Source organism: Streptomyces sp. Q2 (genome assembly GCF_056820935.1).
Genome location: NZ_JBXEJE010000041.1, coordinates 1 through 96485 on the forward strand (window position 1 = coordinate 1; position 96485 = coordinate 96485).

General features: G+C 71.1%; 90 protein-coding genes, 1 pseudogene and 2 riboswitches. Of the genes and pseudogenes, 36 read left to right on the plus strand and 55 right to left on the minus strand.

Annotation, left to right across the window (positions count from 1 at the left end; all coding sequences use genetic code 11):
- Positions 1 to 87: 87 nt before the first annotated feature.
- Positions 88 to 630, minus strand: coding sequence for a cell division protein FtsL (gene ftsL, locus ACWBNA_RS36380; RefSeq protein ID WP_482708798.1), 543 nt, complete (start codon positions 628 to 630; stop codon positions 88 to 90).
- 52 nt (positions 631 to 682) lie between these two features.
- Complete coding sequence (rsmH, locus tag ACWBNA_RS36385; RefSeq protein WP_482708799.1) at positions 683 to 1642, minus strand: 16S rRNA (cytosine(1402)-N(4))-methyltransferase RsmH; 960 nt, start codon at positions 1640 to 1642, stop codon at positions 683 to 685.
- Positions 1643 to 2085: 443 nt separating this feature from the next.
- Here rsmH and ACWBNA_RS36390 point away from each other — a divergent pair, with 443 nt between their 5' ends.
- The 4 genes from ACWBNA_RS36390 (at position 2086) to ACWBNA_RS36405 (ending at position 7676) form a co-directional block, all read left to right on the plus strand.
- Positions 2086 to 2634 carry a beta-class carbonic anhydrase gene (locus ACWBNA_RS36390; protein WP_482708800.1) on the plus strand — a complete coding sequence of 183 codons (549 nt, stop codon included), beginning with the start codon at positions 2086 to 2088 and terminating at the stop codon, positions 2632 to 2634.
- Between the two features lie 247 nt (positions 2635 to 2881).
- The gene (locus tag ACWBNA_RS36395) at positions 2882 to 3922 is read left to right on the plus strand and encodes an AAA family ATPase (protein WP_482708801.1); all 1041 of its coding nucleotides are present in this window, start codon (positions 2882 to 2884) and stop codon (positions 3920 to 3922) included.
- The gene (locus ACWBNA_RS36400) at positions 3922 to 5286 is read left to right on the plus strand and encodes a DUF58 domain-containing protein (RefSeq protein ID WP_482708802.1); all 1365 of its coding nucleotides are present in this window, start codon (positions 3922 to 3924) and stop codon (positions 5284 to 5286) included. Before ACWBNA_RS36395 ends, ACWBNA_RS36400 begins: the two co-directional genes overlap by 1 nt.
- Positions 5283 to 7676, plus strand: coding sequence for a transglutaminase TgpA family protein (locus tag ACWBNA_RS36405; protein WP_482708803.1), 2394 nt, complete (start codon positions 5283 to 5285; stop codon positions 7674 to 7676). Before ACWBNA_RS36400 ends, ACWBNA_RS36405 begins: the two co-directional genes overlap by 4 nt.
- Positions 7677 to 7937: 261 nt before the next feature.
- Here the strand turns inward: ACWBNA_RS36405 and ACWBNA_RS36410 are convergent, their stop codons facing one another.
- The 3 genes from ACWBNA_RS36410 to ACWBNA_RS36420 all read right to left on the minus strand — a co-directional run bounded on the left by ACWBNA_RS36410 (position 7938) and on the right by ACWBNA_RS36420 (position 10137).
- Positions 7938 to 8330, minus strand: a complete 393-nt coding sequence (locus ACWBNA_RS36410) for a DUF3040 domain-containing protein (RefSeq protein WP_482708804.1) — start codon at positions 8328 to 8330, stop codon at positions 7938 to 7940.
- Positions 8331 to 8605: 275 nt separating this feature from the next.
- Positions 8606 to 9376, minus strand: a complete 771-nt coding sequence (locus ACWBNA_RS36415) for a methyltransferase (protein ID WP_482708805.1) — start codon at positions 9374 to 9376, stop codon at positions 8606 to 8608.
- 194 nt (positions 9377 to 9570) lie between these two features.
- Complete coding sequence (locus ACWBNA_RS36420) at positions 9571 to 10137, minus strand: SAV_6107 family HEPN domain-containing protein (protein WP_482708806.1); 567 nt, start codon at positions 10135 to 10137, stop codon at positions 9571 to 9573.
- A gap of 166 nt (positions 10138 to 10303) precedes the next feature.
- Here ACWBNA_RS36420 and ACWBNA_RS36425 point away from each other — a divergent pair, with 166 nt between their 5' ends.
- The 5 genes from ACWBNA_RS36425 (at position 10304) to ACWBNA_RS36445 (ending at position 16418) form a co-directional block, all read left to right on the plus strand.
- Positions 10304 to 11059 (plus strand): ATP-binding cassette domain-containing protein, encoded by a 756-nt coding sequence (locus ACWBNA_RS36425; RefSeq protein WP_482708807.1) that lies wholly within the window; start codon positions 10304 to 10306, stop codon positions 11057 to 11059.
- Positions 11031 to 13115, plus strand: coding sequence for a YhgE/Pip family protein (locus ACWBNA_RS36430; RefSeq protein WP_482708808.1), 2085 nt, complete (start codon positions 11031 to 11033; stop codon positions 13113 to 13115). The genes ACWBNA_RS36425 and ACWBNA_RS36430 overlap by 29 nt, the downstream gene beginning before the upstream one ends.
- Before the next feature lie 71 nt (positions 13116 to 13186).
- The gene (locus ACWBNA_RS36435; protein ID WP_482708809.1) at positions 13187 to 13816 is read left to right on the plus strand and encodes a TetR/AcrR family transcriptional regulator; all 630 of its coding nucleotides are present in this window, start codon (positions 13187 to 13189) and stop codon (positions 13814 to 13816) included.
- Between the two features lie 424 nt (positions 13817 to 14240).
- On the plus strand, positions 14241 to 14855 hold the full coding sequence (locus ACWBNA_RS36440; protein ID WP_482708810.1) for a DUF4126 domain-containing protein: 615 nt from the start codon (positions 14241 to 14243) through the stop codon (positions 14853 to 14855).
- A 51-nt stretch (positions 14856 to 14906) separates the two neighbouring features.
- Entirely contained in the window at positions 14907 to 16418 is a 1512-nt protein-coding gene (locus tag ACWBNA_RS36445) for a phytoene desaturase family protein (RefSeq protein ID WP_482708811.1), read from the plus strand.
- Between the two features lie 28 nt (positions 16419 to 16446).
- Here the strand turns inward: ACWBNA_RS36445 and ACWBNA_RS36450 are convergent, their stop codons facing one another.
- The 6 genes from ACWBNA_RS36450 to ACWBNA_RS36475 all read right to left on the minus strand — a co-directional run bounded on the left by ACWBNA_RS36450 (position 16447) and on the right by ACWBNA_RS36475 (position 21411).
- Positions 16447 to 17400, minus strand: coding sequence for an SCO2102 family sporulation regulator (locus ACWBNA_RS36450; RefSeq protein ID WP_482708812.1), 954 nt, complete (start codon positions 17398 to 17400; stop codon positions 16447 to 16449).
- A 56-nt stretch (positions 17401 to 17456) separates the two neighbouring features.
- Positions 17457 to 18380, minus strand: coding sequence for a methylenetetrahydrofolate reductase [NAD(P)H] (gene metF / locus ACWBNA_RS36455; RefSeq protein WP_482708813.1), 924 nt, complete (start codon positions 18378 to 18380; stop codon positions 17457 to 17459).
- Between the two features lie 107 nt (positions 18381 to 18487).
- Positions 18488 to 19147, minus strand: a complete 660-nt coding sequence (gene thiE / locus ACWBNA_RS36460; RefSeq protein ID WP_482708814.1) for a thiamine phosphate synthase — start codon at positions 19145 to 19147, stop codon at positions 18488 to 18490.
- A 203-nt stretch (positions 19148 to 19350) separates the two neighbouring features.
- Positions 19351 to 19722, minus strand: coding sequence for an Rv2175c family DNA-binding protein (locus tag ACWBNA_RS36465; protein WP_030051296.1), 372 nt, complete (start codon positions 19720 to 19722; stop codon positions 19351 to 19353).
- Positions 19723 to 19786: 64 nt separating this feature from the next.
- On the minus strand, positions 19787 to 21028 hold the full coding sequence (locus ACWBNA_RS36470; protein WP_482708815.1) for an NAD(P)/FAD-dependent oxidoreductase: 1242 nt from the start codon (positions 21026 to 21028) through the stop codon (positions 19787 to 19789).
- A 32-nt stretch (positions 21029 to 21060) separates the two neighbouring features.
- Entirely contained in the window at positions 21061 to 21411 is a 351-nt protein-coding gene (locus ACWBNA_RS36475) for an avidin-fold protein (protein ID WP_482708816.1), read from the minus strand.
- A gap of 51 nt (positions 21412 to 21462) precedes the next feature.
- A riboswitch (TPP riboswitch) is annotated at positions 21463 to 21574 on the plus strand.
- Between ACWBNA_RS36475 and thiO the strand changes: the two genes are divergently transcribed.
- The 5 genes from thiO (at position 21572) to ACWBNA_RS36500 (ending at position 26874) form a co-directional block, all read left to right on the plus strand.
- Positions 21572 to 22747, plus strand: a complete 1176-nt coding sequence (gene thiO / locus ACWBNA_RS36480; RefSeq protein WP_482708817.1) for a glycine oxidase ThiO — start codon at positions 21572 to 21574, stop codon at positions 22745 to 22747. Its footprint overlaps the riboswitch before it by 3 nt.
- A complete protein-coding gene (thiS, locus tag ACWBNA_RS36485; RefSeq protein WP_468654654.1) occupies positions 22744 to 22944 on the plus strand; it encodes a sulfur carrier protein ThiS in 201 nt (66 codons plus the stop codon). The genes thiO and thiS overlap by 4 nt, the downstream gene beginning before the upstream one ends.
- 3 nt (positions 22945 to 22947) lie before the next feature.
- Positions 22948 to 23742, plus strand: a complete 795-nt coding sequence (locus ACWBNA_RS36490; RefSeq protein ID WP_482708818.1) for a thiazole synthase — start codon at positions 22948 to 22950, stop codon at positions 23740 to 23742.
- Positions 23743 to 23870: 128 nt separating this feature from the next.
- Positions 23871 to 25949 (plus strand): Stk1 family PASTA domain-containing Ser/Thr kinase, encoded by a 2079-nt coding sequence (gene pknB / locus ACWBNA_RS36495; protein ID WP_482708819.1) that lies wholly within the window; start codon positions 23871 to 23873, stop codon positions 25947 to 25949.
- Between the two features lie 34 nt (positions 25950 to 25983).
- The gene (locus ACWBNA_RS36500) at positions 25984 to 26874 is read left to right on the plus strand and encodes a deoxyribonuclease IV (RefSeq protein ID WP_482708820.1); all 891 of its coding nucleotides are present in this window, start codon (positions 25984 to 25986) and stop codon (positions 26872 to 26874) included.
- 15 nt (positions 26875 to 26889) lie between these two features.
- Here ACWBNA_RS36500 and ACWBNA_RS36505 read toward each other — a convergent pair whose 3' ends face one another.
- Complete coding sequence (locus tag ACWBNA_RS36505; protein WP_482708821.1) at positions 26890 to 27522, minus strand: sulfite oxidase-like oxidoreductase; 633 nt, start codon at positions 27520 to 27522, stop codon at positions 26890 to 26892.
- Positions 27523 to 27697: 175 nt separating this feature from the next.
- Between ACWBNA_RS36505 and bfr the strand changes: the two genes are divergently transcribed.
- Positions 27698 to 28177, plus strand: coding sequence for a bacterioferritin (gene bfr / locus ACWBNA_RS36510; RefSeq protein WP_482708822.1), 480 nt, complete (start codon positions 27698 to 27700; stop codon positions 28175 to 28177).
- Here bfr and ACWBNA_RS36515 read toward each other — a convergent pair.
- Complete coding sequence (locus ACWBNA_RS36515; protein WP_482708823.1) at positions 28174 to 28407, minus strand: (2Fe-2S)-binding protein; 234 nt, start codon at positions 28405 to 28407, stop codon at positions 28174 to 28176. The two genes, bfr and ACWBNA_RS36515, sit on opposite strands and share 4 nt — an antisense overlap.
- A gap of 144 nt (positions 28408 to 28551) precedes the next feature.
- Complete coding sequence (locus tag ACWBNA_RS36520; RefSeq protein ID WP_482708824.1) at positions 28552 to 29904, minus strand: class II 3-deoxy-7-phosphoheptulonate synthase; 1353 nt, start codon at positions 29902 to 29904, stop codon at positions 28552 to 28554.
- A 96-nt stretch (positions 29905 to 30000) separates the two neighbouring features.
- Between ACWBNA_RS36520 and ACWBNA_RS36525 the strand changes: the two genes are divergently transcribed.
- The gene (locus ACWBNA_RS36525; RefSeq protein ID WP_082319877.1) at positions 30001 to 30057 is read left to right on the plus strand and encodes a trp operon leader peptide; all 57 of its coding nucleotides are present in this window, start codon (positions 30001 to 30003) and stop codon (positions 30055 to 30057) included.
- Positions 30058 to 30155: 98 nt separating this feature from the next.
- Positions 30156 to 32036, plus strand: a complete 1881-nt coding sequence (locus tag ACWBNA_RS36530; protein WP_482708826.1) for an anthranilate synthase family protein — start codon at positions 30156 to 30158, stop codon at positions 32034 to 32036.
- Here ACWBNA_RS36530 and ACWBNA_RS36535 read toward each other — a convergent pair.
- The 5 genes and pseudogenes from ACWBNA_RS36535 to ACWBNA_RS36555 form a co-directional block, all read right to left on the minus strand.
- Positions 31988 to 32214, minus strand: a pseudogene (locus ACWBNA_RS36535) (2-hydroxyacid dehydrogenase); the annotation flags it as partial. The gene ACWBNA_RS36530 and the pseudogene ACWBNA_RS36535 sit on opposite strands and share 49 nt — an antisense overlap.
- A 108-nt stretch (positions 32215 to 32322) precedes the next feature.
- Positions 32323 to 33351, minus strand: coding sequence for a 6-phosphofructokinase (locus ACWBNA_RS36540; RefSeq protein ID WP_482708827.1), 1029 nt, complete (start codon positions 33349 to 33351; stop codon positions 32323 to 32325).
- 128 nt (positions 33352 to 33479) lie between these two features.
- Positions 33480 to 34169: a response regulator gene (locus ACWBNA_RS36545; protein ID WP_482708828.1), complete on the minus strand. Its 690-nt coding sequence runs from the start codon at positions 34167 to 34169 to the stop codon at positions 33480 to 33482.
- Entirely contained in the window at positions 34166 to 35392 is a 1227-nt protein-coding gene (macS, locus tag ACWBNA_RS36550; RefSeq protein ID WP_482708829.1) for a MacS family sensor histidine kinase, read from the minus strand. The genes ACWBNA_RS36545 and macS overlap by 4 nt, the downstream gene beginning before the upstream one ends.
- Positions 35393 to 35426: 34 nt before the next feature.
- Complete coding sequence (locus tag ACWBNA_RS36555) at positions 35427 to 36242, minus strand: lysophospholipid acyltransferase family protein (protein WP_482708877.1); 816 nt, start codon at positions 36240 to 36242, stop codon at positions 35427 to 35429.
- Between the two features lie 160 nt (positions 36243 to 36402).
- Here ACWBNA_RS36555 and ACWBNA_RS36560 point away from each other — a divergent pair, with 160 nt between their 5' ends.
- Positions 36403 to 37182, plus strand: a complete 780-nt coding sequence (locus ACWBNA_RS36560; protein WP_482708878.1) for an alpha/beta hydrolase — start codon at positions 36403 to 36405, stop codon at positions 37180 to 37182.
- A complete protein-coding gene (locus ACWBNA_RS36565) occupies positions 37175 to 37819 on the plus strand; it encodes a hypothetical protein (protein WP_482708830.1) in 645 nt (214 codons plus the stop codon). The genes ACWBNA_RS36560 and ACWBNA_RS36565 overlap by 8 nt, the downstream gene beginning before the upstream one ends.
- A 120-nt stretch (positions 37820 to 37939) precedes the next feature.
- Here ACWBNA_RS36565 and ACWBNA_RS36570 read toward each other — a convergent pair whose 3' ends face one another.
- The 6 genes from ACWBNA_RS36570 to ACWBNA_RS36595 all read right to left on the minus strand — a co-directional run bounded on the left by ACWBNA_RS36570 (position 37940) and on the right by ACWBNA_RS36595 (position 42914).
- Positions 37940 to 38686 carry an endonuclease/exonuclease/phosphatase family protein gene (locus ACWBNA_RS36570; RefSeq protein ID WP_482708831.1) on the minus strand — a complete coding sequence of 249 codons (747 nt, stop codon included), beginning with the start codon at positions 38684 to 38686 and terminating at the stop codon, positions 37940 to 37942.
- Positions 38687 to 38814: 128 nt separating this feature from the next.
- A complete protein-coding gene (locus ACWBNA_RS36575) occupies positions 38815 to 39768 on the minus strand; it encodes an ROK family glucokinase (protein WP_383867317.1) in 954 nt (317 codons plus the stop codon).
- A 55-nt stretch (positions 39769 to 39823) separates the two neighbouring features.
- On the minus strand, positions 39824 to 40321 hold the full coding sequence (locus ACWBNA_RS36580) for a DUF5304 domain-containing protein (protein WP_482708832.1): 498 nt from the start codon (positions 40319 to 40321) through the stop codon (positions 39824 to 39826).
- A 57-nt stretch (positions 40322 to 40378) separates the two neighbouring features.
- Positions 40379 to 41548 carry an ArsA family ATPase gene (locus ACWBNA_RS36585; protein WP_482708833.1) on the minus strand — a complete coding sequence of 390 codons (1170 nt, stop codon included), beginning with the start codon at positions 41546 to 41548 and terminating at the stop codon, positions 40379 to 40381.
- A 42-nt stretch (positions 41549 to 41590) separates the two neighbouring features.
- Positions 41591 to 42034 carry an SRPBCC family protein gene (locus tag ACWBNA_RS36590; protein ID WP_482708834.1) on the minus strand — a complete coding sequence of 148 codons (444 nt, stop codon included), beginning with the start codon at positions 42032 to 42034 and terminating at the stop codon, positions 41591 to 41593.
- 124 nt (positions 42035 to 42158) lie between these two features.
- Positions 42159 to 42914, minus strand: coding sequence for a metallophosphoesterase family protein (locus tag ACWBNA_RS36595; protein WP_482708879.1), 756 nt, complete (start codon positions 42912 to 42914; stop codon positions 42159 to 42161).
- Between the two features lie 357 nt (positions 42915 to 43271).
- Between ACWBNA_RS36595 and ACWBNA_RS36600 the strand changes: the two genes are divergently transcribed.
- Positions 43272 to 45068, plus strand: coding sequence for an AMP-dependent synthetase/ligase (locus ACWBNA_RS36600; protein ID WP_482708836.1), 1797 nt, complete (start codon positions 43272 to 43274; stop codon positions 45066 to 45068).
- 16 nt (positions 45069 to 45084) lie between these two features.
- Here ACWBNA_RS36600 and ACWBNA_RS36605 read toward each other — a convergent pair whose 3' ends face one another.
- On the minus strand, positions 45085 to 46707 hold the full coding sequence (locus ACWBNA_RS36605; protein WP_482708837.1) for a GMC oxidoreductase: 1623 nt from the start codon (positions 46705 to 46707) through the stop codon (positions 45085 to 45087).
- Positions 46708 to 46766: 59 nt separating this feature from the next.
- The gene (locus tag ACWBNA_RS36610; RefSeq protein ID WP_482708839.1) at positions 46767 to 47909 is read right to left on the minus strand and encodes a glycosyltransferase family 4 protein; all 1143 of its coding nucleotides are present in this window, start codon (positions 47907 to 47909) and stop codon (positions 46767 to 46769) included.
- 122 nt (positions 47910 to 48031) lie between these two features.
- Here ACWBNA_RS36610 and ACWBNA_RS36615 point away from each other — a divergent pair, with 122 nt between their 5' ends.
- Positions 48032 to 49267: a glycosyltransferase 87 family protein gene (locus tag ACWBNA_RS36615; protein WP_482708881.1), complete on the plus strand. Its 1236-nt coding sequence runs from the start codon at positions 48032 to 48034 to the stop codon at positions 49265 to 49267.
- Here ACWBNA_RS36615 and ACWBNA_RS36620 read toward each other — a convergent pair.
- Entirely contained in the window at positions 49228 to 50544 is a 1317-nt protein-coding gene (locus ACWBNA_RS36620; protein ID WP_482708882.1) for an MATE family efflux transporter, read from the minus strand. The two genes, ACWBNA_RS36615 and ACWBNA_RS36620, sit on opposite strands and share 40 nt — an antisense overlap.
- A gap of 87 nt (positions 50545 to 50631) precedes the next feature.
- Here ACWBNA_RS36620 and ACWBNA_RS36625 point away from each other — a divergent pair, with 87 nt between their 5' ends.
- Positions 50632 to 51162, plus strand: coding sequence for a PadR family transcriptional regulator (locus ACWBNA_RS36625; RefSeq protein WP_482708840.1), 531 nt, complete (start codon positions 50632 to 50634; stop codon positions 51160 to 51162).
- Here the strand turns inward: ACWBNA_RS36625 and ACWBNA_RS36630 are convergent.
- From ACWBNA_RS36630 to ACWBNA_RS36650, 5 genes are all read right to left on the minus strand, one after another.
- Positions 51150 to 52343, minus strand: coding sequence for a hypothetical protein (locus ACWBNA_RS36630; RefSeq protein WP_482708841.1), 1194 nt, complete (start codon positions 52341 to 52343; stop codon positions 51150 to 51152). The genes ACWBNA_RS36625 and ACWBNA_RS36630 overlap by 13 nt on opposite strands.
- Positions 52344 to 52377: 34 nt before the next feature.
- Positions 52378 to 53400, minus strand: coding sequence for a C40 family peptidase (locus tag ACWBNA_RS36635; RefSeq protein WP_482708842.1), 1023 nt, complete (start codon positions 53398 to 53400; stop codon positions 52378 to 52380).
- A gap of 221 nt (positions 53401 to 53621) precedes the next feature.
- The gene (locus ACWBNA_RS36640; RefSeq protein WP_482708843.1) at positions 53622 to 54656 is read right to left on the minus strand and encodes a C40 family peptidase; all 1035 of its coding nucleotides are present in this window, start codon (positions 54654 to 54656) and stop codon (positions 53622 to 53624) included.
- Between the two features lie 210 nt (positions 54657 to 54866).
- Complete coding sequence (locus ACWBNA_RS36645; protein ID WP_482708844.1) at positions 54867 to 56210, minus strand: NYN domain-containing protein; 1344 nt, start codon at positions 56208 to 56210, stop codon at positions 54867 to 54869.
- A gap of 33 nt (positions 56211 to 56243) precedes the next feature.
- Complete coding sequence (locus ACWBNA_RS36650) at positions 56244 to 56483, minus strand: hypothetical protein (protein WP_037719539.1); 240 nt, start codon at positions 56481 to 56483, stop codon at positions 56244 to 56246.
- 167 nt (positions 56484 to 56650) lie between these two features.
- Between ACWBNA_RS36650 and ACWBNA_RS36655 the strand changes: the two genes are divergently transcribed.
- Together ACWBNA_RS36655 and ACWBNA_RS36660 are read left to right on the plus strand one after the other, a co-directional pair.
- Positions 56651 to 57394: a rhomboid family intramembrane serine protease gene (locus ACWBNA_RS36655; protein ID WP_482708845.1), complete on the plus strand. Its 744-nt coding sequence runs from the start codon at positions 56651 to 56653 to the stop codon at positions 57392 to 57394.
- Entirely contained in the window at positions 57391 to 57672 is a 282-nt protein-coding gene (locus ACWBNA_RS36660) for an Lrp/AsnC family transcriptional regulator (RefSeq protein WP_217237187.1), read from the plus strand. The genes ACWBNA_RS36655 and ACWBNA_RS36660 overlap by 4 nt, the downstream gene beginning before the upstream one ends.
- Positions 57673 to 57711: 39 nt before the next feature.
- Here ACWBNA_RS36660 and ACWBNA_RS36665 read toward each other — a convergent pair whose 3' ends face one another.
- From ACWBNA_RS36665 to ctaE, 6 genes are all read right to left on the minus strand, one after another.
- Positions 57712 to 59073 carry an aminotransferase class V-fold PLP-dependent enzyme gene (locus ACWBNA_RS36665; protein WP_482708846.1) on the minus strand — a complete coding sequence of 454 codons (1362 nt, stop codon included), beginning with the start codon at positions 59071 to 59073 and terminating at the stop codon, positions 57712 to 57714.
- 185 nt (positions 59074 to 59258) lie between these two features.
- A riboswitch (SAM riboswitch) is annotated at positions 59259 to 59375 on the minus strand.
- 87 nt (positions 59376 to 59462) lie between these two features.
- The gene (gene trpD / locus ACWBNA_RS36670; protein ID WP_482708847.1) at positions 59463 to 60527 is read right to left on the minus strand and encodes an anthranilate phosphoribosyltransferase; all 1065 of its coding nucleotides are present in this window, start codon (positions 60525 to 60527) and stop codon (positions 59463 to 59465) included.
- A gap of 134 nt (positions 60528 to 60661) precedes the next feature.
- On the minus strand, positions 60662 to 62302 hold the full coding sequence (gene qcrB / locus ACWBNA_RS36675; RefSeq protein ID WP_482708848.1) for a cytochrome bc1 complex cytochrome b subunit: 1641 nt from the start codon (positions 62300 to 62302) through the stop codon (positions 60662 to 60664).
- On the minus strand, positions 62299 to 63357 hold the full coding sequence (gene qcrA / locus ACWBNA_RS36680; RefSeq protein WP_482708849.1) for a cytochrome bc1 complex Rieske iron-sulfur subunit: 1059 nt from the start codon (positions 63355 to 63357) through the stop codon (positions 62299 to 62301). The genes qcrB and qcrA overlap by 4 nt, the downstream gene beginning before the upstream one ends.
- Complete coding sequence (gene qcrC / locus ACWBNA_RS36685) at positions 63354 to 64163, minus strand: cytochrome bc1 complex diheme cytochrome c subunit (protein ID WP_482708850.1); 810 nt, start codon at positions 64161 to 64163, stop codon at positions 63354 to 63356. Before qcrC ends, qcrA begins: the two co-directional genes overlap by 4 nt.
- Positions 64164 to 64226: 63 nt before the next feature.
- Positions 64227 to 64847: an aa3-type cytochrome oxidase subunit III gene (gene ctaE / locus ACWBNA_RS36690; protein ID WP_030039314.1), complete on the minus strand. Its 621-nt coding sequence runs from the start codon at positions 64845 to 64847 to the stop codon at positions 64227 to 64229.
- A gap of 178 nt (positions 64848 to 65025) precedes the next feature.
- Between ctaE and ACWBNA_RS36695 the strand changes: the two genes are divergently transcribed.
- Complete coding sequence (locus ACWBNA_RS36695; RefSeq protein ID WP_482708851.1) at positions 65026 to 65427, plus strand: response regulator; 402 nt, start codon at positions 65026 to 65028, stop codon at positions 65425 to 65427.
- A gap of 9 nt (positions 65428 to 65436) precedes the next feature.
- Here ACWBNA_RS36695 and ACWBNA_RS36700 read toward each other — a convergent pair whose 3' ends face one another.
- From ACWBNA_RS36700 to ctaC, 4 genes are all read right to left on the minus strand, one after another.
- On the minus strand, positions 65437 to 66702 hold the full coding sequence (locus ACWBNA_RS36700) for a L,D-transpeptidase (RefSeq protein WP_482708852.1): 1266 nt from the start codon (positions 66700 to 66702) through the stop codon (positions 65437 to 65439).
- 130 nt (positions 66703 to 66832) lie between these two features.
- The gene (locus ACWBNA_RS36705; RefSeq protein ID WP_482708853.1) at positions 66833 to 67231 is read right to left on the minus strand and encodes a cytochrome c oxidase subunit 4; all 399 of its coding nucleotides are present in this window, start codon (positions 67229 to 67231) and stop codon (positions 66833 to 66835) included.
- Entirely contained in the window at positions 67228 to 68970 is a 1743-nt protein-coding gene (ctaD, locus tag ACWBNA_RS36710) for an aa3-type cytochrome oxidase subunit I (RefSeq protein ID WP_482708854.1), read from the minus strand. Before ctaD ends, ACWBNA_RS36705 begins: the two co-directional genes overlap by 4 nt.
- Positions 68967 to 69926, minus strand: coding sequence for an aa3-type cytochrome oxidase subunit II (gene ctaC / locus ACWBNA_RS36715; RefSeq protein ID WP_482708855.1), 960 nt, complete (start codon positions 69924 to 69926; stop codon positions 68967 to 68969). Before ctaC ends, ctaD begins: the two co-directional genes overlap by 4 nt.
- A 271-nt stretch (positions 69927 to 70197) precedes the next feature.
- On the opposite strand from ctaC, the gene ACWBNA_RS36720 reads away from it, so the two are divergent.
- Complete coding sequence (locus ACWBNA_RS36720) at positions 70198 to 71574, plus strand: aminotransferase class V-fold PLP-dependent enzyme (RefSeq protein ID WP_482708856.1); 1377 nt, start codon at positions 70198 to 70200, stop codon at positions 71572 to 71574.
- A 1-nt stretch (position 71575) separates the two neighbouring features.
- Here the strand turns inward: ACWBNA_RS36720 and ACWBNA_RS36725 are convergent, their stop codons facing one another.
- Positions 71576 to 72550 carry a carbohydrate kinase family protein gene (locus tag ACWBNA_RS36725; RefSeq protein WP_482708857.1) on the minus strand — a complete coding sequence of 325 codons (975 nt, stop codon included), beginning with the start codon at positions 72548 to 72550 and terminating at the stop codon, positions 71576 to 71578.
- Between the two features lie 162 nt (positions 72551 to 72712).
- On the opposite strand from ACWBNA_RS36725, the gene ACWBNA_RS36730 reads away from it, so the two are divergent.
- The gene (locus tag ACWBNA_RS36730) at positions 72713 to 72922 is read left to right on the plus strand and encodes a hypothetical protein (protein ID WP_482708859.1); all 210 of its coding nucleotides are present in this window, start codon (positions 72713 to 72715) and stop codon (positions 72920 to 72922) included.
- A 207-nt stretch (positions 72923 to 73129) separates the two neighbouring features.
- Positions 73130 to 75070, plus strand: coding sequence for a hypothetical protein (locus ACWBNA_RS36735; protein WP_482708883.1), 1941 nt, complete (start codon positions 73130 to 73132; stop codon positions 75068 to 75070).
- Between the two features lie 84 nt (positions 75071 to 75154).
- Here ACWBNA_RS36735 and ACWBNA_RS36740 read toward each other — a convergent pair whose 3' ends face one another.
- Positions 75155 to 75511, minus strand: a complete 357-nt coding sequence (locus ACWBNA_RS36740; protein ID WP_093827773.1) for an iron-sulfur cluster assembly accessory protein — start codon at positions 75509 to 75511, stop codon at positions 75155 to 75157.
- Positions 75512 to 75779: 268 nt separating this feature from the next.
- Between ACWBNA_RS36740 and nadA the strand changes: the two genes are divergently transcribed.
- A complete protein-coding gene (gene nadA / locus ACWBNA_RS36745; protein ID WP_482708860.1) occupies positions 75780 to 76964 on the plus strand; it encodes a quinolinate synthase NadA in 1185 nt (394 codons plus the stop codon).
- A gap of 19 nt (positions 76965 to 76983) precedes the next feature.
- On the opposite strand, the gene ACWBNA_RS36750 is transcribed toward nadA, so the two are convergent.
- The 6 genes from ACWBNA_RS36750 to ACWBNA_RS36775 all read right to left on the minus strand — a co-directional run bounded on the left by ACWBNA_RS36750 (position 76984) and on the right by ACWBNA_RS36775 (position 85669).
- On the minus strand, positions 76984 to 79203 hold the full coding sequence (locus ACWBNA_RS36750; protein ID WP_482708861.1) for a protein kinase domain-containing protein: 2220 nt from the start codon (positions 79201 to 79203) through the stop codon (positions 76984 to 76986).
- Positions 79204 to 79315: 112 nt separating this feature from the next.
- On the minus strand, positions 79316 to 82447 hold the full coding sequence (locus ACWBNA_RS36755; RefSeq protein ID WP_482708862.1) for an efflux RND transporter permease subunit: 3132 nt from the start codon (positions 82445 to 82447) through the stop codon (positions 79316 to 79318).
- A 162-nt stretch (positions 82448 to 82609) separates the two neighbouring features.
- Positions 82610 to 83293, minus strand: coding sequence for a response regulator (locus ACWBNA_RS36760; RefSeq protein WP_482708863.1), 684 nt, complete (start codon positions 83291 to 83293; stop codon positions 82610 to 82612).
- Positions 83290 to 84519, minus strand: coding sequence for a sensor histidine kinase (locus ACWBNA_RS36765; protein WP_482708865.1), 1230 nt, complete (start codon positions 84517 to 84519; stop codon positions 83290 to 83292). The genes ACWBNA_RS36760 and ACWBNA_RS36765 overlap by 4 nt, the downstream gene beginning before the upstream one ends.
- 66 nt (positions 84520 to 84585) lie before the next feature.
- Positions 84586 to 84864: a PspA-associated protein PspAA gene (gene pspAA, locus ACWBNA_RS36770; protein ID WP_482708866.1), complete on the minus strand. Its 279-nt coding sequence runs from the start codon at positions 84862 to 84864 to the stop codon at positions 84586 to 84588.
- Between the two features lie 31 nt (positions 84865 to 84895).
- Positions 84896 to 85669 (minus strand): PspA/IM30 family protein, encoded by a 774-nt coding sequence (locus ACWBNA_RS36775; protein WP_482708884.1) that lies wholly within the window; start codon positions 85667 to 85669, stop codon positions 84896 to 84898.
- A gap of 276 nt (positions 85670 to 85945) precedes the next feature.
- On the opposite strand from ACWBNA_RS36775, the gene ACWBNA_RS36780 reads away from it, so the two are divergent.
- Positions 85946 to 86575 carry a DUF3043 domain-containing protein gene (locus tag ACWBNA_RS36780; RefSeq protein WP_482708867.1) on the plus strand — a complete coding sequence of 210 codons (630 nt, stop codon included), beginning with the start codon at positions 85946 to 85948 and terminating at the stop codon, positions 86573 to 86575.
- A gap of 80 nt (positions 86576 to 86655) precedes the next feature.
- Positions 86656 to 87357, plus strand: coding sequence for a methyltransferase domain-containing protein (locus tag ACWBNA_RS36785; protein ID WP_482708868.1), 702 nt, complete (start codon positions 86656 to 86658; stop codon positions 87355 to 87357).
- A 58-nt stretch (positions 87358 to 87415) separates the two neighbouring features.
- Here ACWBNA_RS36785 and ACWBNA_RS36790 read toward each other — a convergent pair whose 3' ends face one another.
- Positions 87416 to 87628 (minus strand): hypothetical protein, encoded by a 213-nt coding sequence (locus ACWBNA_RS36790; RefSeq protein ID WP_482708869.1) that lies wholly within the window; start codon positions 87626 to 87628, stop codon positions 87416 to 87418.
- A gap of 212 nt (positions 87629 to 87840) precedes the next feature.
- On the opposite strand from ACWBNA_RS36790, the gene ACWBNA_RS36795 reads away from it, so the two are divergent.
- Complete coding sequence (locus tag ACWBNA_RS36795) at positions 87841 to 89043, plus strand: bifunctional adenosylcobinamide kinase/adenosylcobinamide-phosphate guanylyltransferase (RefSeq protein WP_482708870.1); 1203 nt, start codon at positions 87841 to 87843, stop codon at positions 89041 to 89043.
- On the opposite strand, the gene ACWBNA_RS36800 is transcribed toward ACWBNA_RS36795, so the two are convergent.
- The gene (locus tag ACWBNA_RS36800) at positions 88967 to 89749 is read right to left on the minus strand and encodes a class I SAM-dependent methyltransferase (RefSeq protein ID WP_482708871.1); all 783 of its coding nucleotides are present in this window, start codon (positions 89747 to 89749) and stop codon (positions 88967 to 88969) included. The genes ACWBNA_RS36795 and ACWBNA_RS36800 overlap by 77 nt on opposite strands.
- A gap of 137 nt (positions 89750 to 89886) precedes the next feature.
- Between ACWBNA_RS36800 and cobT the strand changes: the two genes are divergently transcribed.
- Entirely contained in the window at positions 89887 to 91086 is a 1200-nt protein-coding gene (gene cobT, locus ACWBNA_RS36805; RefSeq protein ID WP_482708872.1) for a nicotinate-nucleotide--dimethylbenzimidazole phosphoribosyltransferase, read from the plus strand.
- Positions 91087 to 91547: 461 nt separating this feature from the next.
- Complete coding sequence (locus ACWBNA_RS36810) at positions 91548 to 92246, plus strand: hypothetical protein (protein WP_482708885.1); 699 nt, start codon at positions 91548 to 91550, stop codon at positions 92244 to 92246.
- On the opposite strand, the gene ACWBNA_RS36815 is transcribed toward ACWBNA_RS36810, so the two are convergent.
- The gene (locus ACWBNA_RS36815; protein WP_482708873.1) at positions 92186 to 92950 is read right to left on the minus strand and encodes a hypothetical protein; all 765 of its coding nucleotides are present in this window, start codon (positions 92948 to 92950) and stop codon (positions 92186 to 92188) included. The genes ACWBNA_RS36810 and ACWBNA_RS36815 overlap by 61 nt on opposite strands.
- A 60-nt stretch (positions 92951 to 93010) precedes the next feature.
- Here ACWBNA_RS36815 and ACWBNA_RS36820 point away from each other — a divergent pair, with 60 nt between their 5' ends.
- Positions 93011 to 93808, plus strand: a complete 798-nt coding sequence (locus ACWBNA_RS36820) for an adenosylcobinamide-GDP ribazoletransferase (RefSeq protein WP_482708874.1) — start codon at positions 93011 to 93013, stop codon at positions 93806 to 93808.
- Here ACWBNA_RS36820 and ACWBNA_RS36825 read toward each other — a convergent pair.
- Positions 93805 to 94590 carry an endo alpha-1,4 polygalactosaminidase gene (locus ACWBNA_RS36825; protein WP_482708875.1) on the minus strand — a complete coding sequence of 262 codons (786 nt, stop codon included), beginning with the start codon at positions 94588 to 94590 and terminating at the stop codon, positions 93805 to 93807. The genes ACWBNA_RS36820 and ACWBNA_RS36825 overlap by 4 nt on opposite strands.
- Before the next feature lie 371 nt (positions 94591 to 94961).
- Between ACWBNA_RS36825 and ACWBNA_RS36830 the strand changes: the two genes are divergently transcribed.
- Positions 94962 to 96485: leucyl aminopeptidase (locus ACWBNA_RS36830; protein ID WP_482708876.1), on the plus strand; the 1524-nt coding region annotated here is incomplete at its 3' end.

Here is a 96485-nt window from a genome sequence, read left to right on the forward strand (position 1 = left end):
GCCGTCGGCCGGCCGGGCGGGCAGGGCGCCCGGGGCGTGCGGGTCCGGGCACACGGCGGCGCGGCGGTTCCCTGTCGGACACTTCCGTCACCTGCCGGAGGTCGAGGGCGGGGGGAACTGGGCGAGTGGTGGGGTCGAGGGAGCGGTGGCGGGCGTCGGTTCGTCGGCGGACGGCGTGGGGGCCGGGGGCGGGAGGGTAGCGTCGGCGATCGTCTCGGGGGCGAGGACGAGCGGGGTGAAGGCGCCGGCCTGCTCGGCTCCCGGGGCGGGGCTCGGTACGCCCTTGACGGTGCCGTCGGGGTTCAGGAAGGCCGGGTCGCCGCCGGGCACCATGCCCAGCTCGCGGGCGCGGCGCTGGAGGGCTTCGGGCGCCGAGTAGGCGTCGATGTCCCGCTGGAGCGCCTGTTCCTGGTCGGTGAGGCTCTTGGTGTCCTTCTGCAGGTCGTCGAGCTTGAAGGATCCCTCGCTGAGCGCCGAGTTCAGCACCAGCAGCCCGATGAGACCGCCGCCGAGCAGCAGGACGACGAGGAGGACGAAGGGGGTGCGGGCCGCCTGTCCGGAGCCCGCCGTTTTGGGGATGAGCCGCGCGAGTCGGGCGGCCCTGCCCTTCAGCTGGGGTTTCCTGTCCACGCGCCCTCCCCCGGAGTCCGGTTCCCCGACAAGCTCACACCCCTCACGCCCCTCACTCGATGGACTCCCTGATGCGCTCGGCGCCGCGCAGTCGCGCCGGTGCCGCTCTCCGGTTCTCGGCGACCTCTTCCTCGGTGGGAAGTTCGGCACCGCGCGTGAGCAGCTTGAGCCGGGGCTGGTAGCGCTCGGGGACCACCGGCAGCCCGGGCGGCGCGGTGGTGGCGGCGCCGGCCGCGAACACCTGCTTGACCAGCCGGTCCTCCAGCGAGTGGTACGACAGGACGGCGATGCGTCCGCCGACGGCGAGGCTCTGCACGGCGGCCGGGATCGCCTGCTCCAGGACGGAGAGCTCGCCGTTGACCTCGATACGCAGGGCCTGGAAGGTGCGCTTGGCCGGGTTGCCGCCGGTGCGCTTGGCGGCCTGCGGCAGGCTGTCCCGGATCAGCTCCACGAGCCGCGCGCTGTTGCTGAACGGCTCCTTGGCCCGCTCGCGCACGATCGCGGACACGATCCGCTTGGCCTGCTTCTCCTCGCCGTACGCCCTCAGGATCCGGACGAGCTCGCCGGGCGGGTAGGTGTTGAGGACCTCGGCGGCGCTCACGCCGGTCGTCTGGTCCATGCGCATGTCGAGCGGGGCGTCCTGCGCGTAGGCGAAGCCCCGGTCGGCCTCGTCGAGCTGCATGGAGGAGACACCGAGGTCGAAGAGGACGCCCTGCACGCGCGCGATGCCGAGCCGGTCCAGGACCTCGGGCAGCTCGTCGTACACGGCGTGCACGAGGGTGGCGCGCTCCCCGTACGGGGCGAGCCGCTCGCCGGACAGGCGCAGCGCCTCCTTGTCGCGGTCGAGGGCGACGAGCCGGGCCTCGGGGAACCGTGCGAGCAGGGCCTCACTGTGGCCGCCGAGGCCGAGGGTGCAGTCCACGACCACCGCTCCGGGCCGCTCCTGAAGGGCGGGGGCCAACAGGTCCAGGCACCGCTGGAGCATCACCGGGACGTGTCGACTCTGGCTCAAGTGGCCCTCTCAGGTCCGGCGCCCGACACCGTACGCACCGCCGGGCCCCTGCCCTCCCCCAGAAAGCTGGGGGGACCCCGGTGAAGGGGAGGCCCGCCGGCGCCGAAAGCGTCAGCCGGCCGGGAGCGGGAGGAGGCCGAGCCGTACGTACGCGCCGCGCACGTGGGGAGATCTCCGGAAAATCACCGGGGTCTCCGGGGAAAACAGTCCGCAGGGAGGGCTCGCCTCCCGCCCGCGTCACTTTAGTCCACGGTGTCGCGCGGTCAATCAACCGGCCTGCGCGTCGCGGACCCGGGTGCGGACGAAGCGACAAGTCCGGAAGAACCACCCGCGCGGCGGCCCTCACACCACCTGTGTGGGTTAGCTCACAACAAAGCTCATTGGCGTTCTTTGTCCTCTCTCACAGCGGGCTCGGATCCCAGGTGACCAGTACCGTCATGGGTATGACGACTTCCGCATCGGTTCCCGCAGGTCCCGAAGCCGCCATAGTCACCGGCGGCACCGTCACCGACCGCCTTGTCGAGGCGAACGAGCGCTACGCAGCCGCCTTCACCGACCCCGGGATGGACGCCCGTCCCGTACTGGGCGTCGCCGTGGTGGCCTGCATGGACGCCCGCCTCGACCTCCACGACGCGCTCGGCCTCGAGCTCGGCGACTGTCACACCATCCGCAACGCCGGCGGTGTCGTCACCGACGACGTGATCCGCTCGCTCACCATCAGCCAGCGCAAGCTCGGTACGCGCAGCGTCGTGCTCATCCACCACACCGGCTGCGGTCTGGAGGCGATCACCGAGGAGTTCCGCACCGACCTGGAGATGGAGGTCGGCCAGCGTCCCGCCTGGGCGGTGGAGGCCTTCCGGGACGTCGACCAGGACGTACGCCAGTCCATGCAGCGGGTGCGCACCTCACCGTTCCTGCTGCACACCGACGACATCCGCGGCTTCGTCTTCGACGTGAAATCCGGCCTGCTGCGCGAGATCGACCCTGCCTAGACGCCGCGTAACCATCCGCCGGAGCTGTCGTTTCGCTGTTGATTTGCCGCCCTGGGGTGCCCAAAACACCGTAAGACCCGACATAGTGCGGGCAGTTGTCCACAGGCGAGTGACACGAAACGGTAACGGCAGCAAGAATGCGGTTGTGGCGTCACGCGGAACGATTCACGCGTGGTGTCCGTGTTTCGGGGTGGGCCGGTCACGCATCGAGCGCGTCGGCCCGGAAAAACGGGCCGAGGAGGGCCGGGTGACGACCTATGACGATCGAGCGAGCCTCACTGATCTGACCGCCACTGTGGAGCGTGTCCGCAGTTCCGTGGAGGGTGTGATCGAGGGCAAGCCCGAGGTCGTACGGCTTTCGCTGACCGTACTGCTCGCCGAGGGGCATCTTCTGATCGAAGATGTCCCCGGCGTGGGCAAGACCATGCTGGCCAAGGCGTTGGCGCGTTCCATCGACTGTTCGGTGCGGCGTATCCAGTTCACGCCCGACCTGCTGCCCTCGGACATCACGGGTGTGTCCATCTGGGACCAGCAGCGCCGGGACTTCGAGTTCAAGCCGGGTGCGATCTTCGCGCAGATCGTGATCGGCGACGAGATCAACCGCGCCTCGCCGAAGACGCAGTCCGCCCTTCTGGAGTCCATGGAGGAGCGGCAGGTCACCATCGACGGGCAGACCTACGAGCTGCCCAGCCCCTTCATGGTGGTGGCGACCCAGAACCCGGTCGAGATGGAGGGCACCTACCCGCTGCCGGAGGCCCAGCGCGACCGCTTCATGGCCCGTGTCTCCATCGGCTACCCGAGCGTGGAGGCCGAGCTGCAGATGCTCGACATCCACGGCGGGGCGAGCCCCCTGGACGACCTGCAGCCGGTGGCGCACGCGCACGACATGGTGAAGCTGATCGACGCCGTCCGCGGCGTCCACGTCGCCGACACGGTCCGGCGGTACGCGGTGGACCTGGTCGCCGCCACCCGCGTCCACCCCGACCTCAGACTGGGCGCCTCCCCGCGCGCGACGCTGCACCTGCTGCGCGCGGCGAAGGCGGCCGCCGCCCTCAGCGGCCGGGAGTACGCCCTGCCGGACGACGTGCAGGCACTCGCCGTCGCGGTCCTGGCGCACCGGCTGCTGCCGACCGCCCAGGCCCAGCTGAACCGGCGTACGGCCGAGCAGGTCGTGCAGGAGATCCTGCAGCACACTCCGGTGCCCGCGGCGGCCCCCCAGCCGGGCGTCGGCCTCGGTCCGGGCCGCGCCACGCCGGCGTACGGCCAGCAGCCGCCGCGGAGGCTGTGATGAGCGGCGGCGGGACCGGGCTCGCGGAGGCCGACCGCGGCGACAAGGGCGGTGTGCGCACGGCCCTGGCCGGTCTGACCACCCGGGGCCGCTCCTTCTTCGCGGCCGGAATCGCCGCGGCCATCTGCGCGTACGTGCTCGGACAGAGCGACCTGCTGCGCGTCGGACTGCTGCTGGCCGTGCTGCCCCTGATCTGCGCCACCGTGCTCTACCGCACGCGTTACCGGGTCGCGGGCAGCCGCCGGCTCTCCCCCGCGCGCGTGCCCGCCGGCAGCGAGGCCCGCGTCCACCTGCGGATGGACAACGTCTCCCGGCTGCCCACCGGCCTGCTGATGCTCCAGGACCGGGTGCCGTACGTCCTCGGCCCCCGCCCGCGCTTCGTGCTCGACCGGGTGGAGCCGGGCGGTCGCCGCGAGGTGTCCTACCGGGTCCGCTCCGACCTGCGCGGCCGCTACCCCCTGGGCCCGCTGCAGCTGCGGCTGACCGACCCGTTCGGCATGTGCGAGCTGACCCGGTCTTTCTCGACGTTCGACACCCTGACGGTGATCCCCCGCGTGGAGCCGCTGCCGCCGGTGCGGCTGACCGGCGAGGCGAAGGGGTACGGCGACGGGCGGCAGCGCTCGCTCGCCCTGGCCGGCGAGGACGACATCATCCCGCGTGGCTACCGCTACGGCGACGACCTGCGCCGCGTCCACTGGCGCTCCACCGCGCGCTACGGCGAGCTGATGGTGCGCCGCGAGGAACAGCCCCAGCGCTCCCGTTGCACGGTACTCCTCGACACCCGGGGCCTCGCCTTCCAGGGCGCCGGCCCCGAATCGGCCTTCGAGTGGGCGGTGGCGGGCGCCGCTTCCGCCCTGGTCCACATGCTGGAGCGGGGCTTTTCGGTACGACTGCTGACGGACACCGGCACCTCCGTGCCCGGTGAGAGCGCCGACGGGTTCGCGGGCGCGAGCCAGGAGTCGGCGGACGCGGCCGGGCTGATGATGGACACCCTCGCGGTGATCGACCACTCGGACGGCACGGGCCTGTCCAGGGCGTACGACGTGCTGCGCGGCGGGAACGAGGGCTTGCTGGTGGCCTTCTTCGGCGACCTCGACGAGGAACAGGCCGCGGTGGCCGCGAAGATGCGGCAGCGCAGCGGCGGCGCGGTCGCCTTCCTGCTGGACAGCGACACATGGGTACGGGAACCGAGCGACGTGATCGGCCCGTTGGACAGGAGCGGGGAGCGGCTGCGGATGCTGCGCGAGGCGGGCTGGACGGCGCTGAGCGTGCCGCGCGGCGCTTCTCTGGACGAGCTGTGGCGGCAGGCGGACCGGGACCGCACAGGCGTCGGAGCGGTCGGCGGCGGGGAGGGGTCGGCATGAGCGGGCGGGCACGACTGGCGCTGTGCGCCTGGGCGGCCACGTTGATGGTGGCGTGCGCGCTGCTGCCGCTGGTCGAGCCGGCCACCTGGATCCTGCAGGCCGCGTTCCTTCTCGCGGTCCAGACGGGCGTCGGGGCGGCGACCCGGCGGGTGCCGCTGGCCCGGCCGCTGACCGTGGCCGCGCAGGCGCTGGTCACGCTGGTGCTGCTGACCGTCGTCTTCGCCCGCGAGCAGGCCTTCCTCGGACTGCTTCCCGGGCCGGACGTCTTCGTCCACTTCGCCGACCTGTTGCGGCAGGGCACCGACGACATAGCGCGGTTCGCGATCCCGGCCCCGCTGTCGTCCGACGGCATCCGGCTGATGATCATCGGCGGGGTGCTGGTGATCGGGCTCGCGGTGGACACCCTCGCGGTGACCTTCCGCAGCGCGGCCCCGGCCGGCCTGCCACTGCTCGCGCTGTACTCCGTAGCCGCCGGTCTGTCCGACGGCGGCGCCGACTGGCTGTGGTTCCTGGTCGCGGCGGCCGGCTATCTGCTGCTGCTCCTGGCCGAGGGGCGCGAGCGCCTGTCGCAGTGGGGCCGCGTCTTCGGCGGGGCGCCGCGCACCGGGGGCGGGGAGTCCGGCGGGCCGGTGGCCCCGGTCCGCACCGGTCGCCGCATCGGCATGGCCGCCCTGGGCATGGCCCTCGTGGTCCCCCTCGCCCTGCCCGCGATGAACGGCGGCCTGCTGGACGCCGCCGGGACGGGTGTGGGCTCCGGCAGCGGAGGCGGCGGCACGATCTCCGCGGTGAACCCGCTGGTGGCACTGCGGGACAACCTGAACGTGGACGAGGACCGCCAGGCCCTGTCCCTGAAGACCGACGACAACACGGACGTCTCCAACCTCTACCTGCGCATCGTGTCCCTGGACGACTTCGACGGCACCACCTGGAAGCCGTCCAAGCGGTCCATCACGGCCGTACCGGACGGCGAGTTCCCGACCCCCATCGGCCTCGGCCCGGACGTCAAGCGCACGGAGATCGAAACCACCGTCTCGGCATCCGGCACCTACGCGCAGAACTGGCTGCCGATGCCGTACCCGCCCAGCGGCGTGAAGATCAGCGGCAACTGGCGCTACGAACCCGAGGGCATGACGCTGGTCGGCGACCACGGCCAGACCACGCGCGGGGCGACGTACGAGGTGAAGAGCCTGGAGGTGCAGCCGACGGCGGAGCAGCTGGCCGCGGCACCGCCACCGTCCGCGGCGATGAAGCGCGAGTACACCGAGCTGCCGGACACCCTCCCGGACGTGGTGGCCCGTACCGCCCGCGAGGTCACCTCGGGCGCCAAGAACCCCTACGAGCAGGCGGTCGCGCTCCAGGACTACTTCGCCATCACCGGCGGCTTCGAGTACGACACCCAGGTGCAGGTCGGCAGCGGCTCGCAGGCGATCGCCCGCTTCCTCCGGGACAAGCAGGGCTTCTGCGTCCACTTCTCCTTCGCGATGGCCGCGATGGCCCGGTCCCTGGGGATACCGGCCAGGGTCGCGGTGGGCTTCGCGCCGGGGTCCCCGCAGGCGGACGGTTCGGTGTCGGTGGGACTGAAGGACGCCCACGCCTGGCCCGAGCTGTACTTCGAGGGCGTGGGCTGGACCCGCTTCGAGCCGACCCCGAACCGCGGTTCGGTGCCGTCGTACACCGTGCCGGACGCGTCCGGCAGCTCGCTCCCGGACGTGACGGTGCCGTCCCGGGAGGCGTCCACGGCGCCTTCCGCGTCGCCCTCCACCAGCCAGAGCTGCACGGCGGAGCAGAAGAAGCTGGAGGCGTGCGAGAGCGAGGCCCCGGCGGCCGCACCGGGCGGCGGTGACGACGGCCCGAAGTGGTGGGTGGCGCTGCTGTGGGCCCTCGGCGGCCTCGCCGTCCTGGCGGTTCCCGCGGCGCCGATGCTGTGGCGCCTGCGCACCCGGGCCGTACGGCTGGGTGGACACGGCCGCTCCGAGGCGGACGCGGCGGCGCACACCCTGGCGGTGTGGCAGGAGCTGACCGACACGGCGTGGGACCACGGGATCCTGCCGGACGAGTCGCAGACCCCGCGCAAGGCGGCCGCCCGGATCGTCCGGCTCGGGCATCTCGACCCGACGGCCGCGGCCGCGGTGCACCGGGTGGCGGACGCCGTGGAGCAGGTTCTCTACGCGCCACGGCCACGCCCGACGGCCGGTCTCGCGGACGACGTCCGCCAGGTGGTCGTCGGACTGCGGGGCACGGTCGGCCGGGGCACGAAGGTGCGCGCGGTGATCGCCCCGCGTTCCACCGCACGAGTGGTGTGGGCGCTGTCGGAGTGGTGGACGGGCGTCAAGGCCCGCACCGCGGCGGCCCGGCCGAACCTGCGCAGGCCGTCGGGTCAGCAGGGCTGAGGCAGGCAACAGAGCGACGGGCGGGCCCCGGGTCGTGACGTGACCCGGGGCCCGCCCGTTGCTCTGTGCCGCTGTGCCTCCGTAGGGCCCGCCTGCTGTGCCCCTGTGCCCCTGTGCCGCCAGCCAGTGGTACTCCCGCCGGTGGTCACTCCTGCCGGCAGCAGGCTGTCCGTGACGCGGTCCGTACGATGGCGTGCGTGAGGGGGTGACCACCCGAGTGGTGGTCACCCCCTCACGCACAGGCGAGCGCTGTTCGTCGGGCTACTGGCCCTGTTGCTCGTCGCGGCGTTTCTGCCAGCGCTGTTCGATCCGGTCCATCATGGAGCGCCGCTGCCGTCCCTGACCGCGGGGCTGCGGGGCACCGGCGGGCTGTTCACCCGGCTTGGGAGCCTTGCGCCAGCCGGTCACCGCGAGCACCGCACAGCCCAGCATCACGAGGAAGCCCACCACGCTGAGCCACACCTGCTTGGCGACCATACCGGCCATGAGGAGCGCGATACCCATGAGGAAGCCCGCGACCGCCTGGTAGACCCGCCGCCGGGTGTACGTACGCAGCCCGCTTCCCTCGAGCGCCGACGCGAACTTGGGATCTTCGGCGTACAGCGCTCGCTCCATTTGCTCGAGCATTCGCTGCTCGTGCTCCGAGAGCGGCACGGAGTCCTCCTCATCGTGCAGTCGCCGGGGCGACCCGGGGGGTCCCTTCAGGATAGGCAGGGAATCGCCCCCGTGAAACCCGCCCCTCTACGCCAATTGGCAACCGGAATCCGCCATGAGCGTCCCGGCCTACTGAGGCTTCCATTCCCCAGCAGCCGACCCGTCATGCCGGGCGGTCTCCCTCGATCATACGGCGCACCGCGCCGGATCGGGGGGCCTGTGGCGTACTCCATGCACACGCAAGTCCCTGATCAGCAGCACGGCCCGCGAGCGCCTCAGCCCTCGACGGCCCCCGGCGTCTCACCGAGCACATGAAGCTGGGTGGCCACGGAGTGGAAGGCGGACAGCTCGGCCGCGGCCGCCTCCAGCTTCAGCAGCGCCTCCACCGCACCGGGCTCGGTGTCGACCAGCACGCCGGGGACGAGGTCGGCGAAGACCCGCACGCCGTGCACGGCACCGACCGTGAGGCCGGCGCCCTCGACCAGCCCGGTGAGCTGCTCGGCGGTGAAACGGTGCGGCACGGGGTCGCCGTCGCCCCAGCGACCGTTCGGGTCGTCGAGGGCCTGCTTGGCCTCCTTGAAGTGGCCCGCCAGGGCCCGCGCGAGCACGGCGCCGCCCAGGCCCGCGGCGAGCAGGCTGAGGACGCCCTCGGCTCGCAGCGCGGCCACCACGTTGCGGACGCCCTCGGCGGGGTCGTCCACGTACTCCAGGACGCCATGGCACAGCACCACGTCGTAACCGCCGCGCTCGACCACGTCGAAGAGGCCGTGAGCATCACCCTGGACGCCCTGCACCCGGTCGGCGACACCGGCTTCGGCGGCGCGGCGCTCCAGCGCGAACAGCGCGTTCGGGCTGGGGTCGACGACGGTGACGCGGTGGCCGAGGCGGGCGACGGGCACCGCGAAGTTGCCGCTGCCGCCTCCGGTGTCGAGGACGTCCAGCGCCTGGCGACCCGTGGCCTTGACCCGGCGGTCGAGGGCGTCCTGGAGGACCTCCCAGACCACGGCGGTACGGAGAGAGGCGCGGGGGCGCATCGGGTCCGACACGGCAGTTGACTCCTCGGCGCGGCACCGCCTCTGGCACGGGCGGCGCGAACGGGGCGCCTCCCCGCCCCGGCTGCGGAAGAGGGAAGGCTTCAGGCGCTCCCCACCCTATTGCCTCAGGCGCTTATGCCGGTCACCGCGGTGTGGCCCCCTCGGCCGTCCGGCACGGCGCACACGCGGCCCTGTCGGCCGGGCCGTCAGCCCGCGTCCGGGAAGTCGCGGTCACCGGTGTCGTGGTCCTCCGGGTGGTCCGCGTCCTGGCGTGGCTGGGGCAGCACCGGCTGGAGTACCAGCATGCGCTCGACCAGGCGAAGGAACATCGCCACGTCGCGTATCAGGTCGTCGGCGTCCCGGCGGCTGGCAGCGCCCTGGATGCCCGCCTCCGCCCGGGCACGGCGCCGGGCTCCGGAGGCGAAGAGCGCGCTCCATTCGGCGAGCTCGGGCGCTATCTCGGGGAGCACTTCCCAGGCGCTCCGGATGCGCGCCCTGCGCCGGGGTGTGGGCTCCGGGCGCCCGCGTGCGGCGAGCACGGCGGCGGCCGTGCGCAGTGCGGCGAGATGGGCGGTCGCGTAGCGCTCGTTCGACGTCTCCAGCGTCGCGGCCTCGTCGAGACCGGCGCGGGCCTGGGCGAGCAGGTCGAGGGCGGCCGGCGGGGCGGTCGTCCGGCGGAGGACGGGGTGGACGTCGCTCGCCGGGCCGTTCAGTGAGGGGGCAGGGCCGGGGGCGCGGCGCCGGTGAGCGGCGGCTGCGTGGTAGCTGGCCATGACGAACCTCCTGTCGTCTGTGTGACGGCACGCCCTGATACGGAGTGCCGTATGTGCCCATCGTGAGGTATGCCACTGACAATCCGTTCTGACCTGGGCTTTTGCTTCGATCGCGAGTTCGGGTTAGTTTTTGCACTGACCAGTCAGTGCAAAAACAGGGGGAGCTGTGGAAGCAGTCGGTGTCACAGCCGAGGGTCTCGGGCTCAAGGGCCCACGCGGCTGGGCGTTCCGCGGGGTCGGTGTCGACGCGGAGCCCGGCTCGCTGATCGCCGTCGAGGGGCCGTCCGGCTCCGGGCGTACGTGTCTGCTGCTCGCGCTCACGGGGCGGATGAAGGCCACCGAGGGGACGGCGACCGTGGGCGGAGCCCGGCTGCCGAAACAGCTGGCGGCCGTGCGCCGGGTCAGTGCCGTGGCCCATGTCGCCGGTGTCACCGACCTCGACCAGGCGTTGACCGTGGGTGAGCACCTGTGGGAGCGGGCGCTGCTGCAGCGGCGTTTCGGGGGTTCGCTGCGCGCCCTGCTGCGTCCGCGGTCCGAGCGCGCGACCGAGGCGAGGCTGCGGATCGACACCGCGTTGGCGGCCGCCGGTCTCGACCGGGACGCCCTGCCCAAGGGCTCGCGGACCGCCGTACGCGATCTGGAACGTCTGGAAGCGCTGCGGCTGTCCGTCGCCCTGGCCCTGATCGGGCGCCCCGGCCTCCTGGGGATCGACGACACCGACCTGAAGCTGTCCGAGCCCGAACGGGCCGAGGTCTGGGCGCTCCTCAGGTCCCTCGCCGAGGCCGGGACGACGGTCGTGGCGGTGTGCAGTGAAGCGCCCGACGACACGGTGAAGGTCTCCACTCGGCAGTCGCAGGAGACCCCGGGGCACAACCAAGGGGAGGAGAGGGCCGATGCGCTCGCCGAAACTGGCCGCGCTTGAGCTGCGCCGCTTCGGCAGGGGGAAGCTGCCGCGCGCCGCCCTGGTCGCGCTGCTGGTGCTGCCGCTGCTGTACGGCGCCCTGTACCTGTGGTCGTTCTGGGACCCGTACGGCCGCCTCGACCGCATTCCCGTGGCGCTCGTGAACGACGACCGGGCGACGACCGCGGACGGTAAGAAGCTCGCGGCGGGCGACGACATCACCAAGGGGCTGCGGGAGAGCGAGGTCTTCGACTGGCACGAGGTGAGCGCCGCCGAGGCACGCGCGGGCGTGGAGGACGGCAGGTACTACCTGTCGCTGACGATGCCGGCCGACTTCAGCAGGCGGATCGCCTCCAGCTCCGGCGACTCCCCAAAGACGGGCGCGCTCCAGGTCCGTACGAACGACGCGAACAACTACATCGTCGGGCAGATCTCGCGGACGGTGTTCAGCGAGGTGCGCACGGCCGCGTCCACCAAGGCGTCGCGGTCCTTCCTGGACCGGATCTTCGTCTCGTTCTCGGACATCCACGGTGAGACGGTGAAGGCCGCCAAGGGCGCCGACGACCTCGAAGGCGGCATCGGCAAGGCGGAGAAGGGGTCCGAGGATCTCGCCGCCGGTCTGAAGGACGCCAAGAAGGGCAGCGGCAAGCTGTCCGACGGGCTGACGAAGCTCGGCAGCGGTGCGGACGACCTGGAGGACGGCTCGAAGCAGGTCGCCGACGGCACGCAGGCTCTCGCCGACAGGGTCAACGGGGTCGCGGACACGGTGGGGCCCTTCATCGAGGACAACGAGAAGACGATCGGCGACACGGCCCGGCTCGTCGCCGACTCCGCGGCGGCGATCCGCCACAACCTCGACACCCTGGTGAAAACGGCCCCGCCGGCCGCCAAGGGGGCCCACGCGGCCTCCGACACACTGGACGGCGTCTACCGGGCGCGCTGCGAGGACCCCGTACTGCCGGACCCCGCCTGCGCCGACCTGAAGAAGGCCAAGCAGGCCGCCGCCGACGTGGCGAAGATCGCCGACGACGTCAACGCGCTGATCGCCGACCAGAACGGCGACCTGAAGAAGCTGGACCACCACCTCGGCACCCTCCAGAAGCAGGCCCAGACGCTCGCCGTGCGCGCCCCGCACCTCTCCGAGGACCTCGACGACGCCGTGTCGAAGGTCAACGAGCTGAACACCGGCGCCGAGAAGGTCGCCGCGGGTGCCAAGCAGCTGCACAAGGGCCTCGGCACGGCCGAGACCGGTGCCACCGACCTGGACGAGGGCGTCGGCGACCTCAAGACGGGTGCCGAGGATCTCAACGGCGGCCTGTACAAGCTCGTCGACGGCTCGGGCCAACTCTCCGACGGGCTGCACGACGGTGCCGAGCAGATCCCCGACTACGACAAGAAGGACCGCGACGAGCGCACCGAGGTGATGGCGGACCCGGTCCGGCTCGCCTCCGAGGACATGCACAAGGCGCCCAACTACGGCACCGGGTTCGCCCCGTACTTCATCCCGCTGTCCCTGTGGGTGGGCGCGATGGTGGCCTACATGCTGATCACCCCGATGAACCGGCGTGCGCTCGCCGCTGGCGCCCCGGCCTGGCGGATAGCGCTGGCGGGCTGGCTGCCCGTGGTGGCGATCGGCGTGCTGCAGACGATCGCCCTGATGTCGGTCCTGCATTGGGCGGTCGGCCTGGAGATGACGCGGGCGGCCGGGACGGTGGGCTTCCTGTTCCTGGTCACGGCGTGTTTCGCGGCGATCGTGCAGTGGCTGAACGCACGCTTCGGGGCGGCGGGCAGGATCCTCGTCCTGGCCCTGCTGATGCTCCAGTTGACCTCCGCGGGCGGCACGTACCCCGTGCAGACCAGTCCCGGGTTCTTCAACGCACTGCACCCCTTCCTGCCGATGAGCTACGTCGTCGAGGCTCTCAGGAGGCTCATCACCGGCGGCGGCCTCGGTCCGGTGTGGCAGGCGTGTGCCGTGCTGGCGGCCTTCACCGCGGGCGCCCTCGCGCTGACCGCCGTGTCGGCCCGCCGCCGCCAGGTGTGGACGCTCGACCGGCTGCACCCGGAGCTGACCCTGTGAGCCCCGCGGTGAGCCCTGCCGCGACTCCGTCCGTGACTCCTGAAGGCAGCGCTCCTGTGACAATCAGGACCATGGAAAGCAGCAGCACCAAGCCGGGTGTCAGCACGCGCCGCGAGGCCACCCGGCAGAAGCTCTACGAAGCGGCCGTCACGCTCATCGCCGAGCAGGGGTTCTCCGCCACCACGGTGGACGAGATCGCCGAGCGGGCAGGGGTCGCGAAGGGCACGGTCTACTACAACTTCGCGAGCAAGTCCGTCCTCTTCGAGGAACTGCTGCGGCACGGCGTACAACTCCTCAGCGCCTCCCTGCGGGAGGCGGCCGAGCGGACGGCACGACAGGGCGGCAGCAAGGTCGACGCCCTGGACGCGATGATCCGCGCGGGGCTCGTCTTCATCCAGGCCTATCCGTCCTTCACGCAGCTGTACGTGGCGGAGCTGTGGCGTACCAACCGGGCCTGGCAGTCCACGCTGATGGTGGTCCGGCAGGAGGCCGTCGCGGTCGTGGAGGGCGTGCTGCGCGAGGGCGTGGCCAACGGCGAGTTCAGCGAGGAGATCGACATCCAGCTGACCGCGGCCGCACTGGTCGGCATGGTCCTGGTGGCCGCCCTGGACTGGCAGTCCTTCCAGCCGGAACGGTCCCTGGACGACGTGCACTCGGCGCTGTCCCGGCTGCTGCAGGGGCGGGTCAGCGGGCGCGGCTGACCCCACACAGGCCGACCTCAGAGGCCGGCTTCTCCGCACTGCCGACGCAGACGCACGAAAGCGCCGGTCCGATGTGGCCGCGTCCCCCGCGGGCCACCTCGAACCGGCGCTTCCTCCTGCTCCCCCGTACTCCCCCGTTCCCCCGTACTCCCCCCGTTCCCCCGTACGGTCGTTCCCCCGGGTTCCCCCGAGTCTCGCTCCCGCCGACACCCGCCGGCGGAAGGAGCGGATCCAGGGCGGCTCCGTTCCGGCGCCCCGTGTCGCCGGTGCCGGAGCCTCGCCCCTTCTCCGTGCCTCCACTCTCCCGTCCACGCAGCTCGCGCCCCATCCGCGCGCGTACTCATCTCACCGGCTGAGTACGGATACTCAGCCCTGCGTACTCAGCCCCAGGACCCGATGTCGCCAACTGGTTACGATCGCCTCCGTGTCCGTACTCCCCTTGGTGTTCACGAGCGGCTGGGCCAGCGGTGTCAACGCGTACGCCGTGGTGCTGCTGCTGGGCGTGTTCGGCGCGACGGGACTGAGCGACGAGGTCCCGCAGGCCCTCCAGCGCCCCGAGGTCCTCGTCGCGGCCGGCGTCCTGTTCCTGTGCGAGGCGGTCGCCGACAAGATTCCGTACGTCGACTCGGCGTGGGACACGGCACACACCGTGATCCGGCCGGTCGCCGGTGCCTGGGTCGGGGCGCTGCTGGCCGGACAGAGCGGTTCGCTCTCAGATGTGACGGCGGGCCTGGTCGGCGGTTCGACGGCGTTGGCCAGCCACGCGGTCAAGGCGGGGACGCGGATGGCGGTCAACACCTCGCCGGAGCCCTTCAGCAACGTGATCGTGAGCCTGGCCGAGGATCTCGGGGTCGCCGGGATCGTCACCTTCGCGATGTTCCATCCCCAGGCGGCGGCGATCATCGCGGGCGTACTGCTGGTCACCGGTCTCGGCGTGCTCTTCTTCCTGGTCTCACGCATCCGCCGGTTCCTGCGGCGCAGGGCCCAGCGACGCGAGGAGAGACGGCCGGCCGCGCGGGCCGAAAGACCCCCGGGCTGAGAACCGGTGGCCGTGGCCGGGTTGTCGGTGGCGGCCGATAAAGTCGCTGGCATGGCACGGATTGCGGTGATCGGCGCCGGGATGGGCGCGATGGCGGCCGCTGCCCGGCTGGCCGTCGCGGGCCACCGGGTGACGGTGTACGAGCGTACGGAGACGTACGGCGGAGCGGTGCGCCGCCTCGAGCGCGACGGCTTCTCCTTCGACACGGGCCCGGGGCTTCTCCCCCTGCCCGCGGTCTACCGCGACCTGTTCGTCAAGACCGGCAAGGAACCGCTGGAGTCCTGCGTCGAGCTGGTCCAGGTCGACCCGTCCTCGCACCACTTCTTCGCGGACGGCACGCGGGTGTCGCTGCCGAACGCCTCTCGCGCGGGCGTCGTGGCGGCTCTGGACGAGGCGCTCGGGTCGGGCGCCGGCCGGCGCTGGGGCGACTTCCTGGTCCGGGCTCGCGAGGCCTGGGACCGGACGCGCAGGCCGCTCCTGGAGGAGCCCCTGTGGCCGAACTGGTCGGTGCTGGCCGAGCGCGAGCCCTATCCGGCGGTTCCGCACAAGCGGCTGCTGCGCACTCGCCGGGCCGGCACGCTCGCCGAGATCGGCGCCTGGGAGCTGCGCGACCCCCGGCTCGCCGCCCTTCTGGACAACTACGCCCTCACCTACGGCCTGGACCCGAGCGACACTCCGGCGAGCGCCTGCGTGCTGCCGTACATGGAGCACGCCTTCGGGACCTGGTATGTCCGAGGCGGGATGCGGGAGTTGGCGCGCGCGCTGTACGAACGGTGCGTGGCCAGGAGGGTCGAGTTCGTCTTCGGCGCCGAGGTCACCGGCGTGCTGGACAAGGACGGCCGGGCGGCGGGCGTGGAGTTCGCTGGAGGCACCGTCGCCCAGGCGGACACCGTCGTCGGCACCGGGCCCCGGCGGCTGGCCGACCTGGTGCGGGGCCGTGAGCTGTACGACGGGAAGGCCGTCGAGCCGCAGCCCGAGGGCATGGCCGCCGGCCGGGTCGTCGTCTGCCTGGCGCTGCGCGGCGCCCGGGCGGCGGACACCGCGCACCGCACGGTCGTGCACAGCCCGGACTCGGAGAGCGAACTGGAGTTCTTCGCGCACGGCGTGCCGCCCGAGCATCCCACGGTCCGCATCGACCGGCCGGACGACCCGTCCCTGCGCCCCGACGACGCGCACGAGGCCGTGGTGCTCACATCGACGGTGCCGTCACTGACGGACTACGACTGGACCGCGGCCGGTGCCGCCGACGCCTTCGCCGACCGGATGGTCACGGCCGCCGAGCGGGCGATCCCGGGGCTGCGCGAGCGGACGCTGTGGCGCGAGGTGCGCACGCCCGTGCACACCCGCGCGGAGACGGGCGCCGAGGGCGGCGGCGTGCCCGCACCCGCTCTGGCCTCGGCCGCGGGAACCCTGTTGCACCCGTCCAACAGCACGGCGATACCGGGCCTGTTCACCGTCGGTGGCTGGTCACACCCGGGGGGCGGTCTTCCGCACGCCGGCATGTCGGGCGCGCTGGTCGCCGGACTGGTCGTGGAGGGACCCGAGTTCCAGGGTTCCCGGTGAACACCCGGCGTCCGGGCCCAGGGGTGGTTCAGAACCGGTACTGCTCGTCGTAGCCGTTGCCCTGCGCCTGGCCGTTGCCCTGGTAGGGATACTGCTGCTCCGGCGGGAGTTCGCCCCCGTAGGGGTCGTCGGTGCTGCGCTGCTGCGGCACCCACACCCCGCCGGCCGGCGTCTCCCCGGCGTACGTGCCGTTGCCGTACTGGTCCTGGCCGTAGCCCTGCTGGTCGTACTGCTGCTGACCGCCGTAGGAGGCGTCGTACGAGCCGCCGCCGTAGGTCTGCGTGCCGATGTACGGGTCGGAGTAGGCGGCGTACTGCTGCTGTCCGGCCGCGTCGTAGCCGTACTGCTGCTGGTCGTAGCCGGAGTAGCCCTCGTACCCGTAGGTCTGGGCGGCTGCCGCGTACTGGTCCTGGGTCTGCTCCCCGCCGGCGTACGAGGAGTCGGCGGCGGCCGCGTACCCGGAGTTGCCGTATATGCCGTACGAGCCGGTGTCGTCGGGCAGGGGCTGCGGCTCGTACACGGCGGTGCTCTCGGCGGCCGCGGGGTCCAGGGGGCGCGCGGGCGAGAAGACGTCGTCGCGGTCGTAGTCGTCGCCGTAGGCGCCGGTGTCCTGGCCGAACTTGGCGTCGCCGCCGAAGCCGGTGTCGGCTGCTTCGAGGTCGGTGACCTCAAGGGTCGGGTCCTGGTGTTCGGCCTTGCCACGGCGTCGCTTGCTGCCGTCGGCGCCCGGGCGGCTGACCGCCCAGCCGGACGCGAAGCCGCGGCGGAACGAGAGCGTGACGTAGGTCTGGCCGACCGCGAAGGCGGCGGCGCCCAGGCCGATGACGACGACGGAGGGAATCAGGACGCCGAGCACGACGCCGAGGAAGCCGCCGAAGGCGAGCAACCGCCAGCGCAGGCGCGCCTTGTACTGCAGCAGCACCTCGCCGAGCAGCCACAGCGCGACGACGCCGAACGCGATGTAGAGGACCGTCCAGCCCATGTACGCCCCTCTCCCAGTGGCCGCTACGCAGTGTGTCGTAAACCGGTGCGACCGGTCTAGGCCTGCGGTGAGTGGTGCAGGCCCAGGTTTTCGTAGATTTCCAGCGTCGCCGTGGAGTTGTTGAGCGTGATGAAGTGCAGTCCGGGCACTCCCTCGGCCAGCAGCCGGGCGCAGAACTCCGTGGCGTATTCGATGCCAATGGAGCGTACAGCGGCCGGATCGTCTTTTGCTGTGAGGATTCGCTCTTTCAAGGCGGGCGGGAAGGCCGCGTTGGTGAGCGAGGGCACCCGGTCCAGGGACTTCACACTCGCGATCGGCATGACCTCGGGGATGATCGGGGTCTCGCAGCCGGCCGCCGCGACCTTGTCGCGCAGCCGCAGGTAGTCCTCCGGGTGGAAGAACATCTGCGTGATCGCGTAGTCCGCGCCCGCGCGGCACTTGTCGACGAAGTGCCGGACGTCGGTGTCCCAGTCGGCCGAACGCGGGTGCATCGCGGGGAAGGCCGCGACGCCCACGCAGAAGTCGCCGGACGCCTTGATCAGTTCGACGAGTTCGGCGGCGTAGGCCAGGCCCCTGGGGTGCGGTACCCAGTCGCCCATGGGGTCGCCGGGCGGATCGCCGCGCAGGGCCAGCATGTTGCGGATCCCGGCGTCGGCGTACTGCCCGATGATGTTGCGCAGGTCGGCCACCGAGTGGTCGACCGCGGTGAGGTGGGCGATCGGGGTGAGGGTGGTGTTGGACGCGATCGCCTCGGTCGCCTTGACGGTGCCCGCGCGGGTGGAACCGCCCGCGCCGTAGGTCACGGAGACGAAGTCGGGTGCCACGGCCTCGACCCTGCGCAACGCGTTCCACAGGTTCCGCTCGCCCTTCGGGGTCTTCGGGGCGTAGAACTCGAACGAGTACGTCGTTTTACCGGTCGCGAGCATGTCACGCACGGTGCGGGCGTGGTCCGACCTGGTGGATGCGGTGCCGAGGGCCATACCCGCAGGTTAGTCAGGGGGAGGCGGTCCCCCAACCAGAACCAGGAAATTTGCCCGTTTTGTCGATTTGTTGTCCACCCTTCGGACACCGGGGCCTGTGACCAGCATCACTCCTGCCGCACCCGCTTGGCGAACTCCGCCGCCGCGGCGCCCGGGTCGTCCGCCTGCGTGACGGCCCGCACGACCACGACCCGGCGTGCACCCGCCGCCAGCACCTCGTCGAGGTTGCCGAGGTCGATGCCGCCGATGGCGAACCAGGGGCGGTCGGTGCCGAGCGAGGCGGTGTACCGGACCAGATCGAGGCCGGGGGCATGGCGGCCGGGCTTGGTCGGGGTCGGCCAGCACGGACCGGTGCAGAAGTAGTCCACGCCCTCCTGGACGGCGGCCGCGGCGGCTTCGGACGCCGCGTGGGTGGAGCGCCCGACGAGAACGTCCTCGCCCAGGATCGCTCGGGCGGCGGGTACCGGCAGGTCGCCCTGGCCCAGGTGCAGGACGGCGGCGCCGGCGGCATGGGCCACGTCCGCGCGGTCGTTGACCGCGAGGAGTTTGCCGTGCCGGGCGCAGGCCTCGGCGAACACCTGGAGGTGTTCGAGCTCCTCCGCCGCCTCCATGCCCTTGTCCCGCAACTGCACGATGTCGACCCCGCCGGCCAGGACGGCGTCCAGGAACTCGGCGAGGTCGCCCTGCCGCTTGCGGGCGTCCGTGCAGAGGTAGAGCCGGGCGTCGGCGAGCTGGGCGCGGGCGGTGGTGGCGGTGGTGCCGGACATGCGTAGGTCCCCCCGTGGTGGATGGCGTACGGGCCGCGGGCCGAAGCGGTGGGCCGCCGCGGGCCGTGGTGCACCACGGCCGTGGCTTCGCGGGCCGTGGTGCGCCGCGCCTGTGGCCTTCGCGGGCCGCAGTCAACCACGACCGTGGCTCGCGCGCGCCACGGCCCGTACGTCGGGCGGTGTTCGGATCAGCGTTTCTCGGATCAGACGGCGAGCGCCTGGGCCCGGCGCTTCACCTCCGTGCCGCGATTCTCACTGAGGGCCTGCGCGGGGGTGCCGGGCAGGCTCGGGTCGGGGGTGAAGAGCCACTCGAGCATCTCTTCGTCGGTGAAGCCGTCGTCCCGAAGGAGCGTCAGGGTGCCCGTCAGGCCCTTGACGACCTTCTGCTCGGCCCCGTCGATGAAGGCGGCGGGAACGTGCAGCGCGCGGTTCTCACCACGGCGTACGGCGATGAGCTGGCCCTCCTTGACCAGCTGCCGCACACGCGTCACCTCGACATCGAGCATTTCCGCGATGTCGGGGAGGGTGAGCCAGGCGGGGACGAGAGCATCGATCTTTGCGTCAATCTCGGTCACGGGACAAGCCTGCCATCCCGCACTGACAGTCGGAAGCCAGGACCGCCCGACCAGCGGTTTCGCGTTACGCCATGGCCGCCTTCAAGGGCCTCGCCGGGTCGGCCAGCAAGGCGGGGTCCATGCGCGTGCCCGCCTCGATCAGCTTCCGTCCCTGCGCCAGGTCCCGGGGGCGGCCCACGGCGAGCAGGGCGACCAGGCGCCCCTCCCGCAGCCAGCACAGCGTCCAAGCCGGGCCGGACGGGTCGCCGCGCCACAGGGTGGTGTCCGCGGACGCGTGGTGGCCGGCGTACTGGACGAAGCGCCCGAACTGCTCGGACCAGAAGTAGGGAACCGGGTCGTAGACGGCCGCCGGCTCGCCGGTGGCCTCGCCGAGGATGTTCGCGGCGACCGTGCGCGGGCCCTGGAGCGCGTTGTCCCAGTGGTGGACCAGGAGGCGCTCGCCGTACCGCCTTGAAGGGAAGGACGCGCAGTCGCCGACCGCGTAAACGTCCGGCACCGAGGTGCGCAGGCGGTCGTCGGCGACGACCTCGCCCTGGGTGCCGAGCTCGATGCCGGAGCCGGCGAGCCAGGCGGTGGCGGGGCGGGCGCCGATGCCGACGACCACGGCGTCCGCGGGCAGCCGGGAGCCGTCGTCGAGCAGTACCGCGCCGGGTTCGACGCTCCGCACGCGCGCGTGGGTGCGCAAAGTGGCACCGGCGTCGCCGTACCAGGAGGCCATCGGTGCGGCCACCTCCGCTGGCAGCGCACCCGCGAGCGGCCGGCCGGCCGCCTCCACGACCGTCACCGCGCAGCCCGCCTCGCGGGCCGCCGTGGCGAACTCGGCGCCGATCCAGCCCGCGCCGACGACCACGATGTCGTGCCGCCTGGCGAGCACCGGGCGCAGTCGTTCCGCGTCGTCCAGGGTGCGCAGCAGATGCACGCCGGGCACGCCTTCCGCGCCCGGCAGCCGGATCGGTTCGGCACCCGTGGCGAGGACCAGGACGTCGTACGGCACCGGCCCTTCGGCGGTGTCCAGGCGGTGCTCGTCGGGGCGGACGCCCAGGACCTCGCGGCCGAGCCGCAGTTCGATGTCGAGTGCCTCGAAGTCCACGTCGAAGGCGGAGTCCTCGGCCTTGCCCAGCAGTACGGCCTTCGACAGCGGCGGCCGGTCGTACGGCTGGTGGGGTTCGGCGCCGATCAGCGTCACGGTGCCGGTGAAGCCCTGCTCCCGCAGGGCGACCGCGGTCTGCACCCCGGCCATGCCCGCACCGACCACGACGACACGCCGTGGCGTGGACGTTCCCCGGGCCTGTGTCTGCTCGCTCACCTGATCACCATAGTCACCTGACTATTCGTCAGTCATGGGGCGGGCTCGGTGAGCTGCTCCACCACACTCGTCCCGCTGCCCGGCTGCGACTCCCACTCCCAGATCTCCTCCAGCTGTACCCGGCCGTCGGACAGCTCGACGACCGTGGACACACAGTGCCCCGAGGAGGTCGTCCCGTCCTTCTTGAGCTGTACGTACCGGAAGTCCAGGCGGTCGCCCTCCCGCGTACCCACCAGGTACCCGCGTACGACGTCCCCGCCCGCGTACTCGGCCCAGATCTCGCCGTCCTTCTCGTGGTACGCGAACCGGGTGCGGGTGCCCACCTGACCTGGGGCCTGATCGGCTACCGGGGCGAGGACGAGACCGTCGAGCGAACCTGCCACGGGCGGAGGCTCCCTTACTGAGACATGCGGCATTGGCTAGGGTGGCCAACGTAAAGCACACGCGGGAGCCCGGACGCACCGGGCTGAGAGGGAGGCTGGCGGCCTCCGACCGTACGAACCTGATCCGGGTCATGCCGGCGAAGGGAGGGGCTGGACGCCCATGTCGCGTACGTCCGACACATCACACACCGCAGACGTCCTGGTCGTCGGGGGCGGGATCATCGGCCTGGTCACGGCCTGGCGGGCCGCTCAACGCGGGTTCGCCGTGGCCGTGGTGGATCCCGAACCGGGCGGCGGGGCCGCCCAGGTGGCGGCCGGGATGCTGGCCGCCGTCACGGAACTGCACTACGGCGAGCACACCCTGCTCGGCCTCAACCTGGAGTCGGCCCGCCGCTATCCGGACTTCGCTGCCGAGCTCACCGACCTCACCGGGCAGGACCTCGGCTACCGCCGGTGCGGCACGCTCGCCGTCGCGCTGGACGCCGACGACCGCGCCCATCTGCGGGAACTGCACACGCTGCAGCGGCAGTCGGGGCTGGACTCCGAGTGGCTGTCCGGGCGGGAGTGCCGCCGGCTGGAGCCCATGCTGGCGCCGGGCGTGCGCGGCGGGCTGCGGGTCGACGGGGACCACCAGATCGACCCGCGGCGGCTGGCGGCGGCGCTGCTGGCCGCCTGCGAGCGGGCCGGGGTCGTCTTCCACCGCACCTGGGCGGAGCGGCTGTCGGTCCTGCGGGAGCGGGCGGCCGGTGTCGTCACGCGCGAGGGCGAGGTCCTGGGCGCCGGGCAGGTGGTGCTGGCGGCCGGCAGCCTCAGCGGGCGTCTGGCGGGCGTGCCGGACGACCTGCTGCCGCCGGTACGGCCCGTGAAGGGGCAGGTGCTGCGGCTGACCGTGCCCGAGCGGTACGCGCCGTTCCTGAGCCGTACCGTGCGGGCCGTCGTGCGCGGCAGCCACGTCTACCTGGTGCCGCGCGAGAACGGCGAGCTGGTCGTCGGCGCGACGAGCGAGGAGCTGGGCTGGGACACGACGGTGACCGCGGGCGGCGTGTACGAGCTGCTGCGTGACGCGCACGAGCTGGTGCCCGGCATCACGGAACTGCCGTTGACGGAGACCCGGGCCGGTCTGCGCCCCGGCTCCCCCGACAACGCGCCGCTGCTCGGTCCGACCGGCCTCGACGGGCTGCTGCTGGCCACCGGGCACTACCGCAACGGCGTGCTGCTCACGCCGGTCACCGGCGACGCCATGGCGCACGTCCTGTCCACCGGTGAACTCCCGGCAGAGGCCCGCCCCTTCACCCCCAAGCGCTTCAGCACCGTCCTCACGGAGCAGCCGGCATGAACATCTCGGTCAACGGCGAGCGGCAGCAGGTCGCTCCCGGCACCGCTCTCGACGTCCTCGTCAGGTCCCTCACCGCGGCGCCCTCCGGGGTGGCCGCCGCACTCAACGAAACCGTCGTCCCGCGCGCGCAGTGGTCCGCCACGTCCCTCTCCGAGGGAGACCGCGTGGAAGTCCTCACCGCCGTCCAAGGAGGCTGACCCATGGCCGACGATCCCTTCGTCCTCGGCGACACGTCCTTCACGTCCCGCCTGATCATGGGCACCGGCGGGGCGCCCAGCCTGGACGTGCTGGAGCGGGCCCTGGTCACCTCCGGCACGGAGCTGACGACGGTCGCGATGCGCCGGGTCGATCCGGACGTGCACGGCTCGGTGCTGTCGGTGCTGGAGAAGCTGGGCATCCGGGTCCTGCCGAACACCGCGGGCTGCTACACGGCCGGCGAGGCCGTCCTCACCGCCCGCCTCGCGCGCGAGGCGCTCGGCACCGACCTGATCAAGCTGGAGGTCATCGCCGACGAGCGGACCCTGCTGCCGGATCCGATCGAGTTGCTGGACGCGGCGGAGACGCTGGTGGACGACGGATTCACGGTGCTGCCGTACACGAACGACGATCCTGTGCTGGCCCGGAAGCTGGAGGACGTCGGCTGTGCCGCGATCATGCCCCTCGGGTCGCCGATCGGATCGGGACTGGGCATTCGCAACCCGCACAACTTCCAGCTGATCGTCGAGCACGCACGCGTGCCGGTGATTCTGGACGCGGGGGCCGGTACGGCGTCGGACGCGGCGCTGGCGATGGAGCTGGGGTGCGCGGGTGTGATGCTCGCCTCGGCGGTGACGCGGGCGCAGGAGCCTCAGCTGATGGCGGCTGCCATGAGGTACGCGGTCGAAGCGGGGCGGCTGGCCCGGCTGGCGGGCCGGATACCTCGGCGTCACTTCGCCGAGGCGTCGTCTCCCTCGGAGGGGCTGGCCCGGCTGGATCCCGAACGACCCGCGTTCTGAACGTACGTTCGACTGGGGCCCGGCTGGAGCGGTGGCCGGTGCGACCTCCGTCACAGGTCCGCTTCAGTCCCGCCCCGATCGCGGCCGAACCGGCGGCGCTGTCGGTCTCGGCTCGTACACTCACCTGCGTGGATACGACCCTTCAGGACCCGCTGGTCGGGCAGGTGCTCGACGGACGCTACCGCGTGGACGCGCGGATCGCGGTCGGCGGGATGGCCACGGTCTACCGGGCCGTGGACACCCGCCTGGACCGCGTCCTCGCGCTCAAGGTGATGCACCCGGCGCTCGCGGCCGACGGGACCTTCGTCGAGCGGTTCATCCGGGAGGCGAAGTCGGTCGCCCGGCTCGCGCACCCGAACGTCGTGCAGGTCTTCGACCAGGGCACCGACGGGTCGTACGTGTATCTCGCCATGGAGTACGTCGCCGGCTGCACCCTGCGTGACGTCCTGCGCGACCGCGGGGCGTTGCAGCCGCGCGCGGCCCTGGACATCCTGGAGCCGGTGCTCGCCGCGCTCGGCGCCGCGCACCGGGCCGGGTTCGTGCACCGGGACATGAAGCCGGAGAACGTGCTGATCGGGGACGACGGCCGGGTCAAGGTCGCCGACTTCGGGCTCGTACGGTCCGTGGACACCGTCACCAGCACCACCGGGGCCGTGCTCGGCACCGTCTCCTACCTCGCCCCCGAGCAGATCGAGCAGCCGGGCGCCGCCGACCCCCGCGTCGACGTGTACGCGTGCGGTGTCGTCCTCTACGAGATGCTCACCGGCGAGAAGCCGCACGACGGGGACTCCCCCGCCGTGGTGCTCTACAAGCACCTCCACGAGGACGTCCCGCCTCCCTCGGCCCTCGTGCCGGGCCTGCCGTACGAGCTCGACGAGCTGGTCACCTCGGCGACCGCCCGCTCCCTGGGAATCCGTCCGTACGACGCGGTCGCGCTGCTCGCCCAGGCGCGCGAGGCGCGTGCCATGCTCAGCGCCGACCAGCTGGACGCGGTGCCGCCGCAGGCGCTGTCGTCGGCGCAGGAGCACCGCGACGCCTCCGCCGACCGTACGACGGTGATCCCGCGCTCGCTNGTCGCGCTGCTCGCCCAGGCGCGCGAGGCGCGTGCCATGCTCAGCGCCGACCAGCTGGACGCGGTGCCGCCGCAGGCGCTGTCGTCGGCGCAGGAGCACCGCGACGCCTCCGCCGACCGTACGACGGTGATCCCGCGCTCGCTGACCGTGCCGCGCCCGCTGCCGGTGAACGAGAACGAGGCCGAGGCCGTGTTCCACCGCACGAGCCGGCTGGAGAGCCCGCCGCCCCTGCCCCCGCGCGGGGGATCCCGGCGCCGGCTCGTGGCGATCGTGGCCGCCGTACTGCTGGCGCTCGGCATCGGTACGGGCGTCTGGTACATCAACTCCGGCCAGTTCACCCAGGTCCCGCCGCTGCTGGCGAAGACCGAGGCGCAGGCCCGGGACCGGCTGGAGAGCGCCGGCCTGGAGGTCGGCAAGGTCGAGCACGCCTACAGCGACACCGTGAAGCGCGGCACCGTCATCAGTACCGATCCGGCGCCGGGCTCCCGGATCCGGGACAACGACTCGGTGACGCTCCAGATCTCCGACGGTCCGAAGACGGTGCGGGTGCCCGACGTGGAGGGCTACCGCCTGGACAAGGCGAGGTCCCTGCTGAAGGACAGCGGGCTGGAACCCGGGATGGTCACCCGGGCGTTCAGCGAGGACGTCCCCAAGGGCTCGGTGATCTCCACGGACCCGGAGAAGGGCACCGAGCGGCGCGCGGGCTCGGCGATCGCGCTCACCGTCAGCAAGGGCAGCCCGGTCGACGTACCGGACGTCACCGGTGAGTCGCTGGAGGACGCGCAGGCCGACCTGGAAGAGGCCGGCCTGAAGGTGAAGATCTCCTCGGAGGAGATCAACTCCTCCGAGTACGACAAGGGCCAGGTCGCCCGGCAGACCCCGCAGAACGGCAGCACCGCCGCCGAGGGCGACACGGTGACGCTGACGCTGTCCAAGGGCCCGGAGATGATCGAGGTCCCGGACGTGGTCGGCGCCGGCGTGGACGAGGCCAAGGCGACGCTGGAGGGGGCCGGCTTCGCGGTCGATGAGGACCGCGGCCTGCTCGGGCTCTTCGGTGACACCGTGAAGAAGCAGTCCGTGAAGGGCGGGAAGACGGCCCCCAAGGGATCGACGATCACCATCACGATCCGCTGACCGTCCGGTCCGGGCCGCATGACACCCTTGTCGGGTGAAGAGTCAACAGCCCGGCACCGCCCCCGGCACGACGCGCAACCCTGTCGGCGGCCACGTCCCCGTGGCCGGCGGCCTGCACTCCGTGGGCTTGTCGTACGCCCATGACCTGAAGGCCGAGACCGTGCAGGTCTTCGTCGCCAACCCGCGCGGCTGGGCCACGCCGGTCGGCAGTCCGCGGCAGGACGAGGCGTTCCGGGAGGTGTGCGCGGCCGAGTCGATTCCGGCGTACGTGCATGCCCCGTACCTGATCAACTTCGGTTCGCACACCGAGGCGACCGCAGAGAGGTCCGTCGAGTCCCTGCGGCATTCACTGCGGCGCGGGCGGGACATCGGGGCACTGGGCGTGGTCGTGCACACCGGCAGCGCGACGGGCGGCCGGGACCGGTCAGTGGCGCTGAAGCAGGTACGGGAGTACCTGCTGCCGCTGCTCGACGAGCTCACCCACGACGACGACCCGTTCCTGCTGCTGGAGTCGACGGCCGGGCAGGGCGCCTCGCTCTGCTCGCGGACCTGGGACTTCGGGCCGTACTTCGAGGCGCTGGACGCTCATCCGAAGCTGGGCGTGTGCCTGGACACCTGCCACATCTTCGCGGCCGGTCACGACCTGACCGGGCCGGCCGGCATGCACCAGACGCTGGACCTGCTGGTGGACACGGTCGGCGAGGGCCGGCTGAAGCTGATCCATGCCAACGACTCCAAGGACGTGGTCGGTGCCCACAAGGACCGGCACGAGAACATCGGCGCCGGTCACATCGGTGAGGACCCGTTCCGCGCCCTGATGACCCATCCCGCGACCGAGGGCGTACCGCTGATCATCGAGACGCCCGGCGGCAAGGAGGGGCACGCGGCGGACGTGGAGCGGCTGAAGAAGCTGCGGGACGGCTGAGACCGTGCCCCGGGCTCAGAGCTCGGGGCCGTCCCCGGGCCCTTCCTGGTAGGAGTAGCGCTGTTCCTTCCAGGGGTCGCCGACGTTGTGATAGCCGCGCTCCTCCCAGAAGCCGCGGCGGTCGGCGGTCATGTACTCCACGCCCCGGACCCACTTGGGGCCCTTCCACGCGTACAGGTGGGGGACGACCAGGCGGAGCGGGAAGCCGTGCTCCGCCGTCAGCAGTTCGCCGTCCTTGTGGGTGGCGAAGATCGCGCGCTCGGACGCGAAGTCCGACAGGCGCAGGTTCGAGCTGAACCCGTACTCCGCCCACACCATCACATGGGTGACGGCCGGGGCGGGCGGGGCGATCTCCAGAATGGTCCGCGCCGGGATGCCGCCCCACTCGGCACCGAGCATGCTGAACTTCGTGACGCAGTGCAGATCGCCCACGACGCTGGTGTACGGCAGGGCCGTGAACTCCTCATGGTTCCAGCAGCGCTTCTCGCCGTCCGCGGTGGCGCCGAAGACCCGGAACTCCCAGCGCTCGGGCCGGAACTTGGGGACCGGACCGTAGTGCGTGACCGGCCAGCCGCGTTGCATTCGCTGCCCCGGCGGAAGCTCGGAGTGTGCCGCTTCTCCCGACTCGCGTTCCACCGGCTGACCCATGACTCCATCCTGACAGACCCCGGGCAGTGCACATGACCAACGCCCGCCCAAAAAGGGCATTTAGAACTAAGCCTGCCCTTACTTACTAAGTGAAGACTTACTGGACGATCTTCGTCGCCGGTGCAATCATGCGGCGCAACCTGCCAGTTCCCCCCGGTTGGAAGGAGCCTCTGCGATGCAGGGCGACCCCGAGGTCATCGAATTCCTCAACGAGCAGCTGACCGCCGAGCTCACCGCGATCAACCAGTACTTCCTGCACGCGAAGATGCAGGAGAACTTCGGCTGGACCAAGCTCGCGAAGTACACGCGGTCCGAGTCGTTCGACGAGATGAAGCACGCCGAGGTGCTCACCGACCGGATCCTGTTCCTGGACGGGCTGCCGAACTACCAGCGCCTCTTCCACGTACGCGTGGGACAGACGGTCAAGGAGATGTTCGAGGCCGACCGGCAGATCGAGGTCGAGGCGATCGACCGGCTCAAGCGCGGCGTCGAGGTGATGCGGAACAAGGGCGACATCACGTCCGCGAACATCTTCGAGTCGATCCTCGAGGACGAGGAACACCACATCGACTACCTGGACACCCAGCTGGAACTGCTGGAGAAGCTCGGCGAGGCGCTCTATCTCGCCCAGCTGATCGAGCAGCCGGAGAGCTAGGCCGCCTCTTCGAGCTCTTCGAGTCCGGTCAGGGTCGACGCGCCCTGGTCGGCCGGCTGCCGCCGGGGGTACGCGCCTCGGCCGAGGATGGCCTGGATCCGACGGACGCACGATCCGCAGTCGGTGCCGGCCTTGCAGGCGGAGGCGATCTGGCGGGGCGTGCAGGCGCCGTCGTCCGCATGCTGCTGGACCTGCGCTTCGGTCACTCCGAAGCAGTTGCACACGAACACGCGGATTCACCTCCCGCCGAGATCAATAAGGCTAACCTAACCTTACCCGTCACGGGGGACCGGCAAAAGTGGAGTGGGGCGCGGATCGTATGTGATCCACGCCCCACTTACGCGCCTGTAACAGGCGCTTCCGCTGGTGATCTGCTACTGGTCCCGGTACATCTCCGCGACGAGGAAGGCCAGGTCGAGCGACTGGCTGCGGTTCAGCCGCGGGTCGCAGGCCGTCTCGTAGCGCTGGTGCAGGTCGTCGACGAAGATCTCGTCGCCGCCGCCCACGCACTCGGTGACGTCGTCACCGGTGAGCTCGACATGGATGCCGCCCGGGTGCGTGCCCAGGCCCTTGTGGACCTCGAAGAAGCCCTTGACCTCGTCGAGCACGTCGTCGAAGCGGCGGGTCTTGTGGCCGGAGGCCGCCTCGTAGGTGTTGCCGTGCATCGGGTCGGTGATCCAGGCCACCGTCGCACCGGAGGCGGTGACCTTCTCGACCAGCTCGGGCAGCTTGTCGCGGACCTTGTCGGCGCCCATGCGGACGATGAAGGTCAGCCGGCCCGGCTCGCGGTCCGGGTCCAGGCGCTCGATGTACTGCAGCGCCTCCTCGGCCGTGGTCGTCGGGCCGAGCTTGATTCCGATCGGGTTGCGGATCCGCGAGGCGAACTCGATGTGCGCGTGGTCCAGCTGCCGGGTGCGCTCACCGACCCACACCATGTGCGCCGAGACGTCGTACAGCTGCCCGGTGCGCGAGTCGACGCGGGTGAGCGCCGACTCGTAGTCGAGCAGCAGCGCCTCGTGCGAGGAGTAGAACTCGACGGTCTTGAACTCCTCCGGGTCGGCCCCGCAGGCGTGCATGAAGTTGAGCGCCTGGTCGATCTCGCGGGCCAGCTGCTCGTAGCGCTGGCCGGAGGGGGACGACTTCACGAAGTCCTGGTTCCAGGCGTGCACCTGGCGCAGGTCGGCGTAACCGCCGGTGGTGAAGGCGCGCACCAGGTTGAGCGTCGAGGCGGAGGCGTTGTACATCCGCTTCAGGCGCTCGGGGTCCGGGACGCGGGCGGCCTCGTTGAAGTCGAAGCCGTTGACCGAGTCACCGCGGTACGTCGGCAGGGTCACGCCGTCACGGGTCTCGGTGTTCTTGGAGCGCGGCTTGGAGTACTGGCCGGCGATCCGGCCGACCTTCACCACTGGCACGGACGCGGCGTACGTCAGCACGGCGCCCATCTGGAGCAGCGTCTTGAGCTTGTTGCGGATGTGGTCGGCGGACACCGCGTCGAAGGCCTCGGCGCAGTCGCCGCCCTGGAGGAGGAACGCCTCTCCCTTGGCAACGGCCGCCAACCGGGCGCGCAGCTGGTCACACTCGCCCGCGAAGACGAGCGGCGGATACGACTCGAGGTCCGCGATCACTGCGCGCAGAGCCTCGGTGTCGGGGTACTCGGGCTGCTGCGCCGCGGGCAGGTCTCGCCAGGTGTTGCCAGCGCTGGCGCTGGTCTTAGCGTTCACGGTCACGCCCTCAACATTACGGGGTCGTGTCGAGTGATTTTCGTGCGGCTCGACAGGTGAGACACACTCCCGCTCAGGTGCGCGTGAGGTAGGGTGCCTCGCATGTTCGCGCATTCGATCCAGACCTGGTGGTGGACCGCTCATCCGGCGGCCCACTGACTGCGCGTACGCAAGACTTCGCGAAGGCCGCCCGAGGGGCGGCCTTCGGTGTTTTCCGGCACTGGGGTCGTCTCTCCTTCCGAGAAGGAACACGACCGATGAACCTGCCCGACCTGCTTGACGATCCCCGTCCCTTCGCCCTGCTGCGCCGCCGCACGCCGGGCCACGACCACGACACGGTCGAGGTCCTGATCGGCCCGGTCACCACGCACGACCGCCTCGCCGACCTCCCCGACGAGGGCCTGGCGCTCGTCCCCTTCCGGCAGATCCGCGAGCGCGGCTTCGACGTCCGCGACGACGGGACGCCCCTGTCGGTCCTGACACCCGAGGAGACCTACGGGATCCCGCTCGCGGAGGCCCTCGCACAGCTCCCGGCCCACGAGGTACGCGTCCAGGGCGGCGGCTTCGACGTGGCCGACGAGGGGTACGCGGAGATCGTCGGACGGGTGCTGCGCGAGGAGATCGGGGCGGGTGAGGGCGCCAACTTCGTGATCCGGCGGACGTACGAGGGCGAGATCCCGGGGTTCGGAAGGGCCGACGCGCTGGCGCTGTTCCGGCGGCTGCTGGTGGGTGAGCGGGGCGCCTACTGGACGTTCCTCGTGCATACCGGGGATCGGACGCTGGTCGGCGCCAGTCCCGAGGTCCACGTGCGGATGTCCGGCGGGACCGTCGTCATGAACCCGATCAGCGGGACGTACCGCTATCCGGCCGAGGGCCCCACCCCCGAGCACCTGCTGGACTTCCTCGCCGACGGCAAGGAGATCGAGGAGCTGTCGATGGTCGTCGACGAGGAGCTCAAGATGATGTGCACCGTCGGCGACATGGGCGGGGTCGTGGTCGGGCCCCGGCTGAAGGAGATGGCGCACCTCGCGCACACCGAGTACGAGTTGCGCGGGAAGTCCTCGCTGGACGTGCGGGAGGTGCTGAAGGAGACCATGTTCGCGGCGACCGTCACCGGCTCGCCGGTGCAGAACGCCTGCCGGGTCATCGAGCGGCACGAGGTCGGCGGGCGGGGCTACTACGCGGGTGCGCTGGCACTGATCGGGCGTGACTCCGGTGGCGCCCAGACCCTCGACTCCCCCATCCTCATCCGCACCGCCGACATCGACGCGGCCGGGCGACTGCGGGTGCCGGTCGGCGCCACGCTGGTGCGCGGATCGGACCCGGCGGGCGAGGTCGCGGAGACCCACGCGAAGGCGGCGGGGGTACTGGCGGCGCTCGGGGTACGACCGGGAAGGCCACGGGCCGAGACCACGCGCCCCCGGCTGGCCGACGACCCCCGCGTGCGGGCCGCGCTGGACGGGCGTCGGGCCTCGCTGGCGCCGTTCTGGCTGCGGATGCAGGAGCCGGCACAGGACCTGGCCGGGCACGCCCTGGTCGTCGACGGGGAGGACACCTTCACGGCGATGCTCGCGCACGTGCTGCGCTCGTCGGGCCTGACCATCACCGTCCGGCGCTACGACGAGCCCGGCCTGTCGGAGGCGGTCCGCGCGCACGAGGGGCCCATCATCCTCGGCCCGGGCCCGGGCGACCCCTCGGACACCGCCGACCCCAAGATGCGGTTCCTGCGCGCGCTGACCGCCGAGGTGATCCGCGAGAACCGGCACGGCGTGCTCGGCGTCTGCCTCGGGCACGAGCTGCTCGCGGCCGAGCTGGGGCTGGAGATCGTACGCAAGGAAGTGCCGTACCAGGGGGCGCAGACGGAGATCGACCTGTTCGGGCGGCGCGAGACCGTCGGCTTCTACAACAGCTTCGTGGCGCGCTGCGACGACGAGGCCCTCACCGAACTGTCCGCGCACGAGGTCGAGGTGAGCCGCAGCGACACCGGCGAGGTCCACGCCCTGCGCGGGCCGGGGTTCGCCGGCGTGCAGTTCCACCCGGAGTCGGTGCTCACGCTGAACGGGGCGGCGGTCGTACGGGAGCTGGTGGGTCAACTGCGCGGCACCAGCACGTTCTCGGAGCGGCGGCCGGCCCTGTAGTCGAGGACGTTGCGCACCGTGGCGTCGACGATCTGGCCGGCGGCCTTCCTCGGTGTCGTACGCCTGGTGGGACGTGACAGGACGTTCGGGAAGGTGACGAGGCGGGCCGGGGGTCGTCGTCGACGGCCTGCAGGGACGTGTCGAGGAAGAACAGGCCCGCCTCCGCCTCGTAGACGTCGGCCGGAGTTCACCAGGATCGCGCCGTCCTTGAAGCCGGTGGAGCGCTGGGTGATCATCCGGGTGCCGCCGGCCGCGAGGGTCTCCAGGCCGACGGCGCCGGACCGGTTCAGCCGAAGAACACCCCGACCTCCTCGTACAGCTTCGGATCCACCGTCTTCAACCGGGCCGTCGCCTCCGCGATCGGGACGCGCACGATGTCCGTGCCGCGCAGGGCGACCATCTTGCCGAAGTCGCCGTCGCGGACGGCCTCGATGGCGTGCAGGCCGAAGCGGGTGGCGAGCCAGCGGTCGAAGGCGCTGGGCGTGCCGCCGCGCTGGACGTGCCCGAGGACCGTGGTGCGGGCCTCCTTGCCGGTGCGCCGCTCGATCTCCTTGGCCAGCCACTCGCCGACGCCGGACAGCCTCACGTGCCCGAAGGAGTCCAGCGATCCGTCCTTGAGGACCATGTCGCCGTCCTTGGGCATCGCGCCCTCGGCGACGACCACTATGGGGGCGTACGACGCCTTGAAGCGGGAGGTCACCCAGGCGCACACCTGCTCGACGTCGAAGCGCTGCTCGGGGATGAGGATGACGTTGGCACCGCCGGCCAGGCCGGAGTGGAGGGCGATCCAGCCCGCGTGCCGGCCCATCACCTCGCAGACCAGGACGCGCATGTGCGACTCGGCGGTGGTGTGCAGCCGGTCGATCGCCTCCGTGGCGATGCCGACCGCAGTGTCGAAGCCGAAGGTGTAGTCGGTGGCGGACAGGTCGTTGTCGATCGTCTTCGGCACGCCCACGCACGGCACGCCGTACTCGTCGGACAGCCGGGCGGCGACGCCGAGGGTGTCCTCGCCGCCGATCGCGATGAGGGCGGCGACCTCCTGCTCGGCGAGGTTCTCCTTGATACGGCGGATGCCGTCCGCCTGCTTCAGCGGGTTGGTGCGCGAGGAGCCGAGGATGGTGCCGCCGCGGGGCAGGATGCCGCGCACCGCGCTGATGTCCAGCCGCACGGTGCGGTTCTCGAGGGGTCCTCGCCAGCCGTCCCGGAAGCCGACGAAGTCGTAGCCGTACTCCTGCACGCCCTTGCGGACGATGCCCCGGATGACGGCGTTGAGCCCGGGGCAGTCGCCGCCTCCGGTCAGTACTCCGACGCGCATGGAAGTGTTCCCTTCGCCGCGGTTGCCTGATGGGGATCACGCTAGTAGTGATCCAGGTCACACAGGGATGGGCGGGAGTGACAATTCCGTTGAAACGTCTGGTGGTTGATCCGGTCGGGCCGGTCGGTCTACTCGTCGTCGAGTCCGCGTTCTATCGCGTACCTCACCAGTTCGACCCGGTTGTGCAGTTGGAGCTTGCCGAGGGTGTTCTGGACGTGGTTCTGGACCGTGCGGTGCGAGATGACGAGGCGTTCGGCGATCTGCTTGTAGCTCAGGCCCTTGGCGACGAGGCGCAGCACCTCGGTCTCGCGGTCGGTGAGCTGCGGGGCCCCCGGCCGGCCGGTGTCCGGGGCGGGCTCGGGCTCGGCGGCCAGGCGCCGGTACTCGCCGAGCACCAGCCCGGCGAGGCCGGGGGTGAACACCGGGTCGCCGACGGCCGTACGGCGGACCGCGTCCAGCAGTTCCTCCGTCGAGGCCGACTTCAGCAGATAGCCGGTGGCGCCGGACTTCACCGCCTCCAGGACGTCGGCGTGCTCACCGCTCGCGGACAGCACCAGGACCCGCAACGCCGGGTTGGCGCCCACGAGTTCCTTGCAGACCTGGACGCCGGGCTTGGCGGGCAGGTTCAGGTCCAGCACCAGGACGTCGGGGGCGGCGGCCTTGGCGCGGCGCACGGCCTGTTCGCCGTCGCCCGCGGTGGCGACCACGTCGAAGCCCGACTCGCCCAGGTCGCGGGCGACCGCGTCGCGCCACATCGGATGGTCGTCGACCACCATGACCCTGATCGGGTCCTGCCGCACCTCGCTGCTGTCCGTCATCGTCTGTCCGCCTTCCCCCGTGAGGACTTGGTCTCCTTCGGTACCTTCAGTTCGACCTCCGTGCCCTGGCCGGGCACCGAGATCAGTTCGGCGCTGCCGCCGAGGTCGCGCAGCCGGCCCCGGATCGACAGGGCCACCCCGAGCCGACCCTCCCCCTCGGCCTGCGCGAGGCGGCCCTCGGGGATGCCGGGGCCCTCGTCCCGTACGGTCACGATCACCTCGTCCGGCTCGTCCTCGACGAGGATCCACGCGCGCGCGTCCTCGCCCGCGTGCTCGCGGACGTTGTCCAGGGCGGCGCCGACGGCCGCGGCCAGCTCCCGCGCGGCCGCCGGGGGCAGCGGTACGGCGGCGCCGGGCTCGGCGAGGTTGACCCTCGCGGAGGCGAACGGGGCGAGGAGTGTGCGCAGGTCGACGGGGCCGGTGGAGTCGTCCGGCTCCTCGACGGCCCGTACGACCGCCCCCTGGGCCGCGTCCTCCGACACCCGGGAGACGGGTACCAGCCCTCCGGAGACCAGCGTGCGCAGCGCGACCTCCTGCTCGCCCGCCATCCGGCCCAGCGCGGCCGCCTCGCCGCCGAGGACGGCGCCACGCCGCTGCACCATCGCCAGCACCTGGAGCACGCTGTCGTGGATGTCCCGGGCGAGCCGCTCCCGCTCCCTCGTCGCGGCCTCGATCTCCAGGGCCCGGGCGAGGGTGCGCTCGGAGGCGCGGGCGACCTCGACGACGTAGCCGATGGCGATGGAGGCGACCCAGACCAGGACCACGTTGTGGACGGTGTCGCGGGCCGGGCTGCCGCGCTCGATCAGGTTGGCGACGGCGACCGCGGAGGAGGCGGCGGCCGCCCAGCGCCAGCCGCCCTTGATCGCGAAGGCCAGTACGGAGCCCGCGGTCCATATCGACGGCAGGGTGGGGCCTCCCGACTGGATCCGCTCGTGCCCGTCGGCGACGAGGGTGAGCAGGATGCCGGTGAGCGCGACGGTGAGGTCGGCGGCGAGGAAGCGCTTGGTGCAGCTGGCCGCGTTCGCGACCTTCGGCAAAGTGGCCACGGTCCAGACGAACAGGACGCAGTAGTACGCGACGGCGACCCAGGGGCGGTCGAACCCGTCGTAGGCGGTGGCGAAGAACCCGACCGCGTACAGCATGGTGAGCACGCGATAGCCGGCGAGCGCACGCCACAGCGGCTGCTCGACCGACATCCGCATGACTCTCTCGCGCCTGGCCATGTCCCCCACCCCCGACCCACCCCCAGACCGCCGTCTAGGAGTCGGGCCTCTCCTGGTCCGTGTCTTCCTGCGCGGCCTTCTCGGCCTTTTCCTTCTCGGCCTTCTCCTTCTCGGCCTGTTCCTTCACCGCCTGCGCGAGTGCGGCCCTGGCCGCCTTCTCCGCTTCCTTCCCGGCCTTCGCCGCGTCCGCGATCTGCCGCTTGGCGGCCGTCGCGTACATGTCGACGTACTCCTGGCCGGAGAGCTTCATGATCTCGTACATGACCTCGTCGGTCACCGCGCGGAGCACGAAACGATCGTGCTCCATGCCCTGGTAACGGCTGAAGTCCAGCGGCTTGCCGATGCGGATGCCCGGCCGCATCAGCTTCGGCATGACCTTGCCGGGCGGCTGGATCTTCTCCGTGTCGATCATGGCGACGGGGATGACGGGCGCGCCGGTGGCGAGCGCCACGCGCGCGAGGCCGCCGGGCTTGCCCCGGTAGAGGCGGCCGTCGGGCGACCGGGTGCCCTCCGGGTAGATACCGAACAGCTCACCGCGCTCCAGGACGTCGATGCCGCTCTTGACGGCGGCCTCACCCGCGCCACGCCCGCCGGAGCGGTCCACCGGGAGCTGACCGACTCCCTTGAAGAAGGCGGCCGTGAGCCGGCCCTTCACACCGGGCGTGGTGAAGTACTCGGCCTTCGCGATGAAGGTGACCTTGCGGTCGAGCACCGCGGGCAGGAAGAACGAGTCGGAGAAGGACAGGTGGTTGCTCGCCAGGATGGCGGGACCCTCGGCCGGAATGTTCTCCAGGCCTTCCACCCAGGGCCTGAAGGCGACCTTCAGCGGCCCGCCGATGGCGACCTTCATCGTGCCGTACAACAACCGAGTGCCTCCTGAGTCCGTCGGTCAGACCTTAACCCGGAGCACTGTCAATGAGCCCGACGGCCCTGGTCGGTGTCAGTGCGGTCGCGTACGGTGAACCCCACCTGGACTCGTTCACGCCCTTCTCATGAACAGGAGACCGAAGGTGCCGGTCCTCCCTGGAGCCGAGCCGTTCCGCCACGAGGGCGGGGAAGCGGGGGTCCTCCTCTGTCACGGCTTCACCGGTTCGCCCCAGTCGCTGCGCCCCTGGGCGGAGTATCTCGCCGAGCGCGGTCTGACCGTCTCCCTGCCGCTGCTGCCCGGCCACGGCACCCGCTGGGAGGACATGCAGCTCACCGGCTGGCAGGACTGGTATGCCGAGGTGGACCGCGAGCTGCGCGCCCTGCGCGAGCGGTGCGGGCAGGTGTTCGTCGGCGGCCTCTCCATGGGCGCCGCCCTCGCGCTGCGGCTGGCGGCGAAGCACGGGGACGCGGTCAGCGGCGTGGTGGCCGTCAATCCGGCCAACAAGGTGCACGGCCTGGCCGCGCACGCCCTTCCGGTGATCCGCCACTTCGTTCCCACGTCCAAGGGGATCGCCAGCGACATCGCCAAGGAGAACAGCGTCGAGCTCGGGTACCACAGGGTTCCGCTGCGCGCCGCGCACTCCCTGCGGACCTTCCTCCACCTGGTCGACGGCGAGCTGCCGCAGGTCACCCAGCCGCTGCTGCTGCTGCGCAGCGCCCAGGACCATGTGGTGCCGGCCGCCGACTCCGCGCGCGTCCTGAGCCGGATCTCGTCCACGGACGTAACTGAGATCGTGCTGGAACAGAGCTACCACGTCGCGACGTTGGACCACGAGGCGGACCGGATCTTCGAGGAGAGCCACGCGTTCATCGGCCGCCTGGCATCCAGCATCGGCAAGGAAGGGACGGCCGCACGTGGCTGAGCACGACTCCGATCGCGAGGACCGTGAGGAGCGCGAGGACCGCGAGCCGGAAGAGCAGCACGTCCCGTTCGACGAGGAGGCCGCCTGGGCGGCCATCGTCGCCGGGTACGGCGAGGAGCCGGCCGACCCGCCGGGCTCCAAGCCCTTCAAGTCGGTCGAGGACCTGGCGCTGCTCGAGTCCGAGACGAACGAGACCGACGACGGCGGCCCCAAGGAGGCCAAAGAGGCCAAGGGGACCACGGACACCAAAGAAGAGGCCAAGAAGCCCGAGGAGGACAAGCCCGCCAAGCCGCTGGGCGGCTCCGTCGCCTTCGCCCCCGGTGTCGGCCCCCGGGACTACAGCATGCCGGAGCCGGCCGCCGGGGAAGAGGGCGCGGGCGAGGACGAGGAGGGCCACTTCGTGCCGCCCGAGCCGCCACCGCTGCCCGCCGCGGACACCACCGCGAAGTTCGCCTGGCTGGGGCTGCTCGGCGGGCCGGTCCTGCTCCTGCTGGCCGTCCTGCTCGGCTGGGAGATGACCTGGTGGCTCGCCACGCTGGGCATCGGCGGCTTCCTGGGCGGCTTCGCCACGCTGGTGATGCGGATGCAGCCGGACGACGAGGACAACGACGACCCCGGCCGGGGAGCCGTCGTCTAGCCTGCGGCATTGCGAGGGCGGCCGGCACCGGAAGGCGGTGCGTGGCCGCCCTCCACCCGCCCTCCACGCCGCCCTCGGGGCAGAACCCCTCGACGCCGGACTCGTGCTGCTGCTGGTGGCTCAGGCCGCGGGCACGCGAAGTGCGGCCAGTACGGGCAGGTGATCCGTCGCCGTCCGGAGATCGGCCTCGACCACGCCGGGCAGACCCAGCGGCACGCCGCAGCCGAGGACCTCGATGCCCTTGGTGGCGAAGATCGCGTCGATGCGCCTGCGGGGCTCGGTGCGCGTCCAGGTGTGTTCGCCGCCCCAGGGGGCGGTGGCCCAGCAGTCCTGGAGGCCCTCGGTGAGACGGGCGAAGGTGCGGCCGCCGGGGCGCTCGTTCAGGTCGCCGCCCGCGATGGCGTGCTCCACTCCCATGCCGGCCAGCCGGTCGAGGAGCATGCCGGCCTGCTCGTACCGCTCGTCCCGGTGGAGCGAGAGGTGGCAGCTCAGGACACCGACGCGGACGCCCCCGAACCGGACGACCGCGGTGGCGAAGCCACGCCGGTGTTGGCCGGGGGTGAGCGGGAGCAGGACGTCCTCCGTGCGCTCGACGGTCGCCCGGAGCGAGCAGAGGATCGCCGGGCCCGCGGCCGTGCCGCCTCCGGAGAGGACGACCTGCCCGGATGCCGCGGCGAGCCGTGCCAGTTTCTTGCGCCAGCGGAAGAAGCGCGGGGCCTCCTGGAGGAGCACCAGGTCGGGGGCGCAGGCGGTGATCACGCGGGCGAGGGCGGCCGGGTCGTCGCGCAGCGAGCGGATGTTGTAGCTGAGGACGCGGACGACGGCGGAACCGTCGGACTCGGTGCGGGAGTTGGGGAGCAGCGTCATGTGGATCAATGTACGCCCGGCAGCTCGGGGCAATTGTCCGTTTGCGGCTACGGGTCCGTCGTGGTTACTCGCGCGGTTCCCCGCGCCTCTTCAGGGCGCGGGGAACCCACGTACCTCGAGAAGTGCCGTTACATGATCGGGTCGGGCTCGCGGGCCAGGTCCGCCGCACCCACCAGGCCCGCCTTGTTGCCCAGCTGGGCGGCGATCACGTCGGCGACCGGGCGCCAGTTGCCGCCGACCAGCCAGCGCTTGTACGACTTGCGGATCGGGTCGAGGACCAGCTCGCCCTCGTCCGAGAGACCGCCGCCGACGATGAAGGCGGAGGGGTCGAAGAGGGAGGCCAGGTCGGCGAGGCCGGCGCCGGCCCAGCGGGCGAGCTCGCGGTAGGAGTCGACGGCGACCGGGTCGCCCTGGCGGGCGGCCATGGAGATGTGCTTGCCCTCGATGCCGTCGGGGGTGCCGTCGCCGAGGCCGAGCAGGATGTCCGCGTTCTCGGGGGTCGCGTTGGCGCGCTGCTTGGCGTACCGGACGAGCGCGCGGCCCGAGGCGTACTGCTCCCAGCAGCCCTGCGAGCCGCAGCCGCACAGCAGGCCGTCCGGCACCATGCGGATGTGACCGAACTCGGCGGCCACCCCGAAGTGCCCGCGGCGCAGCTTGTTGCCGATGATGATGCCGCCGCCGAGGCCGGTGCCGAGGGTGATGCAGATGACGTTGCGGTGGCCCTTGCCGCCGCCGAACTTGTACTCGCCCCACGCGGCCGCGTTGGCGTCGTTCTCCACGACGACCGGCAGGTCGACGCGCGCCTCGACCTTCTCCTTCAACGGCTCCTGGCGCCAGTCGATGTTCGGTGCGAAGTAGACCGTGGAGCGCTGACGGTTGACGTATCCGGCGGCGCCGATGCCCACGCCGACGATCTCGTGCCCGGCGCGCGCACCCTCCACCGCGGAGGCGATGGCGTCCACGATGCCTTCGGCCGTTCCCGGGGTCGGCACCTTGAAGGTCGAGAGGATGTTGCCTTCCTCATCGACCACGCCGGCCGCGATCTTCGTGCCGCCGATATCGACGCCGATGGTGAGTCCCATGAATCCCTCAGTTTCGGTCGAGCCCCGCTACGGCCAACCGTACCCGAGGGGGCCGTCAGTCCAAGTCGATGCGTTCCCCGGGGCCGGGCTCGTCGCCGTCGTCGCCTCGGCGTTCGTCCAGGTCACGTGGGTCGGGGCGCCCGGTCGTCCAGCGCTGTTCCTGTGCCTGGACGGCCGAGCGGTAGGCGGCGAGCAGTTCGTTGCCCGCGGCGGCCAGATGGTCGAAGACGTCCGGGTTGCGTTCGATGACAGGTTCGACGGCCGCCTTGGCCTGCTGGACGACCTGCTTGACCACCTGCTGTGCGGCGGGCCCCGCGACCGCGCCGAGCAGGGGGGACTGGAAGCCGGACAGCTTGTCCGCGACGGTGTCGACGAGCTTGCGCAGCTCCTCGGCGGCCGAGCCCGCGGGCGGGCCGTGCTCGGCACGCCGGCGTGCCTTCTCCGACGCGAGGTCCTCGGCGCACGCCGTCGCCCACGCGTCGGCATCGCTCGCCCGCACCTCGTCGACGGCCTCGCGCTCGGCGGAGTCGGACGGGGGGAGCTCTTCGCTCATGACGGACTCCTGACTACGGTTCGTCTCTACGACGTTACCCGAACGGCCGTATGCGGTTCACCGTGTGCCGGGCCACAGATCCGGGTCGGGGGCGAACCGGATCCGCAGCTCGCCCTCCCGCAGGGCGGCGCCGCCGACGGTGCAGCGGCGCAGGGCCGACGGCAGCGGGACGATCCGGCGGAACCGCCCCGCGCTGACGACGAGTTCGTCGCCGCGCCGGATCAGGTCCAGGTCATCTCGTACAGCGCCGGGCAGCGGCAGGTGCCAGATGAGGACGCCGTCCTCGGCGAGATGGTCGGTGACGGGCCACTCGACCGTGGAGGGCTCCGCCTTGACGCCGGGGACGACGAGCTCGGCCAGGTCGTCGGCGCCGCGCGGGTCACGGCCGAGATGGGCCACCGGCCTGAGGTCGTACGACTCCTCCCACTCCGCCAGAACCTTGCGCTGCTGGGCGACGGGCCCGGCCAGCCAGCCGTCCCCCGCCGTCTCCGGCAGGACACGGTTCGCCACCAGCAGGTCGGGGCGCAGCCCGCGCAGGGCGAGGCCGAGACCGGCGAAGCGGACGGCGTCGGCGCCGGCCTGGGAGGGTTCGGCGACCAGCCGTACGACGGTGTTCCGGTCGGCGACGACCGCCTCGACGGCTGCCAGTTCGACGTCCCAGCGGGCGGCGGTCTCGTAGAGCCACTCGGCGGGCATGGGCACGCCGGCCAGCCGGCCGAGGAGGGGGCGCAGGGCGCGGGCCGCCTGCCGCTCGGACGGGAGCAGGCGGCGCAGGTAGCGGCGCAGTTCCTCGGGGAGGGCGAGCAGGGCGAGGGCCTGCGGGGTGGGCGGCAGGTCGACCACGAGCAGGTCGTGCGCCTCGGCGAGGGCCGCGTCCCGCAGCGCGCGCAGCAGGGTGAGTTCTTCGGCGCCGGGGAGGGGGGTGACCTCCTCGGGGTCCAGGCGGGAGGCGCCGAGGAGGTCCAGCACGGAGGAGGCACGGTCCTGGAAGGCGGCCAGATCGTCACGGAAACCGGCGGTCGCGTCGGGCCGCCACGCGGTGAGGTTCGCGGCGGCCCGCACCGGCGCGGGGCCCGTCGGGGTGCCGAGTACCGCGCCGAGGGTGTCGGTGCGGTCGGCACTGAGGACGAGGGTGCGGGTGCCCTCGCCGGCGGCGGCGAGGGCGGTGGCGGCGGCAACCGTCGTACGACCGCCGCCGCCCGGACCCGTGATCAGGATGGTGCGCATGGGGGTGAACGGTACCTCCGCGTACCGCCCCGGCGGGGACGGCTACTTCGCCCCCGACTCCACCCTCTTCTTCAGCCCGGCCAGCGCGCGGTCGATGATGACCTTCTCCGCCTTGCGCTTGATCATGCCGAGCATCGGGATCTTGACGTCGACCGTGAGCCGGTACGTCACCTCCGTCGCCCCGGCGCCCGCCGGCTTCAGGAGGTAGGTGCCGTCCAGCGAGCGCAGCATCTGGGACTTCACCAGGGTCCAGGAGACCTCGTACTCGCCGGTCCAGGTGTAGCCGAGGACCTGGTCGTCCTTGATCGCTCCGGCGTCCATGACCAGGCGGACCTGTTCGGCGCGTCCCTGGGCGTCCGTCGCCAGGACCTCCGCCTCCTTCACCTCTCCGGTCCAGTCCGGGTAGCGGGCGAAGTCCGCGATCACCCCCATGACGTCGGCCGGTGCCGCCTCGATCGTGATGCTCGAGCTGGTGTGTTCCGCCATCGCTGTGGCTCCTCCAGATGCGGGCCGGTAAGGCAAGTCCACCGTGCGCAAGCCTGCGCACGTGTGTGCAGCGTGAAGGCTACCGCGCGGTCGACCGGCCGACTTCACCCCCATCTGCGCTCTTTCACCATTCGAGGGCCCAGGGCTTCCCGGACCCCGCGAAGTGCCCCACGTTGACGCACTCGGTCGCCCCGATCCGCATCCGTCGCACCAACGGCTGGTGGATGTGACCGAACAGCGCGTACCGGGGCCGGGTGCGGCGGATCGCGTCGAGCAGCGCACGGCTGCCCCTCTCGAAGCGGCGCGCGACCGTGTCGTAGACCAGCTCGGGCACCTCGGGCGGGATGTGGGTGCACAGCACGTCCACCTCGCCCACCGCCTCGATCTTCGCCGCGTACTCCTCGTCGCTGATCTCGTAGGGGGTGCGCATGGGGGTACGCAGTCCGCCGCCGACGAATCCGAAGACCCGTCCCCCGATTTCGACGCGCTCCCCGTCGAGCACGGTGGTGCCGGGTCCGGCGAACTCCGGCCACAGGGTCGGCATGTCGACATTGCCGTACGTCGCGTACGTCGGTGTCGGGAACGCCGCGAACATCTCGGCGTACTGCTTGCGTACGGCCTGCTCGATGACGTCCGCGCGGCTCTCGCCGACGCCCGCCCACAGCCGGGCCCCGAGCTCGCGGGCCTCCTCGAAGCGGCGAGCGGTGCGCAGCTCGACGATGCGGTCGGCGTTCTCGACGCCGAAGAGGTCGGGGAAGATCCCGCGCGAGTGGTCGGCGTAGTCGAGGAAGAGGACGAGGTCGCCCAGGCAGATCAGGGCGTCGGCGCCCTCGCCGGCACGGGCCAGGTCACGGGCGTTGCCGTGCACGTCACTGACCACATGAACGCGTGTCGTCCGGTTACCGGCTGGTGTGGGTGCCATGGCGATCAAGCGTAAGGGTGTGCGGCATACGTGAACAGTGGCGGCCGGGCAAGGGGTTACTGGCCAGTCAGTTAGTGCGTGGACTACTGTGCGCGAAGGACAACCAATCTGTGTGACGCAGCGAACATCTCGCCGGAACCCCCTGTCGAAGAAGCCATACCGGCGGGTAACGTCCGGGCAGTCCAGTCGTGCTCAGGATTTCAACCACCGAGCCCCAAGGTCCGGAACGGCCCTCTGAGCACCTGCCCGAGCCTTGGACCGCATCGTCGCATCACACAACGTCGTGGCGCCGGCGCCCTATGAGGAGCAGCAGTCTTGCGCGAGTTCAGCCTTCCGGCTTTGTACGAGGTCCCTGCGGACGGCAATCTCACCGACATCGTCCGGAGAAACGCCTCGCAGCATCCGGACGTCGCCGTGATCGCCCGCAAGGTCGGCGGTGCCTGGCAGGACGTGACGGCCACCGTCTTCCTCGCCGAGGTGCACGCCGCCGCCAAGGGGCTCATCGCCTCCGGCGTCCAGCCCGGCGACCGGGTCGGCCTGATGTCCCGCACGCGGTACGAATGGACCCTCCTCGACTTCGCGATCTGGTGCGCGGGCGCGGTCACCGTGCCGGTGTACGAGACCAGCTCGGCCGAGCAGGTCCAGTGGATCCTCAGCGACTCGGGCGCCACCGCCTGCATCGTCGAGCTCGACAACCACACGGCCGCCGTCGAGTCGGTGCGCGACAGCCTGCCGGCCCTCAAGCACGTCTGGCAGATCGAGGCCGGTGGCCTGGAGGAGCTGGGGCGGCTGGGCCAGGACGTCGCCGACGAGACGGTCGAGGAGCGCAGTTCGCAGGCCAAGGCGGACGACCCGGCGACCATCGTCTACACGTCGGGCACGACCGGCCGGCCCAAGGGCTGCGTGCTGACCCACCGCAGCTTCTTCGCCGAGTGCGGGAACATCGTGGAGCGCCTGCGCCCCCTGTTCCGCACCGGTGAGTGCAGCGTCCTGCTGTTCCTGCCGCTCGCGCACGTCTTCGGCCGGCTCGTGCAGGTCGCGCCGATGATGGCGCCGATCAAGCTGGGCCTCGTGCCGGACATCAAGAACCTCACCGACGAGCTGGCGTCCTTCCGGCCGACCTTGATCCTCGGTGTCCCGCGCGTCTTCGAGAAGGTCTACAACTCGGCCCGGGCCAAGGCGCAGGCCGACGGCAAGGGCAAGATCTTCGACAAGGCCGCGGACACCGCGATCGCGTACAGCAAGGCGCTGGACACCCCGTCGGGCCCCTCCCTCGGTCTGAAGATCAAGCACAGGACCTTCGACAAGCTCGTCTACAGCAAGCTGCGCGCGGTGCTCGGCGGCAAGGGCGAGTTCGCGATCTCCGGCGGCGCCCCGCTGGGCGAGCGCCTGGGCCACTTCTTCCGCGGCATCGGCTTCACGGTCCTTGAGGGCTACGGCCTGACCGAGTCCTGTGCGGCGACCGCCTTCAACCCCTGGGACCGCCAGAAGATCGGCACGGTCGGCCAGCCGCTGCCCGGCTCGGTCGTCAGGATCGCGGACGACGGCGAGGTGCTGCTGCACGGCGAGCACCTGTTCAAGGAGTACTGGAACAACCCCGGCGCGACCGCCGAGGCCCTTGCCGACGGCTGGTTCCACACCGGTGACATCGGCACCCTCGACGAGGACGGCTACCTGCGCATCACCGGCCGCAAGAAGGAGATCATCGTCACGGCGGGCGGCAAGAACGTCGCGCCGGCCGTGATCGAGGACCGTATCCGCGCGCACGCGCTGGTCGCGGAGTGCATGGTGGTCGGTGACGGGCGACCGTTCGTGGGCGCGCTGGTCACCGTCGACGACGAGTTCCTGGGCCGCTGGGCCGCCGAGCACGGCAAGCCGGAGGGTTCCACCGCGGCGTCGCTGCGCGAGGACGCGGACCTGCTGGCCGCCATCCAGTCGGCGATCGACGACGGCAACGCCGCGGTGTCGAAGGCGGAATCGGTGCGGAAGTTCCGCATTCTGTCCTCCCAGTTCACGGAGGAGTCGGGCCACCTCACGCCGTCCCTGAAGCTCAAGCGCAATGTGGTGGCGAAGGACTACGCGTCCGAGATCGAGGCCATCTACCAGAAGTAGCGGTACGGCGGTCGGCTCATGGCGCGGTGTCCTCGGCGAGGACCCGCGCCATCGTCCGTTCGGCGAGCGCGGTGATCGTCACGAACGGGTTCACCCCGATCGAGCCGGGCACGAGCGAGCCGTCGGTGACGTACAGCCTCGGATATCCCTTCACCCGGCCGTAGTTGTCGGTCGCCTTCCCCAACACGCAGCCACCGAGCGGGTGGTAGGTGAAGTCGTCGGCGAAGACCTTGTTGGAGGAGCCGAACAGGTCGTAGCGGTAGATCGTCGAGTTCGCCGCGTTGATCCGGTCGAACAGCTTCTTGGCCATGGCGACCGAGACCGCGCTGTGGGCGGCGGTCCAGCCGAGTTTCACACCACCGGTCCCGCTGTCGTACGAGAACGAGGCCCGCGACGGGTTCTTGGTGATCGCCAGATACAGGCTGACCCAGTGTTCGAGTCCCGTCGGCAGCGGGGCGATCTCCGCGAAGACGGGGTTGGCGGTGTTGGCCCAGTCGTCGATGCCCATGACCGGCATGGTCGACTGGTTCGCGCCGACGGTGTCCCACAGGTGGTTGGCGCGGCCGAGCATCACGTTGCCGTTGGTGCCCCAGCCGGCGCCGACGCTCGCGTCCAGGGCGGGCAGCGCGCCCGTCTCCCGGGCACGGACGAGGAGTTCGGTGGTGCCGACGCTGCCGCCGCCGAGGAAGAGGGACGTACAGGCGTACTGCTTGGTCTCGACGACCGTGCCGGTGGTGTCGATGCGGTCGGCGGTGAGCAGCCAGGAGCCGTCGGCCGCCCGGGTGATGGCCCTGACCTTCTCCATGGTGTGGATGGTGACGTTTCCGGTGCCGAGGGCCGCGGCGAGGTACGTCTTGTCGAGGCTGCGCTTGCCGTGGTTGTTGCCGTAGATGACCTCGCCCCCGAGTGCGGACTTGGTGGCCGTGCCGGCCGCCTCGCGCTGCATGTACCCGAAGTCGTAGACGTTGGGTACGAAGGTGGTCTTCAGGCCGGTCTTCTGGGCGTGGGCGCGGGAGACGCGGGTGAAGCGGTACCACTCCGTCGACTCGAACCAGGCGGGGTCGACGGTGTTGACGCCGAGCATGGAGCGGGCGCGCGGGAAGTAGGTGCCGTACATCTCGTCGGAGTCGACGGTGGGGAACTGCTCGGCGAAGTACGCCTTCAGGGGCGTGACCGCCATCCCGCCGTTGACCAGGGAGCCGCCGCCGACGCCCCGGCCGACGTACACGGACATGGCGTCGAAGTGCACCCGGTCCAGGACCCCCGGATAGGCGCCGATGTCCCGGTTGACGACGTCCAGCCACAGGAAGGTGGCCAGCGGTGCCTCGGTGCGGGTGCGGAACCACATGGACCGCTCGTCCGGGGCGCTGGTGGAGCAGAAGACCCTGCCGTCGGCGCCGGGGGTGTTCCAGGCCCGGCCCATCTCGAGGACGAGGGTGCGGATGCCGGCCTGGCCGAGGCGGAGGGCGGCCACGGCACCGCCGTAGCCCGAACCGACCACGATGGCGGGGGCGTTGTCGACGGCGGTGGGCTCGGCGCCCGAGGCCGTCTGAAGACCGATGCGGGTGAGACCGGACGCGGCGGCGGTCTGCAGGGCCACCATGCCCAATATTTGACGTCTCGTCAGCTGACGCTGCATCAGTTTTACTGTCATGCTCGCAGCATCGGCGGATTATTTCCCTCCGCCTAGGCGTCTCGCTACAGCAACGTCTTCAACTTCTCCGCCAGCAGGTCCCAGCGCCACTTCTCCTCGACCCAGGCCCGCCCCCGCTCCCCCATCCGGCGGCGCAGCTCGGCGTCCTGGAGGAGGACGAGGATCCGTTCGGCGGCTTCCTCGGCCGAGCCGCCCCGCACGACCCAGCCGGTCTCGCCGTCGAGCACGGCGTCCGGGGCCCCGCCGGAGTCGCCCGCGACGACGGGCAGCCCGGTCGCGGAGGCCTCCAGGTAGACGATCCCGAGCCCTTCGACGTCGAGTCCGCCCCGCCGGGTCCGGCACGGCATCGCGAACACGTCACCGGCGCCGTAGTGCGCGGGCAGCTCGGCCCAGGGCACGGCGCCGGTGAAGCGGACGGACCCGGCGACCCGGGTTTCGTGCGCGAGTCTGCGCAGCTCCTTCTCGTACGGCCCGCCGCCCACGATCAGCAGCACGGCGTCCGGCTCGGCGGCCAGGATCCGGGGCAGGGCGAGGATCAGCGTGTCCTGGCCCTTGCGCGGCACGAGCCGCGAGACGCACACGATCACCGGCCGCTCACTCAGCCCGAGCCGCGCCCGGACATCGGCACCGCCCGAGCCGGGATGGAAGGTCTTCTCGTCGACCCCGGGCGGCAGCTGCACCATCCGCCCGGCCGCGTCCGGTGTCAGCGCGGCGGCGATCCGCGAGCGCGTGTACTCGCCGAGGTAGGTGATGGTGTCCGTGGACTCCCCGATCCGGCGCAGCAGCTGCCGCGCGGCGGGCAGCTGGGCCCACCCGGCCTCGTGCCCGTGGGTGGTGGCCACCAGCCACTCGGCGCCCGCCTTCCTGAGCGCCGGCGCCATCAGCCCGAGCGGCGCCGCCGCCCCGAACCACACCGAGGTGCACCCGTGCTCGCGCAGCAGTCCGACGGCCCGCCGGGTCGCCGCGGGCGTCGGCAGCAGCATCGTCGTGGAGTCCCGTACGACGGTGAAGGGCTGCTCGGCGTCGAAGGCGGCACTCGCCTCGACGCCCTCCCGGCCGCGCTTCCAGGTGGAGGCGTAGACGACGAGCCGCTCGGGGTCGAGCCGGAGCGCCATGTTGTGCAGGAACGCCTGGATGCCGCCCGGCCGCGGCGGGAAGTCGTTCGTGACGATCAGGGTCTTGTGCATCGCCGCAGACCCTACCGAACCGGCTGCTCACAGCCGTCCGCGGCCACCTGTGTGGCACGCTCACAGGAGGGGACGACATCATGTTCCCCTCGACGCGGGAATTCGAACGAGCAGGGGATCACGTGGAGACGACGGGCAGTAGGCGGTCTCTGACGTGGCTGCTGGTGACCTGGGGTCTGACCAGGCTGTTGCTGCTGCTCTTCGTCTTCAAGGTGTACGTCTTCCCGGGACCGGACGTCACCAGTGACGTCTCCGTCATCTACCAGGGCTGGTTCGAGGTGCTGCGCACCGGAACGTTCCCGCTGGACGACGTCACCTGGCAGTACCCGCCCGCCGCGGCCCTCGCGATCCTCTCCCCCGGCCTGCTGCCCTTCCTCGACTACGCCTCCGCCTTCTTCGTCCTCGCCTTCCTCGCCGACCTGGCCGCCCTGTCCCTGCTGCTCTGCGCGGGCCTGCGCCCGGCCCGACGGCTGCGTGGCGCCTGGGTGTGGGTGATCGGCGTGCCGCTGCTCGGCCCCACCGTCTACGCCCGCTACGACGTGATGGTCACCGCCGTCGCGGTCGCCGCACTGCTCGCCGGCGCCCGTCATCCCCGGCTGATGGGCGCCCTCGTGGGCTTCGCGGCGATGCTGAAGGTGTGGCCGGCCCTGCTGCTTCTGGGTGTCCGCGCGCGCCGCGCCTGGGCGTCGGCGGTGGCGACCGTCGCCCTGCTGGCCGCGCTGTTCGCCGTCACGATGCCCGGCGCGTTCGCCTTCCTGACCTTCCAGCGCGACCGGGGCACCGAGGTGGAGTCGCTGGGCGCCCTGGTCTTCCACGTGGCCCGGCACTACGGCTGGGACGGCCAGGTGCTGCTCAACTACGGCTCGGTCGAGTTCCTCGGCCCGTGGGTGAACGTGGTGAGCACGGCCGCCCTGGCCCTGACCGGCATGACCTTCGGCTGGCTGCTGCTGTGGCGGCTGGTGGCGACCCGGTTCGAGGCGCACACGGCGGCCGACGCGGCGTTCGTGGCGGTGCTGATGTTCACCGTGACCAGCAGGGTCATCAGCCCGCAGTACATGGTGTGGCTGGTCGGTGTCGCCGCCGTCTGCCTGTGCTTCCGCGCCGGCCGGATGGGTCTGCCGGCCGGCCTGGTGCTGGTGGCCTGCTTCGTGACGGTCCTGGAGTTCCCGCTCTGGTTCGGGGACGTCGTGACGAGCACCTCGCTCGGCATCACCCTCCTGGCCGTCCGCAACGGCCTGCTGGTGCTGGCCGCCGTCGTCGCCGCCCGGCAACTGTGGCGCGCGACGGTACCGAAGCCCGCCCCCGCCGAGGTGCCCGATCAGACCGCCCGCACCAAGGAGACGTCGGCCTCCTCCTGACGCGGGCCTCTCCGGAACAGCACCAGCACCACCCCGCACTGCACCGCCATGGCCAGCGCCAGCGCCAGGCACACCCCCGGCAGACCGAGGCCCGTCAGCCCGTACGCCAGCGGCAGCTGGACCGCCGTGCCGAGCACGGTCACCCGTAGCAGCGCCGGTGCGTGCCCGCTCCCCTCGAAGACCCCGCCGACCGCGATGAAGCAGGCCATCAGCAGCAGGTAGGGCCCGACGCAGCGCAGGAACAGCGTGCCGTCGTCGGCGACCGCGGAACCGGCGCCGAAGGCGGCCATGACCCAGGGGGCCGTGACGAACAGCAGGAGGGCCGCCGCGAGCCCCACCGCCCCGGACACGAGCACCGCCTGCCGCCCGATCTCCCGCCGCGCGTCCTGCCCGGCGCCGCGGGTGTGCGCGGTGTGGATGGAGGCGGCCTGCCGGACGGCGTAGAAGGCCATGGTGGCGACGTACATGACCTTGTAGGCGATCGAGTAGGCGGCGACCGCCGTCACCCCGAGCCGCGCCACGATCGCGACCAGCGCGAGCGCCCCGGCCTGCCGCACGGTGAAGTCGGCGGACATCGGCAGCCCGGTCCGCAGCGTCCGCCGCAACGCGGCCCGAGTGCCCTCCGCGGGCCGCGCCCTCGCGCACTGCCCAAGCAGTGTGTTCCGGCGCAGGACGAGCAGCCCCACCGCGAGGGTCACGCACCGGCACAGCACGGTGCAGGCGGCGGCGCCCCGGACGCCGTAGAGGTGGATGAAGAACGGGTCCCCGACCAGGATCAGCCCGTTGACCAAGAGGGCGAGCCGCATCGGCGTCCGGGTGTCGCCGGCGCCCTTGAGGATGCCGTCGACGAGGTTCTGGGCGAAGAAGACGGCGATGCCCGGCATCGAGATCGCGAAGTAGGACACCGCGAGGGACACGGCGGCGCCCTCGCCCAGCACCAGCCGGGCGAGCGGCTCCCGCGCCAGCAGCCCGCCCGCCACGACCACCGGCGTGACCAGCGCGCACAGCGCCCAGCCGCCACGCACCGCCGCCCGCACCGCGCCCGGATCCCGCGCGCCCCTGGCGTGCGCGACCAGCACGGTCGTACCGGAGCCGAAGACCAGGGCGACGCCGAGCAGCACGTTCTCGGTGTTGGTCGCCACGGCGACGGCGGCGACGGCCGGGCCGCCGAGCCGGGAGACCCAGAGGGTGTTGACGATTCCGGTGGCGACGGAGGCCAGGAGCGCGAAGTAGACGGGGTGGGCGAGCACCATGAGCTGCTTGCGGTGGGCGTCCACCATGACCTCCCTCGATTCGAGCTACCTCTAAACGAGGTAGCTCGATAAGAGGTAGCATGCCGGTACGACACCCGCAAGGAGGAAGCAGTGCTGGAGCTGTCGATCCTGGGCTTCCTGGCCGAACAACCGCTGCACGGCTACGAGTTGAAGGAGCGCATCAAAGCCCTCAGCGGCCATGTCCGTCCGGTCAGCGACGGCGCCCTCTACCCCGCGATCACCCGCCTGGTCACCGCGGGAAAACTCGACCAGCACACCGAGCCCGGCACCAGCGCGGCCCCGCGCCGGATGCTCTCCCTCACCGGCGCCGGCCGCGAGGATCTGCTGGAGCGGCTGCGCCACCCCAGGCAGGCCGAGATCACGGACCAGGTGCGCTTCAACACACTCCTGGCGTTCCTGAGGCACCTGCCCGACCGCCGGGAGCAGGCCGCGGTGTTGCGCCGCCGTCTGGAGTTCCTGGAGACGCCCGCGAGCTTCTTCTACGCGGACGGGAAGCCGGTGCGGGCGGAGGACACCGGCGACCTGTTCCGGGAGGGCATGCTGCGGGTGGCGCGTGCGACCGGCCGGGCCGAGCGGGCCTGGCTCAAGGAGGCCGTCGCACGGCTCGATCAGCCCAGCTGATCCCGCAGGTACTGCCGCCACTGCTCGGTGAACCGCCCCGGTGTCGTGTCGAGGACTTCCCTCATCGCGTCCTCGACCGCCCCCGCCCGCTTCTCGTGCCCGCCCACAGCCTTGTAGAACTCCTTCAGCCGCGCCTCGCCCCAGCGCTCGGCGATCATCCGGCAGGCCATCCAGCCGCCCTCGTAGGCCCGCGCGAGCCCGGCCGCGTCGCCGCTGAAGCCGAAGTCCCGGTCGGTGGGCAGCGCGGCCGGCAGCCTGCCCTCGGTCACGGCGTCCCACAGCTCGGGCGCGGCCTGGACCGGCGTACGCCCGCTGCCGCGGTAGCCGACCCAGTCGGCGTATCCCTCGGACAGCCACAGGGGCGTCGCGGGGGTGGTGTCGGCGCGGGTGGCGACGTGGGTCGTCTCGTGGGTGAGCACGACCTGCTTGCCGACGGCACCGAGGACGCCGTACGCGTCGGGATTGACGATGATCCGGTCCGCGGGCGCCTGTGCGGGAGCGCCCGTCTCGCCGGTGGTGACCGCGGCGATCCCGCGGTAGGAGGAGGCGGGTGAGCCGAGCAGCCCCGCCATGCCCTGCAGCGACCTCGGCACGAGCACGACGACGTGCCGCGACCAGCCGGTGCCCCAGGCGTCCGACACGGCCGGCACCGCGCGGTCCGCCAGGTCCGCGTAGTGGTGCAGTTGCTCGCCGGACTGCCCGACCCCGAGGACCAGGCTGCGCTTCCCCCGTACGGCCAGGACCTCGCCCTGGTCCCACAGCTGCTGGGCGGACTTCTTCGCGGGCTGCTCGGCGTCCACGTACCACTGCCCGCCCGCGTCCAGGCTCAGGGTGAGGGTGCGGCCGACCGTGACGGGGGCCCGGTCGTAGCCCTGGACGCGGTAGCGCAGCTCGGCGTCCGCGGTGGCGGAACTGCCGGTGCGGTGCAGGGCGGTGACGCGGTAGGACCAGTCCGCGAGGGGGACCGCGGTGAGGTTCGTGAACCAGCTCAGCGCGCCCGTCCTGACGAACGCCGCCTTGTCGCGGTCCAGTACGGCGGTCGCCCGCCGGTCCAGGATCCGCTGCACCTCGGCCTGCGCACGGTCGGTGGCCGGTTTCCCCCCGCATCCCACGAGGCCGACGAGCAACAGCAGACACAGCGCCACGACTTCGCGTCCCGACGCCCGCCCTCGACCAGCCACGTTCCCGATCGTACGGTGAGCGGCGGGTGCGTGGTCAGACCCTGGTGACGGTCGCGCCCGGAATCATGCCCACCGGGTCGTAGCGCACGGGCGCCCCCGGGTAGGGCGCGTGAATCACCTGGCCGTTGCCCATGTACATCGCCACATGGCTGGCATCCGACCGGTAGGTGACCAGGTCGCCGGGCTGGGCCTGGGAGAGCGGGACCTGACGGCCCGCGTAGCGCTGGCCCTGGGAGGTGCGCGGCAGGGAGACACCGGCCTGGGCGTACGACCACTGCATCAGGCCCGAACAGTCGAAGCCTGAGGGGCCGTTGGCGCCCCACACGTACGGCTTGCCGAGCGCGGAGCGGGCCGCGGCGATCGCGGCGGCCGCGCGGCCGGACGGCGGGACGACGCCTCCGAGGTCGGGCATGTCGGAGCGGCCGGAGCGGGAGGACCGGTCGTAGGCGTCGCGTTCGCCGAACGGCAGGGCGTTGACGAGCGTGCGCGCCTTGGCGAGCTTCTTCTCGATGGCCCGCTTGTGGGAGGCGACGGCCTTGCGGCTCTTCTCCAGTTCGCCGAGCTTGCTCGCCGCTTCCGAGCGCTCCTGGGCGAGGACACGCAGGGCCTCCTGGAGGTCCTTGAACTCGCCCGCCTGGTGCGTGGTGATCCGGTCGAGGACGGAGGCCTTGTCGAGGTAGTCGTCCGGGTCGTCGGAGAACAGCAGCGCGAGGGACGGATCGAGGCCGCCGGAGCGGTACTGGGCGCCGGCGAGTGAACCCAGCGCCTCCCGCATGCGGTTGATGCGCTCCTGCTGCCGGGCGATGCCGTCCTGTGCGGTGCCGACCTCCTCACGGAGGTCGTCGGCGCGCTCGTCGGCCTTGTTGTAGGCCTCGGTCGCCCGCTCCGCCTCCTCGTAGAGGCGGTCCACCTCCGCCCAGGTGTCGTCGTGCGGCGCGGCGACGGCCGACATGGCCGGCAGGACGCCGATGGCCGCGGCTACGGCTGACATGACACAGAGCGCTGCACTGGCGCCCCGGTCGAACCCGGACGGTGCATGGCGGCGATGGGACCCCACGGGAAGCCGCACTCCTTTCCGCTGGCGGACAGGGAAACGCGGCAGACAGTAGCCCCGGGGAGGGTGCCTCACCAACGACCTTCGTGGGCACACAAAGTGACGCCCCGCCTCAGACGCAGGTCATGGGCGGGGCGTGGGGTCAGTTCATGTCGCCGTGATTCGTCCGAACGGGCGGCGTGGTGTCCCGATCTTGATGGTGATCGGACCCGTCTCGAAGCTGATCAGATCCGGACGCCGAACTGGAACGGCATGTTGTTGATCGACTCGTAGCGGACGACAGTGCCGGTGCGCGGGGCGTGCAGCACCTGGCCGTTGCCGGCGTACAGGGCGACGTGGTGCAGGTCGCCGTAGAAGATGACGAGGTCGCCGACCTTGAGGTCGGACTGCGAGTAGATCCTGGTGCCGGCGTTGGCCTGGGCCTGTGAGGTGCGCGGGATGCCGACGCCGGCCTGGGCGTAGGCCCAGGAGGTCAGGCCCGAGCAGTCGTAGGAGGCGGTGCCGGTGGCGCCGTAGACGTACGGCTTGCCGATCTGGGTCTGGGCGGCCTGGAAGGCGGCCATGGCCCGGCCGGAGGCGGCGGTGGTGTTGCCGAGGTCGACGCGGTCGCCGGCGGAGCGGCTGGCGCGGGCGTCCTCCGCCGCGAGGGCGGCCTTCTCGGCGGCCGTCAGGGTGTTGAGAAGCTTCTGCGCCGCGGCGAGCTTGGACTGGACTTCCTTCTTCTTCTTGCCCAGTTCGGTGCGGGTGCTCGCGAGGTCCTTGAGCTTCTCGGAGGCCTCGGAGCGGTCCTGGGCGAGCTCGCGCTGCTTCTCCTGGATCTTCTTCAGCGCCTCGACCTGCTGACCGCTCAGCTGGTCCATGGTGGACGCCTTGTCCAGGTAGTCGTCCGGGTTCGAGGAGAGGAACAGCTGGAGCGAGGAGTCGATCGAGCCCGTGCGGTACTGGGCCGCGGCCGCCAGGCCGATGGAGTCGCGCAGCCCGTTGAGCTCTTCCTGGCCACGGGCGACGTTGTCCTGGATGGTGGAGATCTCCTTCTGGAGCTTCTCCTGCTTCTCCGTGGCCCCGTTGAGCTTCTCGGTGGCCTGCTCGGCCTCTTCGTAGAGCTTGTCGACCTTGGCCTTGACCTCGTCCTTGCTGGGCTTCTCGCTCGGCGCGGCATTCGCGGCCTGCGAGCTGAGGGCTACGGCAGCAGCGGCCGCGGTGGTCAGCACGGTCACACGTGCACGGCTCGGCTGCTTGGGTCGACGGTGGGACGCCACGGAGGTGAACTCCTTCTTTTGAGTGATCACCCGCTCGGAGGTTCGAGCCCAGACCCTAGTGACCTTCCTGTGATCAGTTCAAATCCTCACGAGGAAAATCTCGTCACACCCGGCATTCTTTACACTCAAGTCACATGAAGTGATGTTCGCTTGACGCTACGTGGCGTGACGGGCTTCGTCAATTCGGGCATTGCGCCCGTAGGTTGACCTTCAGGACAATCGCTTCAGAAGCATCGCGGAAGCGATCGGACGCGCCCCCGCCCGGGCCACCCCGTCGGCGACCTCACGGTCGGTCGAGGCGACGATGAGCGGACGCCCCGGCGGCTCGGCACGCACCAGCTGACGGATCAACTCGTCCGCGGTGATGCCCGGCTTGGAGAACAGCACCCGCACCCCGCGCGGCGGCGCCAGCAGCACCGGCGCGGCCAGTTCGGCCCCGTCGAAGACACACGTCACCTCGGCGCCGGTCTGCGCGGCGAGCTGCGAGAGCTGACCGAGGAGCCTCAACCGCTGCTTCTCCAGGGGCATTTGGGGATAGCCGGTCTTGGTGACGTTGTAGCCGTCGACCACCAGATGAGCCTGCGGCAGGGCGAGGAGCTGGTCGAGGATCGCCGGGTCGTTCTCGGACAACGCCCGCGCGGCGATGTCCTTCGGTGTCATTCGTCCCGGTTCGACCGCGTCCACGGTCTCGGCCGGCCGGACGGAGACCGGCGGCAGCGCGAGCTCGCGCCGCAGCCCCTGGGTCGCGTCGAGAAGGGTGTCCAGCAGCAGCCGTACCCGCATGTCCTCGACGCTGCGGCCCTCGCGGGCCGCCTTGCGGGTGGCCTCCAGGGCCGCCTCCGCCTCGCCGAGCCGTGCCTTGAGCCGCCGGGACTCGCTCTCGGCGGCGGACAGCTGGGAGTGCCCCTCCGTGCGTACGGTCTCCATCTCGGCGTTCAGTTTGCGCAGGGCCGCCTCGCCGCGCTTGACGTCGCTGAGGGCGGCGCGCAGCTTGCGATGCAGCGATTCCGCTTCCTTCTTCGCCGCATCCAGCTCGGTGCGCAGCCGCTCCGTCTCGCTCCGGGTGTGCTCACGAGCCCGGTCGAGCTCCTCGCGCAGCCGCTCCAGCTCGGCCCGGCTCTCCTCGTCAGCGCGCTCGGCGTCGGCCCGCTGGGCCTCCTCACCGGCCGCGGTCACGAGCTTCACCCAGTCGGTGGGCCGCAGAACGTAGGCCGCGGCCGCCACGTCGAGCGGGTCCGCGGCCGGGGGCGGGGAGCCGGAGTCGAGGGCGCCGGACAGCTCCGGCTGCGCCTCTCTGAACTTCTCCCCGATGCGCTGCCGGAACAGGGGATCGGTCTCCAGGGCGGTCGCCATGGCGTTGCCGGCGAACTTGGCCCGCCGGTTCGGCGCGAACCTGGCGTACTGTCGCAACTGCGGGGGCAGTTCACCGACGGTCAGCCCGCCGAAGCCGTCCGAGACGATCTGTACGACCCTGCGGCGCACGCCGTCGGGCAGGGGCCGGTCGAGCACCTCAGCGGCGCCGTCGCCCGGCCCCCCGCCTGCGGTCTCCACCATCCTCACCCCATCGCCTGTGCGGGGCCCGCTCCCTCAGGAGCCGGCGCCCGGCCTGTCCACGAGTTCCACCTGATCCACGGCGTTGCACCAGCGGCAGCGCACCGACTCGATGGTCTCACTGACCACCTCGCGCTCCTCGACCTTCGGCTCACCGGCCAGGTCGAGGTGGACGTACTCGACCACCTTCGACGAGCGGGTCACGTCGAAGCGTGTGAGGTTGCCGCAGAGGGTGCAGCGCCACCGCGTCGAGGCAGTCGGCAGGGGAACCGTCATCGTGGCTGTTCGCCTTCCTTCTTGTTCCTTCTAGTGTCCGTGACGCGCCGGGCACCCCGGTGCGTGTGGCTCGTTACCCTACGGCCTGGCGGGTACTTGCCGCTCCGCCGTCCAGGGCGGCGAGGCGGTCTGTGTCGTTCGGCCCCCTTACGTCATGCTCTGTGTTCATGATCAGCAACTGGAGCGGGACGGTCGGCAGAGCGGTCGGGGCGGTCCGGTGGCCGTCGGCACCGGTGACGTACGGGCTGATCGCCGGGTGTGGTCTGCTCTTCCTGGTCGGCCCGGCATCGGGGTTCAATCCGGCCTACGGCTCGGGCGACGCGCTGCTCGCCGCGCAGCGCACCTACTTCCACCGCTGGGGCGTCGTCCCCGCCGAACTGTTCGAGGGGTCGGGGCGGGCCGCGCTCACCCCCGCCACGGCCCTCTTCGTGCACGGCAGCTGGGTCCACCTGCTGGGCAACATGCTCTTCCTCTACGTCTTCGGCGTACTGACCGAGGAACGGATGGGCCGTGTCCAGTTCACCCTCTTCTACCTGGGCTGCGGCTACCTCGCCCTGCTGGGCTACGCGGCCGCGAACGCGAACTCCGAGCAGTCCCTGGTCGGCGCGTCCGGGGCGATCTCGGCGGTCCTCGGCGCGTTCCTGTACCTGTTCCCCGGAGCCCGCGTCACCAGTCTCCTGCCGTTCCTGTTCTTCCTGCCCCTGCGCTTCCCCGCCTGGGTCGTCCTCCCCTTCTGGGCGACCCTCCAGTGGCTGGCCGCGGGCCGGGCCGGCCAGGGTCCCGGCGTGGCCTACCTGGCCCACCTGGTGGGCTTCGGCCTGGGGCTCGCCTTCGCGTGGGTGCGATTCGGGCGTGGGACTAGAGTGAAGCCCGCCCCAGCTCCGGCCCCCGAGGGAGAGAACCAGCCGTGATCACCGCGATCGTCCTGATCAAGACCAGCGTGGACCGGATCCCCGAGATCGCGGAGTCGATCGCGGCGCTGGAGAACGTCAGCGAGGTCTTCTCCGTGACCGGCACGTACGACCTGATCGCCATGGTCCGGGTGAAGCGGCACGAGGACCTGGCGGAGGTCATCCCCGGCCGGATCAGCAAGATCCCCGGCGTGGAGGGAACGGACACGCACGTGGCGTTCCGGACGTACTCCCAGCACGACCTGGAGGCGGCGTTCGCGATCGGTCTGGACTCCTGACCGATCGAACACCGCCTCCGTCGCGGACCGCCGGCGAGCTCAGACCGCCGGCACGCAGCGCCCGTCCTCGGTGCGGTAGTTCCACTTCGCACCGTCCCGGACGAGTTCCTTCACCGCGCTCACGAACCGCTCCACGTGCTCGTCGGGCGTGCCGGCGCCGAAGCTCACCCGGATCGCGTTGAGGGACTTCTCGCCGGGCGCGGCCTCGGGGGCACCGCACTCGCCCTGCGTCTGGGGGTCGCTGCCGAGCAGGGTGCGGACCAGCGGGTGGGCGCAGAAGAGGCCGTCGCGGACGCCGATGCCGTACTCGGCGGAGAGCGCGGCGGCGAAGTGGGAACTGTTCCAGCCCTCGACGACGAAGGAGATCACGCCGACCCGCGGGGCGTCGTCGCCGAACAGGGACAGGACCCTGACCTCGGGCACCTCGGCGAGGCCCGCGCGGACCGTGTCGATCAGGTACTGCTCCCGCGCGACCAGCGTGTCGAAGCCGGCCTCGGTGAGGGCCTTGCAGGCGGAGGCGATGGAGTAGGCCCCGATGACGTTCGGGGAACCGGCCTCGTGGCGGGCGGCGCTCTCGTGCCACTCCACGTCCACTCCCCCGTCCGAGCGCCGCGTGACCTTGCGGCTGGCGCCGCCGCCCGCGAGGTACGGCTCCGCCGCGCGCAGCCATTCGGCCCGGCCGGCCAGCACGCCGGTGCCGAAGGGCGCGTACAGCTTGTGCCCGGAGAAGGCGACCCAGTCGACGTCGAGGTCCCGCAGCGACACCGGGTGGTGCGGGGCCAGCTGGGCGGCGTCCAGGACGATCCGGGCGCCGTGCGCGTGCGCGGCGGCGGCCAGCTCCCGTACGGGCCACAGCTCGCCGGTGACGTTGGAGGCGCCGGTCACGCAGACCAGGGCCGGGCCCTGCGGGTCACGGTCGGCGAGGGCGCGCTCCAGGGTCGCCACCGCCTGCCGCGGGGTGCGCGGGGCGTCGAGGTAGCTGACGCGGGCGTCCTGCCAGGGCAGCAGCGAGGCGTGGTGCTCGGTCTCGAAGACGAAGACCTGGCAGTCGGCCGGGAGCGCGGCGGCCAGGAGGTTCAGGGAGTCGGTGGTGGACCGGGTGAAGACCACCTGGTCCTCGGCCCGGCTGTCGAGGAACTCGGCGACCGTCTTGCGGGCGTTCTCGAAGAGGTCGGTGGACAGCTGGGAGAGGTAGCCGGCGCCGCGGTGCACGCTGCCGTAGTAGGGCGCGTACGCCGCCACGTCGTCCCAGACCCGCTGCAGGGCCGGCGCGCTGGCCGCGTAGTCGAGCGCGGCGTAGGTGACCTCGCCGCCGGTGACGAGCGGGACGGTGACATCCCGGCCGAGAACGGGCAGCGGGGCACAGACGGACCGGGCGGCGGCGACGGTGGAGACAGACATGGCGAACTCCCGTGAGAGGCAGGCGACATCACCACGCGAGCGGACACGGCTCAAGCGCGGGTGAAGGTGAAAAAAGGGGGATGCGGAGGCGGGGCTCTGCGGCCCTATCGCATTCGCTTGCTCACGGAAGGCTCCCTCGAATGACCAGGACCCCTGGTACTGCGCTCGATTCAGGAGCGACGAGGGGTCCGCGCTTGCCGTAGACCTCGCTGCCTACGACCTGGTCTTCACCCGGGGCACCCCGCCACGGACGGAGGGTTGCCGGACAGTCGGCCGGGGCCTCATGACTGTCACTCATGACCTGGTTCAGAAACCTACGCGAAGCGATCGTGGTCCCGCAACCCGGGTCCGGATTGCGGGACATCACCACGTCATCGCCCCAGGGGGCGCTACGCGTTGCTGGCCGCCACCCAGCGCTCCAGCGTCCGCTTGGCCACGCCGGAGTCGATCGCCTGGGCCGCCTTGTCCATCCCGGCACGGATCTGCACGGTCAGCGGCGCTCCGGTCGGCTCCAGGGCCACCAGCGCCGCCGCCGAGTTCAGCAGTACGGCGTCCCGCACCGGGCCCGGCTCACCGTCCAGCAGCCGCCGGGCGACCTCCGCGTTGTACGAGGAGTCCGCGCCCCGCAGCGCCGCCACCGGCACCAGTTCGAGGCCGACGTCCCGCGGGTCGAAGGCCTCCTCGGTGACCTTGCCGTCGCGGACGACCCACACCCGGGAGGTGGCCGTGGTCGTCAGCTCGTCGAGGCCGTCGTCGCCGCGGAACACCAGCGCGGAGGAGCCCCGTTCGGCCAGTACGCCGGCGATGAGCCCGGCCATCCGGGTGTCGAAGCAGCCGACCGCCGAGGCGGAGACCCGGGCGGGGTTGGTCAGCGGACCGAGCAGGTTGAACGAGGTCGGAATGCCCAGGTCCCGCCGGACCGCGCCGACGAACCGCATCGAGGGATGGAACTTGGCCGCGAAGCAGAAGGTGATCCCGGCCTCCTCCACCACGCGTGCCACGCCCTCGGGCGACAGGTCCAGGTTGATGCCGAGCTTCTCCAGCACGTCGGACGACCCGCTCGCCGAGGACGACGCCCGGTTGCCGTGCTTGACGACCTTCGCGCCGGTGCCCGCGATGACGATGGCGGACATCGTCGAGATGTTGACCGTCTTGGCCCGGTCGCCGCCCGTGCCGACGATGTCGACGGCCGGGCCCGGGATGTGCAGCGGCTGGGCGTGCGCGTACATCGCCTCGACGAGACCGTTGATCTCCTCGACCGTCTCTCCCTTGGCCCGCAGCGCCACCATGAAGCCCGCGATCTGGGCGTCCGTGGCCTCGCCGCTCATGAAGCGGTCCATCGCCCACGCCGTGTCACCGGCGCTCAGGTCCCGCCCGCCGAGCAGTGCGCTCAGTACCTCGGGCCAGGAACGGTCCGCCGCGGTGTCGCCTCCAGCGGGGGTCACAGCGCTCATAAGCCGCTCCTGGATCAGTCCCGTACAGCGGGACGCGAGTCTCAACGGGTCCCACCCTATCCAGCCGGGGGCACGGCAAAGGGCCCCGTCCGGTCTTCGGACGGGGCCCTTCCCGCGCGTGGCGAGCGCAGCGATCAGTGGTGGCCGTGGCCGCTCGTGATCTCCTTGTACTCCTCGACGGTCGGCTTGGGGATCTGGGCCTCTTCGCCGTAGTACGCCTCGCTCAGCTTGGCGCGCAGCTTCTCGGAGCCCTTCACCTTGCGCTCGACGCCGTTCTCGTCGACCGTCCGGCCGATCTGCGCCGGCACGTACTGCTCGTGCGCCGTGAGCGTGTGCAGCTGCTCCTGGCTGAGCGGCTCGTGCACCTCGATGAACTCACCGTGCGGCAGGCGCTTGATGATGCCCGACTCGCGGCCGTGCAGCACCTTGTCCTTGTCGCGGCGCTGGAGGCCGAGGCAGATCCGCTTGGTGATGACGAACGCGATGACCGGGGCGACGAAGAACGCGACCCGGACGAACCAGGTGATGGCGTTGATCGACAGGTGGAAGTGGGTGGCCCAGAGGTCGTTTCCACCGCCGATCAGCAGCACCATGTACCAGGTGATCCACGCGACGCCGAAGGCCGTGCGCGTCGGCACGTTGCGCGGGCGGTCCAGGATGTGGTGCTCGCGCTTGTCGCCGGTGACCCAGGACTCGATGAACGGGTAGACCGCGATCGCGACCAGGACCAGCGGGAAGATCACCAGCGGGATGAACACGCCCAGGACGAGCGTGTGGCCCCAGAAGTTGATCTCCCAGCCCGGCATCACACGGATCAGGCCTTCGGAGAAGCCCATGTACCAGTCGGGCTGGGCGCCCGTGGACACCTGGTCCGGCCGGTAGGGGCCCATGGCCCAGATCGGGTTGATCGAGGCGATCGCCGCGATGGCCGCGATGACACCGAAGACCAGGAAGAAGAAGCCTCCGGCCTTGGCCATGTACACCGGGAGCAGCGGCATGCCGACGACGTTCTTGTTGCTCTTTCCGGGGCCCGCGAACTGCGTGTGCTTGTGGTAGAAGACCAGGATCAGGTGGCCGACGACCAGACCGAGCATGATGCCCGGCAGCAGCAGGACGTGGATCGAGTAGAAGCGGGCCACGAAGTCGCCGCCCGGGAACTCGCCGCCGAAGAGGAAGAACGACAGGTACGTGCCGACGATCGGCACGGACAGGACCGCGCCCTCCATGAAGCGGACACCGGTGCCGGAGAGCAGGTCGTCCGGGAGCGAGTAGCCGGTGAACCCGGTGAACATGCCCAGGACGAACAGCAGGAAGCCGAACAGCCAGTTGACCTCACGCGGCTTGCGGAACGCACCCGTGAAGAACACGCGCATCATGTGCACGAACATGCCGGCGAGGAAGATCAGCGCCGCCCAGTGGTGGATCTGCCGGATCAGCAGACCACCGCGCACATCGAAGGAGATGTGCATGGTCGAGTTGAACGCCTCGGACATCAGCTGGCCCTGCAGCGGGACGTAGCTGCCGTGGTACTCCACCTCGTTCATCGACGGGTGGAAGAACAGCGTCAGGTACACACCCGTGAGGATGATGATGATGAAGCTGTAGAGGCAGACCTCGCCCAGCATGAACGACCAGTGGTCGGGGAAGATCTTGCGCATGTTGGCCTTGGCCAGGGAGTAGATCCCCAGGCGGCCGTCGGCCCAGTCGGCGACCCGCTCACCGGCGGGTGCCTTCTCGCGCGAGCGCGAGTCAGTGGTGGTCTTCTCAGTGCTCATCCGCGCTCCCAGAATGCAGGACCGACGGGCTCTTCGAAGTCGCCGAGCGCCTCGAGGTAGCCCTCGTCGTTCACACCGATGCGCAGCTGCGGCAGGGCGTGACCGGCGGGGCCGAAGATCACCCGGGCACCGTCGGAGAGGTCGAAGGTGGACTGGTGGCAGGGGCACAGCACGTGGTGCGTCTGCTGCTCGTACAGGGAGATCGGGCAACCGACGTGGGTGCAGATCTTCGAGTACGCCACGATGCCCTCGTGCGACCACTCGAGCTCGCGCTTGTCCTTGATGTTGTCCGGCTGGATCCGGACGATCATCAGGGCGGCCTTGGCGATCTCGGTCTGGAACTCCTCGTCGTGCTCCTCCAGGCCCTCGGGCTTGGCGAAGGTCAGCGAGCCGACCGCGACGTCGGAGGCGCGCAGCGGCTCGTTGGTGTTCATGTTGACGAGCAGCTTGCCCTTGGACCACAGGGTGTGGCGCAGCTTGGTGCCGGGCAGCGGACCGAGGTCGCGCAGCAGCATCACGCCGGAGAGCGGGAACAGGGCCAGCGCGCCGAACATCGTGTTGCGGATCAGCTTGCGACGGCCGAGCGCGGACTCCTTGGCGCCCTGCTTGAAGTCGGCCATGACCTTGGCCTTGACTTCGGGCGCCGCCTCGATCGGGTGACGCTCGTCGGTGATCTCCTCGTCGGACATCAGGGTGCGGGCCCAGTGGACCGCGCCCGCGCCGATCAGGAACAGCGCCGCACCCAGGGTCAGGCCCAGCGCGAAGTTCAGCGCGTTGATGTGCCCGATCGGGAAGACGTAGATCGCCTTGTCGTGCGGGATGGTCACATACGAGGCGATGAAGCCGACGGTGGCCAGCATGGACAGCACGAACAGCATCGCGACCGTGCGCTCGGACCGCCTGGCGGCCCGCTCGTCGATGTCCTGGATGCGGTGCTCGTGGGGCGGCAGTCCGGGGTCGGCGAACGGGTTCTTCTCGTCCGCGACGCCTACCGCGCCGTGCGCGTGGTCCTGCTCAGCGGGCAGGTTCTCTTCTGGAATGTCTTGGCTACTCATGACTTCTTGGCCTTTGCGGTCCGAGCGGCGACCCAGACGGCGACCGCGATCAGCGAGCCGAGTCCGAAGATCCAGCCGAACAGGCCCTCGCTGACCGGACCGAGTCCGCCCAGTTCGAGGCCGCCGGGGCTCTCGGTGTCCTCGCCGTTGACCGCGTCGAGGTACGCGATGATGTCCTTCTTGTTCTGCGCCGACAGTGTGGTGTCGGGGAAGGAGGGCATGTTCTGCGGGCCGGTCTGCATGGCCTCGTAGATGTGCTTCGGGCTGACGCCCTCGAGGTCGGGCGCGAACTTGCCGTGCGTCAGGGCGCCGCCCTTGCCGGTGAAGTTGTGGCACTGGGCACAGTTGGTGCGGAAGAGCTCGCCGCCCTTGGCGATGTCGGCACCCTCGGGGCCGTACTGCGCCTCGGTCGGGACGTTCGGACCGGCGCCCAGCGAGGAGATGTACGCCGCGAGCTGGTCGATCTCGGCCTGCGTGTAGACGACCTTCTTCTTCGGGACCTGTGCGCCCGGCTGCTGCGCCGGCATACGGCCGGTGCCGACCTGGAAGTCGACGGCCGCGGCGCCCACGCCCACGAGGCTCGGACCGTCAGTGGTGCCCTGACCACCGGTGCCGTGGCAGCTGGCGCAGCCCACGGCGAAGAGCTTCTTGCCCTCGTCGATGGCGAGAGACTGGGCGGTTTCGTCTGCCTGCGCCTTGCTCGTGGGTGCGAACAGGACGTACAGCCCCCCGGTGCATGCCAGCGCGAGGAGTAGGACGACGACCGCCGCCAAGGGATGGCGTCGTCGTGCGGAGAGCTTTTTCACGGATTACTCCGGTGTCAGGATCTTCTGCGTCGATGCTTCTGGAAGGTGCGGGAGCGGGCCCGGCTACTTGATCAAATAGATCGTGGCGAAGAGGCCGATCCAGACGACATCGACGAAGTGCCAGTAGTAGGACACGACGATGGCCGCGGTCGCCTGCTCGTGGGTGAACCTCTTCGCCGCGTAGGTGCGGCCGAGGACGAACAGGAAGGCGATGAGGCCGCCCGTCACGTGCAGGCCGTGGAACCCGGTGGTCAGGTAGAAGACCGAGCCGTACGGGTCGGAGGAGAGCGAGAGCCCGTCCTTCTTGACCAGCTCGGTGTATTCGTACACCTGACCGCCGATGAAGATCGCACCCATGATGAAGGTGACGATGAACCACATCCGGAGCTTCTTCACGTCACCGCGCTCGGCGGCGAAGACGCCGAGCTGGCAGGTGAGGGAGGAGAGCACCAGGATCGTGGTGTTGGTCGCCGAGAACGGAAGGTTCAGGGCGTGCGCCATTTCCTTCCAGTGGTCGGGACCGGTCACCGATCGCAGGGTGAAGTACATCGCGAAGAGGGCCGCGAAGAACATCAGCTCGGAACTCAGCCAGATGATGGTTCCGACGCTGGTGAGGTTCGGCCGGTTGACCGACGGGTGCGCGTGCCCGGTTTCTACTGTCGTTGCTGTCGCCACGACCGACATTATGTCGGTCGCTTATCCCGCCCTCACTCCCGGGGGTGCTGTTCGGAGTGTTCGTAGCGTGTGTACTGCCCGTATGGCCCAGGCAAGGCCTGTTCCAACAGGTGTTGACGGGGTGCCCGAGGGAGTAGCATCCGCCGCATCGGTCCTGTCCGTACGACGCTGACGTCCCGGAGGAAGCATGCAGCCGACTGCCACGGTGCTGGTCTACAGCGACGACTCCAACACCCGCGAGCAGGTGCGGTTGGCCACCGGGCGCAGGCCCGCTCCCGATGTCCCGGTGGTGGAGTTCATCGAGTGCGCGACTGCGGCGGCCGTGATCAAGGAGCTGGACCGGGGCGGCATCGATGTCTGCGTCCTGGACGGTGAGGCCGTGCCCATGGGTGGCATGGGTCTGTGCCGTCAGATCAAGGACGAGATCTTCGACTGCCCGCCGGTGCTGCTCCTGATCGGCCGGCCGCAGGACGCGTGGCTCGCCACCTGGAGCCGCGCGGAGGCGGCTGTGACGCTGCCGGTGGACCCGGTGGAGTTCGCGGCGGCACTCGCCTCGCTGCTGCGGCACAAGAGCGCCCTGAGCGCCTGACAGGGCTCCTCAGACCGACTGGGGGCGCAACCTCGCCCGGTCCTGCGAGCCGGGGCCGTCGGGGGCGCCCGCGGCCAGGGCGCTGCCGTTGCGCCACTTGTCCCAGTCGAGGTTCCAGTCGCCGAAGCCGTTGCCGAAGCTCTCCATGGTGTGGCCCTGCGAGTTGACGACCTGGACCACGTCGCCCTCGCGGACGTTCTTGAAGAACCAGGCCGCGTTGTCGGTGCTCATGCCGGTGCAGCCGTGGCTGACGTTGGCATAGCCCTGGGAGCCGACGGACCAGGGGGCGGCGTGGACGTACTCGCCGCTCCAGGTGACGCGGGTGGCGTAGTAGACCGGGAGGTCGTACGACTCCGCCGAGCCCTCGGCGATGCCGATGCTGGTGCCGCGCATGCGTACGAAGTACTCCTTGCCCAGGACGACCTTGACGCCGTTGCGGGTCTCGAAGCCGGGCTTGCCGGTGGTGACCGGGATCTCCTTGATGACCTCGCCGTTCTTGTAGACCGCCATCGAGTGCGCGGAGGCGTCGGTCACCGCGATGACGCGGTCGCCCGTGGTGATCTTCAGCGGCTTGACCTTGCCGCCCCACAGCCGGTCGCCGATCTTGATGCCGTCCAGGTTGCTGCGGACCTGGATGGTGGCGTGGGAGGGCCAGTAGTCCTTGGGGCGGAAGTGGAGCTCCTTGTCGTCCACCCAGTGCCAGGCGCCGTCCGCGGCGGGCATGGAGTCGACCCGGAGGGCGCTCTCGATGACGGCCCGCTGGGCCTTGTCCTTGACGGGCAGGCTCAGTTCGGCCGTGATGGGCTGGCCGACGCCGTACGTGCCTGTCTTGGGACCGAAGGTCACCTTCAGGCGCTTCTTGGTGTGGGGCTTGCTGGTGTCGAAGCTGAGGACCCGGCGGCCGGGCGCCCCGTCCTCGTCCTCGGTGCTCACCCGGACCGTGTAGTGGGCGTTGGCGGCCAGTGGGGTGGTGCTGTGCCAGCGGCTGCCGTCGGCGGAGAGTTCGCCGGCCAGGTAGCGTCCGGCCGCGTCTATAGCGGTGACGTCCGTGATGCGGCCGTCGTCGTCCTCGGCTGTGACTTGCAGAGGTTTGTCCGGGTCGGCCTTCTTCCCGTCGCCGGTGAGGCCGCTGAAGGAGATCTGGTCCGTCGCGTCGTACGGCGTGGCGGATAGCGGGTCGCCGTCGCTGCCGCAGGCGGTGACGCCGCCCGCGCCGAGGGCGATCACCAGCAGCGTGCAGCTGACGACGGTACGGGTGCGGGGTGCGTGGCTCATGACTTCACGCTAGGGAGCCGCGTCAAGGGCGGCGCGCCGGGTGACTCGTACGAGTGACGCGCATTGCGGCAAAAGCAGGAGCCCGGACGCTCCTGACGGAGTGTCCGGGCTCCGGAGAGCTCAGCTCGTGCTACTGGGTGCGGTTCTCACCGCGGTAGTACTCGAAGACCCAGCCCCACAGGCCGATCAGGATCAGCGGCGCCGAGAAGTACATCAGCCACCAGCCGATCGCGACCGACAGGAAGCCGAGGGCGCCTCCGACCGCGAGGGAGAGCGGCTGCCAGCTGTGCGGGCTGAAGAACCCGACCTCGCCGGCGTCGTCCGCGACGTCCGCTTCCTTGTTGTCCTGTGCACCCGCGTCGACCCGCCGGGCCGTGAAGCCCAGGTAGAAGCCGATCATGATGGACAGGCCGAAGGCCAGGAAGAGGGCCGTGGTGCCGGCCGGCTCCTTCGACCACACGCCATAGACGATCGCCATGGCGAGGATGAAGACGCTCAGCCAGATGAACATCCTGCCCTGGATCTTCACTTGCCGGCCTCCTTGCCGCCGTTGCCGGCCAGAGCCTTGTCACCGTGCGGCGCGTTCTCGAGCTGGTCGAGAGCGGCGATCTCCGGGTGGTGCAGGTCGAACGCCGGGGATTCGCTGCGGATCCGCGGCAGGGTGAGGAAGTTGTGCCGCGGGGGCGGGCACGAGGTCGCCCACTCCAGCGAGCGGCCGTAGCCCCACGGGTCGTCGACGCCGACCGGCTTGCCGTACTTGGCGGTCTTCCACACGTTGTAGAGGAACGGCAGGATCGACAGGCCGAGCAGGAACGAGCTGATCGTCGAGATCGTGTTCAGGGCGGTGAAGCCGTCAGCCGCGAGGTAGTCCGCGTAACGACGGGGCATGCCCTCGGCACCCAGCCAGTGCTGGACCAGGAAGGTGCCGTGGAAGCCGATGAACAGCGTCCAGAAGGTGATCTTGCCGAGGCGCTCGTCGAGCATCTTGCCGGTCATCTTCGGCCACCAGAAGTGGAAGCCGGAGAACATCGCGAAGACGACGGTGCCGAACACGACGTAGTGGAAGTGCGCCACCACGAAGTACGAGTCCGAGACGTGGAAGTCCATCGGCGGCGAGGCCAGGATGACACCGGTCAGACCACCGAAGGTGAAGGTGATCAGGAAGCCGGTGGCCCACAGCATCGGGGTCTCGAAACTCAAGGACCCCTTCCACATCGTTCCGATCCAGTTGAAGAACTTCACACCCGTTGGCACGGCGATGAGGAACGTCATGAAGGAGAAGAACGGCAGCAGCACACCGCCGGTGACGTACATGTGGTGCGCCCACACCGTCACGGACAGGCCCGCGATGGAGATGGTGGCCGCGATCAGGCCCATGTAGCCGAACATCGGCTTGCGGGAGAACACCGGGATCACTTCCGAGATGATCCCGAAGAACGGCAAGGCGATGATGTACACCTCTGGATGGCCGAAGAACCAGAAGAGGTGTTGCCACAGCAACGCGCCGCCGTTGGCGGAGTCGAAGATGTGGGCGCCGAACTTGCGGTCCGCCTCCAGCGCGAACAGCGCGGCGGCCAGGACCGGGAAGGCGAGCAGGACCAGGACACCGGTCAGCAGCACGTTCCACACGAAGATCGGCATGCGGAACATGGTCATGCCCGGGGCGCGCATGCAGATGATGGTGGTGATGAAGTTGACCGAGCCGAGGATGGTGCCGAAGCCGGAGAAGGCCAGGCCCATGATCCACAGGTCGGCGCCGATGCCCGGGCTGCGGACCGCGTCCGAGAGCGGGCTGTAGGCGAACCAGCCGAAGTCGGCCGCGCCCTGCGGGGTGAGGAAGCCGCCGACCGCGATCGTCGAGCCGAACAGGTACAGCCAGTAGGCGAACATGTTCAGCCGCGGGAACGCCACGTCGGGCGCGCCGATCTGCAGCGGCATGATCCAGTTCGCGAAACCGGCGAACAGCGGCGTCGCGAACATCAGCAGCATGATCGTGCCGTGCATCGTGAACGCCTGGTTGAACTGCTCGTTCGACATGATCTGCAGGCCCGGACGGGCCAGCTCGGCGCGCATGAACAGCGCCATCACGCCGCCGATCATGAAGAACGCGAACGACGTGACCAGGTACAGCGTGCCGATCGTCTTGTGGTCAGTGGTGGTGAGCCACTTGATGACGACTTCGCCACGCCGCTGGCGCCGGACCGGCAGCTCGTCCTCGTAGTGGGAGCCTGCTGCCGCGGCACCCTGAGGTTCGTTGAGGATGCTCACAGGTTGTTCGTCTCCCGGTTCTTCTCGTGGCTCGTCTGCGCGATGCCGGCGGGAATGTAACCGGTCTGCCCCTTCTTGGCGAGGTCCTTGAGGTGCTGCTCGTAGCGCTCGGGGGAGACGACCTTCACGTTGAACAGCATCCGGGAGTGGTCGACGCCGCACAGCTCGGCGCACTTGCCCAGGAAGGTGCCCTCCTTGTTGGGGGTCACCTCGAAGGCGTTGGTGTGGCCCGGGATGACGTCCTGCTTCATGAGGAACGGCACCACCCAGAAGGAGTGGATGACGTCACGCGAAGTGAGGACGAAGCGGACCGTCTTGCCCTTGGGCAGCCAGAGGGTCGGGCCGGGGTTGCCGGTCTGCGGGTTCCGCGTGGCGGGCGTGCCGACGTCGTAGACACCACCCGCGTTGGCCGGGAAGTCCTCCTTGAACCGGTCCGGAATCGCGTCCAGGTTCTTGTCGGTCTTCGCGTTACCCGTGGAACCCTCGACGGGCTCGACGTAGTTGAATCCCCAGCTCCACTGGAAGCCGACGACGTTGATCGTGACGTCGGGCTCCTTCTTGAGGCTGAGGAGCTTCGACTCGTCGCGGGCCGTGAAGTAGAAGAGGACCGAGACGATGATGAGCGGAACCACGGTGTACAGCGCCTCGATGGGCATGTTGTACCGGGTCTGCGGAGGGACCTCGACCTTGGTGCGGGTGCGCCGGTGGAATATCGCACTCCAGAGGATCAGGCCCCACACCAGCACGCCGACGGCGAGCGCGGCAGCCCAGGAGCCCTGCCACAGGGAGAGGATCCGCGGAGCCTCTTCCGTGGTCGGGGTGGGCATACCAAGGCGGGGAAAGTCCTTGTATGTGCAACCGGTCGCGGTCGCCAGGACCAGGCCGGCGGTCATTGCCTGCAGCAGCTTCCGCCGCATCGGGCGCCGCGGCGAGCGGTCGGAGCCGTTGGGACTCACGTAGCGCCTTCCCGAGAGTCTCGCCCGCGCGGTTGAGCTGCGGCCTTCTCGCTGGTCGGTCGCCGCCCTGCGTCGGGCAGGGGTTTGGATGTTTATGCGGACCAAACCCTAGCCGACGCGATTTGGGGGTGCGCGGGGAGGGGGGCGCAACGCGCCGCGGGTTGTGCGGGGCGCCCAGTAGCCCGGGAGGTTCTGTCAGTTGGCGGCTGCGGGTGCGTCGTGGTTTCTCGCGCGGTTCCCCGCGCTCCTTCAGGGCGCTTAGCGTTGGGGTGTGTCCTACTTCGATGCCGCTTCCGCCGCTCCTCTTCATCCCGTCGCGCGTCAGGCGCTGCAAGCCTCGCTCGACGAGGGGTGGGCGGATCCGGCGCGTCTGTACAGGGAGGGCCGGCGGGCGCGGATGCTGCTGGACGCGGCGCGGGAGGCCGCGGCCGAGGCCGTCGGGTGTCGCCCGGACGAGTTGGTGTTCACCTCCTCCGGCACTCGGGCGGTGCATTCCGGGGTCGCCGGAGCGCTGGCGGGGCGACGCCGGGTGGGACGCCACCTGATCGTGTCGGCGGTCGAACACTCTTCGGTCCTCCATTCGGCGGAGGTGTTCGAGGCGGACGGTGGATCGGTGACCGAGGTGCCGGTGCTGCGGTCGGGGGCGGTGACCGTGGAGTCGTACGAGGAGGCCCTGCGGCCCGACACCGCGCTGGCGTGTCTTCAGTCGGCCAACCACGAGGTGGGGACCGAGCAGCCGGTGGCCGCCGTCGCCGAGGTGTGCCGGGCGGCCGGGGTGCCGTTGCTGGTCGACGCGGCGCAGTCGCTGGGGTGGGGGCGCGTCGAAGGTGACTGGTCGCTGCTGACGGCGAGCGCGCACAAGTGGGGCGGCCCGTCGGGGGTCGGCGTGCTCGTGGTGCGGAAGGGTGTGCGGTACGCCCCTCAAGGGCCCGTGGACGAGCGGGAGTCGGGGCGGGCGGCCGGGTTCGAGAACATTCCGGCGATCGTGGCGGCGGCGGCCTCGCTGCGGGCGGTGCGGGCCGAGGCGGCGCAGGAGGCGGCACGGCTGCGGGAGCTGACGGACCGGATCCGGGTACGGGTGCCGCGACTGGTGCCGGACGTGGAGGTGGTCGGCGATCCGGAGCGGCGGCTGCCCGGGGTCGTCACCTTCTCCTGTCTCTATGTCGACGGGGAGACACTGCTGCACGAGCTGGACCGTGCCGGTTTCTCCGTCTCGTCCGGATCCTCCTGCACGAGCAGCACGCTGACACCCAGCCATGTACTGAGGGCGATGGGGGTGCTGAGTGAGGGAAACGTGCGGATCTCGCTGCCGCCCGGGACGGGGCAGGAGGACGTCGAGCGGTTCCTCGACGCGCTGCCGGGAGCGGTGGCGGCGGTACGGGAGAAGCTGGGCGCGCCGGTCGCCGAGGCGGTCGTGCGGGACGACGCCCTGGTCGTCGACTCCCTGGGCAAACGCTGCCCGATCCCGGTCATCGAGCTGGCGAAGGTCTTCGGCGAGGTGCCGGTGGGCGGCGTCGTCCGGGTGCTCTCGGACGACGAGGCCGCCCGGCTGGACATTCCGGCGTGGTGCGAGATGCGGGGCCAGGAGTACGTCGGTGAGGAGCCGGCGGACCGGGGTTCGGCCTACGTGGTCCGCCGGCTCTCCTGACTCAGCCCAGGTGCGTCCGGACCTCGGCGGCGGCGTCATGGCCGTACGCCTTGGTGAAGCGGTCCATGAAGTGGGCGCGGCGCAGCTGGTACTCCTGGGTGCCGACCGTCTCGATGACGAGCGTGGCGAGCATGCAGCCGACCTGTGCGGCGCGCTCCAGGGTCACGCCCCAGGCGAGGCCGGAGAGGAAGCCGGCGCGGAAGGCGTCGCCGACGCCGGTGGGGTCGGCCTTGCGGTCCTCCTCCGGGCAGCCGACGACGATCGGCTTCTCGCCGACCCGCTCGATACGGACACCCTGTGCGCCGAGCGTGGTGACCCGGTGGCCGACCTTGGACAGGATCTCCTCGTCCGTCCAGCCCGTCTTGGACTCGATGAGGCCCTTCTCGTACTCGTTGGAGAAGAGGTACGTCGCTCCGTCGAGCAGTATCCGGATCTCGTCGCCCCCCATGCGGGCGATCTGCTGGGAGAAGTCGGCGGCGAAGGGGATGGACCGGGAGCGGCACTCCTCGGTGTGGCGGAGCATCGCCTCCGGGTCGTCGGCGCCGATCAGCACCAGGTCGAGGCCTTCGACACGGTCGGCGACGGTCTTGAGCTCGATCTGGCGGGCCTCGCTCATGGCACCGGTGTAGAAGGAGCCGATCTGGTTGTGGTCGGCGTCGGTGGTGCACACGAAGCGGGCGGTGTGCAGCGTCTCGGAGATGCGCACCGAGGCGGTGTCGACGCCGTGCCGGTCCAGCCAGGCGCGGTACTCGTCGAAGTCGAAGCCCGCGGCTCCGACCAGGATCGGCTTGGTGCCCAGCTGGCCCATGCCGAAGGCGATGTTGGCGCCGACGCCGCCCCGGCGGACGTCGAGGTTGTCGACCAGGAAGGAGAGCGAGACCGTGTGCATTTGGTCCGCGACGAACTGGTCGGCGAAGCGGCCGGGGAAGGTCATGAGGTGGTCGGTGGCGATGGAGCCGGTGACTGCGATGCGCACGGCGATTGACTCTCCTGTGGGGAGACGGGTTGACGGTTCACGCTATCGGGTCGGTGTGGGGCTCTGCGAGGCGAGACGAACCGAGGAAGAGCCGCTGAAGAGGCCAAAACTACCCGATAGTAGATCTTTCTTGACAGGGTCGACCGTGCCTACGGTGCCGCTATGACGAACCTCAAGGTCCAAGCTCCCGTCCCGGCCGACCTGGACGACGACCTGGCGTCGCTGCGCGGCGACTGTGCGCGGATGGCCCCCCACTGGGCGGTTCCCGACCGGATCGCCGCCCTTCCGGTCTCTCCCTCACTCATCCACGGCGTGTCCGTGCCCCCCGCGTCGGCGCGGCTGCTGGACGCGATGTCGGAGTACGGCGACTGAGGCAGCGCTTTTCAGGGAACCGCGCGCTCCCCCGCTGCGTCCCATCGGCGTCCCCCGTAAAGGGGATGCGGGATACGACCCGTGAGCCGACCTCTTTGACAGGGTCGGGTCAGGGTCATGGGACGGAAGCACAGCTGAAGGAGCGATGCGGTGAACACCGAGCGACCCGACAACGACGACGTCGGCCCGGAGGACGGCTCCGCCGAGATGGCCGGTACGCCGCGGGACGCCGACGACACCACCGGGCCCGCCGCGGAGGAGAGTGCGTCCGAGCGGGAGCAAGCCCCGGAAGCCGGTGCCGATGGGCCGACTCCGGAGCAGGACGAAGCCCAGGAGGTCACTTCCGGGCAGGAGGAAGCCCCGGAGGCCACCTCGAAGCAGGAGCAAGCCCCGGAGGCCACCTCGAAGCAGGAGCAAGCCCCGGGAGCCGACGCCCCGGCCGCGCCGGAAGCCGATGCCCCGGCCCCAGCCCCGACCGCGGCTTCGGCCTCGGCCTCGGAGCAGGAGGCCCCGGCGGATGCCCCGGGGACCGACGCAGCCCCCGTTCCCGACCCGGACGCGTCCTCCGCTCCTGACACCGACGTGTCCCCCGACACCGACACCGACGCGTCTCCCGCCACCGAGACCGACGTGTCCCCCGCCGCGGGCGCCGACACGTCCGGGAGTGACGCTCCCGACGGCGACAACCGGCCCCGCCGCCGCCCCGCCCTGGTGGCCGCCTCCGTCGCCGTCGCCGTCCTGCTGGTCGGGGGTGGTGGGGCGTACCTCGCCACCTCCGCCTCCGGGGGTTCCGACGGCCCTGCGTCGTCCGGGGCCGGCGGTGACGGCACTCCCCCGCCGCTCGCCCTCGACGGCTACTCCGAGGGCGGCGGTTCGAACGGCATCGCGCCCGGCGAGCCCAACCCGTACGGCGTCACCTATCGCGCCGACGGCACGCTTCCCGACGGTCCCGGCTCGGCGCCCGTGTACCGGTCTGGCGGCATGGTCGCCGAGGAGCAGGTGGCCGCACTGGCGAAGGCGCTGGGCGTCGAGGGGAAGCCGGTGGTCCAGGGGCAGGCCTGGTGGGTCGGAACGAAGGACGGTTCGGGGCCGAGTCTGCAGGTGGACAGGCAGGCGCCGGGCAACTGGACGTTCCATCGGTACGTGCCCGGTCCCGACGCCTGCCAGAGCGAGACCGTGTGTGCGAGCGACCCCGTCGACCCGTCCGCCGACCCGGTGAGCGAGGCGGTCGCGAAGAAGGCGGCCGCGCCGGTCCTGAAGGCGGTGGGTCAGGACGACGCGAAGCTGGACGCGAGCCAGGTCGCGGGCGCCCAGCGGGTCGTGAACGCCGACCCCGAGGTGGGCGGGCTGCCCACCTACGGCTGGACGACCGGCGTCACCGTCGGCGCGAAGGGCGAAGTGGTGGGCGCCAACGGCCAGTTGAAGGCGCCGGTGAAGGGGGACACGTACCCCGTGCTGAGCGCGGAGAAGACGCTGGGCCTGATGAACGCGGCGCCGGGGACCGATCACCGCATGGGCATCGGCGGCTGCGCGAGCCCCGTACCGCTGAAGGACCGGCTGGAAGCTCCGTGCGGGGAGTCCACCGACGTGCCGAAGGCGGGGCAGAAGGAGACGATCACGGTCGAGAAGGCCGCGTTCGGACTGGCGTCGCATCTGGTGGACGGACGGCAGGCGCTGGTGCCGTCCTGGCTGTTCGAGGTGCGGGCGGCGGGTGCGCGGGACGCGTTCACGGTGACGCATCCGGCGGTCGACCCCGCGTATCTGACCTCGGCCACTCCCACGGCGCAGCCGAGCGCGCCCTCCGCGCCGCCGAGTAAGCCGGGCGACGAGCCGACGGCCGCGCCGGCCACCAAGGACGTCCAGGTGGAGGGCTACACAGCCGAGGGGACGGAACTGACCGTGAGCTTCACGGGCGGGGTGTGCGCGGACTACAAGGCGACGGCGAGCGAGGGCACGGACGAGGTGACGGTCACGGTGACCGAGACGCCCTGGCCGGACAAGGTCTGCATCATGATCGCCAAGGTGTACCACCAGACCGTGCGGCTGGAGGAGCCGCTCGGCGACCGCACGGTCGTGGGGACGGACGGCAAGGAGATCCCGCTGGAGAAGGCGGGGGCCCGGCTCCCGGAGACGTCCGGGGCGCGCTGACACCGCCTCGGACATGCGCGAAGGCGGCGGCCCTGTCGGAGGGGGCCGCCGCCTTCTTGTCGCTGGGCATTCCAGCCGTGGGGCTTAGCTGAAGGAGTCGCCGCAGGCGCAGGAGCCGGTCGCGTTCGGGTTGTCGATCGTGAAGCCCTGCTTCTCGATGGTGTCGACGAAGTCGATGGACGCGCCGCCCAGGTACGGGGCGCTCATGCGGTCGGTGACGACCTTGACACCGCCGAAGTCCTTGACCACGTCGCCGTCGAGGGAACGCTCGTCGAAGAAGAGCTGGTAGCGCAGGCCGGAGCAGCCGCCGGGCTGAACGGCGACGCGCAGGGCCAGGTCCTCACGGCCTTCCTGGTCGAGCAGGGCCTTGACCTTCGCCGCGGCGGCGTCGGACAGGATGATGCCGTCGGTGACGGTGCTGGTCTCGTCCGATACGGACATCTACATCTCTCCCGGGTTGTACGGAGACTGCTTGCCGACGGTTGCAACCGACGGGGCCGCGGATTCATTCCGGGCCGAGGACGTGTCTTCGCTTCCTCTACGTCATTCATGCTCGCACACCCGCGCTGAAGCGAACAGCGGCCTCCGTGACCTCCGGCCCGCGTCGCGGGATTCACGTCACATCGACGCTATGACCATCGTCAAAGTGACGTGAAGCGGGTTATGATAGATAACGTCAGTTCGACGAAAAGTAGAAAGGGTGCGTGACGTGACCACCGCCCAGACCACGGAGCTCGACGTACAGCCGACTCCGCTCGCCCTGTTGCTGCTCGGCCGCGAGGCCGACCCGAGGAGCGAGCGGGGCGTCGAGTGTCCCGGCGACCTGCCCTCGCCCTCCGACCCGGATCTGGTCGAGCGCGCCCGCGCGGCCAAGGAGAAGCTCGGCGACAAGGTGTTCGTCCTCGGCCACCACTACCAGCGCGACGAGGTCATCCAGTTCGCCGACGTCACGGGCGACTCCTTCAAGCTGGCCCGGGACGCGGCCGCGCGCCCGGAGGCCGAGTACATCGTGTTCTGCGGTGTGCACTTCATGGCGGAGTCGGCCGACATCCTGACGTCCGACGACCAGAAGGTGGTCCTGCCCGACCTCGCCGCCGGCTGCTCGATGGCCGACATGGCGACGGCCGAGCAGGTCGCCGAGTGCTGGGACGCGCTGACCGAGGCAGGTATAGCCGAGCAGGTCGTGCCCGTCTCGTACATGAACTCCTCGGCGGACATCAAGGCGTTCACCGGCAAGCACGGCGGCACGATCTGCACCTCGTCCAACGCGAAGAAGGCCCTGGAGTGGGCCTTCGAGCAGGGCGACAAGGTCCTGTTCCTGCCCGACCAGCACCTCGGCCGCAACACGGCCGTGCGGGACATGGGCATGACGCTGGAGGACTGCGTCCTCTACAACCCGCACAAGCCGAACGGCGGGCTGACCGCCGAGCAGCTGCGCGACGCGAAGATGATCCTGTGGCGGGGCCACTGCTCGGTGCACGGCCGCTTCAGCCTGGAGTCGGTCGAGGACGTCCGCGCCCGGATCCCCGGCGTGAACGTGCTGGTCCACCCCGAGTGCAAGAACGAGGTGGTGGCGGCGGCCGACTACGTCGGCTCGACCGAGTACATCATCAAGGCGCTGGAGGCGGCCCCGGCCGGTTCCAAGTGGGCCATCGGCACGGAGCTGAACCTCGTACGACGCCTGGCGAACCGTTTCGCTCCCGAGGGCAAGGAGATCGTCTTCCTCGACAAGACGGTCTGCTTCTGCTCGACGATGAACCGCATCGACCTCCCCCACCTGGTGTGGACCCTGGAGTCCCTCGCCGAGGGCAACCTGGTCAACCGCATCGAGGTCGACAAGGAGACCGAGGCGTTCGCGAAGCTGGCGCTGGAGCGGATGCTGGCGCTGCCGTAGCCCCGCTCCCGTCCCCCGTTCACTCCGCCGCGGGTTTCCGCTCGGGGTGGGCGGGGTCGAGGGAGAAGAGGTGACCGTTCGGAGTGGACACGACCAGCGCGCCGTCGTGGAGCAACACCTTGGGCTGGAACATGCCGGACGTCACCCACTCGGTGCGCGGCAACGTCTCCCACAGCACCGTTCCCCTGCGACCGTCGAGGGCCGCCACCCGCCCGCTGGCACTGGCCATGTACAGGGTCCCGGCCCGCGGGTCGTACCTCGCCTCTCCCGGTTGTTCCAGGCTGGTGCTGGTCTTCCACAGCACCTTGCCCGTACGCGCCGACACGGCGGTCACCTGACCGTTGGACGCGGTGAACCACAAGGTGGCGTCCGCCAGCGTCACGTTGTCCCCGTAGTCGTCCGCCAGCTTCGTCGACGTACGCGCGCCCGTCTTCGGGTCCAGCAGCAGGATCCGGAAGTAGTTCAAGTCCTCCGCGTCCATCTCCAGCAGGACCAGCCGGTCGTCGAGGGCGCCGAGGATGCCGCTGGCGGCGGGGGTCTTCAGGGTCCGCAACGAACCGTCGGTCCGGTCCACCTCCAGGAGCCGGGCGGTCGTCTGATCGGCGGCCTCGGCCGGGCTGCAGTTCGCGTACAGCCCGTCGCCGGCCGTGAGGAACGAGCAGTAGTAGCCGGCGGGCATCCGTGCGGTCCAGCGCACGGCGCCCGTGCGCGGTGACCTGGCCGTCGCCTCCCGGCCGGTGTCGGAGGTCAGCACGATGTCGCCGGACAGGGCCGACTCGAGGTTCGCGTCGTTCACCCGACGGTGCCATCGCTCGGCGCCGGTCTCGATGTCGAGGGCGAAGACGTCGACCGGGTCGCTCTCACCGGAGTCGCTGGAGACGGACTGGCTCAGGAGCAGCGTGCCGTCCTGCACGCCGAGCAGCGAGGCGGAGTACATCCCGCTCCCGATACGGGACGGTACGACCTCGGCGCGCCAGACGGTCTTGCCGGTCAGGGCGTCCACGCGTACCGGAAGGATGCTCTCGCCCGCGCAGTAGACGGCGTCCTCGTGCAGCAGACAGTCGGGCTCACCCGACAGCAGTCCCTCCTGCGCTCCCAACGCCTTCTCGGCGCCGAGCGGCGCCGCCTTGAACACCGTGGTCTGCCACGGCTTCCAGCCGCTCGGCGGCGCCGACCACCGCGCGGTCGCGGAAGGGGTCGCGCCGTCGCCGCTGTCCGCCCATCCCGGCCCGAGCATCAGATAGGCCGTCAGCCCGAGGGCGAGCGCCCCGACCGTGCCGGTGGCGGCCAGCAGCGGGCGGACACGGCGGCCTCGGCGGCCGGAACCGGTGCCGGAGGCCGCGTCGGCGAAGGTCCCGAGGCGGGTGTCCGGCGTGGCGGACAGCTCCTCCAGGCGCAGCGACACGGTGGCCAGGTCGCCCTCGTCGGGTTCGGGCAGGGCGGTGGCGAACTCCCGGGCCAGCCCGTCCAGTCCGGGCCGGTCCGCCGCCTCCTTGGCCAGGCAGCGTTCCAGGATGCCGCGCAGCGGCTGCCCGACCCCGTCCAGCACGGGTTCGTCGTGGACCACCCGGTAGGCCGTCAGATAGGGGCTGTCGGCGTCGAAGGGCCCCCGCCCGGTCGTCGCGTAGACCAGGAGCGCCCCGAGGGAGAAGACGTCGGAGGCCGGGCCGACCGTGCGGGCGTCGGTGAGCTGCTCCGGGGACATGAACGGAGGGGTGCCGATCATCTGGCCGGTCTCGGTCAGCGTGTTGTGGTTCTCCACCGCCCGGGAGATGCCGAAGTCGATGACCCGAGGGCCGTCCTCGGCCATCAGGACGTTCGCCGGCTTCAGGTCCCGGTGCACCACGCCGGCCCGGTGGATGTCCCGCAGGGCCTCCACCAAACCCAGCGCCAGCTGCCGCAGTTCGCCGCCTCGGAGCGCGCCCCCGTCGCGCATTCGCTGGGCGAGCGAGCGCCCGGGCACGTACTGGGTCGCCATCCAGGGCCGGGCCGCCTCCGGGTCGGCGTCCACGACCGGTGCGGTGAAGACGCCGCTCACCTTGCGGACGGCCTCGATCTCCTGCCGGAACCGGGTGCGGAAGACGGCGTCCTCGGCGTACTGGGCGTGCACCACCTTGACGGCGACCTCACGGCCCGACCTCGATCTGCCCCGGTAGACGGCCCCCATGCCGCCGGCTCCGAGGCGGTCGACCAGCTTGTAGCCGCCGATCGACTTCGGGTCGTCCCTGTGCAGTGGCACCGTCCGGATTCCCTTCCCCCGCGAAGCTGTTCGGGCCACAGGATACGTACCGGGGATACGGCAAAGGCCGGGCAGCGAACCGTGGGGCTCGCTGCCCGGCCTTTGCCGACGGTCACACGGACGCGGGCTCCGGCTCGTCCGAGGACGCCTGGCGGGACGGCGGCCCGGCCTTCTTCGCCCGCTTCGCCTCGCGCTTCTTCGCCCGGCGCTCCTTGCGGAGCTCCAGCATCGCGTACAGCGTGGGGACGAGCAGCAGGGTCAGCAGCGTCGACGTGACCAGGCCGCCGATCACGACCACCGCGAGCGGCTGGGCGATGAAGCCGCCCTCGCCGGTGACGCCCAGGGCCATGGGGAGCAACGCGAAGATCGTCGCCAGGGCCGTCATCAGGATCGGGCGCAGCCGGTGGCGGCCGCCCTCGACGACCGCCTCGACGACGCCGTAACCCTGGTTCCGGTACTGGTTGACGAGGTCGATCAGCACGATCGCGTTCGTCACCACGATGCCGATCAGCATCAGCATGCCGATCATCGCGGGGACGCCCATCGGGGTGCCCGTGATCACCAGCAGGCCGATGGCGCCGGTCGCCGCGAACGGGACGGAGACGAGCAGGATCAGCGGCTGGGCCAGCGAGCGGAAGGTCGCGACCAGCAGCATGAACACGATCGCGATCGCCGCGAGCATCGCCAGGCCCAGGTTCTTGAACGCGTCGTCCTGGTCCTGGGAGACCCCGCCGATCGCGGCCGTGGCGCCCGCCGGGAGCTTCAGGGCGTCGAGCTTCGACGTCAGGTCGGCACTCACCGCGCCCGTGTTGTCGCCGGTCGGCTTCGCGGTGATGGTGGCGGCCCGCTGGCCGTCGATGCGGGTCATGGACACCGGGCCGTCGACCAGTCGCACGGTGGCGATGTCGCCGAGCTTCACCGGGCCGAGCCGAAGGGCCTTGAGCTCGGCCAGCGTGTCGGCCGGCTTCGCCGACTTGATGACGATGTCCCGCTCGGTGTCGTCCAGGATCGCCTTGGCGGCGGTGGTGCCGCGGACGGCCTGGGTGACGGCCGCGCCCAGTGTCTGGTCGTTGAAGCCGGCCGCCGCCGCCTCGGAGGTGGCCTTGACCGAGATCCGCGGCACGCTCTGCGACAGGTCGCTGGTGACGTCCGTGACGTCGTCGAGGCCGGCGACGGTCTTGCGGACCTCCTCGGCGGCCTCGCGCAGGACGCCTCCGTCGGCGGCCTTCACGACCACGCTGAGGTCCTGGTTGCCGAAGCCGTCACCTGCGGCGACGGTGGTGGTGCCGATGCCGGACAGCTCGTGCAGGCCGTCCTCGATGCTGTCCTGGACGTCCTCGTACGACGCCGAGTCCTCCAGCATGACCTGGTAGGACGCCTGGTTGGAGTCGGTGCCGCCACCGAAGGCCGCCAGGAAGCCGGACGAGCCGATGGTGACCTGGTAGTCCTTGACGCCCTTGGTGTCGGCGAGCAGCTTCTCGACCTTCCTGGCCTGCTCGTCGGTCGCCGCCAGGCTGGTGCCCGGCTTCAACTCCTGCTTGACGGTGAGGACTTCCTGCTCGCCCTGGTCGAAGAAGTTCGTCTTCAACAGCGGGGCCATGCCGAACGTGCCGACGAGGATCACCGCCGCGAGCGCCACGCTCGTCAGACGGCGGCGGGTGGCGAACCGCAGGACGGGGACGTAGAGGCGCTGGAGCCTGCTCTTCGCCTCCTTCTCCTCGGCCTTGCGGCGGGCTTCCTCGGCGTCCGCCGGGGTGCCCTTCGGGGCGCGCAGGAACCAGTACGACAGGACCGGTACGACCGTCAGCGACACCAGCAGCGAGGCCAGCAGGGCCGCCGTCACGGTCAGGCTGAAGGAGCCGAACAGCTCGCCGACCATGCCGCCGACCAGACCGATCGGCAGGAAAACGGCCACCGTGGTGAGCGTCGAGGACGTCACCGCGCCGGACACCTCGCGGACCGCCTTGAGGATGGCGTCCTGGCGCTCCTCGCCGTAGCCGAGGTGCCGCTTGATGTTCTCCAGGACCACGATCGAGTCGTCGACGACCCGGCCGATGGCGATGGTCAGCGCGCCGAGCGTGAGCATGTTCAGGGACAGGTCGCGCGTCCACAGCACGATCAGCGCGAGGACGACGGAGAGCGGGATGCTGACCGCCGTGACCAGCGTCGAGCGGATCGACGCCAGGAAGACCAGGATCACGAGGACCGCGAAGAGCAGGCCGAGGGCGCCCTCGGTGGTCAGGCCGTCGATGGCCTTGGAGACCGCGGGGCCCTGGTCGCTGACGACGGTGACGGAGGTGCCCGCCCCGAGGTCCTTGCGCATCTGGGACAGCTTGTCGTCGACCGCGTTCGAGATGGCGACCGCGCTGCCGTCGTGGTCCATGGTGACCGAGACGGCGAGGCTCGGCCTGCCGTCGGTGCGGGTGATGGAGTCGGCCGTGGCCTGCCGCTCCTCGACGGTGGCCACGTCGGCGAGGCGTACCGGCTTCTTCGCGGACGTGCCCTCGCCGGTGACCATCAGGTCCTGGATCTGCTGCAGCGAGGTGAAGCCGCCGCCGACCTGGACGGTGCGGTTGCCGCCGTCCTCGTCGAAGGAGCCGGCCGGGACGGTCGCGCCGCCCGCCTGGAGCGCCTGGGCCAGGGCTTGCGTGTTCAGGCCCGCCTTGGCGAGCTTCGCGTCGTCGGGGGTGACGGTGACCTGGCGGTCGCGTACGCCGTCGACGGTGACCTGGCCGACGCCGTCGACGTCCTTCAGGTCCGGTACGACGGTCCGGTCGAGCCGGTCGGCCAGGGCCTGCTGGTCCTGGTCGGAGGTGACGGCGAGGACGACGGTCGGGATGTCGTCCGTCGAGCCCGCGACGACCTGCGGGTCCACGTCGTCCGGGAGCTGGACGCGGGCCCGGTTGACGGCCTGTTGGACGTCGGCGACGAGCTGCGCGGTGTCGTTGCCGTAGTCGAAGGACGCCATGATCACGGCGTTGCCCTCACTGGCCGTGGAGGTGACGCCGCTGATGGCGTCCACGGCTTCGAGGTTGTCCTCGATGGGCTCGACGACCTGCTTCTCGACGACGTCGGGGGAGGCGCCCTGGTAGGGGGCGATCACCGACACCACCGGCAGTTCGATGGTGGGGAGGAGTTGCTGCTTCAGCTGCGGGATCGCGATCGCGCCGAACGCGAGCGCGATGATGGACATCAGGCCTATCAGGGCCCGTTGCGCGAGGCTGAATCTCGACAGCCAGGACATGGGTCAGGGATCTCTCTTCTGTGAGCGGCAGAAGTTCAGGAACGGCCGCACAGATGAGCGGCCGCCCCTACACCCTGAGCCATGCGAGGCGGGTGATCCGTAGCCCCCAGGTCCATTTCCTTATGCGGCTCATACTCCGGGCGCAGTACGGGAGGGTCGAGATCACTCCACCCTTGGACGTACCAGCCCCGACTCGTACGCGGTCACCACGAGCTGCGCCCGGTCCCGGGCGCCCAGCTTGGCCATGGCCCGGTTGACGTGCGTCTTCACCGTGAGCGGGCTGACTTCGAGCCGCTCGGCGATCTCGTCGTTGGAGTGTCCCCCCGCGACCTGGACCAGGACCTCGCGCTCCCGCACGGTGAGCGCGGCCAGGCGTTCCGCGCGGGCGGGGTCCCGCTCGTCGTCCCCCGCGTCGCCCTGCGCGAGGAACCGGGCGATGAGGCCCTTCGTCGCGGCCGGGGACAGCAGTGCCTCGCCGCCCGCCGCGACCCGGATCGCGCTGAGGAGTTCCTCGGGCTCGGAACCCTTGCCGAGGAAGCCGGAGGCACCCGCGCGCAGCGACTGCACGACGTAGTCGTCGACCTCGAAGGTCGTCAGGATGACCACCCGGACATGGGCGAGCGACGGGTCGGCGCTGATCATGCGGGTGGCCGCGAGACCGTCGGTGCCCGGCATCCGGATGTCCATCAGGACGACGTCGGCCCGCTCCTCCTTGGTCAGCCGCACCGCCTCCGCGCCGTCGGACGCCTCGCCCACGACCTCCATGTCGGGCTCGGAGTCGACGAGCACCCGGAAGGCGCTGCGCAGCAGGGCCTGGTCGTCGGCGAGCAGGACGCGGATGGTCATACGGATTCCCCCGGCTTTCCGGTGACGGTTGTGCGGGTCTTGATCGGCAGGATCGCATGGACGCGGAAGCCGCCTCCGTAGCGGGGACCGGTGGTGAGGGTGCCGCGCAGGGCGGTGACGCGCTCGCGCATGCCGAGCAGGCCGTGGCCGCCGACGGTCTCGGGGTCCTGTTCCTCGCCGGCGCCGTTGTCGAGGACGGTGATCTCGATGTTCGGTCCCACGCGTACGACGCTGACCTCGGCCTTGGCCTCGTTCCCGGCGTGCTTCTGCACGTTGGTGAGGGCTTCCTGGATGACGCGGTAGGCGGCCAGGTCGACGGCGGCGGGCAGGGTCGTCCCCTGGTCCGCACGGGCCACCTCGACGTGCAGCCCCGCGCTGCGGAAGGTGCCGACGAGTTCGTCGAGCCGGGCCAGGCCGGGGGCGGGTTCGGTCGGTGCCTCCGGGTCGCCGGACTGGCGCAGCAGCCCGACGGTGGCGCGCAGTTCGTTCAGCGCGGAGCGGCTCGCCTCCCGTACGTGGGCCAGGGCCTCCTTGGCCTGGTCGGGCCGCTTGTCCATGACGTGGGCGGCAACCCCGGCCTGGACGTTGACCAGGGCGATGTGGTGGGCGACGACGTCGTGCAGGTCGCGGGCGATGCGCAGGCGTTCCTCGGCGACCCGGCGGCGGGCCTCCTCCTCGCGGGTGCGCTCGGCCCGCTCGGCGCGCTCCCTGATGGCGTGGATGAAGGCGCGGCGGCTGCGGACGGCGTCGCCCGCGGTGGCGCCGATGCCGGTCCAGGCGAAGATCGCGAGGTTCTCCTGGGCGTACCACGGCAGGGGGCCTGCGAGCATGGATGCGCCGGTGAGGACGGTCATGGTGAGCAGGCCGACGCGCCAGGTGGTGGGGCGGTCGGTGGTGGCGGCGACGGTGTAGAGGGCGATGACCGCTGACATGGCGACGGGGGCGCGGGGGTCGCTGGCGACGGCCGCGACGAGGGAGACGGTACCGGTGAGGGCGAGCACCGTCATGGGGGCGCGGCGGCGGAAGACCAGCGCGGCGGCGCCGAGGACGATGAGGACCAGGCCGAGGGGGTCGGGCGTACGGAAGCCCCAGCTGACGTGGCGCTCCCCGTGCGGGTCCACGAACGAGCCCGCCACCATGCAGACGAGTACGCCGGCCGCCAGGGCCGCGTCCAGCGCCATGGGGTGCGCTTTGAGGTGACGCCGGGCGCGCTCGAGGGTGTTCACGTCCGCCAACGGTACGGGGGCTCCGGGGGCGGCGGAACGGGGGCCACCGGTACGTTCCCTGTCACCTCACCCCGGGATCAGCCCGTCGTCGCTCAGCATCTCCCGTACCTCCTCCAGCGTCGCGTCCGGCGACGGGAGGATGAGTTCGGACGGTTCCAGGGAGTCGTCGGGCAGGGGTTCGCCCAGTTCGCGGACCTTGGACAGCAGGGCTTCCAGGGTCCGGCGGAAGCCTGGCCCGTCGCCGTTCTCCATCTCGGTCAGGAGTTCGTCGTCCAGCTTGCTCAGCTCGGTGAGGTGGCCGTCCGCCAGCCTCACCTGCCCCTCCCCCATGATCCGTACGATCATGTCGCCCTCCTCGGCGTGGGCCCGGCCGGGTTTACTGCTTGTCGAAGCGCGGGGTGTCCTGCGACTGCTGCTGGGACTGCTGCTGGCTCGTGCCACCTTCGATGGCCTGCTGGGACGACGTGCCGCCGGCCAGCTCCGCCTTCATGCGCTGCAGTTCCAGCTCCACGTCCGTACCACCCGAGAGCCGGTCCAGCTCGGCCTGGATGTCGTCCTTGTGCATGCCGGACTGGTCGTCGAGCGCGCCGGAGGCCAGCAGTTCGTCGATGGCTCCCGCCCTCGCCTGGAGCTGGGCCGTCTTGTCCTCCGCCCGCTGAATCGCCAGGCCGACGTCGCCCATCTCCTCGGAGATGCCGGAGAACGCCTCGCCGATGCGGGTCTGGGCCTGGGCCGCGGTGTACGTGGCCTTGATCGTCTCCTTCTTGGTGCGGAAGGCGTCGACCTTGGCCTGGAGCCGCTGGGCCGCCAGGGTGAGCTTCTCCTCCTCGCCCTGGAGCGTGGAGTGCTGGGTCTCCAGGTCCGTCACCTGCTGCTGGAGCGCGGCGCGGCGGGACAGCGCCTCGCGGGCGAGGTCCTCACGGCCCAGCGCGAGCGCCTTGCGGCCCTGGTCCTCGAGCTTGGAGGACTGGGACTGCAGCTGGTTCAGCTGGAGTTCCAGGCGCTTGCGCGAGGTCGCCACGTCGGCGACTCCGCGGCGCACCTTCTGCAACAGCTCCAGCTGCTTCTGGTACGAGTAATCGAGGGTTTCGCGCGGGTCCTCGGCCCTGTCCAGGGCCTTGTTCGCCTTCGCGCGGAAGATCATCCCCATACGCTTCATGACACCGCTCATGGGCTTCGCGCGCCCCCTTCTGACGACTTACAGCTCCAGCTCTGCGACAGAACCCACAGTACGGGCCCTGCATCCATTACCGCACTGTTCGGGGACGGATGCGCTCATCCCCAAGGACGACTGACCAAGGCCCTGCTCCGGCCTAAGGAGTAGGTGACCTTCAGGGTGAGCAGAGGTTCACCCGGTGTCCGCGTCCCTTCTGTCCCCCTAGAGACGACCGGTGTTGCCGGATCGTTCCCCACCGGGCTGGGGTCCATGCCCCCGCACCCCGTACCCTTGGGTTTTGTGTTCCGTAGCCGCGCCAAGGATGAGAAGGCACCGGCCGCCGACAAGGCGCCGCTGACCGACTCCAAGCAGACCCGTGACCCGCAGGCCAAGAAGGGTCGCCCCACTCCCAAGCGGAGTGAGGCCCAGACCCAGCGCCGCAGCGTGGCCACCACGCCGTCGTCGCGCAAGGAGGCCTCCAAGCGTCAGCGCGACGAGCGACGTGCGCAGATGGAGAGGCAGCGCCAGGCGCTCGCCGGCGGTGACGAGCGGTACCTTCCCGCGCGTGACAAGGGCCCGGTGCGCAAGTTCGCCCGCGACTTCATCGACTCGCGGTTCAACATCGCCGAGTTCTTCCTGCCGATGGCCGTGGTCATCCTCGTGCTGAGCATGGTGCGGGTGGGCGCGCTGCAGAGCATCGCGCTGCTGCTGTGGCTGGTCGTGATCGTGCTGATCGTGCTCGACTCGGTCCTCAGCGGGTTCCGCCTGAAGAAGCGGCTGGCCGAGCGCTTCCCGGACGCGAACAAGCGCGGTGCCGTCGCCTACGCGCTGATGCGCTCCCTCCAGATGCGCCGGCTCCGGCTGCCGAAGCCGCAGGTCAAGCGCGGAGAGCGGCCCTGAGCACTACGCCGTTCACCGGGGGCGCGGAGGCCTGGCTCGACAAGCTGGGTGGACTGCGGGACGTCGTACGACAGGAGCTGGTGGCCCGGCAGCTCGACGAGCAGATAGTCGGGCGGTTCCCGGTGGGGCAGCGCCTGCGGGTGCTCGACGTGGGGATGGGCCAGGGCACGCAGGCGTTGCGGCTGGCCCGGGCCGGGCACCAGGTCACCGGCGTCGAGCAGGACAGCACCATGATCGCCGCCGCCCGGGAGGCTCTGGCCGCCGAGCCGGAGGGGATCCGGGAGCGGGTACGGCTGGTCCAGAGCGACGGCCGGGACACCGGGGTGCACTTCCTGCCGGGCAGCTTCGACGTCGTGCTGTGCCACGGCGTGCTGATGTACGTCGAGGAGCCGGATCCCCTGCTGGCGGGACTGGCCCGGATGCTCGCCCAGGGCGGGCTGCTGTCGCTGCTCGTGCGCAACGCGGACGCGCTGGCCATGCGGCCGGGGCTGGCGGGCGACTGGGCCGGGGCGCTGGCCGCCTTCGACACCACCGCGTACACGAACCGTCTCGGCCTCGACGTACGCGCCGACCGCCTGGCGACCCTGACCGCGACCCTCGCGGGCATCGGGGCACCGCTGCAGGCCTGGTACGGCGTCCGAGTGTTCACCGACACCGCGACGGACGGGGCGGGGATGCCGGACGACGTCGAGACGCTGCTGACGGTCGAGGAGCGGGCCGGGCGGACGGATCCCTACCGGGGAGTCGCGGCGCTGCTGCACCTGTGCGGGGTGCGGGGCTGACCCACGAACCGGATGGACGACGAGGAGGGGCGGCCGGGGATCCGGCCGCCCCTTCCGGCTACGCCTCCTGGGCGTGCAGGCTCATCGGACCGTAGATCTTCGTACCGTCCTCGAACAGGTGCACTTGGTCCGCGCCGCCTTCGAGGAGTTCCTTCCAGTACTCCCCGATCCACGACTCGGCGTCCCCCTGCGTGGTGAACTCCTCCGGCACCACCGCGGGCTGTACCTCGCTGCCGTCGGACTTCTCGAACCGCCACGTCCATGCCGCCATGTACGCCTCCCTGATGTGAGCACATTGCACAGCGGGAGCCGGATCTTGGTCCGGCTCCTCCCCGCAGCCTATTCGCTCCGCTGGGTGAGCTGTTGTCGGAGTGCGGGTCGTGGTCGCGGCGCGGGTTTCTTGTGGCCGGCCGCGCGGTTCCCCGCGCCCCTGAGGGGCGTCCCGGTCGCGCAGGTCCAGCGGCGACCGGCGAGAATCGGGCTGTGGACGTTACTTTGCTCGGCACCGGCGGCCCCGCGGGGCTCCCTCACCCCGACTGTCCCTGTGCTGCCTGCGCGGCCGCGCTCGGTGTGGATGCCCGGGCGGCGACCTCGTTGCTCGTGGACGGGGCGCTGCTGCTCGATCTGACCCCGGGGGCGGTGTTCGCGGCGGCGCGGGCGGGGCGTTCGCTGGGCGGCGTGGCGCAGGTGCTGCTGTCGCATCCGCACGACGGGCCGGCTGTCGAGGTGCCGGCCGGGCTGCCGCAACCCGGACGGGTGCCGGACGGACGGGAGTTGACCCTGCTGACGGGGCATCGGGTGCGGGCGGTGGCGATGGACGCGCCGGGGACCGGGTACGCGGTGACCGGCCCCGACGGGCAGCGGCTGCTGTACCTGCCGCCCGCAGGCGCGCCGGCCGGGCTGGAGCAGGGGTCCGTCGAGACGTACGACATGGTGCTCGCCGACGTCGTGGGGCGGCCGGACGCGCTCGCCAAGCTGCGGGCGGTGGGGGCGCTCGGGCCCACGACGGACGTCGTCGCCGTCCATCTCGACCACCACGTGCCGCCGGGCGCCGAGTTGGGGCGGCGGCTCGCCGCGGCCGGGGCGCGGGCCGTGCCGGACGGGACGACGCTGACGGTCGGCGCCTCCGAGGACGTCCCGGACGTGCCGCGGCGGACGCTGGTGCTGGGCGGTGCGCGGTCCGGGAAGTCGGTGGAGGCCGAACGGCGCCTGGAGGCCTTTCCGGATGTGCTGTACGTCGCGACCGGGGGGTCCCGGAACGGGGACGGCGAGTGGGCCGCGCGGGTCACCACGCACCGGGAGCGGCGGCCGGGCTCGTGGCGTACGGCCGAGACGTGCGACCTGGTGCCCCTGCTGAAGGACGACGGGCCGCCGCTGCTCATCGACTGTCTGTCCCTGTGGCTGACGGACGCCATGGACGCCGTCGGGGCGTGGGACGACGCGGAGTGGGCCGACGGCGGGGAGCGGGCGCTGCGGGCGCGGGTGCGGGACGTGACGGAGGCGGTGCGGACCACGCGCCGGACCGTCGTCGCGGTGTCGAACGAGGTCGGCTCGGGCATCGTGCCGGCCACCGCCTCCGGACGGCGCTACCGGGACGAGCTCGGACGCCTCAACGCGGCGTTCGCCGCCGAGTGCGAGCAGGTCCTGCTGGTCGTGGCGGGCCAGGCACTGGTACTGCGGGGCTGACCTGGTCCTTGCGGGCGATCACGCGGTACGCGTTCGAGAAGCGGGTGCGGCGCAGGACGGGGGCCAGGGCGTGGTCCGTCGCCTCGGCCGCGGCCAGCAGGGGCGTGGTCAGCCACGGGGGCAGGGACCTGGGCAGGACCTGGGACAGCGCTGACGACAGGTCGTGGGGGACGTGCGCCGCGTGGCGGTCCGTCGTGATGATCGTGCAGCCCTGGGACTCCAGTTCCGCGCAGAGGTCGTCCAGGGCCGTCAAGGGCGGGTCCCCGGGCCGGGGACGGGCGTGCCACCGCTTGCCCAGGAGTCTCGCGAACGCGCAGTGCGGGTCCGGGAGTTCGAGGAGAAGGTGGCCGCCGGGGCGGAGCACGGTCAGGGCGGCGCGGAGTTCCGCGTGCGGGTTCGGGCTGTGCGGCAGGTGGTGGAGCAGGCTGACCACGTCGTAGCGGGCGCGGAGACGGGCGGTGATCTGCGGGTCCGTCAACTGACCGAGGTGGGCCTCCTCGACGCGTTCCGCCCGACGGGCCCACTCGACTCGGGGCGTGGCGTCCAGGCCGTCGAAGGACGTGTAGGGGAAGACCTTCCGGGCGGTCTCGGGGAAGAGGGCCTCACCCGTGCCCACGTCCAGCCAGCTCTCCGGTTCGGGGAACCGCAGCATGGCCCGGGCGGTGGACCGCAGGCGCCGTACGGAGGGTGCGGGGGGTGCTGACATGGCGGCTCCCGGAGACGTGCGACATTCCGCTGCAAACCGGAACGTATGGGATGCCGATCTTGAGTGCAACGACGTCGCTCGGTCGTCGTGGTGATGTGGCGCCGCCGTGTTCGATCAGGGCCGGTACTGTTCGGCGAATGAGCTCGCTTAATCTCGACGACTTCACCGATCTGATCGAGCGCCCCGACGGCGGGGTGCGCCGCGACGCCGAGGCGCGCCGGGAGCGTCAGATCGTGCCGCCCGGAGCGCTGGGACGGCTGGACGAACTGGGTGAGTGGCTGGCCGCGGCGCAGTCGGCCGTGCCGGTGCGGCCGATCGAACGGCCGCGGGTCGTCCTGTTCGCCGGTGACCACGGCATCGCCGAACTGGGCGTCTCGGCGCGGCCCGCGGGCAGCGCCGCCGCGTTGGTCCGCGAGGTCGTGGAGGGCGGCCGGCCCGCGTCGGTGCTCGCCAGGCGGCTCGGCGTGCCGGTGCGGGTGATCGACATGGCGCTGGACTGCGATCCGCAGACGCTGCCGGGGGATGTCGCCGGGCACCGGGTGCGGCGCGGCAGCGGCCGGATCGACGTCGAGGACGCGCTCACGCTGGAGGAGGCCGAGGCCGCCTTCCGGGCAGGGATCGCCGTCGCCGACGAGGAGGCCGACTCCGGTACGGATCTGGTCGTGCTCGGCGATGTGAGCGTGGGCGGGACCACGGCGGCGGGCACGCTGATCGCCGCGCTGTGCGGGACCGACGCGTCCGTCGTGACCGGGCGGGGCGGGCAGGCGATCGACGACCTGGCGTGGATGCGCAAGTGCGCGGCGATCCGGGACGCGCTCAGGCGGGCCCGGCCGGTGCTCGGGGACCAGTTGCAGCTGCTGGCGACGGTGGGCGGGGCCGACCTCGCCGCGCTCACGGGCTTCCTGCTGCAGAGTGCGGTGCGGAAGATGCCGGTGATCCTGGACGGCGTCGTGGTGGCCGCCTGTGCGCTGGTGGGGCAGCGGATCGCGTTCCGGGCTCCGGACTGGTGGCTGGCCGGGCAGAACAGCGGGGAGCCGGGCCAGGCGAAGGCGCTGGACCGGATGGCCCTGGAGCCGCTGCTCGACCACGGGGTCACGGTCGGGGAAGGGGCGGGGGCGCTGCTGGCGCTGCCCCTGGTGCAGGCCGCGGCGGCACTGGCCGCCGAGCTGCCGGAGAAGCCGGTCGCTCCCGAGGAGCCGGAAGTTTCCGAGGACATGGTGGATTCCGAGAACACGGCGCTTTCCGACGACACGGTGGTTTCCCAGGAGCCGGCGGAACACGAGGAGCCGGCCAAGTCCGAGGAGCCGGCGGGTTCCGAGGAGCCCGAGAAGGAGTAGGCGTCGGGGCGCCGGTCCGGCGCGGCCGGACTGCGCCGTAGGGGCGGAAGGGAGACGGGCGACGGCGCCCATGTGATCCCGCGTCAACGGGATATGCCCGAACTTCCGTGGAACGTGTCCAGCCCTCGGCCCGTCCGGGCACGGCGAACCGGCAGGCGACGGTGGTCCCGCGGTCGACCGCGGCCTCCTCCTCAGTGCGGTGTGCATTTCCCCGGGGCAGGACGTGATGCGCGGTCATCGACCCGCTGCGCCGGTCGCACGAGATCGAGATCACTCGGGCCTGTCTCAACTTCGCGATGTTCCGGTCGGTCTTCGAACGTGGTGCACGCCTCGGCGCCGGGCCGGTGCCGAGGCTGTGGCGCTCGCTGCCCGGCTCCTCCTCCCGATGGCGGCAGATCGAGTCGCCGTACCGCGCCGAGGGGTCGATGAAGACCGCCGGAACGGAGATGAGGGACCGCCCGATGAACACGCTCGCCCGCTGGGCACGCGCCGAAGGCGAGCTGCTGTACGTCTGCGTGCGCGAGCCGCTTCTCCGGCGCGGGTGGCGGGCGGTCCCCATGACGCTGGGGGCCGTCTGCCTGACGGCGGCCCTGCATGTCGTGCACAACCAGTCGTGGGGCTATCAGTTCGTGCAGAACGCCGGCGGCGTCCGCGCCCAGGACCCGCTCTGGCTCGCCCTCCTGCGTACCCCCCTGTCTCTGTTCGTGCCCGCCCTGGATCTGCCCGTCTGGGGTGCCCTGGTGCAGATCCTGCTGGTGTTCGGGATCGCGGAGATCTGCCTGGGCCGGTGGCGGACGCTCACCCTGGCGTACACCGCCACGCTCGCCGGCACGCTGTACGCGCGCGTGGGTGTCTCGCTGGGCCCGGGCAGCCCGCTGGGTCTGCCCGGTTCGGACGCACATGTGGTGGACACCGGCCCGTCGGCGGCCGTGGTGGGCCTGGCCGTGTTCGTCGGATGGCGCTACGGGGCGTACGTCACCGCGGGTGCGGTGAGCGCGGCGATGGTGGTCGAGGTGACGCTGAAGCAGAACCTGGCCGGCAAGGAGCACCTGGCGGCGATCGCGGCGGTGCTGGTGCTGTGCGGGGTGTCGGCGCTGCGTCACCGGCGTTCGAGGGCGCGGGCCGGCGCCGGGTCGGGCTTGCCGCCGATCAGGTCCTGAAGCCTGCGCTGGGGACCCGCCCAGCGGCGGTCGTGACGGTAGGCACGCAGGCGGGCGCGGGCACGGGCGCGTGGGCGGCTGCGGTAGAAGCGCTTGGCCCAGGGGGAGCCGGGGCGGGCCAGCCGGATGGTGCCGACGAGGGCGATGAGGGGGACGATCACCCCGAAGATCGCGGTGCGGGCCTTGCCCTTGGCCAGGGCGAGGAGGGAGAAGAGGAAGTTCACGGCCACGCTCACGATGACGGAGCCGCGGTCCTGGAGCTCGTCCTCGTCGAGGTCGTTGACCCCGAAGGGCACGAATCCGCACAGGACCAGGCCGACCAGGGCCGCCGTGAGCACCACGACCTCGACGCTCTTGCGTCCCGCCTCGGTCCAGTAGACGTCGTCGAGGTGCAGGATCAGTGCGAACTCGTCGAGGACCAGGCCCGCGCCGATGCCGAAGACGACCGCGAAGGCGGCCGAGCCGAAGCCGTGCCGGTTGCTGGCGACCGCGCCGAAGCCGCCGAGGACGGTGAGGACGATTCCGGGGACCACGTGGTGGATGTGCACTCCCCCGGCGCTGACGTTGCCGAAGGGCCCCTTACCGGCCCGGATCATACGGGTGACGACACGGGTGATCAGGAACGTGAGCACGAACGCGGTGAGGGCGCAGAGCAGCGGCAGCTTGCCCGGTTCGATGATGTTCCGCTCAAGCCAATGTCCCATATGCGCACTTTATCCATGGGTGCCCCGGGCGCTCTCTCGACCGCCGGGTAACCTGCGCCGGTGTCCACGACCTCCTCGTCCTCCTCCTGGCCGGACGGCCTCCGCTTCGCCTTCGGCACCCTCACGGCGCTCCCGGTCAAGGTGACCCGCTGGGACCGGGAGGCCGCGCGCGGCGGCATGCTCTGCGCCCCGGCGGCAGGGCTGGCGGTCGGCGCCTGTGCGGCCGCGCTCGGCCTGTTCCTGCTGCTCCTGGGCGCGGGCCCGCTGCTCGCCGCCGTCGCCTCCGCCGCCGTACCCGCCGCGCTCACCCGGGGACTGCACCTGGACGGGCTCGCGGACACCGCCGACGGGCTGGGCAGCGGCAAGCCCGCCGAGGACGCGCTGCGGATCATGAAGCAGTCGGACATCGGGCCGTTCGGCGTCATCACCCTCGTCTTCGTCCTGTTCGCCCAGGTGGCCGCACTGTCGCAGCTCTACGCCGGCTCGTGGGCCCGGGGCGCCCTCGCCGCCGTCGTCTCGGCGACCGCCGCCCGCCTGGCCCTCACCCTGGCCGCCCGCACCGGGGTGCCGGCCGCCCGGCCGGAGGGGCTGGGGGCCGCGGTGGCGGGGGTGGTGCCGGTACGGGGTGCGGTGATCGCCGCCGCCGCCGTCACGCTGGCGTCGGCTGTCGCCGGGGGCGTGTTCGGGCCGTACGACGCCGTCCGTACGGCCCTCGCGGTCCTCGCCGCCCTCGCCGTCGCCGAAGTCCTTCTGCGGCACTGCGTCCGGCGGTTCGGCGGGGTGACCGGTGACGTGTTCGGCGGGCTCGCGGAGACGGCGGCCACGGCGGCGCTCGTGGTGCTGGCCCTGGGGCGCTAGCAGGCCCGGCGCCACGCCCCCAGGTCGTACTTCTTGAGCATCGAACTCAGCTTCAGGGCGCGGGAGTCGGAGCAGAAGCGGCGGGTGGGGAGCTCGTACTCGACGTGGAAGACGGCCTTGCCCGCCGCGATGAAGGGTTTCAGGTCGGCGCACTCGTCGTACTGGGCGCACTGTTCGTTGACCGCGAAGTCGAAGTCGTCCACCAGTTGCGGGATCTGGTCCAGGTCGTTCTTCAGGCCCACGGCCATGCCTCGGTCGTGGGCGAGTTCGGCGATCAGCCGGTTGTAGCGGAGCTGGTGGGATGCCTTCAGGGGGAAGCCGGTGCGGTTGCGGTAGCCGTCCATGTTGTCGGGCTCGACCGCGTCGAAGCCCTTCTCGCGGCACATGTCGATGCGGGCCGCCATCAGGGGTTCCAGGACGTCGGTGCGGCGGATGTCGAGCCAGCGCTCGCCCTCCCACCCGTTGCCGCGGCCCAGCACCGACGGGGGGAACTTCTTCGCGTCGGGGCGCCAGTCCTCCCAGGCACCCGTCGAGAGGTAGCAGATCACCTTGCGGTCCTCGCGGTGCAGCGCGGCGACGGTCGCCCTGGACTGGTCGAAGCCGTCGATGTCGTAGACGGGCACGTCGACGCTCGTGTCGAGCCGGCCGCTGAGCTGCCACTGCCAGGCCACGCCGGGGCTCGGCCGCCAGCGCTCACCACCCGGCTCGCCGGCGTCGTCGGAAGCGGTCGTGCAGGCCGTCGGCAGCAGAAGCAGGGCGACGAGCAGGAGGGGGCGTCTCACCGGCGGACTCCAGGGTGTGCGGCAACGTACGCCAACGATGATCGCCCGCCCCCGGCACCGTGCCGGTCGGGGTGCGGGGTGCGGGGTGCGGGGTGCGGGGTGCGGGGTGCGGGCCAGGCGTACGCTCGCCGGAACCAGGTGAGTGTGACTCGGCTCACCGGGGTGGGGGTCAAGAAGTGACCGTGACGCCACGAACAGGTGAACGGCCGCGGGAATGATCGAGAGCGGCCCCGAGCGTAGGCTCATGACGGGTGTTCACCTGTCCAGGTGAAGACCGTGCCGCAGGAGAGATCTAGGGTCGATTGTCGGGCCCGGTCGACCCACCCCTGTTCGGCCACACCAGACTGCAACGGAAGCGAGATTTCACCACCGTGACTGCTCTCACTCTCAGCACCGCCGCGGCGCCCGGTCTGCGGGCCGACGCGATCGTGATCGGTGTTGCCAAGGGCGCTGAGGGCCCGGTCGTCGCACCGGGCGCCGAGGCCGTGGACAAGGCGTACGACGGCAAGCTCGCCGGCGTCCTGGAAACCCTCGGTGCCTCCGGTGCCGAGGGCGAGGTGACGAAGCTGCCCTCGCCGGCCGGCTTCAAGGCGCCGCTCGTGGTGGCGGTGGGCCTGGGCGCCGAGCCCGAAAAGGACTCCGGCTTCGACGCCGAGGCGCTGCGCCGGGCCGCCGGCGTGGCCGCCCGCACCCTCTCCGGCTCCAAGAAGGCCGCGTTCGCGTTGCCGCTCGCGGACGCCGCGGACGCGGGTGTGGTGGCCGAGGGCGTGCTGCTCGGGGCGTACTCCTTCGACACGTACAAGGAGAACGGCCGGAGCGACGCCAAGGCCAAGAACGGCAAGGCGCCGCTCGCCGAGGCCGCGCTGCTCGGCGGCAAGCCCCGCGACCGCGCCTACAAGGCGGCGATCGAGCGTGCCACCGCAGTGGCCGAGGAACTCAACCGCGCGCGCGACCTGATCAACATGCCGCCCAACGACCTCGACCCCGAGGCGTTCGCCGCCGTCGCGCAGACCGCGGCCAAGGAGCACGGCATCAAGGTGCAGGTGCTCGACGAGAAGGCCCTCCTCAAGGGCGGCTACGGCGGCATCCTCGGCGTCGGCGCCGGGTCGGCTGCCGGTCCGCGCCTGGTGAAGCTGTCGTACACCTCCTCGAAGGCGGACAAGCACCTCGCCTTCGTAGGCAAGGGCATCACCTACGACTCGGGCGGCATCTCGCTCAAGCCGGCCGGCCACAACGAGACGATGAAGTGCGACATGAGCGGTGCGGCGGCGGTCTTCGCCGCCGTGGTCGCCGCCGCGCGTCTGGGGCTGGAGGTCAACGTCACCGGCTGGCTGGCGCTCGCCGAGAACATGCCGTCGGGCTCCGCGACCCGGCCCGGTGACGTGCTGCGCATGTACAGCGGCAAGACCGTGGAGGTACTCAACACCGACGCCGAGGGCCGGCTGGTCCTCGCCGACGCGCTGTGGGCGGCCTCCGAGGAGAAGCCGGACGCGATCGTGGACGTGGCGACGCTGACCGGCGCGATGATGCTGGCGCTGGGCAACCGGACGTTCGGGATCATGGCCAACGACGACGCGTTCCGCTCCGCGCTGCACGAGGCCGCCGAGGAGGTCGGCGAGCCGGCGTGGCCGATGCCGCTGCCGGAGCACCTGCGCAAGGGCATGGACTCGTCCACGGCGGACATCGCGAACATGGGAGAGCGGATGGGCGGCGGGCTGGTCGCCGGGCTCTTCCTGCGCGAGTTCGTGGGCGAGGGCATCACCTGGGCGCACCTGGACATCGCCGGACCGGCCTTCAACGAGGGCGGGCCGTTCGGGTACACGCCGAAGGGCGGCACGGGGACGGCTGTGCGGACCTTGGTTCGGCTGGCGGAGCTGACCGCCGCGGGTGACCTG

Excerpts from the sequence above, each read along its gene's own strand:
- ACWBNA_RS36605 (WP_482708837.1), bottom strand. The coding sequence starts at position 46,707 with ATGCAGCGTCAGCTGACGAGACGTCAAATATTGGGCATGGTGGCCCTG.
- ACWBNA_RS36530 (WP_482708826.1), top strand. The coding sequence starts at position 30,156 with ATGAACCTGCCCGACCTGCTTGACGATCCCCGTCCCTTCGCCCTGCTG.
- ACWBNA_RS36775 (WP_482708884.1), bottom strand. The coding sequence starts at position 85,669 with ATGGGGATGATCTTCCGCGCGAAGGCGAACAAGGCCCTGGACAGGGCC.
- ctaE (WP_030039314.1), bottom strand. The coding sequence starts at position 64,847 with ATGTCGGTCGTGGCGACAGCAACGACAGTAGAAACCGGGCACGCGCAC.
- thiO (WP_482708817.1), top strand. The coding sequence starts at position 21,572 with ATGTCGCGTACGTCCGACACATCACACACCGCAGACGTCCTGGTCGTC.
- ACWBNA_RS36760 (WP_482708863.1), bottom strand. The coding sequence starts at position 83,293 with ATGACCATCCGCGTCCTGCTCGCCGACGACCAGGCCCTGCTGCGCAGC.
- ACWBNA_RS36645 (WP_482708844.1), bottom strand. The coding sequence starts at position 56,210 with ATGGTGGAGACCGCAGGCGGGGGGCCGGGCGACGGCGCCGCTGAGGTG.
- ACWBNA_RS36665 (WP_482708846.1), bottom strand. The coding sequence starts at position 59,073 with ATGTCTGTCTCCACCGTCGCCGCCGCCCGGTCCGTCTGTGCCCCGCTG.
- ACWBNA_RS36655 (WP_482708845.1), top strand. The coding sequence starts at position 56,651 with ATGATCAGCAACTGGAGCGGGACGGTCGGCAGAGCGGTCGGGGCGGTC.
- ACWBNA_RS36585 (WP_482708833.1), bottom strand. The coding sequence starts at position 41,548 with ATGCGCACCATCCTGATCACGGGTCCGGGCGGCGGCGGTCGTACGACG.
- ACWBNA_RS36780 (WP_482708867.1), top strand. The coding sequence starts at position 85,946 with ATGCCCCCGCACCCCGTACCCTTGGGTTTTGTGTTCCGTAGCCGCGCC.
- ACWBNA_RS36730 (WP_482708859.1), top strand. The coding sequence starts at position 72,713 with ATGACGAACCTCAAGGTCCAAGCTCCCGTCCCGGCCGACCTGGACGAC.
- ACWBNA_RS36430 (WP_482708808.1), top strand. The coding sequence starts at position 11,031 with ATGCGCTCGCCGAAACTGGCCGCGCTTGAGCTGCGCCGCTTCGGCAGG.
- ACWBNA_RS36810 (WP_482708885.1), top strand. The coding sequence starts at position 91,548 with ATGAACACGCTCGCCCGCTGGGCACGCGCCGAAGGCGAGCTGCTGTAC.
- ACWBNA_RS36555 (WP_482708877.1), bottom strand. The coding sequence starts at position 36,242 with ATGAAGGTCGCCATCGGCGGGCCGCTGAAGGTCGCCTTCAGGCCCTGG.
- ACWBNA_RS36405 (WP_482708803.1), top strand. The coding sequence starts at position 5,283 with ATGAGCGGGCGGGCACGACTGGCGCTGTGCGCCTGGGCGGCCACGTTG.
- trpD (WP_482708847.1), bottom strand. The coding sequence starts at position 60,527 with ATGAGCGCTGTGACCCCCGCTGGAGGCGACACCGCGGCGGACCGTTCC.
- ACWBNA_RS36575 (WP_383867317.1), bottom strand. The coding sequence starts at position 39,768 with ATGGGACTCACCATCGGCGTCGATATCGGCGGCACGAAGATCGCGGCC.
- thiE (WP_482708814.1), bottom strand. The coding sequence starts at position 19,147 with ATGTCCGGCACCACCGCCACCACCGCCCGCGCCCAGCTCGCCGACGCC.
- ACWBNA_RS36540 (WP_482708827.1), bottom strand. The coding sequence starts at position 33,351 with ATGCGCGTCGGAGTACTGACCGGAGGCGGCGACTGCCCCGGGCTCAAC.
- ACWBNA_RS36790 (WP_482708869.1), bottom strand. The coding sequence starts at position 87,628 with ATGGCGGCATGGACGTGGCGGTTCGAGAAGTCCGACGGCAGCGAGGTA.
- ACWBNA_RS36450 (WP_482708812.1), bottom strand. The coding sequence starts at position 17,400 with ATGGGCTGGACGGTCCTCTACATCGCGTTCGGCGTCGTCGCGCTGTGG.
- pspAA (WP_482708866.1), bottom strand. The coding sequence starts at position 84,864 with ATGATCGTACGGATCATGGGGGAGGGGCAGGTGAGGCTGGCGGACGGC.
- thiS (WP_468654654.1), top strand. The coding sequence starts at position 22,744 with ATGAACATCTCGGTCAACGGCGAGCGGCAGCAGGTCGCTCCCGGCACC.
- ACWBNA_RS36390 (WP_482708800.1), top strand. The coding sequence starts at position 2,086 with ATGACGACTTCCGCATCGGTTCCCGCAGGTCCCGAAGCCGCCATAGTC.
- qcrB (WP_482708848.1), bottom strand. The coding sequence starts at position 62,302 with ATGAGCACTGAGAAGACCACCACTGACTCGCGCTCGCGCGAGAAGGCA.
- ACWBNA_RS36740 (WP_093827773.1), bottom strand. The coding sequence starts at position 75,511 with ATGTCCGTATCGGACGAGACCAGCACCGTCACCGACGGCATCATCCTG.
- ACWBNA_RS36695 (WP_482708851.1), top strand. The coding sequence starts at position 65,026 with ATGCAGCCGACTGCCACGGTGCTGGTCTACAGCGACGACTCCAACACC.
- metF (WP_482708813.1), bottom strand. The coding sequence starts at position 18,380 with ATGGCCCTCGGCACCGCATCCACCAGGTCGGACCACGCCCGCACCGTG.
- ACWBNA_RS36735 (WP_482708883.1), top strand. The coding sequence starts at position 73,130 with ATGGCCGGTACGCCGCGGGACGCCGACGACACCACCGGGCCCGCCGCG.
- qcrA (WP_482708849.1), bottom strand. The coding sequence starts at position 63,357 with ATGAGTAGCCAAGACATTCCAGAAGAGAACCTGCCCGCTGAGCAGGAC.
- ACWBNA_RS36590 (WP_482708834.1), bottom strand. The coding sequence starts at position 42,034 with ATGGCGGAACACACCAGCTCGAGCATCACGATCGAGGCGGCACCGGCC.
- ACWBNA_RS36580 (WP_482708832.1), bottom strand. The coding sequence starts at position 40,321 with ATGAGCGAAGAGCTCCCCCCGTCCGACTCCGCCGAGCGCGAGGCCGTC.
- ACWBNA_RS36400 (WP_482708802.1), top strand. The coding sequence starts at position 3,922 with ATGAGCGGCGGCGGGACCGGGCTCGCGGAGGCCGACCGCGGCGACAAG.
- ACWBNA_RS36490 (WP_482708818.1), top strand. The coding sequence starts at position 22,948 with ATGGCCGACGATCCCTTCGTCCTCGGCGACACGTCCTTCACGTCCCGC.
- bfr (WP_482708822.1), top strand. The coding sequence starts at position 27,698 with ATGCAGGGCGACCCCGAGGTCATCGAATTCCTCAACGAGCAGCTGACC.
- cobT (WP_482708872.1), top strand. The coding sequence starts at position 89,887 with ATGAGCTCGCTTAATCTCGACGACTTCACCGATCTGATCGAGCGCCCC.
- ACWBNA_RS36420 (WP_482708806.1), bottom strand. The coding sequence starts at position 10,137 with ATGGCCAGCTACCACGCAGCCGCCGCTCACCGGCGCCGCGCCCCCGGC.
- macS (WP_482708829.1), bottom strand. The coding sequence starts at position 35,392 with ATGGCCAGGCGCGAGAGAGTCATGCGGATGTCGGTCGAGCAGCCGCTG.
- ACWBNA_RS36435 (WP_482708809.1), top strand. The coding sequence starts at position 13,187 with ATGGAAAGCAGCAGCACCAAGCCGGGTGTCAGCACGCGCCGCGAGGCC.
- ACWBNA_RS36545 (WP_482708828.1), bottom strand. The coding sequence starts at position 34,169 with ATGACGGACAGCAGCGAGGTGCGGCAGGACCCGATCAGGGTCATGGTG.
- ACWBNA_RS36700 (WP_482708852.1), bottom strand. The coding sequence starts at position 66,702 with ATGAGCCACGCACCCCGCACCCGTACCGTCGTCAGCTGCACGCTGCTG.
- ACWBNA_RS36755 (WP_482708862.1), bottom strand. The coding sequence starts at position 82,447 with ATGTCCTGGCTGTCGAGATTCAGCCTCGCGCAACGGGCCCTGATAGGC.
- ACWBNA_RS36505 (WP_482708821.1), bottom strand. The coding sequence starts at position 27,522 with ATGGGTCAGCCGGTGGAACGCGAGTCGGGAGAAGCGGCACACTCCGAG.
- ACWBNA_RS36570 (WP_482708831.1), bottom strand. The coding sequence starts at position 38,686 with ATGACGCTGCTCCCCAACTCCCGCACCGAGTCCGACGGTTCCGCCGTC.
- ACWBNA_RS36800 (WP_482708871.1), bottom strand. The coding sequence starts at position 89,749 with ATGTCAGCACCCCCCGCACCCTCCGTACGGCGCCTGCGGTCCACCGCC.
- ACWBNA_RS36650 (WP_037719539.1), bottom strand. The coding sequence starts at position 56,483 with ATGACGGTTCCCCTGCCGACTGCCTCGACGCGGTGGCGCTGCACCCTC.
- ACWBNA_RS36445 (WP_482708811.1), top strand. The coding sequence starts at position 14,907 with ATGGCACGGATTGCGGTGATCGGCGCCGGGATGGGCGCGATGGCGGCC.
- ACWBNA_RS36815 (WP_482708873.1), bottom strand. The coding sequence starts at position 92,950 with ATGGGACATTGGCTTGAGCGGAACATCATCGAACCGGGCAAGCTGCCG.
- ACWBNA_RS36610 (WP_482708839.1), bottom strand. The coding sequence starts at position 47,909 with ATGCACAAGACCCTGATCGTCACGAACGACTTCCCGCCGCGGCCGGGC.